Source organism: Stenotrophomonas sp. G106K1 (genome assembly GCF_037969685.1).
Lineage (GTDB): Bacteria > Pseudomonadota > Gammaproteobacteria > Xanthomonadales > Xanthomonadaceae > Stenotrophomonas > Stenotrophomonas lactitubi.
Genome location: NZ_JBBPFR010000001.1, coordinates 56,827 through 172,169, shown reverse-complemented (window position 1 = coordinate 172,169; position 115,343 = coordinate 56,827). Strand labels below are relative to the sequence as shown.

Genomic DNA, 115,343 nt, shown 5'->3' with positions numbered 1-115,343 from the left:
AACCAGGATGCACTGGCCTTCTTCAAGTGGGCCTTCGAAAGCGGCCAGACCCAGGCCAACGAACTGCACTACGTGCCGCTGCCGGCCGAGCTGGTCAAGCAGATCGAAGCCTACTGGGCGACCGAACTGAAGTGATGGACCCGACGGTGCCCGCCACGTGCGGGCACCGCCTCCTGAACATCGTGCTGCCCCGCCCCTTCCTGGCCCTGCCGTCCCCATGAATGCCATCGCCCAGCCTGTAGCCGCCCCGTCCACGCGTGATACGCGTGATGCCCGCAACGACAAACTGTTCCGATGGGTGCTGGTCGGCACCGTCATCTTCGTCCTGATCGCGCTGGCCTGCGCCGCACTGTCGATGCTGTGGGGTGGTCGCCACGCCCTGCAGATGCAGGGCCTGAGCTTCTTCTTCTCTGCCGACTGGAATCCGGTCGAAAACAAGTTCGGCGCCCTCGCCCCGATCTACGGCACCCTGGTCACCGCGCTGATCGCGATGGTCATCGCCGTGCCGGTCAGCTTCGGCATCGCCTTCTTCCTCACCGAAGTGGCACCGCGCTGGCTGCGGGGCCCGGTCGGTACCGCCATCGAACTGCTGGCGGGCATTCCTTCGATCATCTACGGCATGTGGGGCCTGTTCGTGCTGGTGCCGGTGATGACCGAGTACGTCACCCCGTTCCTCAACGAAACCCTCGGCGAATGGCCGATCATCGGCCCGGTGTTCCAGGGCCCGCCGCTGGGCATCGGCATGCTCACCGCCGGCTTCGTGCTGGCGATCATGGTCATCCCGTTCATCTCCTCGGTGATGCGCGAAGTGTTCCTGACCGTGCCGACCCGCCTGAAGGAATCGGCCTACGCGCTGGGTTCCACCAAGTGGGAAGTGAGCTGGGACATCGTGCTGCCGTACACCCGTTCGGCGGTGATCGGTGGCGTGTTCCTCGGCCTCGGCCGCGCACTGGGCGAAACGATGGCCGTGGCCTTCGTGATCGGCAACAGCGTGCGCCTGTCGCCGTCGCTGCTGGAACCGGGCACCACCATCGCCGCGCTGATCGCCAACGACTTCGGCGAAGCCACTGAAACCTACCGCTCGGCGTTGCTGCTGCTCGGCTTCGTCCTCTTCATCGTCACCTTCGTGGTGCTCGCCATCGCCCGCCTGATGCTGATGCGCCTGTCCCGCAAGGAGGGCAACTGATGTCCAGCACCGCTGACTCCCTGTACCTGCGCCGCCGCATCGGCAACGTCATCGCCATCGCGATGTCCTGCGCCACCGCGCTGTTCGGCCTGTTCTTCCTCGGCTGGATCCTGTTCACCCTGGCCTCCAAGGGCCTGGCCGGCATCAACCTGGATCTGTTCACCAAGATGACACCGCCGCCGATGCAGGAAGGCGGTCTGGCCAACGCCTTCTTCGGCAGTGCGGTGATGTGCGCGCTGGCGATCGGCATCGGCACCCCGCTGGGTGTGCTCGCCGGCACCTGGCTGGCCGAGTACGGCAACGCCCGCAAGGCCGGCACCGTGGTCCGCTTCGTCAACGACATCCTGCTGTCGGCGCCGTCCATCGTGCTGGGCCTGTTCGTCTACACCCTGTACGTGATGCAGACCGGCGGCAGCTTCTCCGCCTTCGCAGGTGCGCTGTCGCTGGCCTTCATCGTGCTGCCGGTGGTGGTGCGTACCACCGACGAGATGCTGCGCCTGGTACCTTCGCAGATGCGCGAAGCCGCCCTGTCGCTGGGCATCCCGCAGTGGAAGGTGATCGTGCAGGTGCTGTACCGCAGTGCCTCGGCCGGCATCATCACCGGCATCCTGCTGGCGCTGGCCCGCATTTCCGGCGAGACCGCACCGCTGCTGTTCACCGCGTTCGGCAACCAGTACTGGAACAGCAACGTGTTCCAGCCGATGGCCTCGGTGCCGGTGGTGATGAACCAGTTCGCCGGCAGCCCGTATGAATCCTGGCAGGTGCTGGCCTGGGCCGGCGCGCTGGTGCTGACCGTGTTCGTGCTGCTGGTCAGCCTCTCTGCGCGCGGCATCCTGCTGCGCAACCGTATCTCCCATGACTGACCTTTCCGTGGATACCGCCATGAACGACCTTTCCAACGCCGTGCCGATGCAGCGCATCGTGGTGCCGGCCTCGCACGAGAACCTGCACGCTCCGGCACCGGTCAAGCTCGCCGCGCGTGGACTGGACTTCTACTACGACAAGTTCCATGCCCTGAAGGGCATCAACCTGGAGATCCCGGAAAAGCGCGTGACCGCGCTGATCGGTCCCTCCGGTTGCGGCAAATCGACCCTGCTGCGCATCTTCAACCGCATCTACGCGCTGTACCCGAAGCTGGAAGCGCGCGGCGAGGTGATTCTCGATGGCGAGAACATCCTCTCGCCGAAGTACCCGATGAACCGCCTGCGCAGCAAGGTCGGCATGGTGTTCCAGAAGCCGGTGCCGTTCCCGATGACCATCTTCGAGAACGTGGCCTACGGCATCCGCCACCACGAGAAGCTGTCCAAGGCGGACATGGCCGACCGTGTCGAGCACGCGCTGCGCCAGGGCGCGCTGTGGGACGAAGTGAAGGACAAGCTCAACCAGAGCGCGCTGGGCCTGTCCGGCGGCCAGCAGCAGCGTCTGTGCATCGCTCGTGCCGTGGCCCTGCGGCCGTCGGTGCTGCTGCTGGACGAGCCGACCTCGGCGCTGGATCCGATCTCCACCAGCCGCATCGAACAGCTGGTAGAGGAATTGAAGCACGAGTACACCATCGTGATCGTCACCCACAACATGCAGCAGGCCGCACGCGTGTCCGACTACACCGCCTTCATGTACCTGGGCGACCTGATCGAGCACGACCGCACCGAAGTGATCTTCTCGCAGCCGTCCAAGCAGCAGACCGAGGATTACATCACCGGTCGCTTTGGCTGATCGGCGCTGACGCTTCGCCACATGTCCCAGCCAGGCGCGGCCTGGCTCTACCTGGATTGCAGAACATGAACCTTCCCAACGACCACATCGTCAAAAGCTACGACGAAGAGCAGCAGCGCCTGGTGGCTGAAATCGTGCGCATGGGCGAGATGGCCGTCGCCCAGCTGGAGGCGTCGATGGACGTCATCGAGAAGCGCGATGAGAACGCCGCCCACCGCATCATCGCCAACGATGAAGCAATCGATTCGCTGGAGCAGCAGATCAGCCACGACGTGATGCGCCTGGCGCTGCGTGGCCCGATGGCACGCGACCTGCGCGAGATCCTTGCCGGCCTGCGCATTCCGGCCGATATCGAACGCATCGGCGACTACGCGGCCAACGTCGCCAAGCGCTCCATCGCACTGGGCAAGGTGCCGCCGCTGCCGCAGATCCAGGGCCTGCGCGCCCTCGGCCGTCTGGCTGCGCAGCAGGTCCGCCGCGCCATCGCCGCCTATCGCGACAACGATGCCGATGCCGCGCTGGAACTGCGCGAGGACGACGCCCGCCTGGATGCGCAGTACACCGCGCTGTTCCGCGAGCTGCTGACCTACATGATGGAAGACCCACGCAACATCACCCCGTGCACCCATCTGCTGTTCATGGCCAAGAACCTGGAACGCGTGGGTGACCACGCCACCAACATCGCCGAGAACGTGTGGTTCCTTGTGCACGGCGAACAGCCGCTGCCGCCGCGCCAGAAGCGCGACGAGACCTCCAGCGCCGGCAATATCTGATACTGCACTGCAACACCGGATTCGACTCCAGGGTGGCCGCTGTCCTCGCGACAGCGGCCTTTTTGTTGGCGTTGTAATACTTCTCACGAAAATTTGAATTCCCGGCGAGGATTCGTTGAGTAGGATCGCTGCACCATCGCTTCACCACGGGCACCCGCCCAACCACCCAGGAGCACGACCGATGAGCACCTCCAACAAGACGCTGTCCCTGCTGACCGCCACCGCCCTGGCCGCAGGCCTCGGCATGACCGCCTCCGCCTCGGCCCTGAGCATGAGCGATCTCGCCCAGGGCTACCTGGTGGCCGGCCAGGCGGCCGCCAAGACTGCCGAAGGTAAATGTGGCGAAGGCAAGTGTGGCGCTGACAAGGGCAAGGCCGGCGATCATGCCTCGGCAGGCAAGACCGCTGAAGGCAAGTGTGGTGAAGGAAAATGTGGTGCTGAGAAGGGCAAGGCGGCGACCGGTACGGACGCCAAGGCCAAGACCGGCGGCGACAAGAAGTCGGCCGAAGGCAAGTGCGGCGAAGGCAAGTGCGGTGGCAAGCACTGACGTCCGCGCCGGCGTCGTCCACCCGCGGTCGCCGCTTCCCGCGGCGGCCGTGGGCCTGGGCCTGCGCCGCGCCCTGCTGCAGGACCTGCGCGACGCACCGGCCGGCGATTTCGATTTCCTCGAGTGCGCGCCGGAGAACTGGATCGGTGTCGGCGGCCCCGCCGGTGATGCACTGGCCGAACTGGCCACGCGCCATCCACTGACCTGCCATGGCCTGTCGCTGTCACTGGGCGGCAGCGCAGCGCTGGATACCCAGCTGCTGGCCCAGGTGGGTGCCTTTCTTGAGCAACACCGGGTGCCGCTGTACAGCGAACACCTGAGCTACTGCAGCGACGAGGGCCATCTGTACGACCTGCTGCCGATTCCGTTCACCGATGAAGCGGTACGCCACACCGCTGCGCGCATCGCCCGCGTGCAGGACATCCTCGGTCGCCGCATCGCCGTGGAAAACGTCTCGTACTACCTGGCGCCGGAGCCGATGATGGACGAACTGGCCTTCACCAATGCGGTGCTGGCCGAGGCCGACTGTGATCTGCTGCTGGACGTCAACAACGTCTACGTCAATGCCTGCAACCATGGCTACAACGCTGACGCCTTCATCGCCGGCCTGCCCGCGCAGCGCATCGTCTGCCTGCACGTGGCCGGGCACCTGGACGACGCTCCGGACCTGAAGATCGACACCCACGGCAGCCCGGTGATCGATCCGGTGTGGGATCTGCTGGCGCGCACCTACGCGCGCATCGGCCCACGCCCTACCCTGCTCGAACGCGACTTCAATTTCCCGCCTTACGCCGAGCTGCTCGGCGAACTGCAGACCATCCACCGCCTGCAGGCCGTGCATGCTGGAGCCGCCCATGGCTGATGCCCCCGAACGACTGCGCGCGCAGCAGCACGCGTTCACCGCACACCTGCGCGATCCGGCGCAGGTGCCGGCGCCGCCCGGCATGGACCCGCGCCGGGTGGCGGTGTACGAACGCCTGCTGTTCAACAACCTGCTGGGATTGTTGAGCAACGGCTTCCCGGTCTGCGCGCGCCTGCTGGGCGAACCGGCCTGGAGTGCGCTGGTGCGCCACTATTTCGCCAACCACCATTGCCACACCCCGTTGTTCACCGAGCTGGCTGCCGAGTTCGTGCAGTGGCTGCAGGTGCAACCGGAACTGCCGCATCCGGGATTGGCCGAGCTGGCCCACTACGAGTGGGTAGAGACTGCGCTGTACCAGCTGCAGGCTGATCCGCTGCCGGAGGCGGGCGACATCGATCCGTTGCAGGTGCCGTTGCAGCGCTCGCCACTGGCCTGGCCGCTGCTGTATCGCTGGCCGGTGCATCAACTGGGTAGCGACGATGCACCGTCGCAACCACCGGCAGAACCCACCGGCCTGCTGGTACGGCGCGACGCCGATGGCGCGGTGCGCTTTGCCACCCTGACCAGTCTGGCGGTGCAGCTGCTGACCCTGATCGGCGAGGCGCCCGGGGCCACCGGCCGACACCAGCTGCAGCAATTGGCTGCCCTGCACCACCTCGATCCGGAGACACTGGCCGCCCCGGGTGCGCAACTGCTGCTGCAGTTCCTGCGTGCTGGCGTGATCGGTCCGCTCCCCGCTTCACCCTGACGCCCCTTCCAGGAGATTCACCGATGAAGACCCCGATCCTGGCCGCAGCCCGCGGCCAGCTGGACCGTTTCGCCCCGTGGTTGGCCCCGCTTGGCCTACGCATACTGCTGGCCTGGGAATTTTTTGAATCCGGGCGCGAGAAACTGCGCGGTGAGAACTGGTTCGCCGACCTGCAGGGCGCATTCCCCTTCCCCTTCGACCAGTTGCCTGCCGCGCTGAACTGGCAGTTGGCCACCTGGTTCGAGCTGCTGGGCGCGGCCTGCCTGCTGCTCGGCTTCGGTACCCGTTTCGCCGCCGCAATCCTGCTGGTGCTGACGATCGTGGCCACGTATGCGGTGCACTGGCCAGCCGAGTGGAGCTCGCTGGGCGACCTGGCGATGGGTTATGCGATCAGCGACCAGGGCTTTGGCAACTTCAAACTGCCGTTGCTGTTCATGGCGATGCTGCTGCCGCTGCTGTTCACCGGCGCCGGGCGCCTGAGCGTGGATGCAGTGCTGGCGCGGTGGTATCCGTCGGGCCCCACGGCGCAGCCCGCGGTCCGGTAGATGCCGACCTTGGTCGGCGCGCAGTGTGCCAGCCAAGGTTGGCACCTGCCGGGATCCCGGGCGCTCAGGGTCGCTCTGCTAGAATCCGTACATGACTGACCCCACTTCCGCACCTGCCGCCGCCCCTGTTTCCGACGTACCCCAGGCGCAGCGCGCGATGTCACAACGCTTCCGCGGCTTCCTGCCGGTGGTGGTGGATGTTGAAACCGGCGGCTTCGACAGCCAGCGCAACGCGCTGCTGGAAATCGCTGCCGTGCCGATCGAGATGGACGAGAACGGCCTGCTCTACCCTGGCCAGACCGCCAGCGCCCACGTGGTGCCGGCCGAAGGGCTGGAGATCGACCCGAAGTCGCTGGAAGTGACCGGCATCATCCTCGACCATCCGTTCCGGCTGGCCAAGGAAGAGAAGGCTGCGCTGGATCACGTCTTCACTCCGGTGCGTGCGGCGATGAAGAAGTACGGCTGCCAGCGCGCGATCCTGGTCGGCCACAACGCCCATTTCGACCTTGGCTTCGTCAACGCGGCCGTCGCCCGTACCGGGCACAAGCGCAATCCGTTCCATCCGTTCAGCGTGTTCGATACGGTCACCCTGGCGGGCATCGCCTACGGCCAGACCGTGCTGGCGCGCGCGGCCACGGCGGCCGGGCTGGGCTGGGATGCCAACGAGGCACACAGCGCGGTGTACGACACCGAGCAGACGGCGCGGTTGTTCTGCACGATCGCCAACGCCTGGCCGCGGTAAGGCGGCCAACGGCGGAGCCCCTCGTGGCGGGCTGACAGCGATTCGGCGCAAGGCCGGGCGGGTGGACTGCGCAGGGGACGCTGCAAGTACATCCCTGTAAGCTCGGTCGCCGCATCCATGCGGCTCACGCCCCTGCGCAGCCCACCCGCCCGGCCACGGACAGTTTCCTGGGCGCCACGGAAAGATCATAAAAGCGGGGGCAACAGCGGGTCGCTGCGCTCGATGGGTGCCGACCGTTGGTACGGCACTCCAGTAGATCCACGCCATGCGTGGATGCTTCGCACTGGATCAACCGATACTCGTACGATCGCGGCCGTCGCTCTTCGCTCGGTACAACGCGCGGTCGGCACGCTGGTACAGCAGCGCCGGGGTGCGATCGTCGCCATCCAGTTCCACCAGGCCGGCACTGAAGGTCACCCGCAGACCGGGTATGCCGGCCCAGTCCGGGTGGTCATGGAACAGGCCATGCAGGCGCGCACACAGTTGCGCTGCCTCCTCCAGCCGGGTGTCGTTGAGCAGCAGCGCGAATTCTTCGCCGCCGGTGCGTGCCGGCAGGTCCGAATCGCGACTGGCCGCGGCGATCACCTGGGCCACTTCCACCAGTACCGCATCACCAATGCTGTGGCTGTGCTGATCGTTGACGTCCTTGAAGTGGTCGATGTCCAGCACCACCAGGCACAGCGGATGGCCGCTGCGCTGGGCGCGGGCGAAATCGCGGGCCAGCGCCTCGTCGAAACCGCGACGATTGGCCAGCCGGGTCAGCGCGTCCTCGCGGGCCTGTCGTTCGAATGCCTCCGCCTGCCGCGCCAGGCGCTCGGCCAGCTCGGTCTTTTCCTGGTTCAACGCCTGCAGGTGCACGGTCTGCGCCTGCAGGTCGAAGGTTGCCTCATCCACGCGCCGTGCCAGGCGCAGGTTGCTGGCCTTGTACTGCTGCAGCAGGAAGCGGTACAGCGCTACCAGCGCGGCCAGCAGCACCAGCCCGATCAGCGCCTGCACGCTGCGCCGCTGCCACCAGAACGGCTCGACGGTGAAGCTCCACACCGCTTCCTGATGGCCCCAGCTGCCGCCCGGGTGCGAAGCGGCCACGTGCAGCGTGTAATCGCCCGGCGGCAGGCCGACGAACTCCACGCTGCGCTGCGGGCCACGCTCCACCCAGCCGTTGTCCAGCCCCTCCAGCCGCGTGCGGTAGCGGATGCGCTCGGACATCAGATAGCTCAGGCCCACGTAGCTCACCGCAAGTCGTCGCCCACCGGGAATCAGGTTGCGCTCGCGGCCTTCCCAGTGCACCGGCGCACCGTCCACCTGCACGTTCTCGATCGCCGCAGGCGGTGCCGGACGCTCGCGGAAACGCTGCAGCCGCTGCGGATCGACCGTGCTCAGGCCACCGGCGGTCACCACCCAGAACGTGCCGTCCTGGCGAAGGATCGCCGAGGGTCCAGAGCTGCCGTTGGCCTGCGCATTGGCTATGCCGTCGATTTCGTTGTAACGCTCCACGGTTACCCGCGGCGCGCGCCCGTCGGCCACGGCGTTGAGCGTTGCCATATCGGTACGCAGCACACCGCGGTTGCTGCTGATCCACACATTGCCCAGTCGGTCGGGCACCAGCTGGAAAACCGCATCCACCGGCATGCCCTGCTCCAGGCCCACGCGCGCCAGCGTGCCGCGCTGCCAGCGATACAGCCCACGGTCACTGCTGATCCACATCGCATCGCCGATCTGGTGGAAGCCGAACACGCTGCGGCCACCGCCCAGCGGCGCCAGGTCGATCGACTGCACCCGATCACCACGCAGCACGCGGACGCCTTCGATGGTGCCGATCCACAGATTTCCCTGGTGATCGTGTTCCAGCGCGGTGGTGAGGCCTCCCGGCATGCCGGGAACCGTGGGCACACTTACCTCGTCACCCTCGATGCGGACCACGCCCTTCTGCGTCCCAGCCCAGACCACGCCGTCAGGCGCGATGCTGATCGCGCGGATGTTGCCGCCGGGCAGGCCATCGGCCGCAGCGTAGTTGTGGCGAAGCCGTCCATCGGCGCGCAACCGGTAGATGCCGTCGCCGAAGGTGCCCACCCACAGATCGCCACCAGCATCCTGCGCCAGGCTCAGCACCGAAGGCGCCTTGCCACCGCGGTTGTGCAGCGGCATCGCGCGGAATCGACCGTCGGCGGTCTGCAGGTCCAGGCCGCTGGCACTGCCCACCCACAGGTGGCGGTCACGGTCTTCGAGCACCGTGCGCACGTAGTCGCCGCTGAGGCCATCGCGCTCGGTGTAGCTGCTGAACAGGGTTTCGCGCAGGCGGTACAGGCCGCCGTTGGCACCCACCCAGATGCTGCCCTCGGCATCTTCACGCAGGCTGACCACGCGCCCGCCGGGCAGGTTCAAGCCGGCCGGCAGGCGCTCCAGGCCATGTGCCGAGATGCGCAGCAGGCCCTGGTTCTCGGTACCCAGCCACAGGTCGCCATGGCGGTCCTGCAGCATGGAGGTCAAGTGCAGCTGGCCAGGCAACCGGTGCACCAGCACCAGGCGATCATCCTCCACCCGGTACAGGCGCTCGCCGGCAACGATCCACAGCGCACCATCGGGTGCGCGGTAGGGCCACGACAGCCCCTTGTCCACGCCCCACGCCGCCGGCGCGCGCTGCAGCACGCCGTCGTTGTCACGCAGCACCAGGCCGTCGAGGGTGCCGATCCAGACCCGGTCCTGCGCGTCGACCGCCATCTTGGTGAAGCTCATCGCCAGCGGCAGGTCCGGCGGTGGACGCTGGTAGACGATGCCCTTGTCCGGGGTCAGATAGGCGATGCCCTTGCCTTCGTACAGCAGCCACAGGCGCCCCTGGCTGTCCATCTGCATGGACTGGATCAGCACCTGCGGCGTATCCGGTTGATGCTCCCAGACCCGCCACTGGCCATCATTGCCGCGGTGGCTGACATTGCCCCGCGAGTCGCTGATCCACAGCCCGCCCTGCGGGTCGACCAGCAGCGCGCCGATGCCGTTGTCGCGCAACCCTGGCCGCGTACTGCGGTCGAACACGGTGAAATCCAGGCCGTTGTAGCGCACCAGGCCTTCCCACGTGGCGAACCAGAGGTGGCCTTCCGGGGTCTGCGCGATGTCACGCAGCGAGTTGTGCGGCAACCCATTGCGCGAGGTCCACACGTCGATGGCGTAGTCGCGCAGTGGCGGTGCGCCACTCTGCGCGGCCAGCGGCGCGGCTATCGCCAGCAGCAGCCACAGCATGCCCAGTCGCAGCAGGCGACCGATCCATTCCGCGTGGCGCCCCGCCCGGCGCCTTTCCGCCCCCTGTCCGCCCATCAGCGCAGCGGCGGCGGCCAACTGCGGATGCCGGTGGCGGCAGCAGACGCGAACGGGGACAGCCGCACCGCGCAGGGCGGCATGCCGGCAGGAACAGGCAGGCTCATCGGACGAAGAATGGGGAAGTACGCAGATGATAGGACAAACCCCACCACTGGCGTCACCGCGACCGGGGCAGCCCGGCGCAACCGGGTCTGGACGGGGATCGTCGCTGCTAGCGGGCCTCGGCGCTGGTCGACCACTGCACCACGGCTTCCAGCCCCCCTTCAGCGCGGTTGCGCAGCCACAACCGGCCGCCGTCCTTCTCGGCCAGCGCGCGGGCGATGGTCAGGCCCAGTCCGGCACCGCCGGTCTCGCGCGAACGTGAGGTCTCCACCCGCACGAACGGGTCGAACACCGCTTCCAGCTGGTCATCCGCCAGCCCGGGGCCGTCATCGGCAATGACCACCGTGATCGTGCCCTCGCCGCGCTCGACACGTACCCGGGCGCGTTGTGCGTACATCACCGCGTTGTCCACCAGGTTGGAGAACAAGCGATGCATCGCCAACGGGCGCAGCATCAGCACTGCGCCGCTACGGCCTTCGAAGACAACGTCGGCGCCGTCCTCGGCAGTGTCCTCGACGATGCTCTCCAGCAGCGAATCCAGGTCCAGCGCGGCGCGCTGTTCAGCACTCTCCGCACTTCGGGCCAATTCCAGACCCTCGCGTACCAGCGCCTGCATCGCGGCCAGGTCGCCGATCAGGCGCTCGCGCAGGGTCTCATCGGTCACGTTTTCCAAACGCAGGCGCAGCCGGGTCAGTGGCGTCTGCAGGTCGTGGGTGATCGCCGCCAGCATCTGCGTGCGTTCGGCCAGGTGGCGCTGCAGCCGATGCTGCATGGCATTGAAGGCCTCGGCGGCGCGCTGCACTTCGCGTGGCCCGCGCAGTGGCAATGGCGCCCGCTGCAGGTCATCGCCCAGGTCCTCGGCGGCGGCCGCCAGTTCCTGCAGCGGCGCACTGGCCATGCGTGCGACCACATATGCCAGCACGGCAATGGCCAGCACCAACAGGGTTAGGAACAGCGGGTCCACGGCGAGGATGCCGTTGTGCGCGATCGCCGGCGAATCCAGGGCGAGCTTCAGCAACGTGCCGTCGTTGAGCACCACGTCCACCGCCCGGCACTTGGGCGGGATGAAGGTGGGATCGCGTTCGCGCGGCGGCTTGCGGTGGCCCGGCGGCGGCGGCGGCAGCAGATCCTGCAGCTTGGGAATGCACGAACGGAACGAGGCGAAGTGCACATGCGCCCGCGACACCGGGCCCGGGCGGTCCTCCAGTACTTCCATCAGCGCCTTGTCGGCGCGCCCGATGCGTGCGCCGGGCTGCAGTGCCCGCACGCTGGGCCCACCGATCTCCAGCAGCCGTTCGCGCAGCTCCGGATTGCCGTCGAGCAGGTTGATGTAGCCCTGCAGGCGGTCGGCGATGCGGTTCAGATTCTGCCGCTCGAATTCCTGCTGCCGCTTGGAACTGGCCAGCATGGTCGCGCCGATCGCAGCCACGCTCATGCCCAGCAGCAGGATCACGAACAGCCGTCCGACCATCGAGGACAGGAAGTGGCGCAGGCGATTCATCGCGGCTTATTCCAGGTTGACGGCCGAGGCCAGCACATAGCCTTCGTTGCGCACGGTCTTGATCAGGCCATCGGGGCCACCGTCATCGGCCAGCTTGTTGCGCAGCCGGCTGACCTGCAGGTCGATCGCCCGGTCCTGCGCTTCATAGTTGCGGCCGCTGCTGAGGGCCACCAGCTGCTCGCGCGAGAGCACCTTGTTGGCATGGGCGATGAACACCCGCAGCAGGCGGAACTCGGCACCGGACAGCACCACCACGCGCCCGTCCGGGTCGACCAGGTGGCGATGCTCCAGGTCGAAGATCCAGCGCGAGAAACGCGCACGGCGCACCGCCAGTGGTTCCAGGTTGGCCGGCAGCGCTTCGGTACGGCGCAGCACGTTGCGGATGCGCGCCAGCAGTTCGCGTGGTTCGAACGGCTTGGCGAGGTAGTCGTCGGCGCCCATTTCCAGGCCGAGCACACGGTCGATCGGCTCGGCGCGCGCGGTGAGCATGATCACCGGCGTGTTCGAGCGCGCGCGAAGGTCGCGGCACAGGGTCAGCCCATCCTCGCGCGGCAGGTTGAGGTCGAGCACGATCAGGTCCACGTGCTCGCGTTCCAGCAGCTGGCGCATGCTGGTGCCATCGGCGGCAGTGCTGACCTGGTAGCCAGCGCGGCCGAGCTGCTCGGCCAGCAGGGTGCGGATATCGTTGTCGTCATCGACGATCAGCAAACGGTGCATCGGGTTTTCAGTCTCCATGTCGCGAATCATCCCGTGTCGGCAGCTGAACCGCATCCAGGCCAATGCGTACCACTGTATCCCCCGCAGTGCGGGATACCTGCTGATACGCAGTCTCGGCGACAGTGTTACATAGAGACACACCCCGAGGATTGAGCACAGCGTCGCTCGATCTTCACAATGCCCACCAACGCCGCCACTGCGGCCCCCAGAGTGAAGCCGCCACGTGATCTCCCGCCTGTTGCCCGCGACCCGCAAGGGTCGCCTGATGTTGATCGCCCTGCTTGTCCTGATCGCCGCCGTTTCCGCCTGGTGGCTGCTGCGCAAGCCGGCCGCACCGGCCCTGGCGACCACTCCGGTCAGCCGCGGCGACATCGAGCAGACGGTGGAAGCGACCGGCGTGATCGACGCCTACAAGCTGGTCAGCGTCGGTGCGCAGGCCTCCGGCCAGATCAAGTCGCTGAAGGTGCAGCTGGGCGACACGGTGAGGGAAGGCGACCTGATCGCCGAGATCGACGCCACCACCCAGCAGAACCAGGTACTCAACGCACAGGCCTCGCTGGACCAGGTGACCGCGCAGCGCGCGGTGCAGCAGGCAACCCTGCGCCAGGCCGAACTGGAGTTCGCACGCCAGCAGCAGATGCTGGCGGCCGAGGCCACCTCGCGCCAGGAATACGATGCCGCCGAGGCCCAGCTGAAGACCGCGCGTGCGCAGCTGCAATCCTACGAAGCGCAGATCAAGGGCCGCGAAACCGAGCTGGGCACCGCCCGTGCCAACCTGGCCTACACCCGCATCGTCGCGCCGATGGATGGCACCGTGGTGGCGGTGGTGGCCGAGGAAGGCCGCACGGTGAACGCCAACCAGACCGCGCCGACCATCGTGATGCTGGCGCGGCTGGACGTGGTGACCGTCAATGCCGAGGTCTCCGAGGCCGACGTGGTCAAGATCAGGGCCGGCATGCCGGTGTACTTCACCACGCTGGGCGACCCGGACCGCAAGTACCACGCCACGCTGCGGCAGATCAATCCGGCGCCGGCGTCGATCGCCAACGAGAGCTCGTCCAGTTCCAGCAGCTCGTCCAGTTCCAGCTCCAGCAGCGCGGTCTACTACAACGCGTTGTTCGACGTGGAAAACCCCGATGGCACCCTGCGCATCGACATGACCGCACAGGTATCGGTGCTGCTGAAGCAGGCCAAGGGCGTGCTGATGGTGCCGGCCGTTGCACTCGGCCCGAAGTCGCGCGACGGCGAGCGCATCGTACGGGTGGTCGATGACAAGGGCCAGCCGCGGCCGCGCAAGATCAAGGTCGGCATCAACAACGGCGCCAACGTCGAGGTCCTGTCCGGCCTGAAGGAGGGCGAGCGTGTGGTAGTCGGCGAAGGCGGCGCTGCGGCAGCCGCTGGCGGCGGCAACCGCGGCGGCATGCAGATGCGGGTCGGCGGCCCGGGCATGGGGCGCCGATGAGCACGACGGCGCCGCTGCTGCGCCTGCGCGACCTGCGACGCGAATTCCCGGCCGGCGAAGATGTCATCGCCGTGTTGCGCGACGTCAACCTGGACATCCATGCCGGTGAGATGGTGGCCATTGTCGGTCAGTCCGGTTCGGGCAAGTCCACGCTGATGAACATCCTCGGCTGCCTGGACCGCCCTACACGTGGCAGCTACCAGGTAGCGGGCCGCGAGACGGGGAAAATGGCACCCGACGAGCTGGCCGAGCTGCGCCGCGAGCACTTCGGTTTCATCTTCCAGCGCTACCACCTGCTGGGGGATCTCGACGCGCGCGGCAATGTGGCCGTGCCGGCGGTTTATGCCGGCAGCCCCGGCGCGGTGCGCACCGCGCGTGCCGAGCAGCTGCTGCAGCGTCTGGGCCTGGCCGACCGCATGCACCACAAGCCCGGGCAGCTGTCCGGCGGCCAGCAGCAACGTGTGTCCATTGCGCGTGCGTTGATGAACGGTGGCGAGGTGATCCTGGCCGACGAACCGACCGGCGCACTGGATACGAAATCCGGCGAAGAGGTGATGGCCATCCTTGGTGAGCTGCATGCCGAAGGCCATACCATCATCATCGTCACCCACGACATGAGCGTGGCCGAGCACGCACAGCGCATCATCGAGATCCGCGACGGCGAGATCATCGCCGACCGCGCCAATCCGGCCGCGCCCAGCTACCGAGCGCAACGCGAACCGAGCGCGGGCGTCGCCCATGGCAGCAGCTGGCTGGCTGCCCGCGACCGCTTCACCGAAGCGTTCCGGATGGCCCTGCTGGCGATGAACGCCCATCGCCTGCGCACTTTCCTGACCATGCTCGGCATCATCATCGGCATCGCTTCAGTGGTATCGGTGGTGGCACTGGGCAATGGTTCGCAGCAGCAGATCCTGCAGAACATCAGCGCACTGGGTACCAACACCATCGACGTCTACCCCGGTCGCGGGTTCGGCGACATGCGGTCGGCGCGGGTGCAGACCCTCAAGGCCAGCGATGCCGATGCCCTGTCGCGGCAAAGCTACGTCGACAGCGCCACCCCCAGCGTGTCCAGCTCGGTCACCGCGCGCTACCGCAACCAGTCGGCCACCGCGCAGGTCAGCGGCGTCGGCGAGCAGTACTTCCGGGTGAAGGGCGTGAGCCTGCTCAGCGGCAGCTTCTTCGACACCGATGCGGTGAAGGGACTCGGCCAGGTGGCGGTGATCGATGAGAACACCAGGGCCCAGTTCTTCCCTGACAGCGACCCGATCGGCCAGGTGATCCTGCTGGGCAACGTGCCGGTGCGCGTGGTCGGCGTGGCCAAGAAGCAGAGCTTCGGTTTCGGCGGCAGCACCAGCCTGAGCGTATTCGTGCCCTACACCACGGTGATGTCGCGCATGCTCGGGCAGAGCCATGTTTCCAGCATCACCGTGCGGGTGAACGATGAAACGCCGATGGATGCGGCGCAGGAAGCAATCACCCGGCTGCTGACCATGCGCCACGGCACCGAGGACTTCTTCCTCAGCAACAGCGCCGAGATCCGCGACACCATCGAACAGACCACGCGCACGATGACCCTGCTGATCGGCGCCATTGCCGCCATCGCGCTGCTGGTCGGTGGCATCGGCGTGATGAACATCATGCTGGTCTCGGTGACCGAGCGTACCCGCGAGATCGGCGTGCGCATGGCGGTAGGGGCGCGGCAGAGCGACATCCGCCAGCAGTTCCTGATCGAAGCGGTGCTGGTGTGCCTGCTCGGCGGATTGCTCGGCATCGGCCTGGCACTGCTGATGGGTGTGTTGATCGGCCGTTTCGCCAGCGATTTCCAGGTGCTGTTCTCCACCGCTTCCATCATTGCCGCCTTCGCCTGTTCAACGCTGATCGGCGTGGCGTTCGGCTTCCTGCCGGCACGCAGTGCCGCCCAGCTCGACCCGGTGGAGGCCCTGGCCCGCGAATGAAGATGATGACTCGACTGCCGTTCCCCGTTCCCTCGCGCCTGCTGCTGGCCGGCGCCGTGCTGCTTGCACTCTCCGCCTGCGCTTCGGTAGGCCGCTATCCGGTTGAAGACCCCAGCGTTGCCGCCACCTATGGTCGTGGCGATGCGACCCTCAACGCGCCGGCCGACGACCCGCGCAGCGGCCTGGGCACCCTGGCCCGCGACATCCGCCAGGACCGCTGGTGGACCGGCTTCGGCGATGAGCGCCTGGACCGCCTGGTCGCGCAGGCATTGACCGCCAACAGCGACCTCGGCGCTGCCGGCCTGGCCGTGCAGCGTGCACGCCTGCAGGCCGGGCTGGCCAGCAACGCGCTGTGGCCGCAACCTTCGTCGTCCGGCGTGAGCGGCAGTGGCAGCCGCGCCACCGACCAGGCCGATGATTGGCGCCGCAGCTATTCCACCGGAGTGTCGCTGGGGTGGGAAATCGACCTGTGGGGCCGCCTGCGCAGCCAGCGCGACATCGCCCGCTGGGAGGCACAGGCCAGCGAAGAAGACCTGCAGAACACCGCCCTGCTGGTGATTGGCGATGTCATCAACCAGTACTGGGCACTGGCCTATCTCAACCAGTCCATCGCCACCGGCCAGGCCAACCTTGAGCGGCTGCAACGCACGCATGAACTGGTGCAGGCACGCTTCGATGCCGGTGCGGTATCGCGGCTGGAAGTACGCCAGGCACTGCAGAACCTGCAGTCGCAGCGCTCGGCGCAGAGCGCGCTTGAGCAACAGCGGGTGGAAGTGCGCAATGCGCTGACCGTGCTGCTGGATGGCACGCCGTGGCCGCAGCAGGACGAACCGCAGAGCCTGCTGGAGGCACAGAGTCCGACCATTGCCGAAGGCCTGCCGGCCGACCTGCTCGGCCGCCGGCCCGACCTGCGCGCAGCCGAACTGCGGCTGCGCAACAGCCTGAAGACGATCCGGGTGACCGCCACCCAGTACTACCCGGCATTGAGTCTTACCGGCAGCCTGGGTTCCAGTGCGACTTCGCTGGGCGATGTGCTGCGCAATCCGGTGGCGACGCTGGGCGCTGGCCTGTCGCTGCCCTTCCTCAACCTGCAGCGCGCGCAGCTGGATACGGACGTAGCCGGTACCAACTACCAGATCGCCGCCACCAATTTCCGCAAGACGCTGTACACCGCGCTGTCGGAGGTCGACAACGCCCTGTCCGCACGTGAGCAGCTGCTGCGCCAGGTGAACGCCTCGCAGGCGTCTTACGATGAAGCAGTGGAAGTGGAGCGCGCGCAGGAAGTGCGCTATCGCGTGGGCGCCACCGATCTGCGCACCTGGCTGGAAGCGCAGCAGACCCGGCGCGATGCAGAACTGTCACTGGCGCGGGTGCGGCAAAGCCAGTTGAACAACGACGTGATGCTGTTCAAGGCGCTGGGCGGCAGCGCGGGGTAAGGCACCAGGAGCGCCAACCAAGGTTGGCGGCTACCACCTGCCCGGTAGGTGTCGACCTTGGTCGACACGGTAGATCCACGCCATGCGTGGATAAACGTCCGGCAGAAAAAAGGATCAGCTCTCTTTTCCTTGGAAAAGGGAGCTGACCCCGATCACGTCGCACCGAAATCCGATCAACCGCGCTGGCGCACGACCTCGAACAGGCTGACGCCGGCAGCGACCGAGACGTTCAGGCTCTCGATCTCGCCCGGCATCGGAATCTTGACCAGACCATCGCAGTTCTCGCGGGTCAGGCGGCGCAGGCCGTCCGCTTCGCCGCCCAGCACCAGGGCGATGTTGCCCTTCAGGTCCAGCTGGTACAGCGACGCGGTGGCCTCACCGGCCAGGCCGTAGATCCACACGCCCTGCTTCTGCAGGTCCTTCAGGCAGCGCGACAGGTTGGTCACCGCCACCACCGGAATACGGTCGGCAGCGCCGGCCGAGGTCTTGCGCACGGTGGCGTTGACCGTGGCCGACTTGTCCTTGGGGATGATCACGGCGGTTGCACCGGCCGCAGCGGCCGAACGCAGGCAGGCGCCGAGGTTGTGCGGGTCCTGCACCTCGTCCAGCACCAGCAGCAGGGCCTTGCCTTCCGCAGCGGTGACAAGGCCTTCCAGCTCGTTCTCGTTGTAGGTGCGGGCGGCGGCATAGCGTGCGGCCACGCCCTGGTGGCGCACCGAACCGCCCACGCCGTCCAGCGCCTGGCTGTTGACCTTGCGCACGTCGATGCCCTTGCGACGGGCATTTTCCTCGATCTCGGTCAGGCGCGGGTTCTTCGCACCGGCCTCGACCAGCACTTCGCGGACGTTCTCGGCGTCGTTCTCGATGGAGGAGGCGACGGCGTTGACGCCGACGATCCACTGGCTGTTCTTGCTCATGCGGGCAGGACCGGAAAGGGGGTGGCTATGGTAGAGCATCAGGGGCGGCCGCGCTTCGCGCTCGCCGGGCATGGCCCGGCGCTACCCGCCGTTCACCCTTCGGCCGAACGGCTGCGTGGCGGCCAGTGCGGGGTGTCGTGGTCGGGGTGCTGATGGGACACGATCGTGGCCAGGAACTCCAGCGCGGCGACATCCTCTTCGGTGCGGCGTGCCGGCAGCCTGCCCAGCCCGTCAACGAAGGGCAGCTTGCGCTCGACGCCATACTGGATGGTCGGCGGCAGGCGTTCAGGCTGGTCGAAAGCACCCGCGGCCACCGCCACACCATCGGGCGCTTCATAGGTCAACGGCGTGCCGCAGTCGGCGCAGAACCCGCGCCGCACCACGTTGGAGGACTGGAAATAACGGGGTTGGCCGCGGGTCCAGCTGAACTGCACGCCGCGCACCGAGACCAGCGGCGCGTAGTACGCGCCGAAGGCCTTCTGGCACATCCGGCAGTGGCAGATCGAACTGTCGGTCAGCTCGCCCCGCACCTGGAAGCGGATCGCACCGCACTGGCAGCCGCCGCTGTATTCGGGTTGGCCCTGCATTGCTGCGTTCCTCCGAAACATCGTGCCAACCAACGGTTGGCACCTACCGGGCGAGGTGGGTGCCGACCGTTGGTCGGCACACCTTTCAGTACTTCTTCTTCGTACGCTTGGCCGGCTTGCCGCGCTCGGGCAGCGGAGCCGGGCTTGCCTCTTCTTCCTCGCCCTTGTGCTCGACCAGGCGGAAGTCGATCTTGCGCTCTTCCATGCTTGCCTTCAGCACCAGGATGCGCACCTGGTCGCCCAGGCGGTAACTGCTGCCACGACGCTCACCGGTCAACGTCTTGCGGGTCGCGTCGAACTTGTAATAGTCCTGCGGCAGCTGGGTCACGTGCACCAAGCCCTGCACCTTCGAGTCAGCCAACTCCACGAAAAGGCCGAAGCTGGTCACACCGCTGATCACGCCATCGAACTGGCCACCGACGTGCTTCTCCATCCACGCCGCGCGGTAACGCTCATCGACTTCGCGCTCGGCCTCATCGGCACGGCGCTCACGCTCGGAGCACTGCAGTGCCAGTGCGGCCATCTCGCGGGCGTTGTAGGTGAACTTGTCCAGCGGCTTGCCCGACAACGCATGCTTGATCGCACGGTGCACCAGCAGATCCGGGTAGCGACGGATCGGCGAGGTGAAGTGCGCGTACGCCTCCAGCGCCAGGCCGAAGTGGCCGTTGTTGTCGGGGCTGTACACGGCCAGGCTCTGGCTGCGCAGCAGCACCGATTCCAGCAGCGTGGCATCGGGACGGTCGCGGATCTTCTTCAGCAGCTTGGTGTAGTCGCCCGGGCGCACCTTCGACCACGGCGGCAGACTCAGCTTGAACTCCTTCAGGAACTCCAGCAGATCGGCGTACTTGGTCTCCGGCGGCTTCTCGTGCACGCGGTAAGGCGCCGGCACATGGCGCGACAACAGATACTTCGCCGCCTCCACATTGGCCGCGATCATGCATTCCTCGATCAGCTTGTGCGCATCGTTGCGCACCAGCATGCCGGCCTGGGTGACTTCGCCGCGATTGTCGAGCACGAAGCGGACTTCGCTGCTTTCAAACTCGATAGCGCCACGCTTGCTGCGCGCCTTGGAAAGCACCTTGTACAGCTGGTGCAGGCGCTGCACCTGCGGCAGCAGGTCGCCGATGAAGGCCTTTGCACCGGCATCATCCTCGCCCACGGCCTGCCACACCTGGGTGTAGGTCAGGCGCGCGTGCGAATTCATCACCGCTTCGTAGAAGCGAGAGTGGGTGACGACGCCTTCGCGGTCGATCTGCATGTCACAGACGAAGCACATGCGGTCGACCTTCGGCATCAGCGAACAGATGCCGTTGGACAGCGTTTCCGGCAGCATCGGCACCACGAAGCCCGGGAAATAAACCGAGGTGGCGCGCTTCTGCGCTTCATCGTCCAGCGGCGTACCGGGACGAACATAGTTGGAGACATCGGCAATGGCCACCACCAGACGGAAGCCGTCGGCGTTCGGCTCGCAGTACACCGCGTCGTCGAAGTCCTTGGCGTCCTCGCCATCGATGGTGACCAGCGGCGTGCTGCGCAGGTCGACGCGGTCACCGATCATCGCCGGCTCGACCACCAGCGGCACCGAGGCGGCTTCGTCCAGCACCTCCTGCGGGAACTCGAACGGCAGTTCGTGGCCGTGAATCGCGGTCTCCACCACCAGCGAGGCGGTCAGCTTGTCGCCGAGCACGGCGATGATGCGGCCGATCGGCGGGCGGCGGCTGTCCGGTGCCTGGGTCAGTTCGCAGACGACCAGCTGGCCATCGCGCGCGCCGCCGGTCTGGTCCGGCGGCACCTGCACGTTGCGCTGGATGCGCTTGTCATCGGGCACCACGTAGTTGATACCCATCTCGACGCTGAAGCGGCCGATCAGGCGCGTCATGCCACGCTCGAGCACACGGGCGATGCTGCCTTCGCGACGGCCGCGGTGATCGATGCCGGTGACACGGGCCAGCACCTTGTCGCCGTGCATCACCTTGCGCATTTCATACGGCGGCAGGAACAGATCGTCACCGCCCTCGACCGGGCGCAGGAAGCCGAACCCTTCCGGATTGGCAATCACCACGCCGGTGACCAGGTTCAACGTCTGGATGGGCGCGAAGCCGCCGCGGCGGTTCTGCACCAACTGGCCATCGCGGACCATGGCGCCGAGCCGGCGCGACAGCGCTTCGGCACGGTCTGGTGCGGTCAGGCCCAGGCGCGCGCCGAGTTCTTCAGCGGTCTGCGGCCCTTCGCAGCGCTCCAGCAGGGCCAGGATGGCCTCGCGGCTGGCGATGGGTTGTTCGTACTTTTCCGCTTCGCGGGACGCATAGGGATCGTCGATCACCTTGCCCGTCGGCGGCAGCTTGCGGCCCGGCGCGGGGCCAGGTGCCTCTGCGTTGCGGCGGCCACGCCCTGGAGGCGGTGCACCGCCTTCGGCCAGTGCGGGGAGCCAGCCCGGCAACGGCTTGCCCGGCTTGTTGTTGCGGGCGGTGCCCTGCTTGGTGCCCTTGTTGGGGGCTTCACTGCGGGACTTGCTCCCGCCCTTGCTTGGTTTTTTGGTAGTCATCGTCCTCCATGGTAGCCGTTGCGGGCGTGCAGAACGGGTCAGCAGACCGGTTGAAGCATCCCCATTAAGAATTTTCAGGAAATCGTTGACAGTCCCCCGGTTCATCTTCACAATTGCGCCTCTGGAACGCCCAGATGGCGGAATTGGTAGACGCACTAGTTTCAGGTACTAGCGGGTAAAACCGTGGAGGTTCGAGTCCTCTTCTGGGCACCAACGAAAAAACTCCTCGCTTCGGCGGGGATTTTTTTTGCCCGTAATCCGGATGCGGCACCCCATCCACACATGGCGTGAAAATGCGGAGCGCGATCCACGCGGGAGTTTCACCAGGGTGTTGACACCTCCGTCACGGCACCGCATAATTCTCCTCCTCGACGCCCAGGTGGCGGAATTGGTAGACGCACTAGCTTCAGGTGCTAGCGGGGGCAACTTCGTGGAGGTTCGAGTCCTCTCCTGGGCACCATGTCGAGAATGAAAAACACCCGCGAAAGCGGGTTTTTTCTTGTCTGGCCTCCGGCCGGCATCACCACCACGAACGCAGCACCAGCTCCAGGCCCAGCAGCAACAGGAAGCCGAGGAAGCAGGCACGGAATACCCGCGCACTGATGCGCTGGCGGATCACCTGCCCCAGCCACATGCCGGCCAGCGACGGCACCACCGCCAACGCGCTGAGGCCGAGCTGCTGCACACCGAACGCACCATGCAGCACCAGGCCCGTGGTGAGCGAAATGGTGGACACCGTGAATGCAAGCCCCAGCGCCTGCACCAGCTCGTCGCGCTGCAATCCCAGCGACTGCAGGTAAGGCACCGCCGGCATCACGAACACGCCGGTTGCGCCGGTCACCACGCCGGACATCGCGCCCACCAGTGGTCCGAGCCAGCGCTCGCGCTGTACCGGCACCCGCAACACCGGTGCCAGCAACGCGTACCCGGCATAGACCATCAGCGCCGCGCCCAACGCGGCCCGTGACACATCACGATCCACCCGCACCAGCAGCGCGGCTGCACCGAGCGTGGCGATCACCACCGCCAGCATCATCGGCCACAGCCGCCGCGCGATCTGCCCCACCGATGGCCCGGACAGCAGCTGCCAGGCATTGGTGACGAAGGTGGGAATGAACAGCATCGAGGCCGCCGCAACCGGCGACAACGCGCCGCCCAGCAGCCCCATCGCCACGGTCGGCAGGCCCATGCCGGTCACGCCCTTGACCACCCCGGCCAACAGGAACACCCCCACCAGCAACGCATAGAAGCAGATCGTTTCGTTCATGCCTTCATTGGAGCCGGCGGCACTTCAGCGCACAATGCGGCATTCCCGCCCTACCCTTCGGCTGCTCCGAAGGCAACGGCCACGATGCGAGGTCATGACATGCGTCTGGACATTGCCGATCTGCGCCTGTTCCTGGCGGTGGCCGAAGCCGGGAGCATCACCGCCGGCGCCGTAGAGGCGAATCTGGCACTGGGCTCGGCCAGCGAACGCCTGCGCGCGATCGAAACCGACGCCGGCACCGCGCTGCTGACCCGTCACCCGCGCGGCGTCAGCCTCACCGAAGCGGGCGCCGCACTGGCCCATCACGCGCGCCTGATCCTGCAGCAGCAGGCACAGCTGCGCGGCGAACTGCAGGCCTTCGCCCACGGCGCGCGCGGTACGCTGCACCTGTATGCCAACACCGCGGCATTGACCAACTATCTGCCCGCGCGACTGGCCCCATGGCTGGCCGAACGCCCTCGCCTGCGCGTGGAACTGCACGAACGCACCAGCAATGAAGTCGTGCGTGCGATCCGTGCCGGCCAGGCAGAGGCCGGCATCATCAGTGACGCCGTCCCCGCCGATGGGCTGCGCCGCCATGTGGTTGCGGAAGACCCGCTGATGATGCTGCTGCCGGCCGGCCATCGCTTCGCCGCGCGACGCTCGCTCGACTTCAGCGATGTGCTGGGCGAGACCTTCGTCGCGCTGGCCGACGGCAACGCACTGCAGACCTATATCGAAGAACTGGCAGCAGAGGCCGGACGCATGCTCGACGTACGCATCCGCATGAAGACCTTCGAAGGCCTGTGCACGATGGTGGGCCATGGCATCGGCGTGGGCATCGCGCCACGCACGATCGCACGGCAGCACCGACGGGCTACCGGCATCGTCGCCGTTGCACTCGGCAACGCATGGGCACAGCGCCGCCTGTGCGCCGCGTTTGCCGACTGGAAAACGCTCTCGCCGCCGATGCGCAGCCTGCTGCTGCATCTGGATGTGGACGCGGAAATGGATGCAGAAAGAAATGTGTGAAATGGTGTTGACACATATCCGGCCTTCCTGCAAAATTCTCCTCCTGAGTCGCCCAGGTGGCGGAATTGGTAGACGCACTAGCTTCAGGTGCTAGCGGGGGCAACTTCGTGGAGGTTCGAGTCCTCTCCTGGGCACCATGACTCAGACAATGATCAAACCCGCGCAAGCGGGTTTTTTCATGTCCGGATTTTGAAACGCGATCGTTATCGCGGCGGCTCATCCACGCATGGCGTGGATCTACTGCAAACAGAAACCCCGCCTTGCGGCGGGGTTTCTGCGTTTCGACTACAACGATCGATCAGTGCCCGCCACCGGCAGCGGCACCCGCGCCTGCACCGAACGGCGGCTTGGCCAGCCACAGGAAGGTGATGATCGCCAGGAAGATCCAGCCCAGCAGGAAGAAAATGTCGTTGAAGCCCATCTGCGATGCCTGGTGGTTGATCATGTTGTTCAGCACCGCCGCACCATGTTGCAGGTCGCCCTGCCCCATCGCCGCCACCTGGTCCTGCATGCCCGGCTGATACACCGAGATGTGTTCGGTCAGGTCTGCGTGATGCACCTGGGTGCGACGCGCCCATAGCCAGGTGGTCAGCGACGCGGCGAAGCTGCCGCCCAGCGTACGCAGGAACGTGGCCAGGCCCGAGCCGGCCGCGATCTCACGACCATCCAGGTCCGACAGCAGGATCTGCAACACCGGCATGAAGAACAGCGCGACACCAATGCCCATGATCAGCTGCACGCCGGCCACGTGCTGGAAGTCCACCTGCAGGTTGAACCCCGACCGCAGGAAGCTGGTCATCGACAGCACCACGAACGCGATCGTGGCCAGCATGCGCATGTCGAAGCGCGATGCGTACTTGCCCACGAACGGGGTCATGATCACCGGCAGGATGCCGATCGGCGCCGTCGCCAGGCCCGCCCAGATCGCGGTGTAACCCATGTCGCGCTGCAGCCACTGCGGAATCAGCAGGGCCACGCTGAAGAACGCCGCGTAGGCCACCACCATCGCCAGCGTACCGGCGCGGAAGTTGCGGTGCCGGAACAGCTTCAGGTCGACGATCGGATCCTTGTCGGTCAGCTCCCAGATCAGGAACACGGTCAGCGCCACCACCGCCACGCAGGCCAGCACCACGATCTTCATCGACGAGAACCAGTCCTCGTCGTTGCCCAGGTCGAGCACCAGCTGCAATGCACCTACGCCGATCACCAGGGTGACCAGGCCAACGTAGTCCATCTTCGGCTTTTCGACGTGCTCCGGGCGACCCTTCAACTGGTTACCCACCACCAGCGCAGCGAAGATGCCCAGCGGCACGTTGATCAGGAATATCCATTCCCAGCTGTAGTTGTCGGTGATCCAGCCACCGAGGATCGGCCCGCAGATCGGCGCCACCACGGTGATCATCGCCAGCAGCGCCAGCGCCTGCCCGCGTTTTTCTCTTGGATAGATCGAGACCAGCAGCGACTGGGTGATCGGGTACATCGGGCCGGCGACGAAGCCCTGCAGCGCACGCGACAGCACCAGCATGCCCATGCTCTGGGCCAGGCCGCACAGCAGCGAGGTGATCACGAAGGCCAGCGTGGCCCACACGAACAGCTTGCGCTCGCCGAAGCGACGGCTGAGCCAGCCAGTCAGCGGCAACGCGATCGCGGTGCTGACCGCGAACGAGGTGATGACCCACGTCGCCTGCTGCGAACTGGCGCCAAGATTACCGGCGATGGTCGGCAACGAGACGTTGGCGATGGTGGTGTCGAGCACCTGCATGAACGAGGCCATCGCCAGGCCCACGGTGCACAGGGCCACACTGGGTGGCAGGAAGCCGGCGGCCGCACCCGGCGCCGCCGGTGCGCCCGGAGAGCCGGGCGCAGCTGGAGCTTGTGCGGACATGGCCGACCTCAGCTCGCCTTGGCCTGCTGCGGCAGGTTGCCCTGGATGATCGTGTGGATCACCTCATCGGCATCGTGCAACTGCTTGGCGTACACGTCGGTGTCGAACACCGTGCCCTTGGCGGCCGCGCTCGGCAGCACTTCGCCCTTCTGGTCGCGCAGGCTCACTTCGGCCTTCATCGACAGGCCGATGCGCAGCGGGTGTTCGGCCAGCTGCTTGGCATCGATGGCGATGCGCACCGGCACGCGCTGCACGATCTTGATCCAGTTGCCGCTGGCGTTCTGCGCCGGCAGCAGCGAGAACGCAGAGCCGGTGCCCAGGCCGAGGCTGTCGATGCGGCCCTTGTACTTCACGTCACCGGCGTAAAGGTCCGACTTCAGCTCCACTTCCTGGCCCAGGCGCATGTGGCGAAGCTGGGTTTCCTTGAAGTTGGCTTCGACCCACATCTGCTCGGTCGGTACCACCGCCATCAGGGCATTGCCCGGCTGCACGCGCTGGCCGACCTGCACCGAACGACGGGCGACGTAGCCGGTGACCGGCGCAACGATGCCCGAACGTGCATTGTTGAGGAACGCCTGGCGCAGCTGCGCGGCGGCCGCCTGCACGTCCGGCTGGGTGGCGATCACGGTGTCGTCGACCAGTGCACGGTTGCGCTCGACGGTCTCGCGCGAACCGGCCACGGCCGCTTCGGCAGCTGCCAGCTCATCGCGAGCGTGGGCCAGTTCTTCGTTGGAGATGGCGCCGGTGGCGGCCAGGCCCTTGCGGCGTGCGAAGTCGTCGCGCACGCGCTTCAGGGTCACCTGGCGTGCGTTCAGATCTGCCTGCGCACCTTCGACGCTGCGGTACAGGCCGCGGGTCTGGCGCACGGTCTTGGCCAGGTTGGCTTCGGCCTGCTGCAGGGCTACCGACGTGTCGGCCGGGTCGAGCTGCACCAGCAGCTGGCCGCGCTCCACGCGCATGCCGTCATCGGCATTGATGGCGACCACGGTACCGGCCACCAGCGGGGTGATCTGCACCTGGTTGCCCTGCACGTAGGCGTCGTCGGTCTCTTCGAACCAACGGCCGAACATGAAGTACCACAGCGCCAGTGCGGCCAGCAGCAGCACGACGATCACGAACAGGCCGCGCAGCAGCTTGCCGCGACGGTTGGGGGCGGCAGGGGCCGCAGTGTCTTGGGTCTGGCTCATGGCAGGCGTCTTCAGGAATGCGAGGAATCGGAATGGGAAGCAAGCGGTGCGGCATCAGCGTCACTGGGCTGGAAACCACCGCCGAGGGCCTTGCTCAGGCGCACCGAGGTCTGCAGCTGCTGCGACTGCAGGCCGGCCAGCTGCTGCTGCGATTGCAGCAGGGTGGACTGCGCGGTCAGCACGTCCAGGTAGCTGCCGATGCCGGCGCGGTAGCGCTGCTGCGCCAGGTCGAACGCGGCGCGTGCGGTATCCACCGCCTGCTGCTGCGACTGCGCCTGCTGCGCCAGCGAGCGCACCGCGTTGACCTGGTCGGCCACCTCGCGCAGTGCATCGAGCACCGCCTGGTTGTAGTTCGCTACAGCCAGGTCGTACTGCGCATCGGTGTTGGCCAGGTTGGCGCGCAGCTTGCCGCCTTCGAAGATCGGCAGGCTCAGCGCCGGACCGATGTAGGCGAAGCTGGAGCTGCTCTGCAGCAGGTCGCCGACATTCGGCGCGACCACGCCGGCCAGTGCGGTCAGGTTGAGGCTCGGGTAGAACCTGGTCTTGGCCACCTTGATCTGCTTGTCGGCCGCTTCCACCCGCCAGCGCGCGGCGACGATGTCGGGGCGGCGACCGAGCAGCTCACTGGGCACCACGCCCGGCAGCTGCAGGGCCAGCGGGTTCATCGCCCGCGGGCGTTCGATCGACAGGCCCCGGTCCGGGCCCTTGCCGACCAGCGCGGCCAATGCGGTGCGGCCCGCGTCGATGCGCTGCTGTGCCGCCAGCAACTGCTGCTGTGCGGCCGGCACACGGGCTTCGGCCTGGCGCACCTGCAGGTCGCTGTCGATGCCGGCGCTGCGACGCTGACGGGTCAGTTCCAGCGACTTCTGCGAGCGCGCCAGTTCTTCTTCGGCCACATCGTTGAGCTGCCAGGCGTAGGCCAGGTCGGTATAGGCCTGGGCAATGCCGGTGGACAGGTTCAGGCGTGCGGCCTGGGCCTCGACGGTAGCGGCGTGGGCGCCGTCCACGGCGGCCTCCCAAGCGGCGCGCTTGCCGCCCCACAGGTCGATGCCGTAGCTGAAATCGAAGGCAACCTGGCTGCTGCCGGCGTAGTGACCACCGATTTCATCGCCGGCCATCGATTCGGGCAGGCGCAGGCCGGTGTAGCCACCGGACACGGACAGGCTGGGCAGGCGATCGGCGCGTGCGGTGCCGACCTGCGACTGTGCCTGGCGCAGGCGGGCGTCGGCGGCGTCCAGGCTCGGATGGCCGGCCAAGCCTTCGGCGATCAGCGCATCCAGCTGCACATCGCCCAGTGCCTTCCACCAGTCCTGGGCGGGAAAGCCGGCAGCGCTCAGGTCGCTGTCGGCCAGGGTGCGTTCGCTGTGCAGGCTGTCCACGTCGAGCACGTGGCCCTGCGGGGTGAGGCCACGGCTGCTGGCGCAGGCGGCCAGGGCCAGGGCCAGCGCTGAAACCAGCAGCGCGCGCCCGGACCGGCGGAGAGTGGGATGCGGGATCGGGTTCATGGGGTCGTCAGGGAATCGCGGATTCGGGTCAGGAGGGACAGCAGCTGCGTGCGTTCGTCGGCGGACAGATCGCGCAGGGCGTAATCCATCACCGCGTCGCCGCGCAGCTTCAACCGCGCCCACAGCGCGCGGCCGTCATCGGTCAATACGATCTGCAGCGCACGCCGGTCCTGGGCATGCGGCTCGCGGCGCAGGCAACCGAGCGCTTCCAGCTTGTCCAGCAGGCGGGTGACCGCGCTGGGCACCTGGTCGATGGCCTGGGCCAGTTCGTTGGCCGTGCACGGCGCCATGTTCGAGAGCACCTTCAGCCCGATGTAGTGGGTGAAGCCGATGCCGAGGTCTTCTTCGGCCATGGACGCATCGAGCTGGCGGACCAGGCCGTCGCGCACCTGGCGCAGCAGCAGGCCGAAGCTGGGGGGAGTGGTTGCAGGACAGATCATGGGGGAGCATTCTCTTCCAAAAAAAATATTTCTCAATGGAAATATTCGATCTGGCATCGAATGCTGTGTTGCAGCAATGGGCTGGATCAGGTGAAGGCGCCACCTTAATGGCGCCCCCAACTGGCCCGGTAGTACAATCCAGCCAATGAATGTCACATTCAAGCCACCCCCAGCACACGTGAAGGCGGGCGAACCCTGACCTGCGACCCTGCTGCGTGAAGAAGCGCTGGACTGGTTCGAGCGCAATGACGGCCCGCCGGTCATCGCCTTCCGCTTCGACAGCCCGCAGGGGCTGGCCCGTGAAGTGGACTGGCATCACCACGTGCGCGCGCAGCTGATCTGCGTCGAACGCGGCCTGCTGACCACCCGCACCTCACATGGCACCTGGTCGCTGGCGCCCGGTTCGGCGGGCTGGATGCCACCGGCCGAACCACATACGGTCCACATCGATGGCCCCCTGCGCGGCTGGGGCATGGTGCTGGCCGCACCGCTGTGCGCCGAATTGCCGGCCGACCCTTGCGTACTGGGCATCTCGCGGCTGGCGCAGGCGGTGGCCGAACGCATCTGCGACTGGCCACAGGACTACGAGAGCACCACCGAGCGGCAGCACATCATCAATGTGCTGCTGGACGAGATCCGTACCGCGCCACGCCAGCGCATGCACCTGCCGATGCCACGCGACCGGCGGCTGCTGAAGATCGCCTCGCAGCTGCTGGCCGACCCGGCTGACGAACGCGGCCTGGCGCAGTGGGCGCACTGGGCCGGGCTGTCGCCGCGCAGCCTGACCCGCCATTTCCGCGACGAGACCACCCTCAGCTTCGCGCAATGGCGCCAGCAGGCGCGGCTGGCCGAGGCGCTGCGCCTGCTCAGCGAGGGCCGCAGCGTGGCCGATATCGCCCACGCACTGGGCTTCAGCAGCGCAAGCGCCTTCGTCACCGTGTTCCGGCGACACTTCGGGCTACCGCCCGGACGCTACCTGGCACGGGCCGGCCACGGCCTGGAACCGGGCCTGGATCCTGCACGCGGCTTGGCATCCCCCGCCGCATCCGGATAATCACTGGATTGAGAGCGGCGACCGCCGTCACCGCCTCCCGACATAGGTAACAACGCCGCATGACCGATCTTGCCCGCCCCGTGTTCCACGGTTTCGAACAACTGCCGCTGCGCGAGTACGCCGAACGCGCCTACCTCGACTACTCGATGTACGTGGTCCTGGATCGCGCCCTGCCGTTCCTCGGCGACGGCCTGAAGCCCGTGCAGCGCCGCATCATCTATGCGATGAGCGAGCTGGGCCTGAACGCCGCGTCCAAGCCGAAGAAGTCCGCGCGTACCGTCGGTGACGTCATCGGTAAGTACCACCCGCATGGCGACAGCGCGTGCTACGAAGCGCTGGTGCTGATGGCGCAGCCGTTCTCGTACCGTTACCCGCTGATCGAAGGCCAGGGCAACTTCGGTTCCAGCGATGACCCGAAGTCGTTCGCGGCGATGCGTTACACCGAATCCAAGCTGACCCCGATCGCCGAAGTACTGCTGGGCGAACTGGGCCAGGGCACCACCGACTGGGCGCCGAACTTCGACGGCACCCTGCAGGAACCGACCTGGATGCCGGCACGCCTGCCGCATCTGCTGCTGAACGGCACCACCGGCATCGCCGTGGGCATGGCCACCGATGTGCCGCCGCACAACCTCAACGAGATCGTCAGCGCGCTGCTGCACCTGCTGGACGATCCGGAAGCCAGCGTGCGCGACCTGTGCGAGCACGTGAAGGGCCCCGACTACCCGTCCAACGCCGAGATCATCACCCCGGCCAACGACCTGCGGAACATGTACGAGACCGGCAACGGCAGCGTGCGTGCGCGTGCGACCTACATCAAGGAAGCGCACAACGTGGTGGTCACCGCGTTGCCGTTCCAGGTGTCGCCGTCGAAGGTGATCGAGCAGATCGCCGCGCAGATGCGCGCCAAGAAGCTGCCGTGGCTGGAGGACATCCGCGATGAGTCCGACCACGCCAACCCGGTGCGCGTGGTGCTGGTACCGCGCTCGAACCGCGTCGACGCCGAGCAGTTGATGGGCCACCTGTTCGCCACCACGGACATGGAGCGCAGCTACCGCGTCAACCTCAACGTGATCGGGCTGGACGGCCGTCCGCAGGTGAAGAACCTGAAGACGCTGCTCAGCGAATGGCTGGCGTTCCGCAGCAGCACCGTCACCCGCCGCCTGCAGCACCGCCTGCAGAAGGTCGAGCGTCGCCTGCACTTGTTGGAAGGCCTGCTGGTGGCGTTCCTCAACCTGGACGAGGTGATCCACATCATCCGTACCGAGGACGAACCGAAGGCGGCGCTGATCGCGCGCTTCGGCCTGTCCGAAGACCAGGCCGAGTACATCCTGGAAACCAAGCTGAAGCAGCTGGCCCGCCTGGAAGAGATGAAGATCCGTGGCGAGCAGGACGAGCTGGCCAAGGAACGCGACAAGATCCTGAGCATCCTCGACAGCAAGGCCAAGCTGAAGAAGCTGATCCGCGACGAGCTGCAGGCCGATGCCAAGAAGTTCGGTGACGCGCGCCGTTCGCCGCTGGTCCAGCGCCAGGCGGCGCAGGCCATCGACGAGACCGAACTGGTGCCGAGCGAACCGATGACGGTGGTGATGTCCGAGAAGGGCTGGATCCGCGCGGCCAAGGGCCACGACATCGACGCCTCGACCCTGTCCTATCGCGATGGCGATGCCCTGCAGGGCGCGGTGCGTGCACGCAGCACCCAGCAGGTCGCGTTCCTGGACAGCGAAGGCCGCGCCTACTCCACGCCGGTGCATACCCTGCCCTCGGCGCGCGGCAACGGTGAACCACTGACCGGCCGCTTCTCGCCGGCCGCAGGCACCAGCTTCGTGACCCTGGCCAGCGCCGAGCCGGATACCCGCTTCGTGCTGGCCTCGACCCACGGCTATGGTTTCGTCACCCGGTTCGAGAACCTGATCGGCCGCAACAAGGCCGGCAAGGCGATGTTGAACCTGTCGGCGGGCTCGTCGGTGCTTACGCCGTCGGTGGTGGCCAACGTCGCCACCGACCGCATCGTCGCGGTGACCAGTTCGGGCAACCTGCTGGCAATCGCCGCCAACGACCTGCCGGAACTGGACAAGGGCAAGGGCAACAAGATCATCGAGATCCCGAAGGCCAAGCTCGCCACCGAGCGCGTGGTGGCGATCGTGGCGATCAGCCCCGGGCAGACCCTGCAGGTACGCAGTGGCCAGCGCACGATGGGCCTGAAGTTCAACGAGCTCGACGCCTATCTGGGCGCCCGTGCCACCCGTGGCCACCTGCTGCCGCGCGGCTGGCAGAAAGTGGAAGGGCTGTCGGTCGAATGAGGGTAGGTGTCAACCTTGATTGACATGCCTTGACCGGCAAACCGGGAACCCGCCGGGCATGGCCCGGCGCTACCGGGAACGGGACGCCAGACACAAGAAGGCCGGGGCATTCCCCGGCTTTCTTGTTTGTCGGCTGGCGGGCGGTGGAGCAGCTGGCTGGCGAAGGCTGGCTGGCGGTGCTCCGGTGCTGGCGGGCGACGGGACGTTGTGCTTCTGCGAAATGCAGCCAAGCATGGCTTGGCTCTACATCAGGTACAGCAACCGAGCGTTTGCTCGGCTCCACATCAGCGGCACCGGGCATCGCCCGGCGCTACAACATGTGGTCAGTGCGCCGGGGCGCCGCTGCCGTCGATCTTGCTCAGCTGGTACAGCTCCAGGCCGATGCGCTTGATCAGGCCCAGTTGCTGCTCCAGCCACCAGGCGTGGTCTTCCTCGGTGTCCTTCAACTGTGCCAGCAGCATGTCGCGGCTCACGTAGTCGCCCTTCTCCTCGCACAGCTTCATGCCGGCGGCGAGGTTGTTGCGAACGGCGTATTCGGTGTCCAGGTCCTTGCGCAGCATTTCCTCCACGGTCTTGCCCGGCTCAGTGGCATGCGGGCGCATGTCCGGGTCGCCGCCCAGGAACAGGATCCGGCGCAGCAGCGCGTCGGCATGCTGGGTCTCTTCTTCCATCTCGTGGTTCAGGCGTTCGTACAGCGCGAACAAGCCCTGGTCCTCGTAGCGACGGGAGTGGATGAAGTACTGGTCGCGGGCGGCGAGTTCGCCGCGCAGCAGTTCCTTCAGGCAGGCGATGACGTCCGGGTTGCCTTTCATGGGGGGAGCTCCTGTGAATCGATGGCGCCCATGGTGCCCCATCTGGAAATACGGTGATCTAATCGGAATCAGTCGCAGTTGCGCCTGCGGCTACAATCGGCCGACATGCTCGGGAAGGACCTGCAATGCGTCGTACGTGGCGGTGGATTCTGGGTGCGCTGGTCGCGATCGTGCTGCTCGCGGTGCTGGTCCTGTGGTTGCTGCTGCGCGGCAGCCTGGCCGAGCTGGATGGCGAGCGCCCTTTGCCCGGGCTGGCCGGCAAGGTCAGCGTGGAACGCGATGCGCTGGGGGTGGTCACCATCACCGCCGGCAACAAGGCCGATGCGCTGCGGGCGCTCGGCCGTATTCACGCGCAGGAACGTTATTTCGAAATGGACCTGATGCGGCGCAGTGCCGCAGGTGAACTGTCCGCGCTGTTCGGAGCGAAGGCGATCGAGGCCGACAAGCGCATGCGCGTACACCGCCTGCGCGCGCGCACCGAGGCGCAGCTGCAGGATGCGCTGGGCAGCGACCCTGCAGCCGTGCGCGCCTATGTAGACGGGGTCAACCAGGGCCTGGACAGCCTGACGGTACGGCCGTGGGCCTACCTGCTGCTGCGGCAGGCACCGCAACCGTGGCAGGCCAGCGACAGTGTGCTGGCGGGCCTGGCCATGTACGCCGACCTGCAGGACCCCAGCAACCAGTCCGAACTGGCCCTGCAGCGCATCCGCGCGGTGGTGCCGCCGGCCCTGTACGCCCTGCTGGCGCATGACGGCAGCGAGTGGGACGCGCCGCTGGCCGGCGCTCCCCGCGGCAACGCCCCCCTGCCCGATGCCAACCAGCTGGACCTGCGCAGGCTGAAGGCCGCAACTGACGCAGCTGGCGAAGATGCCGACGCGGTCGGCAGCAACAATTTCGCCGTTGCCGGCGCGCTGACGGCCGATGGCCGTGCGATCGTCGCCGACGACATGCACCTGGGCCTGCGCGCGCCCAGCCTGTGGTTCCGTGTGCGCCTGCGCTACCCCGACCCGCAGGCCACAGGTGGCCAGGTCGACGTCAGCGGGTTCTCGCTGCCGGGCGTGCCGGCGGTGATTGTCGGCAGCAACGGCCACGTGGCCTGGGGCTTCACCAACAGCTACATCGACACCGCCGACTTCCGCACCGAGCCCGCCGACGCCGCGGTGACCGTGCATGAGGAACGGATCGTCGTGGCCGGCGGCGCCGACGTGCGTTTTCCAGTACGCGAAACCGCGTGGGGGCCGATCCTGCACACCCACGCCGATGGCAGCGGCGACGCCCTGCGCTGGGTCGCGCAGTTGCCGGGCGCGGTGCGCATGGACTTCGCCGACATGGCACGCGCCGCCGATCTGGACCAGGCCCTGCAGATTGCCGACCACGCCGGCATTCCCGCGCAGAACCTGGTGATCGGCGACCGCAGCGGACGCATCGCGTGGCGCCTCATCGGCGCGCGGCCTGACCGTGGCCCGCACTGCGCACCACTGGGTTTCAATGACAATCAGGCCAACCAGGGCTGCGCGCCCTGGCCGATCCGCAGCGACGCCGCGCCGAGCCTGATCGATCCGCCCAGCCATCGGCTGTGGACCGCCAACAGCCGCGTGGTGGACGAGGCGACCCTGGCCACCGTCGGCAATGGCGGCTACGACCTCGGTGCACGCGGACGGCAGATCCGTGACCTGCTGGCCACCCAGGAACGCTTCGACGAGCACGACCTGCTGGCAATCCAGCTGGACGACCGCGCGGTGTTCCTGCAGCGCTGGTGGGTGCTGCTGCAGGAAGTGATCGAGCACAGCGACGATCCGGCACTGAAACGGTTGGGCACGGCCAGCAACCATTGGGACGGGCGCGCCGCGATCAACTCGACCAGCTACCGGGTGGTGCGCGAATTCCGTACACAGGTGCTCGACACGCTGACCGATGCGCTGCTGGCGCCGGCCCGGGCACAGCTGGGCGAGGATTTCCTGGCACCACGCCTGGCGCAGCTGGAAGGCGTGGCCTGGCCGATGCTGGAACAGCGGCCCGCCAACCTGTTGCCGCCCGCGTACACCAGCTGGGATGCGCTGCTGGCCGATGCTGCACGTCGCACCGAAGCGGAGCTGTCCACGCAGGGGCCGCTGGCACACCGCAGTTGGGGCGAGCGCAACACCGCAGCGATCTGCCACCCGGTCGCGCGCGCCTTGCCTGCCTTCGCCAGCCGCTGGTTGTGCATGCCGGCCGATCCCCTGCCCGGCGACCGTGACATGCCGCGTGTACAGACGCCGTCCTTCGGCGCCTCGCAGCGGATGGTCGTCTCGCCCGGCCACGAAGCCGACGGCATCGTGCACATGCCGGGTGGGCAGAGCGGCCATCCGTTGTCGCCGTACTGGGGCGCGGGACACGAGGATTGGGTGCATGGTCGCCCCACCCCGTTCCTGCCCGGCAAGGCACAGCACACGATGACGCTGGTGCCGGTGCACTGACGGCGGCACCCACATGCCCGAGGGTGCGCTGCACGCTGTAGAGCCGAGCCCATGCTCGGCTGCTTCTGGTGCGGAGCCGAGCATGGGCTCGGCTCTACAAAATGCCAGCTCGGTGCGACCGGCTCAGGCCTTGCGGCGCTCGATCAGGTTCAACAGCGGCCCGGTCATGGCGGTAGTCACCAGCGCCATGATCACCAGCACCGCGAACAGGCGGTCGCCGAGCAGGCCCAGCTCGTAGCCCAGGTTGAGGACGATCAGCTCCATCAACCCGCGGGTGTTCATCAGCGCACCCAGTCGCCACGCTTCGCGCGAGGCCATGCCGGTACTGCGTGCCGCACTCCAGGTGCCCAGCAGCTTGCCCACCGTGGCCACTGCGATCACCACCACGCACAACAGGATATCGCTGCCCTGCAGCGCGTCGGCACGCATGCGCAGGCCGGTCATGGCGAAGAACAGCGGCAGCAGCAGGGTCACCGCGAACGGTTCGACCCTGGCCACCAGCAACTGCCGCAGCTGCGCGTTGGACGACACCGCCACACCTGCAGCGAACGCGCCGAACAGCGCGTGGATGCCGAGCACTTCGGTGACCAACGCACTGGCCAGTGACAGCAGCAGGATGCCCAGCAGCCAGCGCCCTTCGCGACCCGGCGCGATGGACTGGCGGGCAAACCACGGCTTCACCAGCCCCAGCATCAGCGCGATGAACGCCACCACGCACAGCAGGTTGAGGCTGGCCGGCAGCCAGCCAGTGGCCTGCGCAGCCGCCACGATCAGCGCCAGCAGACACCACGCGGTCGCATCGCCCAGCGCCGCGCAGGCAATGGCGGTCTGCCCCAGCGATGTGTGGGTGATGCCGCGATCAGCGAGGATGCGCAGCAGCACCGGGAAAGCGGTGATGCTCATCGAAATGCCGACGAACAGCGCGAACGCGGTGAAACCCACGCCCTGCGGGCCATGCTGCGGATACAGCCAGATCGCCAGGACCACGCCAAGCACGAACGGCACCGCGATGCCGGCATGGCTGACAGTGAAAGCGAATCGGCGACGCCCACGCAGCGCGCCCAGATCCAGCTCGGCGCCGGCCACCAGCAGGAACATCAGCACGCCCAGCTGACTGAGCATGCCCAGCGGCCCCAGCGAAGCGGCCGGGAACAGCGCGCCATGCACCTGCGGCAACAGGCTGCCCAGCAACAGCGGCCCCATCATCAGGCCGGCTGCCATCTCGCCGATCACCGCCGGCTGGCCGAAACGCTTCAACAGGGCGCCGACGCCTTTGGCGACCAGCAACAGCACCAGCAGCTGCAGCAGGAACAGGCCCAGCGGCGAAGCCAGGTGATGCGCCCAATCGCTGCCGACCACGGCCTCGGCCTTGCTGGCCACCGTCGGTAGCCCGGGCCCGGCATAGCGGGCCAGCAGCAGGCCGACCAGCAACGGCACGCCGGCCCAGACCAGGTAACGCCACGCCCACTTCGTCGGCCGCACGGGACCTCCGGTCTGTACGTCCATGAACATTCCCCAATGTGCAGGGCGCCGATGATACGTCCTTGCCTGCTCCGGCGCTGTGCGCTCGCCGGGCATGGCCCGGCGCTACCGTTGTCAGGCGACCGGGCACTGCCGGTCAGGCCAACGCCTGCTCGTGCACGCCGGCGATGGCGCGGCCCGAGGGATCAGCGGCGGCGGCGAAGCTGGCGTCCCAGGCAATGGCTGCCGGCGAGGAACAGGCGATCGACTTGCCACCCGGCACGGTTTCAGCCGCCGCATGGCTGGGGAAGAACTGCTCGAACAGATGGCGGTAGTAGTACGCCTCCTTGGTCTGCGGCGGGTTGTGCGGGAAGCGCTTGGCGGCGGCGGCCAGCACGCGGTCGCTGACCTGCGCTTCGGCGTGCGCCTTCAGGCCATCGATCCAACCGTAGCCGACGCCATCGCTGAACTGCTCCTTCTGCCGCCACAGGATGCTGTCCGGCAGGTAGCCCTGGAAGGCCTCGCGCAGTACCGCCTTCTCGATGCGGCGACCACCGAAGCCGGCGCCGACCATCTTGTGCGCGGCATCGAAACGCATCGCCACGTCGAGGAACTCGCGGTCCAGGAACGGCACGCGCGGCTCCACGCCCCAGGCCATCATCGACTTGTTGGCGCGCAGGCAATCATAGTTGTGCAGGGCATCGAGCTTGCGCACCAGTTCCTGGTGGAATTCGCGCGCGTCCGGCGCCTTGTGGAAGTAAAGATAGCCGCCGAAGATCTCGTCGCTGCCCTCACCGGACAGCACCATCTTCACCCCCATCGCCTTGATCCGGCGCGCCAGCAGGAACATCGGCGTGGAGGCGCGGATGGTGGTGACGTCGTAGGTTTCAATGTGGCGGATCACCTCCGGCAACACATCCAGACCTTCCTCGAAGGTGTATTCGAAGCCGTGGTGCACGGTGCCCAGCGCTTCGGCGGCGACCGCAGCAGCAGCCAGATCCGGCGAGCCCTTCAGGCCGATGGCGAACGAATGCAGGCGCGGCCACCAGGCTTCGCTCTGGCCCCCATCTTCGATGCGACGGCGCGCATAACGTGCTGCCACGGCGGCAACCAGCGACGAATCCAGCCCGCCCGACAGCAGCACGCCATACGGCACGTCACTCATCAACTGGCGTTCGACCGCATGTTCAAAGGCCTGGCGCAGCTCGGCGAGATCGGCCTGGCGGCCCTGCACGTCGTCGTACTCGCGCCACGGCTGCTGGTAGTAGCGCACCAGTTCGCCGCTGGCGCTGTCGTAGTAATGGCCCGGCGGGAACTGGGCAACGTCGGCGCAGGTGTCGACCAGCGCCTTCATTTCAGAAGCTACGCGCAGCCGCCCCTGCGCATCATGGCCCCAGTACAGCGGCACCACGCCGACCGGGTCGCGCGCGATCAGTACACGACCCGCACTGCGATCCCACAAAGCAAAAGCGAAGATGCCGTTGAGCTGCTCCAGCCACTGCGCCGGCGCCCCGCCCTGGCGGTACAGCGCGTTGATCACCTCGCAGTCCGAGCCGGTCTGGAAGGCATAGGCCTGGGCAAGTCCGGCCTTGAGTTGCTGGTGGTTGTAGATCTCGCCGTTGACCGCCAGCGCCAGCTGCCCGTCTTCGGACAGCAGCGGCTGCGAGCCGCCGGCCGGATCGACGATGGCCAGGCGCTCGTGCACCAGCAGCGCGCCTTCGTCCAGGTACACGCCGCTCCAGTCCGGGCCACGATGGCGCTGGCGCTGCGACAGCTCCAGCGCATGGCGGCGCAGGGAAGGAAGATCGTCACCGGCCTGCAGGCCGAAAATACCGAAGATCGAACACATGGGTGGAACTCCTGTTGTGGGGAAGTACACGGGGGGAAGGTGTTCGACCGGCCATCCAGGCCCGGGTGGGGCTGCGCCCGGGCACAAAAAAACCCGCATCGGCCGATGCGGGTTTTCTGGTGTCCGGGCGTATGTTGCTGTCTATCTACCCAGGGCGCAGTCCCGCATCGGCCGCGCACGATTGCGCGCACGGTTATTCCCACGCAGATTATTGCGGTTGCTGTTGTTGACGGCGGTGGCCAGGCGGAGCGACATGGATCCGACCGTAACCGGGTTTCCGGCGCGGCGCAACTGTTGCGATGGCAACCGATTCAGCGGCCACGCCGGTACCGACGCGGATAATCCCCTGCCCGCTTTCCGGAACTCATGGATGAACCCTTGCTGCCGTCGCCTGCTGCCCCTCCTGGCCCTGATCGCCCTGGCCGGCTGCGCGACCACGCCCACCCGCCCGGTCGATGACAGCGAACGCGAGGCCTTGGCCGCGGCTGCCGATGGCCAGTTCGATTCGGTGCTGCGCGTGGCCAAGCTGTACCAGTACCGCAACGACGTGCGTGCGCTGGACTGGTACGCGCGTGCTGCCGACACCACGCCGCGCACGCACCGCACCACCAGTGCCGAGGAACAGCTTGGCAGGATCCTGGAACGCGGCCGGCTGGACAGTGCTGATACCCCGCAGAATCCCGACGCGGTGGTGCTCAAACCCTCCGCGCGCAAGGCCTACCGCTGGTACCACCGCGCTGCCTATCACGGCTCGCCGTATGCGATGAGCGATCTGGAAACATGGTACGAGCGACGTGGCGACATGGAGGGCGCACTGCGCTGGCGCCTGCGCCGCGCGGTCTACCTGCGCCACCTGTACAAGCTGCAGCCGTTGCGCGATGCCACCAGCGGGTCCGCGAAACCCGGCACTCCACTCAGCGCCGATGCCTCACCGAACCCGGTGATCGCGCGCATCCAGCGCCGCGCCGCGCGCGGCGATGCCGAAGCGCAGGTGGACCTGGGCACGCTGTACGAGGCCGGCATCGGCGTAGTGCAGGACAAAACCGAAGCGCTGCGCTGGTATGAGCGTGCCGCTGCACAGGGCAACGTATATGGGCAGTACCTGGCCGGACTGGCACTCGGACGCGGCGGCGATGGCCTGCAGAAGAACGGGGATGCCGCGGCGGCGTGGTTCGCCAGGGCCCACGCGCAGGACTTCTACATGGCCGACGAGTCGTACTGGCGCGAAGCGATCAAACCGCCGTTCTTCCAGTTCTCGGAGTAGCGCCGGGCCATGCCCGGCGGATCCACATAATCCGGCAGACGGGCGCTACACCAGCAGGCGTTCAACCAGTCGCTGGTACAGGCCCGGCAGCGCTTCCAGCTCGTCCACGCGCACGTTTTCATCGACCTGGTGGATGCTGGCGTTGACCGGGCCGACTTCGATGCACTGTGCACCCAGGGGCGCGATGAAGCGCGCATCGGAGGTGCCACCACCGGTGCTCTCTTCCGGCGCGCGTCCGGCGTGCTCGGCCAGCACCGCGCGCGCTGTTGCGCGCAATGTCCCTTCCGGGGTGTAGAACGGCTCGCCGCTGCGGTGCCACTTCAGCGTGTACTGCAGGCCATGACGCTCCAGCAGCGCGGTGATCTCCGCCTCCAGCTTCGGTGCATCCCAATGCGGGTTGTAGCGGATGTTGAAATCCACCTCCAGCTCACCGGGAATCACGTTGTTGGCGCCGGTACCGGCATGGATGTTGGAGATCTGCAGGCTGGTCGACGGGAAGCTCTCATAGCCCTCGTCCCAGCGCCGTGCGCTCAGTTCGGCCAGCATCGGCGCGGCAAGATGGATCGGGTTGCGCGCCTTGTCCGGATAGGCCACGTGGCCCTGCACACCCTGCACGCGCAGCTTGGCCGACAGGCTGCCACGCCGTCCAACGCGCAGCAGGTCACCCAGCGTGGTGGTGGACGACGGCTCGCCGGTGATGCACCAGTCAATACGCTGGCCGCGTTCGGCGAACAGCCGTGCGACATGGCGCACGCCGTCGATGGCATCGCCCTCTTCGTCACTGGTCAACAGCACCGCCAGCGTGCCGGTGTGCTGCGGATGCGCCGCGACGAACTGTTCGGCAGCGATCACGAACGCGGCCACGCTGCCCTTCATGTCCGCGGTGCCGCGACCGTACAGCACGCCATCGCGGATCTGCGGTGCGAACGGATCGCTCTGCCATGCCTCACGCGGGCCCGGCGGCACCACGTCGGTGTGGCCCAGCAGGACCAGCACCGGTGCGCCGCTGCCGTGGGTGGCCCACAGGTTGTCGACCTCGCCCAGCCGCAGGTGCTCACAGGCGAAACCCGCAGCCTGCAGACGTTCGCCGATCAGCGCCTGGCAGCCAGCATCGTCCGGGGTCACCGACGGCCGAGCAATCAGATCGCAGGCCAGGTCGAGGACGGCGCTCACGCGCCGCCCACGCCGAAGCGCGCCTTGAAGCCGTTGTCGCTGAAACCCTGGCTGACCTTGCCGTCGGCAGTCACCACCAGCGGACGCTTGATCAGCTGCGGGTACTCGCGCAGCAGCAGCTTCCACTCCGCCTCCGAATCGGCGGCCTTGCGGTTGTCCGGCAGCTGCCGCCAGGTGGTGGAGGACCTGTTGACCATCGCCGCCAGGCCACCCAGCTGGGCGGCCCATTCCAACAGTGTTTCCGGGCTGGGCGTGTTGTCGCGGTAGTCGACGAAGGTGTACGGCACGCCGAAACGGTCCAGCCACTTCGTCGCCTTCTTGCAGGTATCGCAGTTCTTCAGACCGTAGACGGTGGTGCTCATGCGTGCGGCTCCGTCAGTCGGCCAGGCCGCGCAGCAGGTCGTTGACGCTGGTCTTGCTGCGGGTGCGGGCATCGACCTGCTTGACGATCACCGCGCAGTACAGCGAGTGGGTACCATCCTTGCTCGGCAGCGAGCCGGACACCACCACGCTGTACGGCGGGATGTAGCCGTAGCTGATTTCGCCGGTGGCGCGGTTGTAGATGCGGGTGCTCTGGCTGAGGAACACGCCCATGCCGATCACGCTGTGATGGCCGACGACCACGCCTTCCACCACTTCCGAACGCGCACCGATGAAGCAATGGTCTTCGATGATGGTCGGGCTGGCCTGCAGCGGCTCGAGCACGCCGCCGATGCCGGCACCACCGGACAGGTGGCAGTGCTGGCCGATCTGCGCGCAGGAACCGACGGTGGCCCAGGTGTCGACCATGGTGCCTTCGCCGACGTAGGCACCGATGTTGGTGAAGCTCGGCATCAGCACCACGTCCTTGCCGAAGTACGTGCCGCGACGGGCAATCGCACCCGGCACAACACGCACGCCGCCGCGGCGGAATTTCGCCTCGTCATAGCCGGCAAAGCGCGATTCGACCTTGTCCCAGAACGGTGCCGGGCGTGCATCAACCACGGCCATGTCGTTGACGCGGAAATACAGCAGCACGGCCTTTTTCAGCCATTCGTTGACCTTCCAGCCACCATGGCCGTCCGGCTCGGCGACGCGGAATTCGCCGCTTTCCAGGCCATCGATCACGCGGTTGACCAGCGGACGGGTCGAGCCTTCCAGTTCGTGCAGGGTCAGCGTGGCGCGGCGCTCGAAGGCGCTTTCGATGCCGAACTTCAGTTCTTCCACGCCCGGGCCGGCCGGCTTGCGCAGCGACTTGCGTGCGATGTTCTCGGCACGCGCGGCCTCTACGGTCTTGGCCGAGGCCTTCTTCGCCGGGGCCTTCTTCACCGCAGCCTTCTTCGGCGCGGCAGTCTTCTTCGCAACCGGCTCAGCGGCAGCGGTCTTTTTGGCTGCTGCGCTCTTGGCGGTCGCGACAGTCTTCTTCACAGGCTTGGTGGCCATCAGGCGGGGTCTCCGGCGTTTCGATCAGGGTCCAGGCAGGCCAGCATTGCGTCATGCAGCTGCTGCCGGGCGGATTCAGTCAGGGGGAGGTCGTGTTCGTCACTGATCACGAAGGTGTCTTCGGCGCGTTCGCCGAATGTGGCAATACGCGCGTCCTGCACGCGCAGTCCCTGGTTGCGCAGCACGAACGCCACGTCGGCCAGCAGGCCGGGGCGGTCGGGTGCGACCAAGGAGAAACGGGTTGCGCCGGGTTCATCGCGGAACTCGATGCGCGGAGCAAAACGGAAATGGCGCAGCTGGCGCGGCACCACCCGGCGCGAGGGACGCAGCCGCGTCAAATCGCCACTGAGCGCCTCGCGCAGCGCCGCTTCCAGGTTGGCGCTGCTGCCATCGGCAAACGTATCGGCCGGGCTCACTTCAAAATTATCGAAAATCGTGTCGGCCGGACCATCCAGCACGCGCGCGCGGTGGATGCCGTAGCCCTTGCGGTCCAGGGTCATCACGATCGCGGCGAACAGGCCATCACGGTCCGGCGAGTGCACGAACACTTCCAATGCCGGGTCGTCGACGCTGATCCGGCGAACCTTCACCAGGGTCTGGCCCTGCTTGATCGGCACCAGCGCGGCGGCCTGCCAGGCCAGCTGTTCCGGGCGCAGGCGGATGAAGCCTTCGTCGGGCATCACCGCGAACTGGCGGTCGATGGTGGCATCGTCGTAGCCCTGTTCGCGCACCAGTGCACGCACGCTGTCGCGCGCTTCGGCCACACGCTCGGCGGCCGGCACCGGGTGCTCCAGGCCCTCGCGCAGCGCGCGCCGGGTAGCGAAGTACAGATCGGCCAGCAGCCGGTCCTTCCACGCGTTCCACAGTTTCGGGCTGGTGCCGGCGATGTCGGCGCAGGTCAGCAGATAGAGGTAATCGAGGCGGTCGCGGCTGCCGACCAGGGACGCAAAACGATGGATCACGTCCGCATCGGCGATGTCCTGCTTCTGCGCGGTCACCGACATCCGCAGGTGCTGTTCGACCAGCCAGGCCACCAGTTCGGTATCCGAACCACTCAGCCCCTGCGCGTGGCAGAACGCCCGTGCATCGACCGCGCCCAGTTCGGAATGATCGCCGCCGCGCCCCTTGGCGATGTCGTGGAACAGGCCGGCCAGCAGCAGCAGTTCGGGCTTGCGCAGGCGCGGCCAGACTTCATGGGCGATCGAGAAACGTTCGTCGGCGCGACTGCTGGCAAACAGCCCCATGTTGCGCAGGACCATCAGCGTGTGCTGGTCGACGGTGTAGACATGGAACAGGTCGAACTGCATGCGCCCGCTGACCTGGGCGAACGCGGGAATCCACTGCCCGAGCACGCCCAGCCGCGCCATGCGCGAAAGCGTGTCGACCGGGCGCTGGCCACGCAGCAGGGCCATGAACTGTTCGCGCGCGTCAGGGTCTGCCTGGTCATAGGCAGGCAGTAGCGGCAGCGATTCGGCCAGCGCGCGCGCGGTCAACGAATGCAGGCCGCGGATCTGTGGATTGTTGGCCCAGCTGGCGAACAGCGCGAAGACCTGGCCGATGTCCGCGTTCGGCCAGTCGGCATCGTTGGCCGCCAGATAGCCGCGGCGCAGAGCGAACCCCACGGTCAGCGGCTCGGGCTGTGCCTCGCCATCGAACTGTTCTTCGAAACGCTGCAGCAGACGGTCGCTGATCCGCCGCACCACCGAAGCGGCGCGGTAGAAGCCCTGCATCATCTTCTCGACGCCCAGGCTTTCGGCGTCGTCTTCAAAGCCCAGGCGCGCGGCCAGGGTCTTCTGGTAATCGAAGCGCAGGCGCTCTTCCGGGCGTCGCGCCACCAGATGCAGGCCGAAGCGAAGTCGTGCCAGCACCGCGCGTTCACGCTTCAGCGCAGCGGCCTCGTCAGCGCCCAGGTGGCCCAGGCCGACCAGCGCTTCCAGATCGCGCACACCAAACGCACGCAGCGCCATCCAGCCCAGCGTGTTGAGGTCACGCAGGCCGCCGGGGCCATCTTTCAGGTCCGGCTCCAGGTTGTCGGCAGTGTCACCGAAGCGCTGGTGACGGTTGCGCAGCTCCTCGAGCTTGGCCAGGAAAAACGCACGTGGCGGCCACAGTTCGCGGTCATCCACCGCCGCACGCAGCGCACGCCGCGCCGCCTCATCGGCCATCAGTGGGCGCGCTTCGATCAACGCCGTCAGCACAGTCTGGTCGGCAGCGGCCTCGCTGCATTGAGTGGCCGAACGCACCGCGTGACTGACCGCCAGGCCGCAGTCCCACAGCAGCGCGAACAGCCGCGCGAGCGACTCTTCGTGGGCCAGCTGCGCCTGCGGATCGCCGAACACCAGCAGGTCGATGTCCGAACGCGGGAACAGTTCACCACGCCCATAGCCACCCACTGCGAACAACGACAGGCCACTGTCGGCCGGCAGGCAGCGCTGCCAGGCATGGCGGATCAGGTGATCGGCCGCGCGCGCGCGCAACGCCAGCAGGCGCTCGATGTTGTCGCCCTGGTCGAAGCGGCGGTACAGGCGCGTGTCGGCCTGCTGCAGCGCATCGCGCGCGGCAGCAGCCCAATCCGGGTCGTTGAGCGACGCGGCCGGCGTGTCCAGCAGCGAACTCGCCGGCAGCATCCTCAGGAGACCTGCGACTCGCCCGGCGACAGGGTCAGCACGTCCACGCCGGTCTCGGTGACCGCGATCATGTGCTCCCACTGCGCCGACAGCTTGCGGTCCTTGGTCACCACGGTCCAGCCATCGGGCAGTACCTTGTTGTAGCGGGTGCCCTCGTTGATCATCGGCTCGATGGTGAAGGTCATGCCCGGCTGCAGCACCAGGCCCTGGCCCGGACGGCCGTAATGCACCACCTGCGGTTCATCGTGGTAGACCTTGCCGATGCCATGGCCGCAGTACTCGCGCACCACGCTGAAACGCTCGCCTTCGGCATAGCTCTGGATCGCGTGGCCGACGTCGCCCAGGGTTGCACCCGGACGCACCGCGCGGATGCCGCGCCACATCGCTTCATAGGTGGCGTCGACCAAGCGCTTGGCCATCACCGACGGGGTGCCGACGAAATACATGCGGCTGGTGTCGCCATGCCAGCCGTCCTTGATGACGGTGACGTCGATATTGATGATGTCGCCATCCTTGAGGACCTTCCCTTCGCTGGGAATGCCGTGGCAGATGACATTGTTGACCGAGGTGCACACGGTCTTGGGGAAGCCGCGGTAGCCGACGTTGGCCGGAATGGCGCCCTGCACGTTCACGATGTGGTCGTGGCAGATGCGGTCCAGTTCCTCGGTCGTGACACCGGGCTTGACGTGGGGGGTGACGATGTCGAGCACTTCGCTGGCCAGGCGGCCGGCGATGCGCATCATCTCGATTTCCTGCGGGGTTTTGATATTCACGCTCATGGCTCCCATTATCGCCGATCCGGCCGCAATCTGAACGAACGCCACCCAACTGGCGATCCGGGCCATGCACGGATCCGGCAAGGAATGTGAAAGCGTGATGGTCCACACCCTTTCGAATCCCTGATTCTCACGCAATACAGACACTTGCGGTGCCTACGCTGGCCCCACTGTCGTCAAAACGGCGCCGAACGTGCCGTTCTCGCCCTGTTCAACGGACCTTCGGGTCAGGGAGGTTGTCCATGCGATCCGCAGCTCGTTCCCCTTTGGCCTGGGCCCTGGCCCTGTTGCTGGCCGGCCCGGCGGCCGCCGCCGACACCACCACGTTCAACGTCACCCTGGTGGTCACCAAGGCCTGCACCATCACTGCCGCTGCGGCCACCAACGTCGACTTCGGTACCACCGCCTCCACCACCGCCACCCCCACCCTGGGCCAGGGCACCGTGACCGCGCAGTGTTCGGCGCTGACCCCGTACACCATCGCGCTGAATGCCGGCGCCAATGCCGGCACGGCCAATGACGTCACCACGCGGCGGATGAAGAACACCAACGCCGCAGTGACCGCGAACAACTACGTGGGCTACCAGCTCTACCAGGATGCCGCACACACCCTGGTCTGGGGCGCCACCACCGGCACCAACACCCAGGCCGGTATCGGCACCGGGCTGGCGGTGCCGTACATCGTCTACGGCCAGATCCTCAACCTGAGCACGGCCAACGCTGCTACCGGCAACTACCTGGATACCGTTACCGCCACGATCACCTATTGATGGAGCACGCCCGCATGGCCGGATCCCGCCCGTGGCGCGCCACCGGCGTGGCGCTGCTCGTCTTTGGCCTGCTGGTGGCCGCCGAGGTCCCGGCGACCAGCCTGCAGGTCGCACCCACCAGCCTGCAGCTGGAAGCGCGCCAGCGCGCTGGCGAACTGTGGCTGACCAACAGCGGCACCTCACCAGTGAAGCTGCAGGTGCGGGTGTTCCGTTGGGTACAACATGACGGGAAGGAGCAGTTGCTGCCCACCGAGGATCTGCTGGCCACGCCACCGATGCAGGAACTGGCCGCCGGCCAGCAGCAGCTGGTGCGGGTCATGCGCGCGGTGACCGACGCACCGGCCGAACAGCAGTACTACCGGCTGATCGTCGATGAGGTGCCCGATCTGGCCACGCGCAGCGAAGGCATGCAGTTCGTGCTGCGCTATTCCATCCCGGTATTCGTGCAACCCGGCGCCGGCAGCCGGCTGGCGCCCCAGCTGCACGCCCGCCTGGTCCGGCTGGACGACGGTCGCAACGGTGTGGAAGTAGGCAATACCGGCAACAGCTACGCGCAGATTGCCGACCTTGCCCTGGGCAGTCCGGAGCGGCCGCGCATCGTCCATCCCGGCCTGCTGGGCTACGTGCTGCCCGGTCAGGTCATGCGCTGGCCCCTGGAGCGCACGGCGATCGACCGCGACAACGACCAGATCACGGCCAAGCTCAATGGCGAGTCGGAACAGACGTCGCTGCCGCCACCACCGGCTCGCTGAGGCGCTGATGAGCGCAGCGCTCGGTGCAGCCCTGTCCCCGGCGGCTCACGCAGCCGATGTCTCCGGGGTCTCCGCCGATGCCCTGTTGCCGCCACCGACCCCACTCACGGCCAACCAGACGCTGTACCTGGACGTGACCCTCAACAGCACGCCATGCGGCCTGCTGCCCTTCACCGACAATCGTGGCCGCCTGCAGGCCAGCCCCGAAATCCTGCGCCAGCTTGGCTTCAACGCCAGCGGCGATGCCCCGGTGTATCTGGACCAGATCAGCGGCGCGGTGGTGCGTTATGACGCGCACCTGCAGACCCTCGCGCTGGACGTGCCACTGGAGCAGTTGACCCTGCCCACGACCGTACTCAGCCGCCCGCAGGCCCGCGCATCCCGCGGCAGCGCCTCGCCCGGCGTCCTGCTCAATTACGACCTGTACGGCAGCCGCGTCGACAGCCTCGGCAATCTGACCCTGAGCTCGGAACTGCGGGTGTTCGGCATGGGTACCGGCACCTTCGAGAACACCGCAGTCAGCCGTCGCTACCAGACCGGAGACCACCACTGGCGCGGCGACAGCGTACGCCTGGACACGCGCTGGACCCTGGATTTCCCGGAAAGGGCGCTGACCCTGGAGGTGGGCGATTTCTACAGCGGCTTCGTCGACTGGAGCCGGCCGGTACGGCTGGGTGGCCTGCAGATCGGGCGCAATTACGGACTGCAGCCGTACCGTGTACTCACCCCGACCCCGGCCTTCCTCGGCCAGGCGGTGGTGCCATCCACGGTCGAGCTGTATGTCGATGGCCTGCGCCAGTACAGCGGCCAGGTGCCGGTCGGACCATTCCAGCTGACGGCGCAACCGGGCATCAGCGGCAACGGCAGCGCGCAGGTCGTGGTCACCGATGCGTTCGGCCGCATGCAGACCCTGGATTTCAGCTTCTACGGCACCCAGCAGCTGCTGGCCAAGGGCCTGTCGGACTGGTCGCTCGGCATCGGCCGGCTGCGCGAGCAGTTCGGCGAGCGCTCCTTAGCCTACGACGACCGTACCGTGGCAAGCGCCAGCTGGCGCGGCGGCGTCAGCGACACGTTCACCGGCGAAGCACACGCCGAAGGCGGCGGCGGCCTGGCACAGGCCGGCGTGGGCGGCTGGTGGCTGCTGGGCGGTGCGGGCGTGTTCAATGCCGCGTATGCCCACAGCCGCTACCAGGGACTGCAGGGCGGCCAGTGGGCGCTGGGGTACAGCTGGAACAACCGCCGCTTCAACGTCAATCTGCGCAGCGTTCGCAACCACGGCGACTACCGCGACCTGGGCGCGCTGCAGGCCAACCTGCCGCCCAGCATCAGCGAGCAGGCCACGGTCGGCCTGGACCTGCTGCGCCTGGGCTCCCTGAGTGCCAGTTACCTGCGCCTGCGCTACCCCGATGGCGAGGACAACCGCTATGCCAGCCTGTTCTGGTCACGCAGCTGGAGCCAGCGCTGGTCGGCCTACCTGTCGGTCAACCAGAACATGGACAACAGCGATGACCGCAGTGTCTACCTGTCACTGACCGCAAGCCTGGGCAACAACCGCCAGGCCAGTCTGTCCAGCCAGCGCAACGGCGACCGCCAGAGCTGGGTCGCCGATGTCACCCAGCCAGTTCCGGGTGACGGCAGTGCCGGGGGCATCGGTTGGCGCGCACAGGTCCGCCACGGCGACGACGGCAGCGGCGGCCTGGCCGAAGTCGGCATCCTCAACGATGTCGGTCGCTACGCTTTCGGTGCCTCGCGTCAGGCCGGTCTCAACTACGCCTATGGCAGCGCCAGCGGCAGCCTGGTGTGGATGGCCGGGCACACTTTCGCCGCCCGCGAAGTCGCCGATGCCTTCGCGGTGGTCAGCACGAATGGCATTGGTGGTGTTCCAGTGCGGCTTGAGAACCGGCTGATCGGTGTCACCGACGATCGTGGACTGCTGCTGATCAGCCCGCTGCTGTCCTGGCAGCGCAACCGCGTATCCATCGATACTCTGGATCTGCCAGCGGACATGCGCGCTGATCGCATCGAGGACTGGGTAACACCGCGCCAGCGTGCCGGCACCGGCCTGACCTTCAACCTGCGTTCGCGGCCGTCGCTGACCCTCACCGTGCAGGACATGGCGGGGCAGCCGCTGGAAGCGGGCAGCGAGGTGCAGCTGCCGGATGGGCGCCAGGCATCAGTCGGTTACGACGGACTGCTGTACCTGGAAGACGTGGCCGCTGGCACCGTGCTGTACATCACCACCAGCAGGGGGCAGTGCCGCACGCGGGTACCGGCATCGCCGCAGGTGGTCGCCGCGGGTGCACGGCCTCGTCCGGCGCCCCTGCAATGCGTGCCGGAGGTGGCGCCGTGAGCCTGCGCCCGCTGCTGCTCGGCCTACTGCTGCTTGCAGGCCTGATCGCCAGTGCACCGACGCGCGCGGCCGCCACCTGCACCGCCACCGCCGACGCGCTGCTGCCCTTCGGCAACGTCAGCAGCGGCGCTGCAGGTGCCACCCCCGGCACCTTGAACATCACCGTGAACTGCTCCACCGCCGCGCTCAGCCTGATCGCCACCACCGGCATCCGCGTCTGCATCGGCCTGGGCAATGGCACCGGCGGCACCAGCACTTCGCCGTGGCGGACAATGGTCAACGGCAGCAGTGATCCGCTCAATTTCCAGATCTACAACGTCGCCAACTACAGCGAAGTCACCGGCCTGGCACCGCGCGGCACACCGCCCGCACAGGAACTGACGATGACCTACAACGTGCCGCTGATCGGCGGCTCCGGCAGCCGTACCACGCAGTTGTTCGCACAGATCCCGGCCAACCAGGTACTGGCCTCCGGCAACTACAGCAGCACCTTCACCGGTGCCAGCGTGGTGCTCACCTGGGCCTGGAACGAGGTGCTGCTGGGCACCGCCACCGTGCCGGCCACCTGCAATGGCGGCGCTACCGGCACCAACACCGCCAGCAATGCCTTCACCTTCAATGCCACTGCCACCGTGCTGCCGCAATGCGGCAGCTACTTAACCACCACCATGAATTTCGGCAACGTCACCGGCGGCATTCCCGCCAACATCGACCAGACCGCCACCCTCACCCTGACCTGCCTCAAGCGCACCGCATTCCAGGTCAGCCTCGACAACGGCCAGAACAACCCTGCCCTGAGCAGTACCCGGCGCATGCGCACCACCATCGGCAGCAACAACTATTACCTGACCTATGAGCTGTACCGCGATGCTGCGCGCAGCCAGCGCTGGGGCAATACGCTCACCGTGGACACCTTCAGCGGCGTCGGCACTGGCAGCGCGCAACCGTTGACCATCTATGGCCGGGTACCGCCGGTGAGTGGCCAACCACCGGCCGGCACCTACAACGACCTGGTACAGGTGACGATCACCTACTGAGTGACGCCCGCACTACAGAATCGCCCATGTCGGCCGATACCGCGCATCAAGTCGACAACAGGGTGGATGGCAGGTGGTTCGGGCAGTACTGATCGGAGCGATGTCCATTGCCAGCACGACAGCGTGGGCCGACCCGGCGCCCGCCCCGTTGCAGATCCGCCTGACCGTGGTTGACGGCTGCGCCGGCACGGAGGGCGGCCCCCGTTGTCCGGTGCCACAGCAGCACAGCGACACCCTGCACCTGCCGCCACAGATCCGTGAACTGGCCCCGCCAGCGCAGGACGAGCAAGGGCGTGCGACTTCCGAACCGCCCACCACCTACTACTGATGCACCGGCTGCTGCCCCTGTTGCTGGCACTGCTGCCCATGCCCGTGCAGGCGCTGGATCTGATGCCGACCACCCTGCGCCTGCCGGCCGCACAGGGGCGGTCCGAGCTGTGGCTGCACAATCCCGGCCCTGGGCATTGGCGCGGCCAGGTGCAGGTCTGGGCGTGGGACCAGCAACCCGATGCCGAACACCTGCAACGCAGCGCGCAGGTGCTGGCCAGCCCGACCCTGCTGGACCTGCCTGCCGGGGCGCGCCAGCGCGTCTGGCTGCTGCCGGCGTCATCCGCGCCGGTGGCCGCCGAACAGGCATTCCGTATCATCCTGGCACCGGCAGAACCGGCCATGCCGCGTTATTCACTGCCCCTGTTCCGCGGTGAACCGGCCCGCACGGCGGCCCCTTCCCTGCAGGCAGAGGTGGTGGTCAACGGGTCGCAGTTCATGCTGCGACTGCTGAACGGTGGCACCGGGCACGCGCGCCTGAGCGATCTAGCCTATGAGACGGCTGGCGGCCACCGCAGCCTGCTGCTGCCGGGCCTAGCCGGCTACATATTGGCGGCGCGCCAGCGCCAGTGGCAGCTGCCGCCGCGCGCCGATGGCTATGCCGGCGGCCGGTTCCACGCCCGCCTGCAGGACGGCGCAGAGGTGATCCTGGCCGCACCGACGCCCGCAATTGCAGCGCGCCAGCCAGGCGGGCTATAATCCCCGGGATGTCCTGCCGCCCTGTGCGCGGGACGCCGTCCACACCGGACGTCACCGGTGAATCCACACCTGCTGCCCCCATCCGTGCCGGGGTGCTCCGCAAGGAGTTCGGCCACGGAGGCAACAGGGAAGCCCAACCCCGGAACCATCAGCGCTTCCACGCGTCCCGCATACCTATCCCGCGGGCGGATTCGCCGGTTCCCCATCAGGAGTTCTGCAATGCCCCAGGTCACCATGCGTCAGATGCTGGAAGCCGGCGTCCACTTCGGCCACCAGACCCGCTACTGGAACCCGAAAATGGCTCCGTACATCTTCGGCGCCCGCGGCAAGATCCACATCATCAACCTGGAAAAGACCGTCCCGCTGTTCAACGATGCGATGAACTTCATCTCGTCGGTTGCCCAGAAGCGCGGCACCATCCTGTTCCTGGGCACCAAGCGCAGCGCGCGTGAGTCGATCCGCGAAGAAGCCGAGCGTTGCGGCATGCCGTTCATGAACCAGCGTTGGCTGGGCGGCACCCTGACCAACTTCCGTACCGTCAAGCAGTCGGTTGCCCGCCTGAAGGAACTGGAAGCCGGCGAGTCCGACGGCACCTTCGAGAAGCTGGTCAAGCACGAAGTGCTGGGCCTGCGTCGCGAGCGCGACAAGCTGGAAGCCTCGCTGGGCGGCATCAAGGACATGAACCGTCTGCCGGACGCGATCTTCGTCATCGATATCGGCCACGAAGACATCGCCATCAAGGAAGCCAAGAAGCTCGGCATCCCGGTGATCGCCGTGGTTGATACCAACTACAACCCGGAACTGGTGGATTACGCGATCCCGGGCAACGACGACGCCATCCGTGCCGTGCAGCTGTACGCACGCGCTGCTGCTGACGCCGTGCTGGAAGGCAAGGCTGCTGCACCGCACGCTGCCACCGTCCGTGAAGAAGAGTTCGCCGACGCTGCTGCCGAAGAAGGCAAGCCGGCTCGCCGCGCTCCGGCCAAGAAGGCTGCTGCCGACAAGGGCGAAGCCCAGGCCTGATCCAGGCCCCGGTGGGCGCATTGCGCCCACCTTTCCTGTCCGCAGCCGATGGCGCGACGACAGGAAACTGTCACACGGGCCGGCCACCATGCCGGCCCAACCCCTTTCTTTCGTGAGGTAATCCCGTGGAAATCACTGCTTCCCTGGTCAAGGAACTGCGCGAGCGCACCGGCGCCGGCATGATGGAATGCAAGAAGGCGCTCACCGAGGCCGGCGGCAACATCGACGCCGCTGCTGAAGCGCTGCGCAAGTCCGGCGCTGCCAAGGCCGACAAGAAGGCTGACCGCGTGGCCGCCGAAGGTCGTCTGGGCCTGGCCCAGGACGGCGGCAAGGCCGTGCTGGTCGAGATCAACTCGGAAACCGACTTCGTCGCCAACGACATCAACTTCAAGAACTTCGTTGATTCCGTCGCTGCCGCTGCCCTGGCATCGGGCGCCACCGACGTGGAAGCCCTGAAGTCGGCCACCCTGCCGACCGGCCAGACCGTCGAAGAAACCCGCGCGACCGCCGTGCAGACCCTGGGTGAAAACATCCAGATCCGTCGCCTGGTGAAGCTGGACACCACCGGCAACGTGGGTTCCTACGTCCACACCAACGGCAAGGTCGGCGTGCTGGTCGACCTGATCGGTGGCGACGCCGAACTGGCTCGCGGCCTGGCCATGCACGTGGCTGCGCTGAAGCCGCCGCACAACAAGGCTGCCGATGTGCCGGCCGAGTTCGTGGAAAAGGAAAAGGAAATCGAACTGGCCAAGATGTCCGAGAAGGACAAGTCCAAGCCGGCCGACATCCTGGAAAAGATCATCAGCGGCAAGATCAACAAGATCGTCAGCGAAGTGACCCTGTACGGCCAGAGCTACGTGCTGGACGGCGACAAGACCGTCGAGCAGGTGGTCAAGGCTGCCGGCGCCGACGTGGCTGGCTTCCAGCTGCTGGTCGTTGGCGAAGGCATCGAGAAGGTGGTGGAAGACTACGCCGCCGAAGTTGCCAAGGCGATGCAGGTCTGATTCCAGCCTCACGGCTGTGATGAAACCAGAAGGAGCCGCGGGAAACCGCGGCTCTTTTTTTATGCCTGCCGCCGCGGTGGGCGCCCTTTCTGCGGGTGCGCACCGTTGGTGCGCTGCATGTGGTGCCCATTCCGTGGGTGCGCACCGTTGGTGCGCACACCGGAACCAAGGGTCTTTGCGTTGCGTGCGAATCAAGCCGATACTCGGCATAGGGAACCTGCAGTCACATAACAGGAACGAAAGTCGCGGACTGTGATGCATTCCTAGGTATTCTTGTCCTAATGGAATTGAACGACCCGACATGCCTCCCGAGCTGACAGCTGCACTGGCGCTTTGCCGCAACCTCCCCTCGCCGCCCGGTATTGCCCTGCGCATCATCGAACTGGCCCAGGATCCGGAAGCGGACATCGCAACCGCTGCGGACATCATCGCCATCGACATGGCGTTGAGTGCCCGCATGCTGCGTATCGCCAATTCGCCGCTGTACGCCAGCCGGCGCCGGATCGAGAACCTCGGCCAGGCGCTGACCATGCTCGGGCTGAACGCTACGATCAGCCTCGCCCTGGGCTTCACTGTCACCCAGGGCCTGACCGGCAAAGGCGGCGCCGACCACGACCTGCGCCAACGCGCCTGGAAGCGCAGCATCCTCAGCGCGCTGGCCGCCAGCCAGCTTGGCCAGGCCCGTGGCCTGCGCCGGCTGGAGGAGCTGATGCTGGCCGGACTGCTGCAGGACATGGGCGTGCTGTGCCTGGCCCAGGCCGAATCCGAACGCTACCTGCCGCTGCTGCGCGAAGCGCGCGACAACCCCGACCTGATCGCGCGCGAGCGCCAGGAACTCGGCTGCAGCCACGCCGATGTCGGTGCCTGGGTAGCCGAGGAGTGGGGCCTGCCGCGCTACCTGGTCGACAGCATCCGCCACAGCGAAGACGAAGCTACCGCCGAGAATCCGTTCCAGGCCTGCGTACAGCTGTCTGGCGCCGTTGCCGACATCTGGCTGGATGAAGACGCCGATGCCGCCCGCGAGCGCGCCCTGCAGCAGGTCCACGACCGCCTGCAGATGGACAGCGCCCGCTTCGACCAGGTCCTGGCGCGGATCAGCGAAGCGCTGCCGGACATCGCCAGCCTGTTCGAGAACGGCCTGAATTCGCCGGCCCGCGTGCGCGAGCTGATCGACCACGCCCAGGAGCTGGCCACCCTGCGCAACCTGCGCGAACTGCAGGATGCCGACCAGGCGCGCCGTCGCGCCGATGAATTCGAGGCGCGGGCCAAGCGCCTGGCCGACCAGGCCCATCGCGATGCCTTGACCGGCGTCCTCAACCGCCGCCAGCTCGAAGCCGTGCTTGAACAGGAATTCCTGCGCGCCGGCCGCCATGGCTGGCCGTTGTCGGTGGCCTTCATCGACCTGGACGATTTCAAGAAGATCAACGATGCGCATGGCCACCTGACCGGCGACGAGGTGCTGCGCGCCTTTGCCGGCAAACTGCAGGGGCAGCTGCGCAACAGTGACACCGTGGCCCGCTTCGGCGGCGAGGAGTTTGTCGCGCTGCTGCCCAATACCAGCGAATCGGTGGCCCTGGACGTGATCCGCCGGGTGCTGGCCAACATCGTCGCCACCCCGATGGCGGAACTGGAAGGCGGCCCGCTGTTCATCACCTTCTCGGCCGGCGTAGCCACCCAGGGCGGCTACGAGCGTTTTGCCGGCGTGCAGGACCTGCTGCGCGCCGCCGACGACGTGCTCTACCGCTCCAAGAACCTGGGCCGCAACCGGGTCATCGCGCGTTCTCCCGGCGAACTGGGGCATGATGAACCGTCCGCCACCGCAGGCGCCGAGCTTGGCTGAATGGTGCGCCCCGGCTGTACGGGGCCCACCGGTATTTTGCGCCGCAGTGCACAAAACGCTTTGGCCGCGCGCCGCTTGCGCGTAGAATCGCCCGCGATTTCCACGCACCCGAGGTCCCTATGTCCAAGCTCGCCTATCGCCGCATCCTGTTGAAACTTTCCGGGGAGGCGCTGATGGGAGATGAGGACTACGGCATCGACCCCAAGATCATCAATCGCCTGGCCCGTGAAGTCGTCGAGGCCCAGCAGGCCGGCGCCGAAGTCGCCCTGGTCATCGGCGGTGGCAACATCTTCCGCGGTGCAGGCCTGGCCGCTGGCGGCATGGACCGCGTTACCGGCGACCAGATGGGCATGCTGGCCACGGTCATCAACGCGCTGGCCATGCAGGATGCGCTGGAAAAAGTGGGCGCCAAGGCCCGCGTGATGAGCGCGATCAAGATCAACGACGTGTGCGAGGACTACATCCGCCGCCGCGCCATCCGCCATCTGGAAAAGGGCCGCCTGGTGATCTTCGCCGCTGGCGTCGGCAGCCCGTTCTTCACCACCGACTCGGGCGCTGCCCTGCGCGCGATCGAGATCGGTGCCGACCTGCTGCTGAAGGCAACCAAGGTCGACGGCGTGTACGACAAGGATCCGAACAAGTACAGCGACGCCGTCCGCTTCGACAGCCTGAGCTACGACGAAGTGATCCGCCGTGGCCTGGAAGTGATGGATACCGCCGCCTTCGCCCTGGCCCGCGACAGCGACCTGCCGATGCGCGTGTTCGACATGGGCCAGCCGGGCGAACTGCTGAAGATCCTGCACGGCGAGAACATCGGCACCCTCGTCCAGGGCCGCGACCCGGCCTGAGGCTGAGCGCAAGGCGACCTCCGGGCCGATTCAGGCCCGGCGGCGTCCCGTATTCGCCTATAATCGCCCGATTCCAGTTACATCCAGGACCCTGGCGATGCTCAACGACATCAAGAACAACGCGCAGACGCGCATGGCCAAGAGCATCGACGCTCTTAAGCACACCCTCACCTCGATCCGCACCGGTCGCGCAACGCCGGCCCTGCTGGACCGCGTCACGGTCAATGCTTACGGCAACGCCAGCACGCCGCTGAACCAGGTCGCGTCCATTTCCAACCCCGACGCCCACTCCCTGCTGGTCACGCCCTTCGACAAGAGCATGATCAAGGAGATCGAGAAGGGCCTGTACAACATCGAGCTGACCCCGAACACCATCGGCACCTCGATCCGCGTCAACCTGCCGCCGCCGACCGAAGAGCGCCGCAAGGAACTTGCCAAGCAGGTACAGAAGGAAGGCGAAGGCGCCAAGATCGCCGTGCGCAACATCCGCCAGGATGCGAACAAGGAAGTCGCCAAGCTGCTGAAGGACAAGGTCATCAGCGAAGACGAGAAGAAGCGCGGCGAAGACGATATCCAGAAGTTGACCGACGCCAACATCAAGGACATCGATAAGGTCGTCGCCGACAAGGAAAAGGAACTGATGTCGGTCTGAAGTCGATGCCTTCAGTCCCGCCTCCCCTGCCGGCCGCCCTGCCGCGCCACGTTGCCATCATCATGGATGGCAACGGGCGTTGGGCACAGCAACGCCGTCGCCCCCGCGTGATCGGCCATCGTGCCGGCGCGCGCGCGGTCAACCGCACCATCGAGCGCTGCCTGGAACTGGGCATTCCGGCGCTGACCCTGTTCGCGTTCTCCAGCGAGAACTGGGACCGGCCGCAGGAAGAAGTCGATGCGTTGATGAAGCTGTTCCTCGGCGCGCTTGATCGCGAAGTGGACGAGCTGCATCGGCGCGGCGTGCGCGTGCGCTTCATCGGCGAACGCGAGCGCTTCGGTGCTGCCCTGGTCAGCCGCATGCAGCTGGCCGAACAGCGCACCGCCGACAACCGCGCCCTGACCCTGTCGATCGCCGCCAGCTATGGTGGCCGTCAGGACATCGCCCGTGCCGCGCGCGCACTGGCCGTTGAAGTGGCCGCCGGTCGCCTGCTTCCCGAGCAGATCGACGAATCCCTGCTGGGGCGACAGGTGGCTCTGGCCGACCTGCCGCCACCGGACCTGTTCATCCGCACCGGCGGCGATACCCGCATCAGCAATTTCCTGCTGTGGCAGCTGGCGTATACCGAGCTGTGGTTCACCGAAGTGCTGTGGCCGGATTTCGACGCCGCGCAGCTGCAGCTGGCGCTGGATGCCTACGCCAGCCGTGAGCGCCGCTTCGGCCTGACCAGCGCCCAGATCGCCGCCCTGGCCACCGAGACGTCCAGCCCATGACCAAGACCCGAGTCCTCGCCGCGCTGATCATGGCGCCGGTCGCCATTGCTGCGATCCTGTTGCTGCCCACGCAGTGGCTGGCCGCCGCCGCAGCTGCCGTGCTGCTGATCGGCCTGTGGGAATGGCTGAAACTGGCCGATGTCGAAGACACCCTCGCCCGCACCGTGCTGCTGGTCCTCAATCTGGTGCTGATGGTGCTGCTGGTGTGGGCCGATGCCGGCACCCTGGTGCTGTTCCAGATCGCGACCCTGGTGGGCGTGGCCTGGTGGCTGGGCGCGCTGGTCTGGCTGCGCTTCTTCAACTTCGGCGCGCAGCCCGGCAGTCCGGCGCGCATCCTCAAGCTGCTGGCCGGCACCCTGGCGATCGTGCCGGCGTGGGCTGCGCTGGTACTGATCCATGCCGGCGGCGACCCTCCGGGCCACCAGGGCCACCTGTGGCTGCTGGCCGCGCTGGCGCTGGTCTGGGCCGCTGATTCGGGCGCCTACTTCGCTGGCCGTCACTTCGGCAAGCACAAGCTGGCACCGCGGATCAGCCCGAACAAGACCTGGGAAGGCCTCGTCGGTGGGCTGATCGCCGGCGTTGCGGTGGCCATCGGCCTGGGCTGGCTGGCCGGCATCGATGCCGCGCACCTGCCGGGCCTGCTGGTCACCTCGGTGGTGGCCGTGTTCGCCTCGGTACTGGGCGACCTGTTTGAAAGCCTGATCAAGCGCCATGCCGGCGCCAAGGATTCAGGCCACCTGATCCCCGGCCACGGCGGCGTGCTCGACCGCGTCGACGGCGTGCTGGCGGCCATCCCGGTGTTCGCACTGGGCAAGGAAATCTTCGGGTTCTGACCATGGATGCTGCTGCAGACCTGCGCCGGGTCGCCGTGTTCGGCGCCACCGGTTCGATTGGTGCCTCCACGCTTGACGTGATCGCCCGCCATCCGCTGCGTTACCAGGCCACCGTGCTCGCCGCCGGCCGCCAGGTACAGGCGTTGCTGGCCCTGTGCCGGCAGCACCGGCCCGCGCATGCGGTGATCGCCGATGAAACCCTGTATGCCGAACTGCGTGACGGCCTGCGCGATGCCGGCCTGGCCACCCTGGCCCACGCCGGCCACGCCGCGCTGGACCAGCTGGCCGCCAGCGACGCCTGCGACACCGTGGTTGCCGCAATCGTCGGCGCCGCCGGCCTGTCCTCGACCCTGGCCGCCGCCGCGGCCGGCAAGCGCATCCTGCTGGCCAACAAGGAATCACTGGTACTGGCCGGCGAACTGCTGACCCGTACCGCCGAGCGTGCCGGCGCCGAGATCATCCCGATCGACAGCGAGCACAGTGCGATCTTCCAGTGCCTGCGTTCACGTGATGCCAGCCTCGACGGTGCCGGCGTGCGCCGCATCCTGCTGACCGCCTCGGGTGGACCGTTCCGCGGGCGCAGCCGCGCCGAACTGCAGCAGGTCACCCCGGCCCAGGCCGTGGCGCACCCGAAGTGGTCGATGGGGCCGAAGATCTCGGTCGATTCGGCGACGTTGATGAACAAAGGCCTGGAAGTGATCGAGGCCCACCACCTGTTCGGCATCCCCGGCGAGCGCATCGAGGTGCTGGTGCACCCGCAGAGCCTGGTGCATTCGCTGGTGGAGTTCGTTGACGGCTCCACGCTGGCGCAGATGGGCCTGCCGGATATGCGTACCACTCTGGCGGTGGGCCTGGGCTGGCCGCAACGGATCGAATCGGGCGTGTCCGGTCTGGATCTGCTGAGCCAGGGCCGGTTGGATTTCGAGGCCCCCGACACCGACGCCTTCCCGTGCCTGGCCCTTGCATGGCAGGCGATGCGCGCCGGCGGTACCACCCCGGCCGTGCTGAACGCCGCCAACGAAGAGGCAGTTTCAGCGTTTCTTCAGGGCCGCATAGGCTTCCTGACCATTCCGACGCTGGTTGCTAACGCTCTTTCAACACTGCCGACCGAACCAGCCGATACACTTGAGGTTCTGTTGTCCGCCGACCAGCGGGCCCGCCAGCTGACCCTGAACGCCATCGCCGCCACCTGAACAGCGCACCCATCCCGTATGACGCCGCCGCCCGTGTCCGCCAATGTGAACCTGCATGACTGACTTCATCGGATCGGTCTGGTGGATGATCGTCAGCCTTGGGCTGCTGGTCACCTTCCACGAATTCGGGCATTACTGGGTCGGGCGCCTGTGCGGGGTCAAGGTGCTGCGCTTCTCGGTCGGCTTCGGCCGTCCGCTGTGGTCGCGCCGCGACCGCCATGGCACCGAGTTCGCCATCGCCGCCATCCCGCTGGGCGGCTATGTGAAATTCCTCGACGAACGCGAAGTCGAGGTCCACCCGCACGAGCGCGGCCAGGCCTTCAACCACAAGACCGTGTGGCAGCGCATCGCCATCGTGGCGGCGGGCCCGATCGCCAACCTGCTGCTGTGCATCCTGCTGCTGTGGGCGATGTTCGTGATCGGCAAGCAGGACTATTCCGCCACCGTCGGCCGCGCTACCGGGATGGCCGCCACGGCCGGGCTCGGCAGCGGCGATCGCCTGCTGAGCGTGGACGGCCGCGATGTGATCACCCTGGGTGAGGCCAGCATGGCCCTGACCGCGGCGGCGATGGACCGTCGCGATGTGACCCTTGAAGTTCTGGACCCCGCAGACCAGCTGCGCTCGCGCACCCTGCCGCTGTCGCAGCTGCCGGCCGGCTTCGATGAACGCCGGGTTCCGATCCTGGCCGGCGTGTACTGGCGTGCGTGGCTGCAGCCGCCGCTGGTGGACAACATCGTGAAGGGATCGGCTGCGGAAGGTCACCTGCAACCCGGCGATCTGATCGTGGCGATCGACGGCCAGCGCATCGACAGCGTCGAGCAGGCCATCAGCGAAGTGGGCAGCCTCGGCCGCCGCGGTGGCCCGGCGATGATCGAGGTGCTGCGTGGTGGCGAGCGCCTGGCGCTGGAGATCACCCCGCGCCAGGGCAAGGACGGCAAGGGCCAGCCCACCTGGCAGATCGGCGCTGGCTTTGCCCAGAGCTACAGCCCCGCCTATGACACCCTGCTCAAGTTCGGCCCGCTGCAGTCAGTGACGGTGGCGGTGCGGGAAACCGGCAGGATGGCCGCCGATTCACTGGCCATGATGGGCCGGATCGTCACCGGCAAAGCCTCGCTACAGAACGTTTCCGGCCCGGTCACCATTGCCCGGGTCGCCAATATTTCGGCCAAGCGTGGCGTGGATTGGTTCATCCAGTTCCTCGCCCTGCTGTCGCTGAGCCTGTGCATCATCAACCTGCTGCCGATCCCCATCTTGGACGGCGGCCACCTGCTGTATTACCTTATCGAGTTGGTCAAGGGCAGCCCGCTGAGCGAGCGTGCCGTCGCCGCCGGCCAATACATCGGCCTGGCGTTGCTGGCCGGGCTGATGGGATTGGCGTTCTACAACGACATCCTCGGCCTGGTCCCGCGATGAACTTTTCCATGTTTTTGCCGTCTACAGCGTCGGCATCCCTTACCAATGAAATCGACCTTCCTACCGGACGTGACATGACGCGACTCCCCAATCGCCGCCTGCTGGCCCTCGCCCTCGCCGCCGTCACCGGCGCCCCCGCCCTGGCCCAGGCAGCCGAGCCCTTCACTGTCAGCGACATCCGCGTCGACGGCCTGCAGCGCATCAGCTCCGGTACGGTGTTCACCTACCTGCCGGTCGAGCGTGGCGAGACCGTCACCGACAGCAAGGTCGGCGAGACCATCCGCGCCCTGTACAAGACCGGCTTCTTCGAAGACGTGCAGCTCGATCGCCAGGGCAGCATCCTGGTGGTGACCGTCAAGGAACGTCCGGCGATCAACAAGCTGACCGTCACCGGCAACAAGGACATCAAGTCCGACCAGCTGCTCAAGGGCCTGTCCGACATCGGCCTGACCGAAGGCGGCACCTTCGATCGCCTGAGCCTGGACCGCGTGACCCAGGAACTTCGCCGCCAGTACAACGACCGTGGCAAATACACCGTCGACATCACCCCGACGGTGAGCCCGCTGGATCGCAACCGCGTCGACATCGCCATCGCGATCAAGGAAGGCAAGGCGGCCAAGATCCGCCACGTCAACATCGTCGGCACCGAGAAGTACGACAGCAAGGACATCCTGGAGTACTGGGAGTCCAAGGAACACAACTGGGCGTCGTGGTACCGCCGTGACGACCAGTACTCCAAGGAAAAGCTGTCCGGCGACCTGGAGAAGCTGAATTCCTGGTACCTGGACCGCGGCTATGTCGACTTCAGCATCGACTCGACGCAGGTCTCGATCAGCCCCGACAAGCGCGACATGTTCATCACCGCCGGCGTGACCGAAGGTGACCAGTACAAGATCTCCGAGATCAAGGTCAGCGGCGATACGATCCTGCCGCAGGAAGACGTCGAGCGCATGGTCGTGCAGAAGTCCGGCGACACGTTCTCGCGTGCGCTGCTGGAATTCAGCTCCGACTCGATCACCAACTCGCTGTCCAACATCGGTTACGCCTTCGCCAAGGTGAACCCGATTCCGACCACCAACCGCGCCGAGCAGACCGTGGCGGTCAACATGCAGGTCGTGCCGGGCCCGCGCGTGACCGTCCGCCGCATCATCTTCAAGGGCAATACCCGCACCTCCGACGAGGTGATGCGTCGCGAAATGCGCCAGTTCGAGAACAGCTGGTACTCGCAGGCCGCGATCGACCGTTCCAAGATCCGCCTGCAGCGCCTGGGCTACTTTGAAGCGGTGGAAGTGGAAACCCCGCCCGTCAGCGGCAGCAATGACCAGGTCGACGTCGTCTACAACGTCAAGGAAACCACCTCGGGCAGCTTCGTGTTCGGCCTGGGCTACTCGCAGTCCTACGGCATGACCACCTCGGTGCAGCTGTCGCAGAACAACTTCCTGGGCGGCGGCAACCGCGTGTCGGTCGAAGCCTCGCGCAGCAGCTACCTGCAGCGCTACGGCTTCAGCTACACCAACCCGTACTTCACCGATGACGGCGTCTCGCTGGGCTACAACCTGTCCTGGCGCGAGCTGGACTACTCCGACTTCAACACCGCGCAGTACAACAGCACCAACGGTTCGGCGCAGGTGGTGTTCGGCGTGCCGATCACCGAGACCGACACTGTCTCGCTGATGTTCGGCATCGACAGCAACCAGATCACCACCTATCAGGGCTCGACTCCGAAATCGATCATCGACTACATCGATGCCGTCGGCAGCCGTACCTTCCATGCATGGCGCACGGAGCTGGGCTGGGCGCGCGACTCCCGCAACGACTACTTCATGCCGACGCGCGGTACCTACCAGCGCGTGGGCCTGGAAACCACGCTGCCGGGTTCGACCATCGAGTACTACAAGCTGAACTACCAGATCAGCAAGTACTGGCCGATCATCCCCTCGCTGGTGATCAACACCCGCGCCGAAATCGGCTACGGTGATTCCTACGGCAACGACAAGACCCGCGTGATCGACAACGGCGACGGCACCACCCGTACCGTTACCGCATCGGGCCTGCCGTTCTACGAGAACTTCTACGCCGGCGGTACCAACTCGGTGCGTGGTTTCGAGGACAACACCCTCGGCCCGCGTGAAGTCACCAGCGGTTACCCGAACGGCCAGCCGCTGGGTGGCTCGCTGAAGACCGTCGGCTCGGTCGAAGCCTACTTCCCGCGCCTGTTCGACAGCCCGTCGGCCCGTGTGTCGGCCTTCGTCGACTTCGGCAACGTCTACAACGGCAGCGACAACTTCAAGGCCAACGAGCTGCGCGTGTCCACCGGTGTGGCCCTGCTGTGGCGCGCCCCGGTCGGCCCGATTTCGATCAGCTACGCGTTCCCGCTGAAGAAGAAGGACGGCGACGAGATCGAACGCCTGCAATTCACGTTCGGTGGCCAGTTCTGAGGAACGACGTTCCTCAGAACTGATCCACCTCCGGTGAATTGCCCGCGCATTTCACCTATCCCCGCGCCACTGGCGCGCCCCCCTTAACAGAAGGGGGGCTCTCCACCAGACGGGTCTCGAATCGCCGGGCATTGCCCGGCGTTCTCGTTATTGAAGCGCACGCTGACGCGCGGTGAGCCGGGTATGGCTCGGCGCTGTAGGCGACTGTGGACGTTGGATCCGCGCGCGCGGGAGACCATCCGGTGATGGCGCAGGGGGCTGACCAGGACCGTTGGCGCCATGGATGGCGCCATCGAGCCCCCAGGGACGGGTTTACAGCGTGTCCTGGGCAGTCCCCTGCGCCATCGCCCTACGGATCAACCAGGCGCCGGCTTTTGCTCCCGCATGACCGCAATGGCGTCACACGTTAAACTCCCGCCGTGAATACTCCTACCTACACCGCCCAGCAACTCGCCGATCAGTTCGGCCTGCAGGTCCATGGCGACCCGAGCACCGCCATCCATGGCGTGGCCACCCTCGCCCATGCCGGTGCCGGCCAGCTGACCTTCCTCGCCAACCCGCGCTACCGCGCCCAGCTGGCCGACAGCCAGGCCGGCATCGTCGTGCTGCGCGCCGAGGATGCCGACGCGGCTCCCGGCACCGCGCTGGTTGCCAAGGACCCTTACACCACCTTTGCCAAGATCGGCGCGCTGTTCGACATCGCCCCGACCCGCCCGCCAGGCATCCACCCCAGCGCAGTGATCGATCCGCAGGCGCAGGTCGCCGCCAGCGCCCACGTCGGCCCGTTCGTCACCATCGGCGCACGCAGCGTCATCGGCGAGAACTGCATCATCGGCGCCGGCAGCATCATCGGCGAAGACTGCACCCTCGACAGCGGTTGCGAGCTGATCGCCCGCGTCACCCTGGTCACCCGCGTCAAGCTGGGCAAGCGCGTGCGCATCCATCCCGGCGCCGTACTGGGCGCCGATGGCTTCGGCCTGGCAATGGACGCTGGCAAATGGATCAAGGTGCCGCAGCTTGGCGGCGTGCGCATCGGCGACGACTGCGAGATCGGCGCCAACACCTGTGTTGACCGTGGCGCGCTGGAAGACACCGTGCTGGCCGAGGACGTCCGCCTGGACAACCTGGTGCAGATCGCGCACAACGTGCAGATCGGCGCCCACTCGGCCATCGCGGGCTGCACCGGCATTGCCGGCAGCGCCAAGATCGGCCGTTACTGCCTGCTCGGCGGCGCCGTTGGCGTCGTCGGTCATCTCGAAATCTGCGACAAGGTCGTGATCACCGGCAAATCGGTGGTCCGCAACTCCATCACCGAGCCGGGCGAGTATTCCTCCGGCACGCCCCTGACCGACAACCGCACGTGGCGCAAAAACGCCGCGCGCTTCAAGCAGCTTGATGCACTGGCCCGTCGCATCCTGTCTGTGAGCAAGGAGAAAGAATGAGCCAGCCCCAGACCCTGCCGGACATGGCGCAGATCCAGACGCTGCTTCCGCACCGCTACCCGTTCCTGCTGGTGGACAAGGTGGTGTCGATCGACTATGAGAAGCGCACGATCGTCGCGACCAAGAACGTCAGCATCAACGAGCCGTTCTTCCAGGGCCACTTCCCGGGCCAGCCGATCATGCCCGGCGTGCTGATCATCGAAGCCATGGCCCAGGCCGGTGGCGTGCTGACCCAGTTGACCCTGGGCCGCGATGCGCAGTCCAAGCTGTTCTACATGGTCAAGGTCGACAAGGCCCGCTTCACCAAGCAGGTGGTGCCGGGTGACGTGCTGGAGATGCACGTGGAGATCAAGCGCGTGATCCGCAACATGGCCGTGTACGACTGTGTGGCCAAGGTCGACGGCGAAGTCGTCGCCTGCGCCGAGGTGCTGTGCGCCGGCACCCGCGAATGACCCTGGCTGGAGGACCGAGATGAGCGACAACGCCCCCCTGATCCATCCCACTGCCGTGATCGATCCGTCGGCGCGCCTGGCCGACGATGTCCGCGTGGGCGCGTTCACGATCATCGGCCCGGACGTCGAGATCGGCGCCGGCACCCAGGTCGGTCCGCACTGCAGCATCCATGGCCCGACCCGGATCGGCCGCGACAATCGCTTCATCGGCCACGTCGCGGTCGGCGGCGAGCCGCAGGACAAGAAGTACGCCGGTGAACGCACCGAACTGGTGATCGGCGACCGCAACGTGTTCCGCGAGTTCGTCACCCTCAACCGTGGCACCGGCGGCGGCGGCGGCATCACCACCATCGGCGATGACAACTGGATGCTGGCCTATACGCACGTGGCCCACGATTGCCACGTCGGCAACTTCTGCGTGTTCTCCAACAACACCACGCTGGCCGGCCACGTGACCGTCGGTGACTACGTGATCATCAGCGGCTTCGCCGGCGCGCATCAGTTCTGCCGCATCGGTGCGCATGCCTTCCTCGGCATGGGCGCGCTGACCAATGGCGACGTGCCGCCGTTCACCATGGTCGGCACCGACTCGCTGGGCCGCCCGCGCGGCATCAACAGCGAGGGGCTGAAGCGTCGCGGCTTCGACCCCGAGCGCATCACCGCCATCAAGCGCGCCTACCGCACGCTGTACGTGGCGGGCCTGCCGCTGGCCGACGCCAAGGCGCAGCTGGCCGAGCAGGCGCGCGACAGCGACGATGTCAAATCGATGCTGGACTTCATCGAACACACCGAGAGGCATCTGCTGCGATGAGCAGCGCGACCGGCCAGGCGCCGGCCGGCGCCGACGTGATTTCGCTGGCCTCGATGGCCGGCAGCGTGCCTGCCCATCGGGTGCTGAGCGATCGTCCGTTGCGGATCGCGCTGGTCGCTGGTGAAGCCTCCGGCGACCTGCTCGGTGCGGGCCTGATACGCGAACTGAAGGCCCGCTTCCCGCATGCCGAATTCGCCGGCATCGGCGGCGATGCCATGCGCAGCGCCGGCTGCCAGACCTGGCACGATGCCAGCGAACTGGCGGTGATGGGCCTGACCGAAGTGCTGCGCCATCTGCCGCGCCTGCTCAAGCTGCGTTCGGCGTTCCGCCAGCGTGCGCTGGAGTGGCAGCCGGATGTGTTCATCGGCATCGACGCGCCCGACTTCAATCTGGGCATCGAACGCTGGCTGAAACAGCGTGGCGTGCGCACCGTGCACTACGTCAGCCCTTCGGTATGGGCATGGCGCGAGAAGCGCGCCGAGAAGATCGGCAGCAGCGCCGACCTGGTGCTCTGCCTGTTCCCGATGGAGCCACCGATCTACGCCAAGCACGGCATCGATGCGCGCTTCGTCGGTCATCCGATGGCCGATGACATCCCGCTGCACGTCGACCGTGAAGCGGCCCGGATCGAACTCGGCCTGCCCGCCTCGGCCAAGGTGCTGGCCGTGCTTCCCGGCAGCCGCCTGGGCGAGATATCCAAGCTCGGCGAGGCCTTTTTCGAGGCCGCCTGGCAGGTGTCCGAGCGTATTCCCGGCCTGCACGTGGTGGTCCCTGCGGCCAACGCGGCCTGCCGTCGCCTTATCGAAGAACAGCTGTCACGCTCGGCACTGCCGGTGGCCTATTCGCATGTACTGGATGGCCAGGCGCGCAACGCGATGATCGCCGCCGACGTGGTGGTGCTGGCCTCCGGGACCGCGACCCTGGAAGCGATGCTGGTGAAGCGGCCGATGGTCGTCGGCTACCGGGTCAACGAGCTGACCTACCGCCTGGTGAAGGCGCTGGGGTTGATCAAGGTCGACCGCTTCGCCCTGCCCAACATCCTTGCCGGCCAGGACCTGGCACCAGAGCTGATGCAGCACGACTGCACGCCGGAGAAACTGGCCGCCGCCGTCCAGCAGTGGTTCGACCACCCGCAGCGGATCGCCGATCTGCAGGGCATCTACACACGCCTGCATGAACGCCTGCGTCGCAACGCATCGGCGCGTGCAGCCGATGCTGTCGGCGAACTGCTGGTCCGCGGCCAGGAAAAAGCATGAGCCGCCGCCATGCCGCAGCGGCCAGTCTGGCCCTGTTCGATGGCGCCGCGATAATCGACCCGGGCCACCGCATCGCCGGTGTCGACGAAGCTGGTCGGGGACCGCTGGCTGGCCCAGTGGCGGTGGCAGCGGTGGTGTTCGATCCGCAGCGGCCACGACTGAACGGCCTGGATGATTCCAAGCAGCTGACCGCGGCCCGCCGCGAGCAGCTGCATGACCGCATCCTCGACCGCGCCCTGGCCTGGCACGTGGTGCTGGTGGACGTGGAAGCCATCGACCGCCTGAACATCTATCAAGCTACCCTGCAGGGCATGCGCGATGTCGTCGCGGCAGTGGCCCACGTGGCCGGCTTCGCCCGCATCGATGGCAACGTGGTGCCCAAGGGGCTGGTGCTGCCGGCGCAGGCGCTGGTCGGCGGCGATGGCATCGACCGCGCGATCATGGCGGCCTCGATCCTGGCCAAGGTCTCGCGCGACCGCTACATGCTGGACCTGCACGCACGCCACCCGCAGTACGGCTTCGACCAGCACAAGGGCTACGGCACCCCGGCACATCTGGCCGCCCTGCGTGAACACGGCCCGTGCGCGGAGCACCGGCGCAGCTTCGCCCCGGTGCGCGAGTGCATGGAAGCGCCGGCTGTCGCGGCCATCGCCTGAGCCTGCTGGAGTTGTAGAGCCGAGCCCATGCTCGGCTGCCGTGGACAGCCGAGCATGGGCTCGGCTCTACAGAAGGCGGCCTCCCGCACGCCTGAATCCGGCGCCACGCCGTGCCCCTGTCAAGCCTTGTGGCAACCCCCTGCCCTCGCTACCCTGACCGGGCACTCCAGCGCTTCCCGACCCCGGCGACGATTCCCGCGTCTGCACCCGGGGCCTGCGCGCTCCAACCTGGTCCGGCATGTCCAACTCCCGCTTCGTACATCTCCACGTCCACACCGAGTTCTCGCTGGCGGACTCGACCATCCGCGTGCCGGCCAAGCCGGACCAGGCTGACCCGAAAAAAGCCAAGCAGGCCAACCTGCTGTCGCGCTCGGTCGAACTCGGACTGCCTGCGCTGGCGGTGACCGACCTCAACAACCTGTTTGCCCTGGTCAAGTTCTACAAGGCCGCCGAAGGCGTGGGCATCAAGCCCATCGCCGGCGCCGACGTGATGATCGCCGAGGAAGGCCAGGACCCGTGGCGGATGACGCTGTTGTGCCGCGACCGCGAGGGCTACCTGAGCCTGTCGCGGCTGCTGACCCGAGCATGGATGGAAGGCCATCGCCCCGAGGGCGGCGTGGCCGTGCACCCGGACTGGCTGAAGGCCGGCAACGCCAACCTGTTCGCCCTGGCCGGCCGTGACAGCCTGGCCGGGCGCCTGGCGCTGGATGGCAAGCACGATCTGGCCGAACAGCAGCTGGCCGACTGGCAGCGCGTGTTCGGCGACGGCCTGCACCTGGAGTTGACCCGTACCGGCCGTGACGGCGAAGAGAGCTTCAACCAGTTCGCGCTGATGGCCGCCGGCCAGCGCGGCCTGCCGGTGATCGCCAGCAACGACGTGCGCTTCCTGTCGCCGTCCGATTTCAGCGCGCACGAAGCACGTGTGTGCATCTCCACCGGCCGCGTGCTGGATGACCCCAAGCGCCCGCGCGAGTACAGCGACCAGCAGTACCTGAAGTCGGCCGAGGAGATGTGCGCGCTGTTTGCCGACATCCCCGATGCGATCGACAACACGCTGGCGCTGGCTGAGCGCTGCAACATCGAGATGCGCCTGGGCACCTACTTCCTGCCCGACTATCCGGTGCCCGACGACGAGACGCTGGACAGCTGGATCCGCAGCGAATCGCGCAAGGGCCTGGCCGCGCGCCTGGAAAAGAATCCCATCGCACCCGGCATGACCGCGCAGGATTACAGCGACCGCCTCGAGTTCGAGCTGGACACCATCATCAAGATGGGTTTCCCCGGCTACTTCCTGATCGTGGCCGACTTCATCCAGTGGGGCAAGGCGCAGGGCATCCCGATCGGTCCCGGCCGTGGTTCCGGTGCCGGCTCGCTGGTGGCGTGGGCGCTGCAGATCACCGATCTGGACCCGCTGCCTTACAACCTGCTGTTCGAGCGCTTCCTCAACCCCGAACGCGTGTCGATGCCCGACTTCGACATCGACTTCTGCATGGACCGCCGCGACGAAGTCATCGACTACGTCGCGCGCAAGTATGGCCGCGAGCGGGTCAGCCAGATCATCACCTACGGCACCATGGCGGCCAAGGCGGTGGTGCGCGACTCCGGCCGCGTGCTGGGCTTCCCCTATGGCCTGGTCGACGGCGTCGCCAAGCTGATCCCGAACATCCTCGGCATCTCGCTGAAGGACGCGATGGGTGAGGGCAAGGACAGCGAGATGGCCTCGCCCGAGCTGATCCAGCGCTACCAGAGCGAGGACGATGTCCGCGACCTGATCGACCTGGCGCGGCAGCTGGAGGACCTCACCCGCAACGCCGGCAAGCACGCCGGCGGCGTGGTGATCGCGCCCGAGCCGCTGAGCGAGTTCTGCCCGCTGTTCGCCGAACACGATGAAGAGGGCCGCGGCAAGAATCCGGTCACCCAGTTCGACAAGAACGACGTTGAAGAAGTCGGCCTGGTGAAGTTCGACTTCCTCGGCCTGCGCACGCTGACGATCATCGACTGGGCGGTGAAGGCGATCAACAAGCGCCACGAGCGCGCCGGCATTCCGCCGGTGGACATCACCCAGCTGCCGCTGGACGATGCGCCCACCTACAAGGACATCTTCGCCTCGGGCAATACCGGTGCGGTGTTCCAGTTCGAATCCTCGGGCATGCGCCGCCTGCTGAAGGACGCCAAGCCCGACCGTTTCGAAGATCTGATCGCGCTGGTGTCGCTGTACCGGCCCGGCCCGATGGACCTGATTCCCTCCTTCGTCGACCGCAAGCACGGGCGCGAAGACGTGGAGTATCCCGATCCGCGCACCGAGCGCATCCTGCGCGACACCTACGGCATCATGGTGTACCAGGAGCAGGTGATGCAGATGGCGCAGATCGTCGGCGGCTACTCGCTGGGCGGCGCCGATCTGCTGCGCCGTGCGATGGGCAAGAAGGTGCCGGCGGAAATGGCCAAGCACCGCGAGATTTTCCGCGAAGGTGCGGCCAAGGACGGCGTCGGCGAAGCCAAGGCCGATGCGATCTTCGACCTGATGGAGAAGTTCGCCGGCTACGGCTTCAACAAGTCGCACGCCGCCGCCTACGCCCTGGTCAGTTACCAGACGGCCTGGCTCAAGCGTCACTACCCGGCCGAGTTCATGGCCGCGACGCTGTCTTCGGACATGGACAACACCGAGAAGGTGGTCGGCTTCCTGGACGAGGTGCGCAACCTCGGCCTGACCGTGCTGCCGCCGAAGGTGAACCAGTCCGCCTTCATGTTTGAAGCGGCCACGCCGGACACCATCCAGTACGGCCTGGGAGCGATCAAGGGCGTCGGCCAGGGTGCCTGCGAAGCAGTGGTGGAGGAACGCCTGCGCGGCGGCGACTACACCGATCTGCTCGACTTCTGCACCCGCATCGGTTCGGCCAAGCTCAACCGGCGCACGCTGGAAGCCATGATCAACTGCGGTGCGCTGGATGAGCTGGGCCACAACCGTGCCTCGCTGATGCTGCAGCTGCCGGAAGTGATCAAGGCCACCGAACAGATGGCGCGCGAGCGTGCGTCCGGCCAGAATTCGCTGTTTGGCGGTCCGGATCCGGGCGCGACGACGATCCAGCTCGACCTGCCGCAAGCCGAGGAGTGGCCGCTGCTGCAACGCCTCAACGGCGAGCGCGACACGCTGGGCTTCTACCTCAGCGGCCACCCGTTCGACCCGTGGCGCGATGACGTGCGCGATCTGGTCGGTACCGACCTTGGCTCGGTGGAAAAGATCTGGAGCGCCAACAGCAACAGTGGTGGCGGCGAAAAGCGCTGGCGCCCGGAAGTGCAGACCGTGCTTGCCGGCCAGGTGGTCGGCGTGCGCCGCAAGGGCGAGAGCCAGATCTTCATCCAGCTGGAAGATGGTCGTGGCCGCGTCGAATGCAGCGCGTTCTCCGATGCCATGGCCGAGTTCGGCCACCTGATGACCAAGGACCGCATCCTTGTAGTCAAGGGCGGCCTGCGCGAAGACGAATTCAATGGCGGCTTCGCGTTGCGCATCCGCCAGTGCTGGGACTTCGACGAGGTCTGCGCGAACTACGCCACGCGCCTGTCGCTGCGGCTGGACCTGCGCCAGCAGCGGCCCGTGTGGGAGCGCATCGACGCCCTGCTCGACCGCCATCGCCCCGGCCGTACGCCCCTGCGCCTGGACTTGCTGCTGAAGGGCCCCGATGGCGGCATCGCCGGCATGCTCGATGTTTCCGGGCAGAGCGCGGTGCGTGTCGATTCCAAGCTGATGGAGGCGCTGCGCGCCGAACCGGCCGTGCGCACGCTGAAGGTGCGCTACAGCCCGCCGTGGGCCAACTGAGGCTGGCCCCGAATCCGTTGTTGTTTTCCCGCTGCATACGTCAAGGACGATTGCCTGCAATGAAGAACCTGTTGTTGCCGATGATGGCCGCGCTTGCGCTGGCCGGCTGTTCCTCCAAGGTCGATTTCGAGATCGACAACCCGACCGATGCGCCGCTGGCGATCAGTATCGATGGCAAGGACCTGCCGGTGGCCGCGCACGCATCGCGGCCGATCAGCCTGGCTGCCGGCGAGCATCACCTGCATGCCGACCGCCTGGGCGAAGTGCGCTTCATCGTCTACGCCGATGGCCGCGGCGGCCTGATCAACCCCAGCCTCAGCGAGTACGTGACCGCGCGCGAGATCTATGTGACCGGCGAGGACAAGCTGAAGAACTTCGGCGTCAGCGGCCTGGGCATCGAGCTGGGTGGGGTCGAGTTCAAGGGACCGTTCGAGAAGCACCACGGCCTGTTCATCGACAAGACCTGGAACTTCGGCGTGCGCGAGCCGTTCCCCGAGGAGCAGGTTGTTGCCCACGTCGATTCGACCGGCGGCAGGATCAGCACCAAGATCTTCACCGCGCCGGACTTCATCGCCTATGTCGAGGCCGGCATGGGCGAGCCCGGTGCCTACAAGCGCGAGCAGCCCGCCGGCTACGTGGCGCCCGCCTACACGCTGCAACCGGCGCCCGCGCTGCCTGCGCTGGACCCGGCCTTCGAGGCCCATGCCGGTCCCGTGCGCGACATCTATGCGCGCTGGCTGAAGGCCACGACGGCCAGCGAGCAGAAGGCCCTGCGCAAGGAAGACTTCCAGGCGCAGATGGCCTTCACCCACGCCACCATGACGCTGGGCGCGAAGCTGCCGGTGGCGGCAAACCAGGCCTACAACGACTTCGTGACGATCCGCAGCACCGAAATGGCCCGCAGCGCGCTGGTCCTGCCCTGAACCGGCGGCCGGCGGCCCGACTGGCGCCGCCGGCCCCCACTGCGCTACCGTCGGTTTCCAGACGAAGGCGTACGGGCCGTTCCTGCGCATTCGGCTAGAATTCCCCTCTTCTTTACACGACGGCTTCCGATGAATCCGAACTACCTCGACTTCGAGCAACCCATCGCCGACCTGGAAGCCAAGATCCAGGAACTGCGCAACGCCAGTGCCGGGCCGGCGGTCAATGTCGAGGCCGAAGTGCATGCGCTGCAGGACAAGCTGCGCGTGCGTACCGCACAGATCTTCCGCAACCTGACCTCGTGGCAGGTGCTGCAGCTGGCCCGCCACCCGTCGCGCCCGTACACCGCCGACTACATCCGCATCATCTGCGATGAGTTCCAGGAACTGGCCGGCGACCGTGCCTTCGCTGACGACAAGGCGATCATGGGCGGCCTGGCCCGCATCAATGGCCGCTCGGTGATGGTCATCGGCCACCAGAAGGGCCGCGACACCAAGGAAAAGATCAAGCGCAACTTCGGCATGCCCAAGCCCGAGGGCTACCGCAAGGCGCTGCGCCTGATGAAGATGGCCGAGCGTTTCGGCCTGCCGGTACTGACCCTGATCGATACCGCCGGCGCCTGGCCGGGCATCGATGCCGAGTCGCGCGGCCAGTCCGAAGCGATCGCGCGCAACCTGATCGAGATGGCCGAGCTGAAGGTGCCGATCATCTGCACCGTGATCGGTGAAGGCGGCTCCGGCGGCGCGCTGGCGCTGGGCGTGGGCGACCGCACCGTGATGCTGGAATACGCGGTGTACTCGACCATCACCCCGGAAGGCTGCGCCTCGATCCTGTGGAAGGACGCCGGCAAGGCCAAGGACGCCGCCGAGCAGCTCGGCCTGACCGCGCCGCGCCTGAAGAGCCTGGGCCTGGTCGACAAGGTCGTGCGCGAGCCGACCGGCGGCGCCCACCGCAACCCGACGCAGATGGCCAAGCGCCTGAAGGCCGTGCTGCTGAACGAGCTGGACGCGCTGGATGCGCTGTCCACCCAGGAGCTGCTGGACCAGCGCTACAAGCGCCTGCGCAGCTACGGCACGTACGAAGCCGCTTGATCGCTTACTGACGTCGGATACAAAAAAAGAGCCGGGCAGATGCCCGGCTCTTTTTGTTTGCACCTAGCAGGGCATCCACGCATGGCGTGGATCTACTGGGTGCAGCTGACGCCCCCTCAGAACGGCTTGGCCAGCACCAGCCACACGATCGGAATGAACGCCAGCAACGGAATCTCGTTGATCCAGCGCAGCGCGCGCGAGGAAGGCAGCGCCCTGCCCTTGGCCACCCCCTTGAGCAGGCGTCCGATCCAGATGAAGTTCGCCAGCAGCAGCACCACCAGGCCCAGCTTGGCATGCAGCCAGCCCGCGCCGCCCGGGGCGACCATGGTCGGGAAATCCGGAATCACCTTGTAGCCCAGCCACAGCACCAGGCCGAGCACGAATGCCAGGCCGAACATCGAATGGCCGAAGCGGTACAGGCGCATGCCCATCAGCTGAAGGCGCTCGACCACCGCCGGCTGCCCCGCCGTCTCGGAAAGGTTCACCAGGATGCGCGGCAGGTAGAACACCGTGGCCATCCACGCCACCACGAACACGATGTGGAAGGTCTTGACCCAGTAATAGCTCTGCATGCGCTCGCTCCGGCGGCTGGCGTGGATGTCCGCTCATTGTCGCAGTAGAGCCACCCCATGGGTGGCTGGCGCGACACATCGACGCATGGTGTGCTGCAACGCCGTACGATAGGCGCCGATTTCACCACTGCACCCGAACGCCATGGACAAGACCTACGACGCCGCCTACTTCCAGCGCTGGTACCGCCGCGCCGACATCGGCGGCAGCGCGCGCCTGGCGCGCAAGGTCGCCCTCGCCGTAGCGACGGCCGAGTACTACCTGGAACGACCGATCCGCAGCGTGCTGGACATCGGCTGCGGCGAAGGCGCCTGGCGCGCGCCGCTGCTGAAACTGCGTCCGAAGGTCGAATACCTCGGTTTCGACAGCAGCGAGTACGCTGTGCGCCGCTACGGCCGGACCCGCAACCTGCACCTGGCCAGCTTCGGCGATTTCGCCTGGCTGCGGCCCTGCGCCCCGGTCGACCTGCTGGTCTGTTCGGACGTGATGCACTACGTGCCCAACCGCGAACTGCGCGCGGGCCTGGCCGGTGTCGCCGAGCTGACCGCAGGCATGGCGTTCCTGGAGACTTTCGCCGCCGAAGATGAATTCGAGGGCGACCATGACGACTTCCAGTCGCGTCCGGCCCGCTGGTACCGGCGCGAGCTGAGCCGCCAAGGCCTGCAGGCGGTCGGTTCCCAACTCTGGCTGGGGCCAGCACTGGCCGGTGAAGCGGCCGCACTGGAGCAGGCCGCCCGCTGAATACCGCCCATTGAGTGCGCTTAACGTCCGGGACAGTCGGATGCGCTATGCTGCGCGGCAACATAAGACCATACATATTCGGTCGGCATGCTCTATCAACTGCACGAACTGACCCGCAACCTGCTCGCCCCCTGGGTGCACCAGGCCCAGGCCAACGCCAAGTTCTTCGCCAACCAGGGACACTGGTGGTCGCAGATGCCCGGCGCTGATCGCCTGGCGGCGGTCAATGAGCTGTTCCATCGCATCGGCAAGGATTACGAGAAGCCCGAATGGGGCATCAACGAAATCGAGGTCGAGGGCGAGCGCGTGCCGATCGTGGTGCACGAGGAACTCAGCAAGCCGTTCTGCAAGCTGCTGCGCTTCAAGCGCCACAGCAATGAAGCCGACCAGCTGCACACCATGCTCAACCAGCCGTTCGTGCTGGTGGTGGCGCCGTTGTCGGGCCATCACGCCACGCTGCTGCGCGACACCGTGCGCACGCTGCTGCGCGACCACCGCGTGTACGTGACCGACTGGGTCGACGCGCGCATGGTGCCCGGCAGCGAAGGCGAGTTCGGACTGGACGATTACATCGCCTACATCCAGGAGTTCATCCGCCATCTTGGCGTGGAGCGCCTGCACGTGGTCAGTGTCTGCCAGCCGACCGTACCGGTGCTGGCCGCGGTGTCATTGATGGCCAGCCGCGGTGAACCGACGCCGCGCACGCTGGTGATGATGGGCGGCCCGATCGATGCGCGCTGCAGCCCGACCGCGGTCAACAACCTGGCCACGCAGAACCCGCTGTCGTGGTTCGAGAACAATGTCATCCACACCGTGCCGGCCAGCTATCCCGGTGCCGGTCGCCGCGTGTATCCCGGCTTCCTGCAGCACGCCGGCTTCCTGTCGATGAATCCCAGCCGCCACTTCAGCTCGCACTGGGATTTCTACACCGACCTGGTGAAGGGCGACCTGGAGGATGCCGACGCGCATCGCAATTTCTACGACGAGTACAACGCCGTGCTGGACATGCCGGCCAAGTACTACCTGGACACCATTTCCGTGGTGTTCCAGGACTTCCTGCTGCCGCGCGGCGAATGGTTCGTCAACGGCGAAAAAGTCGATCCGTCGGCGATCCGCGATACCGCGCTGCTGAGCATCGAAGGCGAACTGGACGATATCGCCGGCCTCGGCCAGACCGAAGCGGCACAGTCGCTGTGCACCGGCATTGCTGCTGACCGCCGCGAGCATTTCATCGTCGAAGGCGCGGGCCACTACGGCATCTTCAGTGGCCGCCGCTGGCGCGAAGTGGTCTACCCGAAGGTACGTGACTTCTTCGCCGCGCATGCCGAAGCACCGGCAGCGAAGGCCACGAAGAAGAAGAGCAACGTCACCCCGCTGCGCCGCAAGGCGGGGTAACCCGCCCTGCATCCGGTAGTGCCGGCCGCTGGCCGGCATCTGCTGGTAGATGCCAACCTTGGTTGGCGCTCTGCCGTGAATCCCGATGCCGGCGGCATCGTGCCAACCAAGGTTGGCACCTACCAACGCGGGATCCGACCCCGACGGCCTACAACCGCACCAGCAGGTTCTTGGCCAGCATGCCGTGCAGCTTGCCGATGCCGCGTGCCAGGTGCATCGTCAGCAGCAGCAGCAACACGCCCACCGCTGCAACCACGATGGCCACCAGCGGCGAGGCCGCCATCGGCAGCACGTTCACGTCGTTGATGTAGATGCCGGGGATGTCGCCGCTGAAGATCGCCGCCACCGGTGCCCAGATCAAACCCAGCGACAGCGACAGCAGGGTCACCGCGATGGTGAAGTAGATGATGCCCAACGGCAGCATCAGCACGAAGTACAGCAGGGTCAGCCAGGTGCGGCCGTCGGTGAACATGTCGCCGACACGCTGCAGCCAGCTGCGGCTGCGGTCGGTGTACTGCGGCCGGCGCGGCATGCGTTCGCCCAGCAGCGCTTCCACCAGCCGCCCTTCCAGCAACGCCAGTCCACGCACCGAGCCGAAGAACAGCACCGTCAGCGGCACGCCGATGATCAGGATCAGCAGGCCCAGCGACAGCGACAGGCCGGTGACCACCCAGGTGAAGAAGAAGATGCCGGTGGCCAGCGACAACAGCATGTAGAACAGTGCGCCGTAGGTATGCGGGTCGGTCACCACGCCAAAGAAGCGCGCCAGCAGCGAACGCTGCGCCGCCGGTGCAGCACCGCTGGCCTCGGCCGCTGCACGCAGCACCGGGCCCGTGTCGGCCCGCGGCGTACGCAGCGCGCGGTTCACCGTGAGCTCGGTTTCGCGATAGATCTCCGCCACCTCGTCCGGTGCACCGTAGCTGCCGGCAACATCGGCGATGACTTCGGCTTCGCTGCGGCCGGGTTGCGCTGCCAGTTCAGAACGCAGGTACTCCTCGGCGTCGTACAGGGCGTCCTGCACCATCGCCGGATCGGCACCGTCCAGCGCCGCACGCAACTGCGCCAGGTACTGCGGAATGGTGCTGGGCAGACTGTTGCCTGCCAGGTTCAGGTCGTTCATTGCGGTACCCCCTCCAACACGGAATCGACGGAATCACGGGTGTCACGCCAGGCCTGGCGCCATTGCTCCAGCACCTCCCGGCCACGCGCGTTGATGCGGTAGTAGCGGCGCGGCGGCCCACTGCTGGACGGCTCCACATGGCTCTCCAACAGGCCGGCGCCCTCAAGGTTGCGCAGCACCGGGTACAGCGCGCTCTGCTTGCCACTGAGCACGCCCTCGCCCACCCGTTCCAGCTCCTTGGCGATCAGGTAGCCGTACAGCGGCTCACCGGCGCGGGCCAGCACCGCCAGCAGGGCCAACGAGACCGTGCCGGCGCTGAGCTCCTTCTGGAACTTCTTCAGGTGGACATCGTCCTCGGACATGACCGGCCCTCCACTACGTTGAAGTCAACAATAGTGCGAAGTTCGGTATAGCGAATGTGTCGTTAGTCATCCTGTCGGTTGGCGTGGCCGTGCGGCTCGCGCAGAATCGAGGCCTCGTTCATGTTCCGGGGATCCCATGCCGCACCGTCGCCGTCTTGCCCTGACCACCTTCGCCCTGGCCTGCCTGCTGCCCTCGCTGGCCAGCGCGGCCACGCCCTACCGCAGCCCGCAGCAGATCCTGGATGCCTCCGCGGCCAGCGATTGGCGCACCCCGGACCCGGCCAACCTGCTGTACATGGACCTGCCGGCCGGTCGGGTAATCATCGAGCTGGCGCCGCAGTTCGCCCCGCGCCATGTCGGCAACATCCAGACCTTGGCCCACGAGCACTTCTGGGACGGCACCAGCATCTACCGCTCGCAGGACAACTTCGTGGTGCAGTTCGGCGATGCCGACGCCGACGATGCCGCCAAGGCCAAGCCATTCGGCAGCGCCGCGCGCAAGCTGCCGGCCGAGTTCGAGCGTGCCAATACCGGTTTGAAGGTAAGCGTGCTGCCGGATCGCGATGGCTGGGCAGTGCAGACCGGCTTCGTCGACGGCTTCCCGGTCGGTCAGGACCCGCAGGCCGGCAAGGCCTGGCTGGCGCACTGCTACGGCATGCTGGGTGCAGGCCGCAGCAACGAGGAAGACAGCAGCATCGGTGCAGAACTCTATGTGGTGACCGGCCAGTCGCCCCGCCAGCTGGACCGCAACATCACCCTGGTCGGCCGCGTGCTGAAGGGCATGGAACTGCTCAGCGCGATCCCGCGTGGACCGGCACCGATGGGCTTCTACGCCGACCCGACGCTGCGCACGCCGATCGTGTCGATCCGCCGCGCCAGCGACGTGCCGGTAACCGAACGCACGCCGATCCAGGTGCTGCGAACCGATTCGAAGACCTTCGCCGACACGGTGGAGGCGCGTCGCAACCGCGTGGATGATTTCTACAAGCGCCCGGCGGGGCATATCGATCTGTGCAATATCCCGGTGCCGGTGCGGTAGCGCCGGGCCATGCCCGGCGAGCGTAGCGGCGGGTTGGCAATGCGAAGCGGAAAGCATCCACGCATGGCGTGGATCTACTGTAGAGCCGAGCCACGCTCGGCTGCAGGAATCATCAGCCCTTCTGGCTGACCGCCACGCTGCCCAGAATCAACGCACCGGCAATCAACATCTGCACCGTCACTGCTTCGCCCAGGAACAACCAGGCGAACGCAGCACCGAACAACGGCACCAGGTAGGTCACGGTTGACGCACGCGACGGGCCGATGCGGCCGATCAGGCGATAGAACATCAGGAAGGCGAATCCGGTGCAGACCACGCCCAGTGCGATCGCCGCGCCCCATGCCTTGCCCGGAATCGAGCCCTGCGGCAGATGCGTGAGCGCCATCGGCAACAACCACAATGAGGCGCATGACAGCGTGGCGGCGGCGGCCGCAGCCGAGGGCAGACCGGTCATGTGCCGCTTCACCAGGTTCACGCCCAGACCGTACAGCAGGGACGCCGCCGCACCGGCCAGCACGGCCGTGCCGATGCTCAACCCCGAGATCTTGGCCGTGGCCAGCACCACCACGCCGGCAAAACCGACCAGCAGCGCGCCGGCACGGCGCACACCGATCTTCTCGCCGAAGAACAGGAAGGCAATCAGTGCGGCGAACAACACCGTCATCGCATTGCAGATCGCACCGATGGCGGCCGGCGCACGCTCTGCGGCGTACGCGAACAGCACGAACGGCAACGCCGAATTGACCAGACCAATCGGCGCCAACCACAACCAGCGGCGCGGCGGGAACTGCGCGCGGGCGCGCCACAGGAACGGCAGCAGCACCAGCGCGCCCAGCACCAGCCGCACCTCGACCAGGGCGAACGGACCGAACGAGGGCACCGCCACGCGCATGAACAGGAACGAGCAGCCCCAGATCGCGCCGAGCAGGGTCAGTTCCAGCGGTGTGCGCCAATCACGCTCGGTCGCCTGGGATATCGCATTCATCTTCTGTGTCCGTCCGTCATCGTGGCGCTGGTCTGGCCACACAGGATCGGCCGCAGACGCCCGCTGCACAAGCGCGTAGTATCGCTGCCAGCCACAAATATGGCTTGAGGCTGGACATGCTGCTACGCCCTTCCCTGCTCCCCGCACTGGCCGTGTTCGCGGTCGCCGCGCGCCATCAGAACTTCGCCCAGGCGGCGCAGGAACTGCATCTGACCGCCAGCGCGGTCAGCCACCATGTGCGTCGTCTGGAAGAGGTACTGGCCACGCGCCTGTTCCTGCGCCATGCGCGTGGGGTACGCCTGACGGCCGAGGGCCGGCAGTTGGCCGACGCCGCCAGCGCGGCGTTCACCGATGTCGCCGCCGTCGCCCACCATCTGCAACCGGACGCGGACAGCGTGCCGCTGCGGATCTCTACGCTGCGCTCATTGTCGTATTGCTGGCTGTTGCCACGGCTGCCGCGTTTCACCCAGGCCCATCCACACATCCGCATCGAGCTGCACACGGGTAGTGGCCTGGACCGCTACGACGAAAACGGCCCGGAGGTCGGCATCCGCTACGGACTGGGCCAATGGCCCGGGCTGCACGCGCAGCACCTGATGGACGACAATCTGTTTCCCGTGGCGTCGCCGGCGCTGCCGGGTGTCGAAGCACTACAGGACCCGGCCCGCATCGCTGAACTGCCACTGCTGAGCGATCTGTCACCACAGGGCTGGCGCGACTGGTTCCGCCATGCTGGCGTGCGTCCGCCGTCACCGTTGCCGGCGATGCATACCTTCGCCGACAGTACCGACGCGATGCGCGCGGCGGTGTATGGCATGGGCGCGGTGCTGGCACGCACCCACGTCGCCCAGCCATATCTGCAGCGCTATGAGCTGGTGCGCCTGCCGGGCCCTGCACTGAAGGCACGCTACGCGTACTACGTGGTGCATGCCGAAGGGCGACCACCCAGCCCTGCCGCGCGGCTGTTCATCGACTGGTTGCTGGTCCAGGCGCAGGACGAACGCACGCCGGTTCCCGCGTTGCCTGACAGCCTGCTGGGGCGCCCGAGCACACCCGGCTGACTGCGCCCTCACCCGATCTTTGCCCGGCGCTGGCTAGGCTGCAGGCGAACCCCACAACGTGCTTCCGCCATGGCCCTGCTGCGACTGCGAATTACCGGAACCGAAGACGATGCCCGTGCGATCAGCGACCTGCTGCTCGGCCTGGAAGGTATCGAACACGTCGAAGAGACCGACGACCTGATGCCGCACATGGATGACGATGATTCCAGTTCGGCCGGCCTGTCCGACGACATCGGCCCGGGTACCCACGAACTGGAAGTGGAAGTAGGCAACGAGAGCACCGCGCAGAAGGTGCGCGATGCGGTGCAGGAACTTGCGCTGGAACTGGATGTGTTCGTCGAATACGAAACCGACGAAGGCTGATCCGCAGGAGTGCCGGCCAGCGGCCGGCACTACCTGTTCCGGTCAGGTTTTCGGCGGCAGCTTACGACGGCGACGACGGATCAGCGCACGGACGATCCAGGCCATCACCAGCGCCACCACGCCCACCGGCAGCAAAGCGGCCGCAGCACGGATCAGGAATGCCACGCTGGTGCTGAGGATGCTGCCCGACTCGCTCAGTGCTTCGCCGATCTCGCTGCGGCTGCGCTGGCCCGAGGTGGTGTCGAAATGCATCGTCACCAGCTGGGTATCGATGCGCCTGCGCTGCTGTGCCGCGTCCTTGGTGGCCTGCTCCACACCCGCCTCGATCTCCGACAGGCGCGTGGTGATCGCCATCAGATCCTCGATCTTCAGGTCGCCGCGGTCCTGGTAGGACAGCAACCGCGCGTGCTCCTTCTCCAGGCGCGCCTTGGTCAGCGCGGTGTCGGCCACCTGCTGGGCCAGGTCCTCGGCACGCGTATTGCGCGCCTGCAGCGTGCCACCTTCGCCGGCCAGGCCGATCAGCGACTCCACGCCCTTCGGCGCGATGCGTACCTTGACCTCGCCACTGGGCTGTTCGCCACTGCGCTGATCCACCTGCAGCACCGCGCACTCACCGAACTTTGCGTTCTGGCACGCCTGTGCCACCTGCTGGATGCGCGGCGCGATCTGTGCCGCTTCCAGCTGCACCTGCACATCGTGCTCATAGGCCAGGAAGGCGCCTTCCGGCGAAGCGACAGCGGCATCGGCATCGGCAGCGACTGCACCGGCCTCCTGCGCTCGCTCACCGTTCTTGGCACAGGCCGCCAGCGCCAGCAGCAATGCCGGCACGATAACCACGCGCGTCCACACGCGGCGCGCCGTCATCGCGAGGCTCCGTCGAACGAGGTGATCGACAATCCACCAAGCTCGACCTGCGGCAGGCAGCGCACGTTGATCGCCACCATCGGCAGACCACTGCGCGGGTCCACCGCCTCGCTGTACGGCGCGGTGCCGCACGCGCGGCAGTGATGGTGATCGATGTTGTGGGTGTTGAACTGGTAGGTCGCCACGTCGGCGATATCGGTGCCCAGCAGGAACGCCTCGCGCGGGGCGAACCAGAGCAGGCTGCCGCGGCGGCGGCACATCGAGCAGTTGCAGTCGATGACGTCCTTGATGGGTGCATCAGCCTGCACGGTGAATGCGATCCTGCCGCAATGGCAGCTTCCCTGGTATTCCATGTCCTGCGCTCCGCTGGAGGTCCTTGTGTATGCCCATGGTAATCCTATGGCACGGGGACAAAGCAGCTCCTGGGGCCTATGCTCAGGGATTGACCCCGTACAGGAATGCCGATGCGCCCGCATCTTCTTGCCCTCGCCCTCGTCGCCGCCCTCGCCGGTTGCCAGCCGGCCGACGCCCCGACCAACGGTTCCACCCCGGCCGCCAGCCAGCAGGCGGGTGATGCAGCGGTCGATGCCGCCTTTGCCGACCTGTCCAAGCGTGCCCTGGACACCTGGATGCAGCTGTCCCCGGTCAGCGCCACCCAGATCGGCGACCACCGCTATGACAGCGAGATCGACGACCTGAGCGCGGCCGGCCAGCAGAAGACCGTCGACGCCTACAAGGGCCTGCTGGGCGAACTGGACAAGATCGAGGTGGCCAAGCTGGGCCGCGAGAACCAGGTGGATGCCGCGATCCTGCGCAACCAGCTGCAGTCGGAAATCTGGAATGCCGAGGTGATGCAGTCCGGCAAGTGGGACCCGCAGCTGTACAACGGCGTTGCCGGCAGCGCGATCTACGGCCTGATGGCGCGCGAGTTCGCGCCGCTGCCGGAGCGCCTGAAGTCGGCCACCGCGCGCATGGAAAAGCTGCCGGCGATCTTCGCCCAGGCCCGCGAGAACCTGGATCCGGCACGCGTGCCGAAGATCCATGCCGAGACCGTGGCCAAGCAGAACAAGGGCATCCTCAGCATCGTCGATACCTTCATCACCCCGCACATCGGCGAGTTGCCGCAGGCCGATCAGCAGCGCCTGCAGGCCGCCATCGACGGCCTGAAGAAGGCGGTGGACGAGCAGCAGACCTGGCTGGACAAGACCCTGGTGCCGAACGCCAAGGGCGACTTCCGCATTGGTGCGGAGAAGTACGACCAGAAGCTGAAATTCGCGCTGAATTCCTCGCTGTCGCGGCAGGAGATCGGTGAGCGTGCACGCGCCGAACTGAAGCGCGTGCGCGAGGACATGTACGGCATCGCGCAGACCGTGCTGAAGGACAAGCCGGGCGCACCGGAAATGCCGGCGCAGCCGAGCGACGAACAGCAGCAGAAGGCGATCGAGGCCGCGCTGGAGCTGGCCTACGCTGACAAGCCGGCGCGCGACAAGGTGGTCGACGATGCCAAGGCCGCACTGGATCAGTCCACCGCGTTCGTGCGCGAGCACGACCTGATGACCCTGCCCGACGCGCCGGTGGACATCATCCTGATGCCGGAATTCCAGCGTGGCGTGGCCGTGGCCTACTGCGATTCGCCGGGCCCGCTGGACAAGAACCTGAAGACCTTCTACGCCGTCTCGCCGATTCCCGACGACTGGAACGACAAGCAGGTCGACTCGTTCCTGCGTGAATACAACTCGCGCATGATCCACCTGCTCAGCATCCACGAAGGCACGCCGGGCCACTACCTGGAAGGCTGGCATTCGGCCAAGTTCCCCTCCACCCTGCGTGCCGTGCTGCGTTCGGGCCTGTTCGCCGAGGGTTGGGCGGTCTACACCGAGCGCATGATGCAGGAGCAGGGTTATCTCAACAACGACCCGCTGTTCCACCTGGTGCAGCTGAAGTTCTACCTGCGCACGATCTCCAACGCGATCCTCGACCAGGGCGTGCACGTGGACAACTGGGATCGCGAGAAGGCGATGCACCTGATGACCCACGACGCCTTCCAGCAGGAAAGCGAAGCCTCGGGCAAGTGGGTGCGTGCGCAGCTGACCTCGGCACAGCTGCCGACCTACTTCGTCGGTGCACAGGAACACTTCGACACCCGCAAGGCGATGCAGGACAAGCTGGGTGACAAGTTCAACCTGAAGGCCTACCACGACCAGATGCTGTCCTACGGCGCACCGCCGGTGCGCTTCGCGCGCCAGCTGATGCTGGACCAGCCGATCGAGTGATCGGTCGGGTGTGAGTTGAACGCAAACGGCCCGGGGAGACCCGGGCCGTTTTCATCTGTGCTGTACGGCATCCACGCGTGGCGTGGATCTACTGTTGCTCAGCCGCCGTCCGGGGGCGGTCATTGATCGGCGGCCACGAACCCACCCGTCTGCCGCGCCCACAACCGCGCGTACAGACCACCGGCCTCGATCAGCTCGGCATGGGTACCGGTCTCGACGATGCGGCCCTGGTCCATCACCACCAGCCGGTCCATGCGGGCGATGGTCGACAGGCGATGGGCGATCGCGATCACCGTCTTGCCCCCCATCAATTCGTCCAGATTGTCCTGAATCGCCGCTTCCACTTCCGAGTCCAGCGCCGAGGTGGCCTCGTCCAGCACCAGGATCGGCGCGTCCTTCAGCAGCACGCGGGCGATGGCGATGCGCTGGCGCTGGCCACCGGACAGCTTCACGCCGCGCTCGCCGACATGCGCGTCGTAGCCACGACGCCCTTCGCCGTCGACCAGCGTATCGATGAAAGCTTCCGCACGCGCCTTGGCCACCGCCGCGCGCAGCTGCTCGTCGGTCGCATCCGGGCGGCCGTACAGCAGGTTGTCGCGGATCGAGCGGTGCAGCAGCGAGGTATCCTGGGTCACCACACCGATCTGCTGGCGCAGGCTTTCCTGGGTAACGCAGGCGATGTCCTGGCCGTCGATCAGGATGCGCCCGCTTTCCAGGTCGTACAGCCGCAGCAGCACGTTCACCAGCGTCGACTTGCCGGCACCGGACGGGCCGACCAGGCCGATCTTCTCGCCTGGCTTCACCATCAGGTCCAGGCCAGCGATCACGCCACCCTTCTTGCCGTAGTGGAAATGGACGTCCTGGAAATGCACACCGCCACGGGTCACCTGCAGCGGCACCGCATCCTCGCGGTCCTGCACGGTCAGCGGCTGGGCGATGGTGGTGATGCCATCCTGCACGGTGCCGATGTCCTCGAAGATGCCGTTGATGGTCCACATGATCCAGCCGGACATGTTGTGGATGCGGATCACCAGGCCGGTCGCCAGGGTGATCGCGCCAACGGTGATGTGCCCGCCGTTCCACAGCCACAGCGCAAGACCGCAGGTTCCGGCGATGAGGAAACCGTTGACGATGGCGATGGTCAGATCCATGCCGGTGGTGATCCGGGTCTGCGCGCGGTGCTTGACCGCCAGTTCCTGGATCGAATCGGCGACATAGGCCTGCTCGCGGCCGCCATGCGCGAACAGCTTCAGCGTAGGAATGTTGGTGTAGCCGTCGACGATGCGTCCCATCGCCTTGGAGCGTGCCTCCGACGCGATCCAGGCCCGTTCCTTCGCGCGCGGCACGAAGTAGATCATGATCACCACGTAGGCCAGCAGCCACAGGATCAGCGGCACCATCAGCCGCCAGTCGGCCTGTGCGAACAGGTACAGCGCGGTGCCGGTGTAGACCACGATGTACCACAGCGAATCGACCATCTGCACCGCCGACTCGCGCAGCGAGGTACCGGTCTGCATCACCCGGTTGGCCATGCTGCCGGCGAAGTCGTTCTGGAAGAAGCTCAGGCTCTGCCGCACCACGTAGTTGTGCATCAGCCAGCGCGAGCGATTGCTCAGGCCCGGCACGATGGCCTGGTTGACCAGCAGGTTGTGCAGGCCGACCAGGATCGGGCGCGCGATGACCGTGATGAACAGCATCCAGCCAAGGGCATCGGCATGGCGCCGGAAGAAACCCGCGCCTGGCTGCTCGGCGACCATGTCGACGATGCGGCCGAGAAAATCGAACATCGCCACTTCCACCAGCGCCAGCAGCAGACCGGCGATCAGGGTGGCCAGCAGCACCGGCCACACCGGTCGCAGGTAGTGCAGGTAGAACGGCACCACGGTGCGCGGCGGCATGCGCCCGTCAATGGGCGGAAACACCGGAATCAGGGATTCAAACCAACGGAACATCGCATTCCCTCGCCATCGATAGCCGGCTGAGTATCCCACGCCGCGTGTGTACGCCGGCCGACGATCTCCCCCGGTTCCGATGTGCCGGCCGTTGGCCGGCAACCACGCGATGTTATCGGGGATCATGAGGTTGCCGGCCAGCGGCCGGCACTACCCTCTACGTCACCGGGGTGAACAGCAGATCCTGGAAATCGAAGCTGAAATCGGTCAGGTCGGAGATCGGCTGCATGCGCACCTCGCGCACCTTTCCATCCGGGTCCAGGCTGAAATTCACGAACGCATCGGCATTGAGCGAGCGATCATCCCAGCGAACGATGAAGGTGTCGTGCTGCCAGTGTTCCAGGCGACCGCTCAGCTGTGCCGTCTTTGCGAAGCGCAGCCGCAGGTCCTTGCCTTCCGCGCGGATGACCATGTCGCCATACCAGCGGTCGCGGTAAGTGGCCGCATACCCGGCCAGCGGCAACGACGGCCTGCTGCCCTTGTCACGCTCCGCCTGGTGCTTGGCCCATGCTTCGTCGGCCTTGTCCTTGCCCTTGGCCACGCCCTTGGCATAGGCATCCACCCAGTCGTGCTTTTCACCGCCCAGGTAGGCATCGAGCACGCTCAGCGTGATCGCATTGAACGCCGCACCCACTTCCTGGTTGGTCAGCACCACCACGCCCAGCTTCTCGCCAGGCACCAGGGTCAGCCGCGAAACCATGCCGGGCCAGCCACCGGTGTGCCAGACCAGCTTCTGCCCGCGATAGTCGCTCAGGCTCCAGCCCTCGCCATAGCCGGCGAAGTTGGCCCGCGCCGGCGCCAGCTCCGGCACGCTCGGCGCCGGAATCGTCTGCGGCGTGATCATCTGCCACATCTGCTGCTGGCTCTTGGCAGTGAACAGCGGCGTGCCATCGGCCAGCTTGCCTTCGGCCAGCTGCACCTGCATCCAGCGCGCCATGTCGTGGGCACTGGAATAAATGCCACCGGCACCGGCGTTGTTCGACCAGGTCAACGGCGCAACGGTACGCAGGTCCTTGAAATCGTACTTGGCGTGACCGGTCGCAGCGTTGTCGCCGGCCTTGAGGTGATCGGCGTTGTAACGCGTGCCGGCCATGCCGACCTTGTCGAAGATGCGCGTCTGCAGGAACTGCTGGTAGCTCATGCCCGAGACGTGCTCGATCACCTGCTGGGCGACCGCATACAGGATGTTGTCGTAGGCATAGCGCTCGCGGAAACCACCTTTCAGCGGCACCTGGCCAAGGCGCTGCACGACTTCGGCATTGCTGTAGGAGGTGGTTGGCCAGAACAGCAGGTCGCCCGCGCCCAGGCTCAGGCCACTGCGGTGCGAAAGCAGGTCGCGGATCGTCATCTGCCCGGTCACGAACGGATCGGACATGCGGAACGACGGCAGGTGGTCGATCACCTTGTCGTCCATCTTCAGCTTGCCGTCCTCGGCCAGCAGATTCAGCGAGGTGGCAGTGAAGGCCTTGGTGTTGGAGGCGATGGCGAACAGGGTATCGGCCTCGACCGGCGCCGGCTTGCCCAGTTCACGCACGCCCCAGCCGCGTTCCAGCACCACCTGCCCGTCCTTGACCACAGCCACGGCGATACCGGGCACGTCGAACTGCGCGCGCACGCGCTCGACGGTCGCATCCAGGTCCTGCAGCTGCTGCGGCGTCGCCGCATTGGCCATGGTCGTGCACGCAAGCAGCACGGTTCCTCCGATCCAGGTTTTCATCCAGCACCATCTCCGAACAGGGGTAGCGGCCATGTGCAGGCCGTCACCGGGGTTTCGCGCGATGGTAACGGTCCCGGGTGCAGCCTGCCCTGTGCCATAGGAGGGGTGTCATGGGTGCGAACGGCCAGAGCAGCAACGGTTCCACCATCATTCCGTGCCTGCGCTATCGCGATGCGCTGGCCGCCATCGACTGGCTGCAGCGCGCGTTCGGTTTTCACGCGCAGGCCGTGTATGCCGACGGCGATACCGTGCACCACGCACAGCTGGTGTTCGGCCAGGGCATGATCATGCTCGGATCTGCCACCAACAGCGGCGAATGGGCCAAGCTGGCGGTGATGCCCGATGAAGTCGGCGGCCGGCAGACCCAGAGTGCCTGTGTGATCGTCACCGATGTCGACGCCCACTACGCCCGGGCCAAGGCTGCCGGTGCGCGCATCGTGATCGACATTGCCGACCAGGCCTACGGTGGACGTGGCTATGCCTGCGCCGACCCGGAAGGCTATCTGTGGTGGTTCGGCAGCTACGATCCGTGGCGGGCGGAACACACGCAATGACGGCACGGCATGCGTATGCGGCGCCGGTGCGCTGCGGTATCGGCGGCTGGGTGTTCCCGCAATGGCGTGGGGGCGCCTTCTATCCGCCCGGCCTGATCCAGCGCGAAGAGCTGGCCTACGCCAGTCGCGCGTTGCACTGCATCGAAATCAACGGCACCTTCTACCGCACCCCCACAGCGGCCCAGTGTACGCAGTGGGCCGCGCAGACGCCGGAGGGTTTCCGCTTCTCGATGAAGGCGCCGCGCCATCTGGTGCAGCGCCGAGATCTGTCGTCCACGATCGAGGCGGCTGGCTCGTTCCTGCAGGCAGCCATCGCTCTCGGCGACCGCCTCGGCCCATTGCTCTGGCAGTTCGACCCGCAGCACCCGGCCGATGCCGTGGCACTGGACACCTTCATGGCACAGCTGCCAAAGCACCTGGATGGAACGGTGTTGCAACATGCGCTGGAGGTGCGCAACGCCAGCGTCCATGGGCCGGAACTGGTCGAAGCGGCGCGCCGGCATGGCGTGGCCCTGGTGATCGAAGACAGCGACGAGTCACCGTTGCACGGCGACATCACCGCCGGCTTCGTCTATGCACGGATCAAACGCAGCCAGGCCAGGCTGACCGAAGGTCTTCCCCTGCCGATGCAGCAGCGCTGGGCCGGGCGCGCGCGGTGCTGGGCCCGAGGCGAGATAGTGGACGACCTGCCCTGCCTGGCCCCACCGGCCGCTACCGCGCCGCGCGAGGTCTACCTGCTGTGCATCGGCGCCGGCAAGGTGCGCAACCCGGCGGCGGCGATGGCGCTGCAACGGCTCATCGACGGCGCCAGCGATCCACGGCCCACAGCAGTGTCCAGCCCAGCACGAACACCCCGCCGACGCGCAGTACGCTGAGGCCGAATGCACGCGAACCGATCCGCTGCACTTCCAGGAACGGATACGGGGCGCTGCCCAGCCACGAGGCCGTGAGCATCGCCCAGCCCAGGTAGGCCAGCGGCACCAGCAGGACCGCGCCCAACGCACCCCAGCGCAGGCCACCATGAGGCAGCAGCCCCGCCCAACCGGCCAGATACAGCAGCGGCACCACGTAGTGCAGACCAACATCGGCCCACCATTGCAGACCAGTTGGCTGCCACAGCCCCTGCAGCGCCAGCAGATAGATCAGGCTGGTGACGCCGATGCACAGGGCCAGGGTGGCGGCCACCGTCGGTCGCAGGGCGCGGCCGCTGCAGAGCCAGACGCAGCCCAGGCACACGGCCAGATTGCTGAGAATGGTGAAGTAGCTGAAGAAGCGCAGGCTCGCCACGCCGGGTCCCAGGCTGGCACCGATGCCGCGCATCAGCAGGGCGAACTGCAGCAGCAGCGACGCTGCCGCGACCAGCGCGGTCAACAGCGCCCAGCCGCGCAGCAGAAGAAAACGGGCAGCAGGCATGCACGGCTCCCTCGTGGCAACGCCGCGAGCATGCCACAGGCATCGCCCGCCGATGCGCCTTGCCTCACAATACCCTGATGAGCACACCCGACACCCGCAAAGCGCTGTGGCAGATCCACTTCTGTGTCCTGCTGTGGGGCGTCACCGCCATCCTCGGCAAGTTGATCACCCTGCCCGCGCTGCCGCTGGTGTGGTGGCGGATGCTGCTGGTGGTGGCGATGCTGGCACTGCTTCCGCGGGTCTGGCGCGGGCTGCGCACGTTGCCGCTGCGGCTGGTCGCCGGCTATGCCGGCATCGGCGCGCTGGTCGCGCTGCATTGGCTCACGTTCTATGGCGCGGTGAAGCTGGCCAATGCCTCGGTTGCTGCGACCTGCATCGCGCTGGCACCGGTGTTCACCTCGATCATCGAACCGTGGGTGGCCAAACGCCCGTTCCAGATGCGCGAGCTGGCCTTCGGCCTGGCCGTGCTGCCCGGTGTGGCGCTGGTGGTGGGCGGCGTGCCCGACGGCATGCGTATGGGCGTGCTGATCGGCGCGCTCTCGGCCCTGCTGGTGGCGGTGTTCGGCTCGCTCAACAAACGCATGGTCAGCCATGCCGATCCGCTGACGGTAACTGCGCTGGAGCTGGGCGCCGGCACCATCACCCTGACCCTGCTGGCACCGTTGATGCCGTACCTGCTGCCGGCGCTGGCCAGCCCGTTGTGGATCGTTCCCGATCTGCACGACGGCATCCTGCTGCTGGTGCTGGCCGGTGTCTGCACGCTGCTGCCGTTCGCCCTGGCACTGGTCGCGCTGCGCCACCTCAGCGCCTACACCGTGCAGCTGGTCACCAACCTGGAACCGGTCTACGCCGTGGTGCTGGCCGTGGTGCTGCTGCGCGAGCAGCACGAAGTCACCCCGTGGTTCTACCTGGGCGTGGCGATCATCGTCGGGGCCGTGTTCCTGCATCCGCTGCTCAACCGCCGCAAGCGCGTGCAGCATCCGGAGATCCTCGGTACATCCGAAGCGCGCAACATCGCCGATTGAGGGCGTCCGCGCATTGCGCGGACCTTCCCCGTACCCGTCTCAGCGCTGCGGCCAATGCCAGGCCGGCGCATCCAGCAGGCCCTGCCCGCTCAGCAGCGTCCGCCCATGCTCCTTGTACAGGTGCATCGAATGGCAGTGCGGTGCCTGCTCCAGCGCGGCGATCAAGCGCGTGGCATGCGACACCACCCAGACCTGGCTGCGCGCACTGGCGGCGATGATCAAGCGTGCCAGCGCCGGTAGCAGATCCGGATGCAGGCTGGTCTCTGGTTCGTTGAGCACCAGCAGCGGCGGCGGCCGAGGCGTGTGCAGCGCCGCTGCCAGCAACAGGAAACGCAACGTGCCATCGGACAGTTCGGCCATCGACAGCGGCCGCAACAGCCCGGGCTGGTGGAAGCGCAGCGCGAGCCGGACATCCAGTTCCTCGAAGCTGACCGTCGCCCCCGGGAATGCATCCTCGACACTGCGCGCCAGCGCCTGCGGATCGCCGATTTCCAGGATCGTCACCCAGGCGGCGGCGAGGTCGCGGCCGTCGTGGTGCAGCACCGGGGTACGGGTCGCCATCGCCGGTTGTCGCGCCGGTGCATCGGCATCGCTGCGGAAGTGGTCGTAGAAGCGCCAACGGCGGATGTATTCGCGCAAGGTGATGGCTTCCGGCATGCGCTGCGGATCGCCCACCTGGGTGAACAGGCTGTCGAACAACGACAGTCGGTCGTCCACCAGGTCCCAGCCGCGCGCGTGCCGCTGCCGCACCAGCGCACCGCGGCGGTCGACCAGCAGATTGGCGCTGCGCAGGAAGGGCCCCGCCCAGATCGCTTCGGCCTTGATCTGCGGATCCAGCGCGAAGGCCGATCGGCTCGGCGGCGGATAGCCGAGGTCGATGGCGTAGCCGCATCCATCGGTGGCGAAGCCCAGCTTGAGCCCCACCGATTCCTGCCGCGGCCCGCCCTGCTGCGGGATCTCGCCGGCCAGCACGCGGCGGTCGATCTTTTCGGGACCGGCCCACAGCGCCGAGCCCAATCCCCCCTCCCGCGCCAGCACCGCTGCAACACCGCCCTGCGCGGTTTCCGCCAGCAGGCGCAGCGCGCGGTACAGGCTGGATTTGCCACTGCCGTTGTCACCGGTGACGACGTTGAGCTGCTGCATTGGCAGTACCAGCCCGTGCAGTGATCGGTAGTTGGCGATGGCCAGTGTCTGCAGCATGGTCGACGTCCTTGCAGTGAGACGTTGAGGGTGCCGTACGGGGATCGCAATGGCTGCGATTGCATGGAAACGTCCGGCCATCCACGCATGGCGTGGATCTACCCTGGTGCAGCAACGCGTGGCGTGGATCCACCGCAGCCGCCCCAGCGGTCAGGGCGCCACTTCCACCCGGTTGCGGCCGGCGCCCTTGGCCCGGTACAGCGCGGCATCGGCACGGGCCAGGGTCTGATCGGAGGTTTCACCAGGCCGGTACTGCGCCACGCCGATGCTGATCGTCACCGGGAAGCCCAGCGGCAGGTTGGACACCGCCACGCGCAGGAACTCGCATTGCAGCTCGGCGGTGCGCAGATCCACGTCCGGCATCAGTGCAACGAATTCCTCACCGCCGTAGCGTGCGGCCATGCCGCGCCCGGCGAAGTGCGAGCGCAGCAGCGCCCCCAGTTCGGCCAGCACCCGGTCGCCGGTCGCATGGCCCTGGAAATCATTGATGTGCTTGAAATGGTCGATATCCACCAGCGCCACGCAGGCCTGCCGCGCCTGCCCATCAATGGCGACCACGGATTCTCCCAGCGCTGCTGCCAGCGCGCGCCGGTTGGGCAGCCCGGTCAGTGCATCGGTCCGGCTCTGTTCGGCCAGGTCGGCATTCTGTGCCAGCAGCAGGTCGTGGTAGTCCGACAGCAGCCGCTCATAGTCGTCGCGCTCGAGCATGTGCTTCTGGATGTCCAGCGCGAAGCGGCGCAGCTCCATCACCAGCATCACCTGCCGCGACAGCGCGGCCAACGCCTCGGCCTTGTCGCTTGCCAGGTGCTGCGGGCGCGCGTCGAACACGCACAGCGTGCCCAACGGCAGGCCGTCACTGCTGATCAACGGCGCACCGGCATAGAAACGCACGTGCGGGTCGCCGGTCACCACCGGGTTGTCGTGGAAGCGCACGTCCTGCAGCGCATCCTCGACCACCATGATCTCCTGCGGCTGCAGGATGGCATGGCCACACATCGAATCACTGCGGAGGGTCTCGGCCGCATCGATGCCCTGTATCGACTTGAACCACTGCCGCTCGACGTCGATCAGGGTCACGGCCGCCATCGTCGTGCCACATACTGCCTTGGCGATGGCGACCAGATCATCGAACGAGCGTTCCCGTTCGGAATCGAGGATCCGGTAGCGGTACAGCGCCTCCAGGCGCAGCGCTTCGTTGGCGGGCTTGTCGGGTTTGATCATGCAGCGTCGCGTTCCGGCAGGTCGCCGCAAAGTCTAGCTGATGCAGGCAGGCAATCTGCTTTCAGGTAGTGCCGGCCGCTGGCCGGCAACCCTACAGCGCCAGGGTGCTGGCCAGCAGGCCGGCACTACCTGCAGTTTGTTACCAATCCTGCTGCTGCGGCAACAGGCCGTGCAGCTCCTGCTCGGTCAGGTTGCGCCACTGGCCCGGCTTCAGCGCACCGATCTTGATGTTGTCGATGCGCACGCGGCGCAGCTGGGTCACGCGGTAGCCGAACTCGGCCGACATCAGCCGGATCTGCCGGTTCAGGCCCTGCTGCAGGGTGATGCGGAAACCGAACTTGGCGATCCGCGAGGTCTTGCACGGCAGCGTCATCTGGTCATGGATGCGCACGCCGCGGGCCATCGCGCGCAGGAATTCGTCGGTGACCGGCTTGTTCACCGCCACCAGGTATTCCTTCTGGTGGCCGTTTTCGGCGCGCAGGATCTGGTTGACGATGTCGCCGTTGCTGGTCATCAGGATCAGGCCTTCCGATTCCTTGTCCAGGCGACCGATGGGGAAGATGCGCTGTTCGTGGCCGACGAAGTCGACGATGTTGCCCTTCACCGTGCTTTCGGTGGTGCAGGTCACGCCCACCGGCTTGTTCAGCACGATGTACACGTGGCGGCGGGCACCCGGCTTGCGGGCAGTGCGAATGCGCAACGGCTGGCCGTCGACCAGTACCTTGTCCTCCTCGCCGACCACCGCGCCGGTGCCGGCGGCATGGCCGTTGACGGTGACCCGGCGGGCGGCGATCAGGCGATCGGCCTCGCGTCGGGAGCAGAAGCCGGTGTCGGCGATGTATTTGTTGAGTCGGCTGGTCATCGCCCCATTATCCGGCATCACCGCCCTTCCCGCCTCATGCCGTGGTCAACGGATCTTCGGTTTCGCCATCGAACACCCGGTTGCGGCCACTGCGCTTGGCCACGTACATGGCGTGGTCGGCGCGCCGCAGCAGCGCGGCCAGGTCATCTTCGGCCGGCCGCCACTGTGCCAGGCCGATGCTCGCGGTCACCTCCAGACCGGGCACCTGCAGGTCCCGGCAGGCCTCGGTGATGCGCTGGCGCAGGCGTTCCAGGCGAGCGGCAGCGATCTCCCGCGGCATGCCCGGCAACAGCAGCAGGAACTCCTCGCCCCCCATCCGCACCACCTGGTCCTCGCTGCGGACAGCGGCGCGAAGCGCGCGGGCCACGGCCACCAGCACCTGATCACCGATCTCATGGCCATGACGATCGTTGATGTCCTTGAACAGATCGATATCGAGGAAGCCGATCACCAGCGGCCCCCTCTCACGCTCGCCGCCCTGCAGATGCTGGGCCAGCTGGTGCAGGCCGGCACGGCGGTTGGGCAGGCCGGTCAGCATGTCGGTCTCGGCGAGCTGGCGCATTTCATCACGCTGCTGGCGCAGCCGGCCCAGGCGCAGGTTGAGCGCGTAGGCCGCCATCATCAGCAGCCAGGTGACTGCCAGCTGCAGGGCCTCCACCCGGTACGCCATCAGCCAGTGCGCGCTGGCGGCGTCGGCCACGATCAGCACCAGCATCGGCGCGAGTGCGGCCAGCCCCGCCAGCGACCAGACATCGCCGCGCAGGCGGGCCCAGATGCCCATCGCCAACGACAGTGCGCAGCCGATGATGAAGGTCCCCTGCAGGATCTGTGCGACCACGCCCAGTCCATCGCGCTGCAACCACGGCACCAGTGCCGCCAGCGTGAGCAGGGACCACAGCACCAGCTGCTGGCCCACGCGCGAACGTGGCAGTACACGGTCACCGCCGTTCAGGCGCCACAGCGCCGGCAACACCAGTGCCTGGGTCGCTGCCGTCAGCGCCAGCAGCCACCAGTCCCCGCGCCCGCCGACGCGCAGCCAGGGTTCGGGATAGCCGCTGAGGCCACCGAGGATCGATTGCCACAGCACCAGCACCAGGGTGGCACCGATGTACATCAGGAAACTGCGGTCGCGGGTGGTCAGATAGGCCATCAGCGCCGACAGCGCCAGCGCGATTGCCACGGCGATGCAAGCGGCGCGCACCAGCAGCCGGGCAGTGTCGTTCTGCTGTACCGGGCTGGGCGCGCCCAGCTGCAGTGTCGGCACCCAGCGTGCCTTCAGCGGCGTCTGCCAGGAGACCAGGAACGGTTCGTGGCTACCGGCAGCGGGTACCGCCACCATGCCGATGCCCGCTCGGAAGCGCGAATCGCGGGTGCGCGCGTCCTGCATGTTGCCGCAGATCTCGCGGTCACCGTGCTGCAGCCGCACTTCGCCAGCAAAGACATTGAAGACATCCAGCGCCTGCGGTTCGCCGGACCACCCTTCCGGCGGAGCATTCACCTGTGTCTGCTGGCGCGGCCCGGCCAGCATCGCCGGCGTGCACGCGCGATGGGGCGTCGGTTCGGCCGTCGCGCTGCCGACCAGAAGATAATCGCGGCCGGCGTCGACGCTGCGCGCATGGCCCAGCCACGGCAACGCCAACCACACCAGCAGCAGGACAAGCACCGCCCCTGTTTCGAAACGCACCTGCCTGCCGCCCACGCCACGTCCTGTTACTGCTTACGTCCGCGCCCACTGCGCGTCGCCCCTGGCGGCATTATCGCAGCGGAAGGCACCGCCGATGTGTAGACCAAAGTGGCGGGGGTGCTGGCCGGGCTGCCGCCCGGCCGCAGCACCTTCAGCCGGCAGCCGATGGCCCCTGCATGCCGGCCAACCGCATTGGCCGCAGGTCAGCCAGGGTCAGCCGCTCCAGTGGCTGCGGCCGTTCAATGGCATAGCCCTGCAGGCCCTGCACCCCCATCCCGGCGAGCGCCTCGGCCACTTCAATGGTCTCCACCCACTCGGCCACCACTTCCATCTGCAGTTCGCGGCCCAGCTCGCTGATCGCACGCACGCTGGCACGGCTGACCGGATCGGTATCCATGTCACGCACGAAGGCACCATCGATCTTCAGCATGTCCGCCGGCAGCTGCCGCAGATAGCCGAACGAGGACAGGCCCGAGCCGAAATCATCCAGCGCCACCCGGCATCCGCGCGCCTTGACCGCGTCGATGAAGGCACGTGCCTGGCTCAGGTTGCCGATTGCCGCGGTTTCGGTGATCTCGAAGCAGAGCTTGGACGCCAGTGCGCGGTTGCGCTCCAGCAGGTCGCAGACGAATGCCAGGAATCCCGGCTCGGCGATCGACTGGGCCGACACGTTGACGTTGCACAGACCGAGTTGGCGTACGTGCGCCGGGCATACCTGCAGGTGGCGGAACAGCAGGCCGAGCACGTGCCGGTCCAGCACCACCGCCATGCCGTAGCGCTCCACCGCCGGCATGAACCGGCCCGGCAGTTGCAGCACGCCGTCGCTGTCACGCATGCGCACCAGCACTTCGTAGTGCAGGTAGGACGGATCGCCAACCTTGGCAATGCGCTGCGCATACAACAGCATCCGGTTCTCGGCCATGGCACGGCTGACCCGCTGCAGGCGCTCGGCCTCCAGCCGTCGTTCTTCCAGGGCCAGCCGGTTTTCGTTGAAGCAATGAACGCGGTTGCGGCCAGCCTGCTTGGCTGCATAGCAGGCACTGTCGGCGGCGCTCATCAACCAGTTCGCGTCCGGTGCCTCGGCCGTCACTTCGACCACGCCCACGCTGCAGCTCAGCTGCGGACTGCCTTCGCTGATCGGGAACGTGGCCTGGCCGAGGTTGCGGATCAAACGCTGCAATACGTGCTTGGCTTCATCCTGGTTGGCGCGGGCGAGGAACACTGCGAACTCATCCGCGCCCAGGCGGCCAACCCAGTCGCCATCACGCACCGCGCCGACCAGGTACTCGGCGAAGCTGCGCAGCATCTGGTCGCCGGCCGCGTGGCCGAAGCTGTCGTTGACCAGCTTGAAGTGATCCAGGTTGATGTAGCCCAGTGCGTGGGTTCCACCGTCGGAGCGGACCTGCAGCAGAGACTTCTCCAGCAGGCGTTCGATCTCGCGACGATTGATCAGACCGGTCAGTGGATCGTGGCTGGCATGGTGTTCGATCTCGCGCGCCAGGGCATGGTTCTGGCTGACATCCTCGACGATGGCGAACACCGACAGGCGGCCGTCGGCGGTGCGCACGCCGGTGCCACTCCAGCGCCCCCACACCAGGCTGCCATCACGACGCCGGAAGCGCAGTTCGCCCGGTCGCAATTGGCGATCCCAGTCGATGCGGCCACCCTCATCGATGACCAGCTCGCCATCCATCAGCAGTTCGTTCAACGACATCTGCAGCAGCACGTCCCGGCGATGGTCGAGGATGTCGGCCATCGCCTGGTTGGCCTCCACTATTCGGCCAGCGGCATCCAGCTTGAGCATGCCGACATTGGCCTGGTAGAAGGCCGCCCGGAAGCGGCTCTCGTGCTCGGTCAGGTCCTTGCCGACCCGGCGGGCCAGGGCAACCGCCATCAGGCTGATCAGCAGAACCGACAGGCCGCCGACGGTCAGGGTTGCGATGCGCACCGCGCGGGCCATGCGCAGCAGCGCCTGCGAGAACGCCTGCGCCTGCGCGCGCAGCTGGTGGTCGATGCCACGCAGCCGGTGCAGATAATCATCCACGGTTGCCTCGTCCAGCGGTCCCGAGCCATGGCGGCGTTGCAGTTCCTCCGACAACGCCTGCAGGGCCAGCAGGTCCGCGTCGGTCTGCCGCCACAACCACGTGGCCTCGCGGAAGGCACCAACATTGCGCGCATGGCGGAACGAGAAGATCAGCCGTGGAATATCGGCGCGGGCGTTGCCCCCACGCAGGAAACCGGCCCGGGCTGTCGCCTCGTCCGGTTCGGATTGCTCCAGCGCCTTGCGAGCCTGCAGGTCACCCAGCGGAACCTGCAATGCCCGCTGGGCATCCTGCAGATCCTGCAGGTGGCCACGCGCCAGGTAACGGCTGAGCGCTGCGGTGGCGTCCTGCTGCCCCCGCGACCAGTAGCCCTGCCCTGCGATCCACGCGGTCGATGCCGCCTGCAGCTCCTGGATCACGGCCGACAGCGCGACCAGTCCGATCGCCATGCCCGTCAACAGCGCAAATCGCAGCCCCAGCCCGCGGGTCATCGGTACCCGTCGACGCTGCTGGTCCATGCCACTTCTACCCATCCTGGATCCCCCGAATGTGCTGCGGTGACAATCTCCTACGGAACCGGGCCAGCCTAGGACCGAGGATGTGTGGGCCATGCGAAACCGGACCCGGCCGTTGATCGGCAGCGGCGGCCGGGCCGACCTGACGTCCTGCAAACGACAACGCCAGCCCGGAGGCTGGCGTTGTTCATCTACTTCAGCACGGCTTAGAAGCTGCGCGGGCCGCGCGGCTTGTTGAAGCCATCACGACGCGGCGGACGGCTGTCGCGGTCGCCGCCGGGGCCACCCGGACCACTGCGACGCGGAGCACCCGGGCCACCCGGACCGCCCGGACCACGCTTGTCGAAGCGCGGCTTGAACGGACGCGGCGCCGGATTGACCTCTTCACCGGCCGCCAACGGACGCATCTGCAGCTGCTGGCCGGACACCCATACCTTCTGCAGGTGGGTCAGCACGTCCGACGGCATCTGTGCCGGCAGATCCAGCAGCGAGAAGTCGTCGTGGATGTCGATGCGACCGATGAAGCGGCTTTCCAGGCCGGCTTCGTTGGCGATGGCGCCGACGATGTTGGCCGGCTTCACGCCATGCTGGTGGCCGACCGAGATGCGGTAGGTCTCCATGCCCTGCTCCGGTGCACCGCGCGGCGGCACGTCACGGCGCGGGCGCTGCTCGAAGCCACCCTCGGCATCGTCACGGCGCGGACCACGTTCGAAGCGCGGGCCGCGCTCGTTGCGGTCGCCACGTTCCGGGCGCTCAGTGCGCTCGAAACGCTCACGCGGCGCGCGCTCTTCGCGCGGTGCGCGCACCGGCGGCTGCAGCAGGAACGGGGTATCGCCCTGCATCATCTTCGCCAGTGCGGCGGCCACTTCGATGGCCGGCACGTTCTGCTCGGATTCGAAGCGCTCCAGCAGCTGGCGGTAGAAGTCCAGGCCGCCCTGGCCCAGCGTTTCGGTGATGCGCGAGGTGAACTTGTTGATGCGGTTGTCGTTGACCGCTTCCACGCTCGGCAGCTGCATTTCTTCGATCGGCTGACGGGTCGCACGCTCGATCTGGCGCAGCATGCCCTTCTCGCGCGGGGTGGCGAACAGGATCGCCTCACCGCTGCGGCCGGCACGGCCGGTACGGCCGATGCGGTGCACGTAGCTTTCGGTGTCGTACGGGATGTCGTAGTTCAGCACGTGACTGATGCGCTCCACGTCCAGGCCACGGGCGGCCACGTCGGTGGCAACCAGGATGTCCAGCTTGCCTTCCTTCAGCATGGCGATGGTGCGCTCACGCTGGGCCTGCTGCATGTCGCCGTTGATGGCGGCAGCGGCCAGGCCACGGGCCTGCAGCTTGCTGGCCAGTTCCTCGGTGCCGGCCTTGGTGCGCGCGAACACGATCATCGCGTCGAACGGCTCCACTTCCAGGATGCGGGTCAGCGCGTCCAGCTTGTGCATGCCGCTCACCCACCAGTAACGCTGGCGGATGTTGGCCGAGGTGGTGGTCTTGTTGGCGATGGTGACTTCGACAGGATCCTTCAGGTAGGTCTGTGCGATGCGACGGATGGCCGGCGGCATGGTGGCCGAGAACAGCGCCACCTGGCGCTTCTCCGGCAGCTTCTTCAGCACCGCTTCGACGTCGTCGATGAAGCCCATGCGCAGCATTTCATCGGCTTCGTCCAGCACCAGTGTCTTCAGCTCGGACAGGTCCAGCGTGCTGCGGTTCAGATGGTCGATGACGCGGCCGGGGGTGCCGACCACGATGTGCACGCCGCGGCGCAGGGCCGTCAGCTGCTGGCCGTACGGCTGGCCACCGTACACCGGCAACACGCGGAAGCCGGGGATCTTCGAGGAATAGGACTGGAACGCCTCGGCAACCTGGATGGCCAGCTCGCGGGTCGGGGCCAGCACCAGGGCCTGCGGCTTGATCTGCTGCAGGTCGATGTTGGACAGCACCGGCAGCGCGAAGGCTGCGGTCTTGCCGGTACCGGTCTGGGCCTGGCCCAGCACGTCGCGGCCTTCCAGCATCGCCGGGATGGTGGCGGCCTGGATCGGCGACGGCGTTTCGTAGCCGATGGCAGTGACAGCCTGCATGACAGAATCGGACAGGCCGAGCTGCGCGAACTGCAGCTGCGCTTGGGTTTCTTGGGACATGGGGAACTCCGAAGGCACTGCCACGAGCATGGCAGGCGAAAAAAAGGGGGATTCCGCGCTTTGGGCGCCCTTCTTATCGCGTGCCCTGGCGCTGCTCGGTTGAAGCTGAGGTTTCACTCGCTCAGAGCGGAATGATACCGCACTGTTCCTGAACAAGGTGTACAGGAAACCATCGGCATGCCGTTACGGCCCGCCGTGGCGCACAATAGGCGCCCATTTTACCGCTGCCGGCCCTGTCCTGCAGCGCCTGCCCAGGAAACCCCGTTCCATGCAGATCCTCGAATTCGACCTCGACGGCGACTACGTCGAACTCAAGCAGTTGCTGAAGCTGGCCGACCTGGTCACCAGCGGCGGCGAAGCCAAGATGGTCATCAGCGAAGGCCTGGTGCTGGTCGATGGCGAGGTCGAGCTGCGCAAGGCCTGCAAGATCCGCGCCGGCCAGGTGGTCGAGTTCAACGACAGCCAGATCCGGGTGCTGGCCGCCGCCTGAGTCAACACGGGGCCTTCAGGCCACGCGTTGGGTCAGGTGGGCGGCAATCAGCTGCCGGAACGGCGCCACCCCCTGAGCTACCCGCAACCCCGCCGCGCGCAACAGGCGCGCCGGCCTGCGGTCATCGGTATACAGGCTGGCAATCGCATTGGTCGCCTCATACAGCGGCCGCGCTGCCAGCCGATGCCCGCGCTGGTAGCTGCCCAGCATGCCGGCGGCGGCGATGTCCGCCCCGCGTCGCTGCTGCTCGGCGATGCCCTGCGCCAACCGCTGCGCACTGGCCAGGCCCAGGTTGAAACCATGCGCGGTGACCGGGTGCATGCCCACCGCAGCATCACCGATCAATGCCGAACGCTCGCCGACGAAGCGCTGCGCATATACCCCAACCAGGGGATAAGCCTGCGGCGTCGCCACTGGCTGCATGCGTCCCAGACGGTGTTCGAAGAAACCGCTGATGGCGTCCCCGAACGCGATCTCATCCATCGCCAGCAGTTCTTCGATCTGCCGCGGCGGCAGGGTGATCACCGCCGATGCCTGGCCTTCGTTGAGCGGCAGCAGTGCCATCGTGCGGCCATAGCCGAACCATTCCCACGCTGTGTGGTGATGATCGTGCTCAACCTGCATCCTGCAGACCAGCATCGATTTGCCGAAGTCACGCATCTGCGCACCGATGCCGAGCATGCGGCGGGTGCCGGAGAAGCGGCTGTCGGCGCACACCAGCAGGCGCGCGTGCAGTTCGCTGCCATCATCCAGGCGCACCACGTGGCCCTGGCTGTCGGCGCGCACCGCCTGCACCTTGCGGCCATCGAACAGTTCCAGCCCGTCCTGGCCCTGCACCGCCTGCCAGGCCGCGCGGCGGATCAGATGATTGGGCACCAGCCAGCCCAGCGGCTGGCCATCGATCTGGCTGCTGGCGAAGGTCAGCGCGAACGGAGAGCCGCCGTTCATCACCCGCGCATCGCGCAGCTCGGCAATCTCGGTGTCGGGCAGGCGTTGCCACAGGCCAAGCTGTTCCAGGCTCTGCCGCGACGCATGGGTCAGGGCGATTTCACGGCCGTCGAAGGCGGCCTCGGCCAAGGCCTGGCGCGGCTGCGCTTCGACCAGTCCCACCTGCAGGCCAGTACCAGCCAGTGCGCGCGCAAAGCACAACCCGGCCGGTCCGGCACCGACCACCACCACGTCCATCCTGCGCATGCGCGCCTCCTGCCGTTGATCCAGTCGCGGCCAGCATAGCGCCGCGTGCCTGACCGGCCTTGATCTGGATCAGCTGCACTTCACAGCAGCGCGAATACCAGCGCCAGGATCGCCAGGATCGACACCAGCCAGACCAGGCTGCGCACATAGGGAATGCCGGCCGCGTACAGCGGCAGATACACCACACGCGCCCAGAAGTAGACGTGTGCCGCCAGCGCGGTGGTGTCGCTGCCACGCCCGGCCACTACCACCGCGATCGCAGCGGCAGCGAAGAACGGGAAGGTCTCGAAGAAGTTGGATTGCGCCCGCTGCAGCCTGCCTGCTAGCGGGCTCAACGGCTTGGACGAGTCGTCGCGTGCCGAGGCGTTCCACTTCATCCCGCGCTCGCGGGTGACCACGGTGGAGGCGGCAAAGATGTAGACGAAGCCGAGCACGATCGACCAGGCCAGCATTGTCAGTTCAGTTGCCATTTGCTCATCCACGGGGCGAGAGGTTGAAAGGAGGATCCTTAATTACTTCGACTCATTACGCAGCCTGCTGATTATCCGATTCCAGTAGCGCACAGCCTCAAAGTGCTGCTGTCTCGTCAACCACGTTTTATTCTCAGGACAGACTGGATCACCGCCAACGATAACGGGCTTGATCTCGAACAACTCCATGCCCCTAGGACGCGAATGCTTATTCAAGTCAATCATCCTGTTCTGCCAGATGAGCAAACAGATCGGGAATGTCCCTCGCTACCGAGATCGCATGCTGACGATCCATACCTATGAAAGGAACCCGAACCACCGGCATCGCCACATCCAATGTGTCAAACCCATATCCCTCGCCTCCGCCGTTGGAGGCGAACAAAAATATTCCCGGAGCATATATCTCGACCTCATATTCACGATTGAAATCGACTACCTCTTCCACTCTCCAGAAAATAATGTAGTTATCGCCAATGAATCCTTCACCACCATCGTGGGCCTTGAAGAATTCGATGTAACCTTCAGGGAGCGCGACTCCCACACGCGCTGACAGACCATCGACAGCCGAAGCTGCAGCCGGACTATTAAGCTGCCCCTCGGTCAGATGATATTGCATCGTTGCTTTTCCACGCATCTCTGCAAATGGCTCCACCAATGAATTACCTGCTACCGATCCTCAGGGTGCCGACGCGCGCAGGCTGTAACCGGCCAGGCGCCACACCTGATCCTCGTCGAATCGGAATGAGACCAGCTCGCGCACCGGCTGTGCGCTGTTGGCGAAACGGGTCGGGAAGCTGACGTTGATGTACAGGCCTTCGGGCACGGCGGCGCCTGCGGCGTACTTGACCCGGGTGATGGTCGGCTGGCCACGCCCGGCCATCGCGCCCAGACGCGTGCGGTCTGCCGCAAGCTGGCTGACGAAGGCGGCCTTGGGCACCGCGCGGCGGGCAACCGCCGAGGCGCCGTCCCACAACTCACCGGCCCGATTGGCGTCGACCAGTTGCGCGGCCTTCAATGCGGCGCTGCCCATCTCCGCATCCTGCTTCTGCACCTGCGCCTGCTGGGCCGGGCTCAGCGCCGGCGTGGCAGCGGTCGCCGGCTTCGCGGCCGTCGTTGCGCTCGGCGCGGGGCGGGCCGGGGCCGGCGCGGGCGTGGCCGGTGCAGGCGTTTGCGCCAATGCAGTCAGGGGCAACAGGGACAGCAGCAGGAGCACGCGCTTCATGGACACCGCCGGTTCGATGGAAAGAACCGCAGTCTACGCCAGCGCAGTGAGTGGACCGTCAGCGCGCCTGCACGCTGCCTTCGACGGGACCCGGGTCGGCTTGCGCCGCCGGTGCAGCCGATGTCGCTGGCAGCTGCTCGGCCACCGGCGGCTGCTCCGGCGGTGCCGGCGGCAGCGTCGCCACGTCGATCTCCGACAGCGGGCTTTCCTCCGGACACACCGGATCGGGGAAGCCGAAGCGCTGTTTCAGCGACTGGCCACAGCTGTTGATCGATTCCATGTCGGCGCCGTCGCGCTTGCACTGCTGGTCGAAGGCCACCAGGAACGCGTCCTTGCGTTGCACGAAGTCATCGCCGCAGGCGCGCATCTGCTTGATACGCTCAAGGTCATCCTGCACCGCGTTGGTGCCGTCCAGGCCGTACTGGCGAAGCTCTTCGGCCGTCAGCAGGCGCAGGCTGCGGTTGGGCACGGTCATCATCAGGTCGGCCACGCCCACTGCCACGCCATTGCGCTGCAGGTAGTCCTTCACGTTGTCATAGACCTCGTGCAGCTCGCGGTTGAGCTCCGCGCGCGAGGTGGCCTTGGAACTGATGCGCATCATGCGGTGGATGCCGACCTTGCCGGTCAACAACCGGTTGTCGCCGGCAGCCAGCACGAACACGCAGGCGCTGTGGCAGATCGAGCCCTCGCGTACCCAGATGGTCCAGCCGGATTCACCGATGCTGTCACCGGCGACGATGGCCGATTCCACCTGGCCGCCGCTGGAATCCAGATCGAGGATGCGCTTGTGGATCTGCAGTTCGTCGGCAACCACGGCCAGTCGCCACATCAGTTCGGCGAAGCCCGGATTGATCTTGCCGGCGTAACGCACGCGCATCAGGCCGCGCTCGGCGCACGGCGCCAGGGCCTGCTTCAGCTGTTCGCGCTGCAGCCCTTCCAGCTCGAGGCCATCGCCGCCTTCGCTGGCGTAGTCGGTACTGCAGCTGATCCACGCCTTGCCATTGTCCAGCTGCGCCTGCGGCCAGGGCCGGTCGGCGCGGCTGCGAGCCTGCGGTGGTGGTGGCGGCGCATCGGCGGCATTGATCGACACCATGTTTTCGCCATCGCTGGCCGGGGCACGCGTGGCCTTGTCGGCGGCAGTGACGTTGCCGGGGTTCTCCAGCTGGCTGCAGCCCGCCAGGGCCAGGCACAACAGGGGCAACCAGCGGAGTTTGGCGGACATCGGGCAACCGGATTTCGGACAGGTAAGAACCACAGTCTACCTGCCCATGCCGCGCATTCAGCGCGCGCCACTGAACCGCTTCTGACCCTCAGGCCCCCTCATTTCCCATTCCAGTGTCTTCCACCTTCCCATCCACGCATGGCGTGGATCTACGTGTCGACCCAGGTCGACACCCACCAAGAGCAGACCATGCCATTTCGACAGTTCGCGGAAATCTGTCGAAGGCGGGGTGGGTCCGGTTGCAGGGGCGTGAGCGCCATGGATGGCGCGACCGAGCTTACATGGACGTACTTGCAGCGTCCCCCGCAACCGGACCCACCCCGCCATCCCATGGATCGCCCGCTGTTGCTGTTGAGGTTGCTGTTGAGGTTGAGGTTGCCGTTGCCGTTGCCCCCGCGGGTGCCGGGCGCAGCCCGGCCGACCTCCCCCAGCATCCATGTCCGAATATGGCGAGTACTGTCCCCCGGACGCGCCTAGACTGGCGCCATGGATACCGCACTCGCCCTCGACACAGCCGCCTGCGACCGCGCCCGCCTGGCCCGTGATGCGCGCTTCGACGGCGTGTTCTTCACCGCCGTGCGCAGCACCGGCATCTACTGCCGCCCAGTGTGCCCGGCGCCGCCGCCGAAGCCGCGCAACATCACCTATTACCCCACGGCAGCTGCCGCCGCTTCGGCCGGCTATCGTCCCTGCCTGCGCTGCCGCCCCGAACTGGCCCCGCTGGCACAACAGGCACTGGCCGGGCAGGCCGTGCAGCGTGCCCTGGCCCTGATCCATGCAGGCTTCCTGCAGGACCAGCCGGTGGCCGACCTGGCAGGAAAGATCGGCCTCAGCGCGCGCCAGCTGCAACGCCTGTTCGTCGAACGGCTGGGCGCAACGCCAGGGCAGATCCACGCGACCCATCGCCTGCTGCTGGCCAAGCAGCTGCTGACCGAAACCACGCTGCCGGTGACCGACGTGGCGCTGGCAGCCGGTTACAACAGCCTGCGCCGCTTCAACACGGCATTCCTGCAGGGCTGCGGCATGGCGCCCACCGTACTGCGCCGCCAACACCATCCACTGGCCGCCGACGATGGCGGGCTGGTGCTGCGTCTGGGCTATCGACCGCCGCTGGATTTCCCGCGGATGCTGTCGTTCCTGCGCAAGCGCAGCCTGCCCGGCATCGAGCTGATCGGTGAAGACAGTTACCAGCGCGTACTCGGCACGGCCGAGCGCCCCACCCTGCTGCGGGTCACCGCCGATCCGAAGCGGCCCGAGCTGCGCCTGCAGCTGGGCGCGGTCGACCCGCGCCTGATTCCGGACATCGTACGCCGCGTGCGTCGCGTGTTCGACCTGGACGCCGACCTGCAGCAGGTGCACGCAGCACTGGGCGACGAACCGTTGCTGGCACGCGGCATCGACGAGCGCCCCGGCCTGCGCGTGCCGGGCGGCTGGGATGGCTTCGAGGTGGGCGTGCGCGCGGTACTGGGCCAGCAGGTCAGCGTGGCGGCGGCCACTACGTTCGCACGCCGACTGGTCGATGCCTACGGTGCGCACCTGCCCGGCATGCCGTCTGAATTCGACCGTCAGTTCCCAGCACCGGACGTACTGGCCGAAGCACCACTGGAATCGATCGGCCTGCCACGCAGCCGAGCCGCCACCGTGCGCGCACTCGCCGCGGCCTGCGCCAGCGGCCAGCTCGATTTCGGGCCGGGCCAGGCACTGGAGGATTTCGTCGCCCGCTGCGTGGCCCTGCCCGGCATCGGCCCGTGGACGGCGCAGTACATTGCCCTGCGCGGGCTCGGCCAGCCTGATGCCTTCCCCGCCGGTGATCTGGTGCTGCAGCAGGTGCTGGGCCACGCACAGGGCCAGCGCCTCAGCGAACGCGCCACCGAAGCACGTTCGCAATCGTGGCGCCCATGGCGAGCCTATGCCGTGCTGCATCTGTGGCACCTGTCCGGCACTTTCGTTGGAGAACCCTCATGAACCTGTTGTTCGATCGCTTCGACACTCCGATCGGTGAACTGACCATCGCCGGCGATGACAATGGCCTGGCCCACGTTCTGTTCCCGGAAAACCGCCATCCTGCGCGCGGCCGCGAGCACTGGCATTACGCGCCCGGCGCATTGCCGGAGGCGCGCGAACAGTTGCTGCAGTACCTGCATGGTGAGCGCAGCGATTTCGACCTGGTGCTGGCACCGCATGGCACGCCGTTCCAGCTGCGCGTCTGGCATGCACTGGCGTTGATTCCCTTCGGCCAGACCTGGAGCTACCTGCAGCTGGCACAGCAGTTGGGCCAGCCGACGGCGACCCGTGCGGTCGGCGCGGCCAATGGCCGCAATCCGCTGCCGATCGTGCTGCCCTGCCATCGCGTGATCGGCAGCAACGGTACGTTGACCGGCTTCGGGGGCGGCCTGGAAACCAAGGCGGCGTTGTTGCGGCTGGAGCAGCGGCAGGCGCCGTTGTTTGCGTGAGGTTTGCTGGCCGGGCTGCGCCCGGCACCCGCTGCAAGCCAGAGCAACTGCAACAGCCGAAGCAACAGCCGGCTCTGTATTGACTGAGGTTTGGGCGGGATGGATCGGGTATGCAGGACACGCCGTAAACCCGTCCATGGGGGCTCGATGGCGCCATCCATGGCGCCAACGGTCCTGCATAACCGATCCATCCCACCCCTGACAGTTTCCCGGTGACGGTAGATCCACGCCATGCGTGGATGGAAGCATCCGTAATCTGTCTGGAGAAGAGCCCCCTTTTGTTAAAGGGGGCGCGCCGACAGGCGCGGGGAATAGGAAGAATGCGTGGACACGTGGCGCCCTTGGGCGCCACGTGTCTTGGGTACGTCATTGCCGCGGATTATCATGGCCGGATGACTTCCGTACGCCTGACCTGCACGCTGGCGCTGCTGCTGCCTTTGGCCGCCTGCACCACCACGCCTTCGCCTTCGACAACCATCGCTGCACCTGCCGCGGAGGCGAATACGCCGCCCGCCAGCCCGCCGAAGCTGCTGCTGATCTCCATCGACGGCCTGCGCGCCGATGCGCTGGATCGCGGGCTTACCCCGAACCTGCAACGGATCATCGACGGTGGCGTGCGTGCACGCTGGATGACGCCCTCCTATCCGTCACTCACCTTCCCCAACCACTACACGCTGGTCACCGGCCTGCGCCCGGACCACCACGGCATCATCAACAACAGCATGGATGACGCTGAGCTGGGTCGCTTCGCGCTGCATGACCGCACTGCGGTGACTACCAGCGGATGGTGGGGCGGCGAACCGATCTGGGTCGGTGCCGAGAAGGTCGGCGTGCGCACCGCCACCACCTCATGGCCGGGCAGCGAAGCCGAGATCCAGGGCACACGGCCCAGCCAGTGGCGCATGTACAACGCCAAGGAACCCCTTGAACAGCGCGCGCAGACCGTTCTCGACTGGCTGTCGCAGACCGATGCCGATGCCCCGCGCCTGACCACGCTGTACATGGAGCACGTGGACAAGGCCGGCCACAACTTTGGGCCGGAATCCAGGCAGTACACCGATGCGATCGTGCAGGCCGACCGGATCATCGGCCAGGTGCTCGATGGCTTGCAGCAGCACGGCCTGACCGATACCACCAACGTGATCGTGGTCTCCGACCATGGCATGGCGTCGGTGCCTGAGGGCCAGGTGATCGCCCTCGAATCAATGGTTGATCCCAGCATCGCGCGCAACGTCAGCCCGGGCCAGTCGGTCGGCTTCGCGCCTGTGGCGGGACGTGAGGCCGAGGCCGAGCGTGCCCTGCTCGGTCGTCATGCACACTACGAATGCTGGAAGAAGGAAAACCTGCCGGCGCGCTGGCACTACGGCACCCATCCGCGCGTGCCGGCGATCGTCTGCCAGATGGATGAGGGCTGGGACGCGCTGACACGCGAGAAGATCGCCAAGCGCGAGCATGCCGATCGCGGCTCGCATGGCTACGACAACGCGTTGCCGTCGATGCGCGCGGTGTTCGTGGCCCGTGGCCCTTCATTCCGGCAAGGCCTGGTGATCGACGGTTTCGACAACGTCGACCTCTATCCGCTGCTGGCGCACCTGCTGCAGGTGCCGGAAGCGGCCAACGATGGCAATCCGGAAACGCTGAAGCAGACCCTGCGTTGAATACGTTGTAGAGCCGAGCCCATGCTCGGCTGCATTGCGCCAGCCGAGCATGGGCTCGGCTCTACAAAAACGGGCAAAAAAAACGCGGCGCCGAGCGCCGCGTTTTCTTTGGACCGGTCGGTCGGCGGATCAGCCGGCCTTGGCCACTGCCTTCTTGGCCACGGCCTTCTTCGCCGGAGCCTTGGCCACGGTCTTCTTGGCAACCGGGGCGGCGGCGCCTACAGCGACCTTGCTCGCGGTGTGCGAACGGGCGTTGCCGTAGCTGGCGTTGTAGCGCTTGCCCTTGGCGGTCTTGCGGTCACCCTTACCCATGTCTTCAACTCCTCAAATGTGAAATCTGGTTACCCCGTGCTGACACGGGTTCGGCGGGGCCGCCTTGCTGGGCGCCCCCGCGCACGATCAGAAAGCCTACCACGGAGCACCTAGTGCGCGCAGCTGGCGTCATGTACGTGGCCGTGGTTCAGGCGCAGGTTGACCAGGTGCGCGATGCCGACCAGCAGCCCGCCCAGGGTCATCACCACAGCATGTGGCACCGCGTTGTGGTGCAGCGGGTCGTACAGCACACCGGCCCACAGAGCGACCAGGCCGGGAATCAGGAATGCCAGCGCACGCAGCGCGCCGTGCCGCCGGTAACCCCAGACCAGGCTGAACAAGCCCAGCAGGGTCACGAACACCACCAGCGCTTTTTCCACACCATCACTGAGCCAGAAAGACAGGCCCAGCGAGGGCGCCGCTGCCAGCAGCAACGGAATGACCGCGCAATGCACCGCGCACAGCATCGAACCGGTGGCGCCGAAGCGATCGAGCAGGTGGCGCAGGCGTGAGGGCAAAGGCATGACTTCCAGCAGGGCGGCGAATCGTTATGGAATAATATAACATCGATCCCCGACCCGCACGGTTTCTCTCCCCCTGTCCCGCCGACGGGATTCGTGCGCCACCCGATTGATACAATGTAACAAAGGACCACCCATGCCCTCCCACCACCCTCGTTTCAAGCCGCATTCCCTGGCCTTGGCGCTCGCTGCGCTGCTGCCGTCCGTCGCCTTTGCGGCCTCCGACGATGATTCACATCGTGACCGCCACCTGACCGAACTGTCCTCGGTACAGGTCACCGCGTCGCCGCTGCAGGGTGACGCCGAATCGCTGGCACGCCCGGTTGAAGTGCTGGCCGGTGAGCGCCTGGACGAGCAGAAGGCCGGCACCCTCGGCGACACCGTGGCCAAGCTGCCCGGCGTGCAGAGCACCTTCTTCGGCCCCGGTGTCGGCCGCCCGATCATCCGCGGCCAGGAAGGCCCGCGCGTGGCCGTGCTGTCCAATGGCATGGGCAACATGGACGCCTCCACCGTCAGCGCCGACCACGCCACCAGCATCGAGCCGTTCCTGGCCGATCAGATCGAAGTGCTGAAAGGCCCCGCGACCCTGCTGTTCGGCAGCGGCGCGATCGGCGGCGCGGTGAACGTGGTCGATGGCCGCATCGCGCGCGAACTGCCGGACCGTCCGCTCAGCGGCCGCGCCGAACTGCGCGGCAACTCGGTGAACGACGAGCGCAGCGGCATGTTCCGCCTTGACGGCGTGAGCGGCAACGTCGTGCTGCACGTGGATGGCCTGGTGCGCAATGGCGACGACTTCCGCATTCCCGGCTACGCGGTGATCGACGGCCTGGAAGACCACCACGATGACCACGACCACGCAGGCGAGGAAGGCGAAGAGCCGCGTCGCGGCCGCCTGGACAACAGCTCCATCCGCACCCGCGCCGGCGGCGTCGGCGCCACCTGGCTGGGTGAAGGCGGCTACTTCGGCGTCTCTGCCAGCACCTACCGCACCAACTACGGCATTCCCAACGGCGCCCATGTGCATGCCGACGGCGATGACCACGACCATGGTCACGACCACGACCATGGCGAGGAGGAGGAAGGTGAAGAGCATGACGTGCGCATCGACATGGTGCAGAACCGCTTCGAGACCAAGGCCGGCATCTACAACCCGGTGTCGTTCCTGAAGAACATCAACGCGCGTGTGGCCTACACCGACTACGAGCACGTGGAACTGGAAGCCGGCACGCCGTCCACCCGCTTCACCAACCGCGGCATCGAAGGCCGCCTGGAAGCGGTGCAGCAGCAGATCGGCGGCTGGGACGGCGCCTTCGGCCTGCAGGTCGGCAACAGCGATTTCGGCGCCAAGGGCGAAGAGGCGTTCGTTCCGGATACCGGCACCAAGAACATCGGCGTGTTCGTGCTGCAGGAAAAGCAGTTCGGCCCGTTCAAACTGGAACTGGGCGGCCGCCACGACCAGGTCAAGCTGGACCCGACCGGCGACTACCAGCGCCGCAAGTTCGATGCGACCAACCTGTCGGCCGCCGGCATCTGGAAGCTCAACGATGCCGTCGACCTGCGCATCGGCGTGGACAGCTCCGAGCGCGCACCGACCAATGAAGAGCTGTACGCCGCTGGCGCACACATCGCCACCCGCTCGCTGGAAATCGGTGATGCCAACCTGAAGACCGAGCGCGGCCAGCGCATCGAGCTGGGCATCCACACCCACAGCGAGCGACTCGATTTCTCCGCCGCGATCTATCAGACGAAGTTCAAGGACTTCATCTACCTGGCTGACACCGGCGTGACCGAGAGCCTGCCGGTGCGTGCCTGGACCCAGCAGGACGCGGTGTTCAAGGGCGCCGAGGCCGAAGCGCTGGTGCACCTGTTCGAAGGGGTTGCTGGCGATTGGGATCTGCGCGTGTTCGGCGACTACGTACAGGCCAAGCTGGACGGCAACGGCAGCCGCACCCTCGACATCGCCGTGCCGCACGGTGACCACAACCACAACTACAGCGTGGAACTGGCCAACACCGGTTACCTGCCGCGCATCGCACCGGCCCGTGTCGGCGCCGACCTGCGCTGGGCGAAGGATGGCTGGCGTGCCTCGGTGGGTGCGGTGCGTTACAGCCGGCAGAAGGACGTGGCGCAGAACGAGGAGCCGAGCAACGGCTACACCCTGGTCGATGCGCACCTGGCCTACCGCTGGGACCGCAGCGACAGCAACAGCTACGAGCTGTTCCTGGATGGCAGCAACCTGACCAACCGCGAAGTGCGTCCGCATACCTCGCTGCTGAAGGATTACTCGCCGTTGCCGGGTCGTGGTGTCGCTTTCGGGATCCGCGCGTTCTTCTGATGGGGCATCCACGCATGGCGTGGATCTACTGGAAAGTGCATCCACGCATGGCGTGGATCTACCGACTTTGATGGCTACGTGCTGTCGTTCTCTCCCGGGGGGCCCAGGTTGGCCCCCCGTTTTTTTGGTCATCCCAGTTGCCCCTCACGCGGGCGTCACAAAGATGTGCGTACGACAACAAGCGGACAATCCCGTCGCCATTCGTCTCTCGCCATCCGGACATGTTTGTCCGAAAATGAAGCCATGACCACCCAACGTGCCGATGCTGCTGCCCGCCGAGCCCTCATTCTCGATGCCGCCGACCATGTGTTCGGCCAACATGGCGTTACCGCGCCGCTGGACCTGGTGGTCGAGCGTGCCGAAGTCGGCCGCGCCACCCTGTACCGCAACTTCCCCGACCGTACGGCGCTGATCCAGGCGCTGCTGCAGCGCACGGTCGACCGCATCCGCCGCCAGGTCGAGCAGCTTGGCGACCGCGACGATGCCCTGTTCGAGGTGTTCGAAGGCATGGCCCAGCGCATCGTCGATTCGCCCGCACTGGCCGACTATTGGCGCGCGGTCGATTCGGATGTTCCGGCCATGCGCACCGCACGCGAGACCGTGCGCGACCTGCTGGAAGCGCCCATCGCCCGCGCCAAGGCCGCTGGCCTGTGCCGGCCCGACCTGGAGAAGACGGATATTTCACTGATCTCCGGCATGCTGGGTGCGGCCCTGCGCGGCAAGACCCGCGATGAGCGCGCCCAGCTGGCCGGGCGTGCCCTGCAGCTGCTGCGCGGGGGACTCCAGGGAGCAGCCAGCGGGGACCGTTGATGGTGCAGCCGTACCTCAAGCCGGTTCCGGATTGGGAGGAGCACGAGAAGCCGACCATGCCCGGTTCGGCGTCGATGCCGTGGCACCCGCCCTATCGGCGTGCAGCCTATGCGCTGGTGTCGCTGCTGGTGGCCATCACCGGCGGCCTTGGCAATGCGTTGGTAACGGCCAACCTGCCCTTTCTGCAGGGGCAACTGTCACTCACTCCCACCCAGGGCAGCTGGCTGGTCGCCGCCTACGCCATGGTCAACGTGACCGCCAACCTGCTGGCCTTCAAGTTCCGCCAGCAATACGGCATCCGCCTGTTCGCCGAGATCGGCCTGGGGCTGTATGCGGCGCTGGCGGTGCTGCACCTGTTCGTCGGCAGCTTCGAGACCACCATGCTGACCCGCGCCGCCAGCGGTTTCGCCGGCGCGGCCTGTTCGACGCTGGGCACGCTGTACATGCTGCAGGCGCTGCCGCGGCGGTACACCGGCAACCTGCTGGTGGTCGGCGTCGGCCTCTCGCAGCTGGCAGTGCCGATCGCCTGGATCGTCTCGCCGGGCCTGGTCGATACCGGCCAATGGCACCAGCTCTACTCCTTCGAAGCCGGCCTGGCCCTGTGTGCGTTCGCCGCGGTGGTGGTACTGAAGCTGCCGCCGGGCATCCAGGTCAAGGCATTCGAACCGCTGGACTTCCTCACCTTCGCCCTGCTCGCGCCCGCCGTCGCCCTGCTCGTGATCGTGCTGGCGCAGGGCTACACGCGCTGGTGGTTGAACACGCCGTGGCTGGGCTGGGCGCTGATCGCCTCCATCGCGCTGACCACCACCGCGCTGATCATCGAACACTACCGGCGCAATCCGCTGCTGCAGATCCGTTGGCTGTCGACGCTGCCGGTGATGCACTTCATCGTCGGCGCCTTCCTGATCCGCTTCCTGACCACCGAACAGTCCTACGGCGTGGTCAACCTGATGCGCACCCTGGGCATGGGGCCGGACCAGATGCGGCCGCTGTTCGTGGTGATCCTGGCCGGCGTGGTGACC

General features: G+C 66.8%; 99 protein-coding genes and 3 tRNA genes (2 of these 102 only partly in view). 61 read left to right on the top strand and 41 right to left on the bottom strand.

The genetic code is table 11. The features are described 5' to 3' along the window. The 10 genes from pstS to rnt form a co-directional block, all read left to right on the top strand. On the top strand, positions 1-135 hold the 3' end of the coding sequence (gene pstS, locus WKB25_RS00780; protein ID WP_025875376.1) for a phosphate ABC transporter substrate-binding protein PstS. 954 nt of this gene lie to the left of the window's left edge; the window shows 135 of its 1,089 coding nt (coding positions 955-1,089); the start codon falls outside the window, past its left edge; it ends in the stop codon at positions 133-135. Positions 136-217: 82 nt separating this feature from the next. After that, positions 218-1,186, top strand: a complete 969-nt coding sequence (pstC, locus tag WKB25_RS00775; protein WP_340568156.1) for a phosphate ABC transporter permease subunit PstC — start codon at positions 218-220, stop codon at positions 1,184-1,186. Beyond that, a complete protein-coding gene (pstA, locus tag WKB25_RS00770; protein ID WP_032951813.1) occupies positions 1,186-2,049 on the top strand; it encodes a phosphate ABC transporter permease PstA in 864 nt (287 codons plus the stop codon). The genes pstC and pstA overlap by 1 nt, the downstream gene beginning before the upstream one ends. 19 nt (positions 2,050-2,068) lie before the next feature. Next, positions 2,069-2,899 carry a phosphate ABC transporter ATP-binding protein PstB gene (pstB, locus tag WKB25_RS00765; protein ID WP_025875381.1) on the top strand — a complete coding sequence of 277 codons (831 nt, stop codon included), beginning with the start codon at positions 2,069-2,071 and terminating at the stop codon, positions 2,897-2,899. Positions 2,900-2,964: 65 nt separating this feature from the next. Then, on the top strand, positions 2,965-3,672 hold the full coding sequence (phoU, locus tag WKB25_RS00760; RefSeq protein ID WP_340568154.1) for a phosphate signaling complex protein PhoU: 708 nt from the start codon (positions 2,965-2,967) through the stop codon (positions 3,670-3,672). A 181-nt stretch (positions 3,673-3,853) separates the two neighbouring features. After that, positions 3,854-4,219 (top strand): hypothetical protein, encoded by a 366-nt coding sequence (locus WKB25_RS00755; RefSeq protein ID WP_340568153.1) that lies wholly within the window; start codon positions 3,854-3,856, stop codon positions 4,217-4,219. Then, a complete protein-coding gene (locus WKB25_RS00750) occupies positions 4,206-5,081 on the top strand; it encodes a DUF692 domain-containing protein (protein WP_340568152.1) in 876 nt (291 codons plus the stop codon). Before WKB25_RS00755 ends, WKB25_RS00750 begins: the two co-directional genes overlap by 14 nt. Beyond that, on the top strand, positions 5,074-5,829 hold the full coding sequence (locus WKB25_RS00745; RefSeq protein WP_340568151.1) for a putative DNA-binding domain-containing protein: 756 nt from the start codon (positions 5,074-5,076) through the stop codon (positions 5,827-5,829). Before WKB25_RS00750 ends, WKB25_RS00745 begins: the two co-directional genes overlap by 8 nt. 23 nt (positions 5,830-5,852) lie before the next feature. After that, entirely contained in the window at positions 5,853-6,374 is a 522-nt protein-coding gene (locus tag WKB25_RS00740; protein ID WP_340568150.1) for a DoxX family protein, read from the top strand. Positions 6,375-6,531: 157 nt separating this feature from the next. After that, positions 6,532-7,116, top strand: a complete 585-nt coding sequence (gene rnt, locus WKB25_RS00735; protein ID WP_032951815.1) for a ribonuclease T — start codon at positions 6,532-6,534, stop codon at positions 7,114-7,116. 288 nt (positions 7,117-7,404) lie between these two features. Here the strand turns inward: rnt and WKB25_RS00730 are convergent, their stop codons facing one another. From WKB25_RS00730 to WKB25_RS00720, 3 genes are all read right to left on the bottom strand, one after another. Continuing rightward, positions 7,405-10,350 (bottom strand): two-component regulator propeller domain-containing protein, encoded by a 2,946-nt coding sequence (locus tag WKB25_RS00730; protein WP_340568487.1) that lies wholly within the window; start codon positions 10,348-10,350, stop codon positions 7,405-7,407. Between the two features lie 289 nt (positions 10,351-10,639). After that, positions 10,640-12,031 carry an ATP-binding protein gene (locus WKB25_RS00725; protein ID WP_340568149.1) on the bottom strand — a complete coding sequence of 464 codons (1,392 nt, stop codon included), beginning with the start codon at positions 12,029-12,031 and terminating at the stop codon, positions 10,640-10,642. Positions 12,032-12,037: 6 nt separating this feature from the next. Then, positions 12,038-12,766, bottom strand: a complete 729-nt coding sequence (locus tag WKB25_RS00720; protein ID WP_025875399.1) for a response regulator — start codon at positions 12,764-12,766, stop codon at positions 12,038-12,040. Between the two features lie 205 nt (positions 12,767-12,971). On the opposite strand from WKB25_RS00720, the gene WKB25_RS00715 reads away from it, so the two are divergent. Genes WKB25_RS00715 through WKB25_RS00705 form a run of 3 tightly spaced genes read left to right on the top strand, consistent with a single transcriptional unit; the run spans position 12,972 to position 17,601 of the window. Continuing rightward, a complete protein-coding gene (locus WKB25_RS00715; RefSeq protein ID WP_340568145.1) occupies positions 12,972-14,210 on the top strand; it encodes an efflux RND transporter periplasmic adaptor subunit in 1,239 nt (412 codons plus the stop codon). Further along, positions 14,207-16,165 (top strand): MacB family efflux pump subunit, encoded by a 1,959-nt coding sequence (locus WKB25_RS00710; RefSeq protein ID WP_340568144.1) that lies wholly within the window; start codon positions 14,207-14,209, stop codon positions 16,163-16,165. The genes WKB25_RS00715 and WKB25_RS00710 overlap by 4 nt, the downstream gene beginning before the upstream one ends. Beyond that, positions 16,162-17,601, top strand: a complete 1,440-nt coding sequence (locus WKB25_RS00705; RefSeq protein ID WP_340568142.1) for a TolC family protein — start codon at positions 16,162-16,164, stop codon at positions 17,599-17,601. Before WKB25_RS00710 ends, WKB25_RS00705 begins: the two co-directional genes overlap by 4 nt. Before the next feature lie 173 nt (positions 17,602-17,774). Here WKB25_RS00705 and rlmB read toward each other — a convergent pair whose 3' ends face one another. From rlmB to rnr, 3 genes are all read right to left on the bottom strand, one after another. After that, a complete protein-coding gene (gene rlmB, locus WKB25_RS00700; RefSeq protein WP_089239900.1) occupies positions 17,775-18,518 on the bottom strand; it encodes a 23S rRNA (guanosine(2251)-2'-O)-methyltransferase RlmB in 744 nt (247 codons plus the stop codon). Between the two features lie 92 nt (positions 18,519-18,610). Continuing rightward, the gene (locus WKB25_RS00695) at positions 18,611-19,105 is read right to left on the bottom strand and encodes a GFA family protein (protein ID WP_100552036.1); all 495 of its coding nucleotides are present in this window, start codon (positions 19,103-19,105) and stop codon (positions 18,611-18,613) included. Between the two features lie 85 nt (positions 19,106-19,190). Further along, on the bottom strand, positions 19,191-21,650 hold the full coding sequence (gene rnr, locus WKB25_RS00690) for a ribonuclease R (protein ID WP_340568140.1): 2,460 nt from the start codon (positions 21,648-21,650) through the stop codon (positions 19,191-19,193). A gap of 128 nt (positions 21,651-21,778) precedes the next feature. Here rnr and WKB25_RS00685 point away from each other — a divergent pair. Continuing rightward, positions 21,779-21,863 (top strand) — tRNA-Leu (locus WKB25_RS00685). A 160-nt stretch (positions 21,864-22,023) separates the two neighbouring features. After that, positions 22,024-22,110, top strand: a tRNA-Leu gene (locus tag WKB25_RS00680). 60 nt (positions 22,111-22,170) lie between these two features. Here WKB25_RS00680 and WKB25_RS00675 read toward each other — a convergent pair. Continuing rightward, positions 22,171-22,917, bottom strand: a complete 747-nt coding sequence (locus WKB25_RS00675; protein ID WP_340568139.1) for a sulfite exporter TauE/SafE family protein — start codon at positions 22,915-22,917, stop codon at positions 22,171-22,173. 99 nt (positions 22,918-23,016) lie between these two features. On the opposite strand from WKB25_RS00675, the gene WKB25_RS00670 reads away from it, so the two are divergent. Both WKB25_RS00670 and WKB25_RS00665 read left to right on the top strand, forming a co-directional pair. After that, on the top strand, positions 23,017-23,928 hold the full coding sequence (locus WKB25_RS00670; RefSeq protein ID WP_340568137.1) for a LysR substrate-binding domain-containing protein: 912 nt from the start codon (positions 23,017-23,019) through the stop codon (positions 23,926-23,928). A 50-nt stretch (positions 23,929-23,978) separates the two neighbouring features. Next, a tRNA-Leu gene (locus WKB25_RS00665) sits at positions 23,979-24,065 on the top strand. Between the two features lie 161 nt (positions 24,066-24,226). Here WKB25_RS00665 and emrB read toward each other — a convergent pair. Genes emrB through emrR form a run of 4 tightly spaced genes read right to left on the bottom strand, consistent with a single transcriptional unit; the run spans position 24,227 to position 28,945 of the window. Then, positions 24,227-25,813 carry a multidrug efflux MFS transporter permease subunit EmrB gene (gene emrB / locus WKB25_RS00660; RefSeq protein ID WP_099819969.1) on the bottom strand — a complete coding sequence of 529 codons (1,587 nt, stop codon included), beginning with the start codon at positions 25,811-25,813 and terminating at the stop codon, positions 24,227-24,229. 8 nt (positions 25,814-25,821) lie between these two features. Next, entirely contained in the window at positions 25,822-27,000 is a 1,179-nt protein-coding gene (gene emrA, locus WKB25_RS00655) for a multidrug efflux MFS transporter periplasmic adaptor subunit EmrA (protein ID WP_251476228.1), read from the bottom strand. A gap of 11 nt (positions 27,001-27,011) precedes the next feature. Next, the gene (gene emrC / locus WKB25_RS00650; RefSeq protein ID WP_340568136.1) at positions 27,012-28,505 is read right to left on the bottom strand and encodes a multidrug efflux transporter outer membrane subunit EmrC; all 1,494 of its coding nucleotides are present in this window, start codon (positions 28,503-28,505) and stop codon (positions 27,012-27,014) included. Then, positions 28,502-28,945, bottom strand: coding sequence for a multidrug efflux system transcriptional regulator EmrR (emrR, locus tag WKB25_RS00645; protein ID WP_340568134.1), 444 nt, complete (start codon positions 28,943-28,945; stop codon positions 28,502-28,504). The genes emrC and emrR overlap by 4 nt, the downstream gene beginning before the upstream one ends. 208 nt (positions 28,946-29,153) lie before the next feature. On the opposite strand from emrR, the gene WKB25_RS00640 reads away from it, so the two are divergent. Next, complete coding sequence (locus tag WKB25_RS00640) at positions 29,154-29,999, top strand: helix-turn-helix transcriptional regulator (RefSeq protein WP_340568486.1); 846 nt, start codon at positions 29,154-29,156, stop codon at positions 29,997-29,999. A gap of 59 nt (positions 30,000-30,058) precedes the next feature. Further along, positions 30,059-32,302 (top strand): DNA topoisomerase IV subunit A, encoded by a 2,244-nt coding sequence (gene parC / locus WKB25_RS00635; protein WP_340568133.1) that lies wholly within the window; start codon positions 30,059-30,061, stop codon positions 32,300-32,302. Between the two features lie 323 nt (positions 32,303-32,625). On the opposite strand, the gene bfr is transcribed toward parC, so the two are convergent. Next, positions 32,626-33,114 (bottom strand): bacterioferritin, encoded by a 489-nt coding sequence (gene bfr / locus WKB25_RS00630; protein ID WP_025877631.1) that lies wholly within the window; start codon positions 33,112-33,114, stop codon positions 32,626-32,628. A 125-nt stretch (positions 33,115-33,239) separates the two neighbouring features. On the opposite strand from bfr, the gene WKB25_RS00625 reads away from it, so the two are divergent. Continuing rightward, the gene (locus tag WKB25_RS00625) at positions 33,240-35,570 is read left to right on the top strand and encodes a penicillin acylase family protein (RefSeq protein ID WP_340568131.1); all 2,331 of its coding nucleotides are present in this window, start codon (positions 33,240-33,242) and stop codon (positions 35,568-35,570) included. A 123-nt stretch (positions 35,571-35,693) separates the two neighbouring features. On the opposite strand, the gene WKB25_RS00620 is transcribed toward WKB25_RS00625, so the two are convergent. Together WKB25_RS00620 and asnB are read right to left on the bottom strand one after the other, a co-directional pair. After that, the gene (locus WKB25_RS00620) at positions 35,694-37,082 is read right to left on the bottom strand and encodes a cation:proton antiporter (protein WP_340568130.1); all 1,389 of its coding nucleotides are present in this window, start codon (positions 37,080-37,082) and stop codon (positions 35,694-35,696) included. Positions 37,083-37,188: 106 nt separating this feature from the next. After that, on the bottom strand, positions 37,189-38,880 hold the full coding sequence (asnB, locus tag WKB25_RS00615) for an asparagine synthase B (RefSeq protein WP_340568129.1): 1,692 nt from the start codon (positions 38,878-38,880) through the stop codon (positions 37,189-37,191). 370 nt (positions 38,881-39,250) lie between these two features. Between asnB and WKB25_RS00610 the strand changes: the two genes are divergently transcribed. Continuing rightward, complete coding sequence (locus tag WKB25_RS00610; protein ID WP_340568127.1) at positions 39,251-40,144, top strand: tetratricopeptide repeat protein; 894 nt, start codon at positions 39,251-39,253, stop codon at positions 40,142-40,144. Positions 40,145-40,189: 45 nt separating this feature from the next. On the opposite strand, the gene dapE is transcribed toward WKB25_RS00610, so the two are convergent. The 5 genes from dapE to map are packed head-to-tail and all read right to left on the bottom strand — an operon-like array spanning position 40,190 to position 46,211. Then, complete coding sequence (gene dapE, locus WKB25_RS00605; protein WP_340568125.1) at positions 40,190-41,317, bottom strand: succinyl-diaminopimelate desuccinylase; 1,128 nt, start codon at positions 41,315-41,317, stop codon at positions 40,190-40,192. Further along, the gene (locus WKB25_RS00600) at positions 41,314-41,679 is read right to left on the bottom strand and encodes an arsenate reductase (protein WP_340568123.1); all 366 of its coding nucleotides are present in this window, start codon (positions 41,677-41,679) and stop codon (positions 41,314-41,316) included. The genes dapE and WKB25_RS00600 overlap by 4 nt, the downstream gene beginning before the upstream one ends. A gap of 13 nt (positions 41,680-41,692) precedes the next feature. After that, on the bottom strand, positions 41,693-42,739 hold the full coding sequence (gene dapD / locus WKB25_RS00595) for a 2,3,4,5-tetrahydropyridine-2,6-dicarboxylate N-succinyltransferase (protein ID WP_340568121.1): 1,047 nt from the start codon (positions 42,737-42,739) through the stop codon (positions 41,693-41,695). Next, positions 42,739-45,366 carry a [protein-PII] uridylyltransferase gene (locus WKB25_RS00590; RefSeq protein WP_340568120.1) on the bottom strand — a complete coding sequence of 876 codons (2,628 nt, stop codon included), beginning with the start codon at positions 45,364-45,366 and terminating at the stop codon, positions 42,739-42,741. The genes dapD and WKB25_RS00590 overlap by 1 nt, the downstream gene beginning before the upstream one ends. 2 nt (positions 45,367-45,368) lie before the next feature. Then, complete coding sequence (gene map / locus WKB25_RS00585) at positions 45,369-46,211, bottom strand: type I methionyl aminopeptidase (protein WP_100464301.1); 843 nt, start codon at positions 46,209-46,211, stop codon at positions 45,369-45,371. Between the two features lie 173 nt (positions 46,212-46,384). On the opposite strand from map, the gene WKB25_RS00580 reads away from it, so the two are divergent. The 24 genes from WKB25_RS00580 (at position 46,385) to WKB25_RS00465 (ending at position 74,541) form a co-directional block, all read left to right on the top strand. Further along, positions 46,385-46,912 (top strand): spore coat U domain-containing protein, encoded by a 528-nt coding sequence (locus WKB25_RS00580; protein ID WP_340568118.1) that lies wholly within the window; start codon positions 46,385-46,387, stop codon positions 46,910-46,912. Beyond that, positions 46,912-47,664, top strand: a complete 753-nt coding sequence (locus tag WKB25_RS00575; protein WP_340568117.1) for a molecular chaperone — start codon at positions 46,912-46,914, stop codon at positions 47,662-47,664. The genes WKB25_RS00580 and WKB25_RS00575 overlap by 1 nt, the downstream gene beginning before the upstream one ends. A gap of 7 nt (positions 47,665-47,671) precedes the next feature. Then, positions 47,672-50,014 carry a fimbria/pilus outer membrane usher protein gene (locus tag WKB25_RS00570; protein WP_340568115.1) on the top strand — a complete coding sequence of 781 codons (2,343 nt, stop codon included), beginning with the start codon at positions 47,672-47,674 and terminating at the stop codon, positions 50,012-50,014. 2 nt (positions 50,015-50,016) lie between these two features. After that, positions 50,017-51,051, top strand: a complete 1,035-nt coding sequence (locus tag WKB25_RS00565; RefSeq protein WP_340568484.1) for a spore coat U domain-containing protein — start codon at positions 50,017-50,019, stop codon at positions 51,049-51,051. A 100-nt stretch (positions 51,052-51,151) separates the two neighbouring features. Further along, complete coding sequence (locus tag WKB25_RS00560) at positions 51,152-51,379, top strand: hypothetical protein (protein ID WP_340568114.1); 228 nt, start codon at positions 51,152-51,154, stop codon at positions 51,377-51,379. Then, complete coding sequence (locus WKB25_RS00555; protein WP_340568112.1) at positions 51,379-52,077, top strand: fimbria/pilus periplasmic chaperone; 699 nt, start codon at positions 51,379-51,381, stop codon at positions 52,075-52,077. Before WKB25_RS00560 ends, WKB25_RS00555 begins: the two co-directional genes overlap by 1 nt. A gap of 219 nt (positions 52,078-52,296) precedes the next feature. Next, positions 52,297-53,100 carry a 30S ribosomal protein S2 gene (gene rpsB / locus WKB25_RS00550; RefSeq protein WP_099821427.1) on the top strand — a complete coding sequence of 268 codons (804 nt, stop codon included), beginning with the start codon at positions 52,297-52,299 and terminating at the stop codon, positions 53,098-53,100. Positions 53,101-53,225: 125 nt separating this feature from the next. Then, positions 53,226-54,104 carry a translation elongation factor Ts gene (tsf, locus tag WKB25_RS00545; protein WP_100464286.1) on the top strand — a complete coding sequence of 293 codons (879 nt, stop codon included), beginning with the start codon at positions 53,226-53,228 and terminating at the stop codon, positions 54,102-54,104. Between the two features lie 301 nt (positions 54,105-54,405). Further along, positions 54,406-55,944, top strand: a complete 1,539-nt coding sequence (locus WKB25_RS00540; protein ID WP_340568110.1) for a GGDEF domain-containing protein — start codon at positions 54,406-54,408, stop codon at positions 55,942-55,944. 119 nt (positions 55,945-56,063) lie between these two features. Next, entirely contained in the window at positions 56,064-56,792 is a 729-nt protein-coding gene (pyrH, locus tag WKB25_RS00535; protein ID WP_025877663.1) for a UMP kinase, read from the top strand. Positions 56,793-56,889: 97 nt separating this feature from the next. Continuing rightward, positions 56,890-57,444: a ribosome recycling factor gene (frr, locus tag WKB25_RS00530; protein WP_099821430.1), complete on the top strand. Its 555-nt coding sequence runs from the start codon at positions 56,890-56,892 to the stop codon at positions 57,442-57,444. 5 nt (positions 57,445-57,449) lie between these two features. Further along, positions 57,450-58,217 carry a polyprenyl diphosphate synthase gene (uppS, locus tag WKB25_RS00525; RefSeq protein WP_340568107.1) on the top strand — a complete coding sequence of 256 codons (768 nt, stop codon included), beginning with the start codon at positions 57,450-57,452 and terminating at the stop codon, positions 58,215-58,217. Then, positions 58,214-59,050: a phosphatidate cytidylyltransferase gene (locus tag WKB25_RS00520; RefSeq protein WP_340568105.1), complete on the top strand. Its 837-nt coding sequence runs from the start codon at positions 58,214-58,216 to the stop codon at positions 59,048-59,050. The genes uppS and WKB25_RS00520 overlap by 4 nt, the downstream gene beginning before the upstream one ends. Before the next feature lie 2 nt (positions 59,051-59,052). Then, on the top strand, positions 59,053-60,243 hold the full coding sequence (locus WKB25_RS00515) for a 1-deoxy-D-xylulose-5-phosphate reductoisomerase (RefSeq protein WP_340568103.1): 1,191 nt from the start codon (positions 59,053-59,055) through the stop codon (positions 60,241-60,243). Between the two features lie 55 nt (positions 60,244-60,298). Continuing rightward, positions 60,299-61,657: an RIP metalloprotease RseP gene (gene rseP / locus WKB25_RS00510; RefSeq protein WP_340568102.1), complete on the top strand. Its 1,359-nt coding sequence runs from the start codon at positions 60,299-60,301 to the stop codon at positions 61,655-61,657. A gap of 74 nt (positions 61,658-61,731) precedes the next feature. Continuing rightward, positions 61,732-64,095 carry an outer membrane protein assembly factor BamA gene (bamA, locus tag WKB25_RS00505; protein WP_340568101.1) on the top strand — a complete coding sequence of 788 codons (2,364 nt, stop codon included), beginning with the start codon at positions 61,732-61,734 and terminating at the stop codon, positions 64,093-64,095. 419 nt (positions 64,096-64,514) lie between these two features. After that, positions 64,515-65,537 carry a UDP-3-O-(3-hydroxymyristoyl)glucosamine N-acyltransferase gene (lpxD, locus tag WKB25_RS00500; RefSeq protein WP_093817747.1) on the top strand — a complete coding sequence of 341 codons (1,023 nt, stop codon included), beginning with the start codon at positions 64,515-64,517 and terminating at the stop codon, positions 65,535-65,537. After that, the gene (fabZ, locus tag WKB25_RS00495) at positions 65,534-65,989 is read left to right on the top strand and encodes a 3-hydroxyacyl-ACP dehydratase FabZ (RefSeq protein ID WP_089239833.1); all 456 of its coding nucleotides are present in this window, start codon (positions 65,534-65,536) and stop codon (positions 65,987-65,989) included. The genes lpxD and fabZ overlap by 4 nt, the downstream gene beginning before the upstream one ends. A gap of 19 nt (positions 65,990-66,008) precedes the next feature. Beyond that, positions 66,009-66,800 (top strand): acyl-ACP--UDP-N-acetylglucosamine O-acyltransferase, encoded by a 792-nt coding sequence (gene lpxA, locus WKB25_RS00490; RefSeq protein ID WP_340568097.1) that lies wholly within the window; start codon positions 66,009-66,011, stop codon positions 66,798-66,800. Beyond that, positions 66,797-68,056, top strand: coding sequence for a lipid-A-disaccharide synthase (gene lpxB / locus WKB25_RS00485; protein WP_340568095.1), 1,260 nt, complete (start codon positions 66,797-66,799; stop codon positions 68,054-68,056). The genes lpxA and lpxB overlap by 4 nt, the downstream gene beginning before the upstream one ends. Beyond that, positions 68,053-68,712, top strand: a complete 660-nt coding sequence (locus tag WKB25_RS00480; protein ID WP_340568094.1) for a ribonuclease HII — start codon at positions 68,053-68,055, stop codon at positions 68,710-68,712. Before lpxB ends, WKB25_RS00480 begins: the two co-directional genes overlap by 4 nt. A gap of 238 nt (positions 68,713-68,950) precedes the next feature. Further along, positions 68,951-72,529 carry a DNA polymerase III subunit alpha gene (gene dnaE, locus WKB25_RS00475; protein WP_340568092.1) on the top strand — a complete coding sequence of 1,193 codons (3,579 nt, stop codon included), beginning with the start codon at positions 68,951-68,953 and terminating at the stop codon, positions 72,527-72,529. A gap of 59 nt (positions 72,530-72,588) precedes the next feature. After that, positions 72,589-73,452, top strand: coding sequence for a hypothetical protein (locus WKB25_RS00470; protein ID WP_340568091.1), 864 nt, complete (start codon positions 72,589-72,591; stop codon positions 73,450-73,452). A gap of 129 nt (positions 73,453-73,581) precedes the next feature. Next, positions 73,582-74,541 carry an acetyl-CoA carboxylase carboxyltransferase subunit alpha gene (locus WKB25_RS00465; protein ID WP_340568088.1) on the top strand — a complete coding sequence of 320 codons (960 nt, stop codon included), beginning with the start codon at positions 73,582-73,584 and terminating at the stop codon, positions 74,539-74,541. A 116-nt stretch (positions 74,542-74,657) separates the two neighbouring features. On the opposite strand, the gene WKB25_RS00460 is transcribed toward WKB25_RS00465, so the two are convergent. After that, positions 74,658-75,113 carry a CopD family protein gene (locus tag WKB25_RS00460; RefSeq protein WP_340568087.1) on the bottom strand — a complete coding sequence of 152 codons (456 nt, stop codon included), beginning with the start codon at positions 75,111-75,113 and terminating at the stop codon, positions 74,658-74,660. A 142-nt stretch (positions 75,114-75,255) separates the two neighbouring features. On the opposite strand from WKB25_RS00460, the gene WKB25_RS00455 reads away from it, so the two are divergent. Further along, positions 75,256-75,852: a class I SAM-dependent methyltransferase gene (locus WKB25_RS00455; protein WP_340568085.1), complete on the top strand. Its 597-nt coding sequence runs from the start codon at positions 75,256-75,258 to the stop codon at positions 75,850-75,852. 87 nt (positions 75,853-75,939) lie between these two features. Continuing rightward, complete coding sequence (gene phaZ / locus WKB25_RS00450; RefSeq protein WP_340568083.1) at positions 75,940-77,247, top strand: polyhydroxyalkanoate depolymerase; 1,308 nt, start codon at positions 75,940-75,942, stop codon at positions 77,245-77,247. A gap of 148 nt (positions 77,248-77,395) precedes the next feature. Here the strand turns inward: phaZ and WKB25_RS00445 are convergent, their stop codons facing one another. Both WKB25_RS00445 and WKB25_RS00440 read right to left on the bottom strand, forming a co-directional pair. Beyond that, the gene (locus WKB25_RS00445) at positions 77,396-78,367 is read right to left on the bottom strand and encodes a sensor domain-containing protein (protein WP_340568081.1); all 972 of its coding nucleotides are present in this window, start codon (positions 78,365-78,367) and stop codon (positions 77,396-77,398) included. Next, positions 78,364-78,729 carry a PadR family transcriptional regulator gene (locus WKB25_RS00440; RefSeq protein ID WP_099821443.1) on the bottom strand — a complete coding sequence of 122 codons (366 nt, stop codon included), beginning with the start codon at positions 78,727-78,729 and terminating at the stop codon, positions 78,364-78,366. The genes WKB25_RS00445 and WKB25_RS00440 overlap by 4 nt, the downstream gene beginning before the upstream one ends. Positions 78,730-78,865: 136 nt before the next feature. Here WKB25_RS00440 and WKB25_RS00435 point away from each other — a divergent pair, with 136 nt between their 5' ends. After that, positions 78,866-79,768, top strand: a complete 903-nt coding sequence (locus WKB25_RS00435; protein WP_340568079.1) for a peptidylprolyl isomerase — start codon at positions 78,866-78,868, stop codon at positions 79,766-79,768. 112 nt (positions 79,769-79,880) lie between these two features. Here WKB25_RS00435 and WKB25_RS00430 read toward each other — a convergent pair whose 3' ends face one another. Further along, on the bottom strand, positions 79,881-80,753 hold the full coding sequence (locus tag WKB25_RS00430) for a DMT family transporter (RefSeq protein WP_340568077.1): 873 nt from the start codon (positions 80,751-80,753) through the stop codon (positions 79,881-79,883). Between the two features lie 116 nt (positions 80,754-80,869). On the opposite strand from WKB25_RS00430, the gene WKB25_RS00425 reads away from it, so the two are divergent. Both WKB25_RS00425 and WKB25_RS00420 read left to right on the top strand, forming a co-directional pair. Next, positions 80,870-81,814: a LysR substrate-binding domain-containing protein gene (locus WKB25_RS00425; RefSeq protein ID WP_340568076.1), complete on the top strand. Its 945-nt coding sequence runs from the start codon at positions 80,870-80,872 to the stop codon at positions 81,812-81,814. Positions 81,815-81,883: 69 nt separating this feature from the next. Continuing rightward, positions 81,884-82,177 carry a hypothetical protein gene (locus WKB25_RS00420; protein WP_025877698.1) on the top strand — a complete coding sequence of 98 codons (294 nt, stop codon included), beginning with the start codon at positions 81,884-81,886 and terminating at the stop codon, positions 82,175-82,177. Between the two features lie 42 nt (positions 82,178-82,219). Here WKB25_RS00420 and WKB25_RS00415 read toward each other — a convergent pair whose 3' ends face one another. Together WKB25_RS00415 and WKB25_RS00410 are read right to left on the bottom strand one after the other, a co-directional pair. After that, a complete protein-coding gene (locus WKB25_RS00415; RefSeq protein ID WP_340568073.1) occupies positions 82,220-83,041 on the bottom strand; it encodes a DUF4349 domain-containing protein in 822 nt (273 codons plus the stop codon). After that, positions 83,038-83,394, bottom strand: coding sequence for a GFA family protein (locus tag WKB25_RS00410; protein ID WP_340568071.1), 357 nt, complete (start codon positions 83,392-83,394; stop codon positions 83,038-83,040). Before WKB25_RS00410 ends, WKB25_RS00415 begins: the two co-directional genes overlap by 4 nt. A gap of 111 nt (positions 83,395-83,505) precedes the next feature. Between WKB25_RS00410 and WKB25_RS00405 the strand changes: the two genes are divergently transcribed. Beyond that, positions 83,506-85,314: a DUF885 domain-containing protein gene (locus tag WKB25_RS00405; RefSeq protein WP_340568069.1), complete on the top strand. Its 1,809-nt coding sequence runs from the start codon at positions 83,506-83,508 to the stop codon at positions 85,312-85,314. A gap of 119 nt (positions 85,315-85,433) precedes the next feature. Here the strand turns inward: WKB25_RS00405 and smrA are convergent, their stop codons facing one another. Together smrA and WKB25_RS00395 are read right to left on the bottom strand one after the other, a co-directional pair. After that, positions 85,434-87,266: a multidrug efflux ABC transporter SmrA gene (gene smrA / locus WKB25_RS00400; RefSeq protein WP_340568067.1), complete on the bottom strand. Its 1,833-nt coding sequence runs from the start codon at positions 87,264-87,266 to the stop codon at positions 85,434-85,436. 157 nt (positions 87,267-87,423) lie between these two features. After that, positions 87,424-88,983, bottom strand: coding sequence for a serine hydrolase (locus WKB25_RS00395; protein WP_340568065.1), 1,560 nt, complete (start codon positions 88,981-88,983; stop codon positions 87,424-87,426). A gap of 110 nt (positions 88,984-89,093) precedes the next feature. Between WKB25_RS00395 and WKB25_RS00390 the strand changes: the two genes are divergently transcribed. Both WKB25_RS00390 and WKB25_RS00385 read left to right on the top strand, forming a co-directional pair. Beyond that, positions 89,094-89,537 carry a VOC family protein gene (locus WKB25_RS00390; protein WP_340568063.1) on the top strand — a complete coding sequence of 148 codons (444 nt, stop codon included), beginning with the start codon at positions 89,094-89,096 and terminating at the stop codon, positions 89,535-89,537. Continuing rightward, positions 89,534-90,412 carry a DUF72 domain-containing protein gene (locus tag WKB25_RS00385; protein WP_340568062.1) on the top strand — a complete coding sequence of 293 codons (879 nt, stop codon included), beginning with the start codon at positions 89,534-89,536 and terminating at the stop codon, positions 90,410-90,412. The genes WKB25_RS00390 and WKB25_RS00385 overlap by 4 nt, the downstream gene beginning before the upstream one ends. On the opposite strand, the gene WKB25_RS00380 is transcribed toward WKB25_RS00385, so the two are convergent. Then, the gene (locus tag WKB25_RS00380; protein WP_340568060.1) at positions 90,333-90,950 is read right to left on the bottom strand and encodes a Pr6Pr family membrane protein; all 618 of its coding nucleotides are present in this window, start codon (positions 90,948-90,950) and stop codon (positions 90,333-90,335) included. The two genes, WKB25_RS00385 and WKB25_RS00380, sit on opposite strands and share 80 nt — an antisense overlap. A gap of 77 nt (positions 90,951-91,027) precedes the next feature. Between WKB25_RS00380 and WKB25_RS00375 the strand changes: the two genes are divergently transcribed. Then, complete coding sequence (locus WKB25_RS00375; protein WP_251476170.1) at positions 91,028-91,975, top strand: DMT family transporter; 948 nt, start codon at positions 91,028-91,030, stop codon at positions 91,973-91,975. A gap of 39 nt (positions 91,976-92,014) precedes the next feature. On the opposite strand, the gene WKB25_RS00370 is transcribed toward WKB25_RS00375, so the two are convergent. The 6 genes from WKB25_RS00370 to WKB25_RS00345 all read right to left on the bottom strand — a co-directional run bounded on the left by WKB25_RS00370 (position 92,015) and on the right by WKB25_RS00345 (position 101,634). Then, positions 92,015-93,175: an AAA family ATPase gene (locus WKB25_RS00370; RefSeq protein ID WP_340568058.1), complete on the bottom strand. Its 1,161-nt coding sequence runs from the start codon at positions 93,173-93,175 to the stop codon at positions 92,015-92,017. 150 nt (positions 93,176-93,325) lie between these two features. Continuing rightward, complete coding sequence (locus WKB25_RS00365) at positions 93,326-94,396, bottom strand: sensor domain-containing diguanylate cyclase (protein ID WP_340568057.1); 1,071 nt, start codon at positions 94,394-94,396, stop codon at positions 93,326-93,328. Positions 94,397-94,535: 139 nt separating this feature from the next. Then, positions 94,536-95,258: a pseudouridine synthase gene (locus tag WKB25_RS00360; RefSeq protein WP_340568055.1), complete on the bottom strand. Its 723-nt coding sequence runs from the start codon at positions 95,256-95,258 to the stop codon at positions 94,536-94,538. A 34-nt stretch (positions 95,259-95,292) separates the two neighbouring features. Beyond that, a complete protein-coding gene (locus tag WKB25_RS00355; protein ID WP_340568054.1) occupies positions 95,293-96,957 on the bottom strand; it encodes a diguanylate cyclase in 1,665 nt (554 codons plus the stop codon). 136 nt (positions 96,958-97,093) lie between these two features. Next, positions 97,094-99,517, bottom strand: a complete 2,424-nt coding sequence (locus WKB25_RS00350; protein WP_340568052.1) for an EAL domain-containing protein — start codon at positions 99,515-99,517, stop codon at positions 97,094-97,096. A gap of 188 nt (positions 99,518-99,705) precedes the next feature. After that, a complete protein-coding gene (locus WKB25_RS00345) occupies positions 99,706-101,634 on the bottom strand; it encodes a DEAD/DEAH box helicase (RefSeq protein ID WP_132825569.1) in 1,929 nt (642 codons plus the stop codon). Between the two features lie 268 nt (positions 101,635-101,902). Here WKB25_RS00345 and WKB25_RS00340 point away from each other — a divergent pair, with 268 nt between their 5' ends. Beyond that, the gene (locus WKB25_RS00340; protein ID WP_025877723.1) at positions 101,903-102,124 is read left to right on the top strand and encodes an RNA-binding S4 domain-containing protein; all 222 of its coding nucleotides are present in this window, start codon (positions 101,903-101,905) and stop codon (positions 102,122-102,124) included. A gap of 15 nt (positions 102,125-102,139) precedes the next feature. Here the strand turns inward: WKB25_RS00340 and ubiM are convergent, their stop codons facing one another. The 5 genes from ubiM to WKB25_RS00315 form a co-directional block, all read right to left on the bottom strand. Next, positions 102,140-103,318: a 5-demethoxyubiquinol-8 5-hydroxylase UbiM gene (gene ubiM / locus WKB25_RS00335; RefSeq protein ID WP_340568048.1), complete on the bottom strand. Its 1,179-nt coding sequence runs from the start codon at positions 103,316-103,318 to the stop codon at positions 102,140-102,142. 80 nt (positions 103,319-103,398) lie between these two features. Then, on the bottom strand, positions 103,399-103,788 hold the full coding sequence (locus WKB25_RS00330) for an MAPEG family protein (protein ID WP_340568046.1): 390 nt from the start codon (positions 103,786-103,788) through the stop codon (positions 103,399-103,401). 217 nt (positions 103,789-104,005) lie between these two features. After that, positions 104,006-104,404: an SMI1/KNR4 family protein gene (locus WKB25_RS00325; RefSeq protein WP_340568045.1), complete on the bottom strand. Its 399-nt coding sequence runs from the start codon at positions 104,402-104,404 to the stop codon at positions 104,006-104,008. A 60-nt stretch (positions 104,405-104,464) separates the two neighbouring features. Continuing rightward, on the bottom strand, positions 104,465-105,010 hold the full coding sequence (locus WKB25_RS00320; RefSeq protein WP_340568043.1) for a DUF4019 domain-containing protein: 546 nt from the start codon (positions 105,008-105,010) through the stop codon (positions 104,465-104,467). Positions 105,011-105,068: 58 nt separating this feature from the next. Further along, positions 105,069-106,232 carry a hypothetical protein gene (locus WKB25_RS00315; protein ID WP_340568041.1) on the bottom strand — a complete coding sequence of 388 codons (1,164 nt, stop codon included), beginning with the start codon at positions 106,230-106,232 and terminating at the stop codon, positions 105,069-105,071. 486 nt (positions 106,233-106,718) lie between these two features. Between WKB25_RS00315 and WKB25_RS00310 the strand changes: the two genes are divergently transcribed. The 3 genes from WKB25_RS00310 (at position 106,719) to WKB25_RS00300 (ending at position 110,343) form a co-directional block, all read left to right on the top strand. Further along, on the top strand, positions 106,719-108,197 hold the full coding sequence (locus WKB25_RS00310; RefSeq protein WP_100464174.1) for a DNA-3-methyladenine glycosylase 2: 1,479 nt from the start codon (positions 106,719-106,721) through the stop codon (positions 108,195-108,197). Then, positions 108,194-108,685, top strand: coding sequence for a methylated-DNA--[protein]-cysteine S-methyltransferase (locus WKB25_RS00305; protein ID WP_100551986.1), 492 nt, complete (start codon positions 108,194-108,196; stop codon positions 108,683-108,685). Before WKB25_RS00310 ends, WKB25_RS00305 begins: the two co-directional genes overlap by 4 nt. Positions 108,686-109,077: 392 nt before the next feature. Then, the gene (locus WKB25_RS00300; protein WP_340568038.1) at positions 109,078-110,343 is read left to right on the top strand and encodes an ectonucleotide pyrophosphatase/phosphodiesterase; all 1,266 of its coding nucleotides are present in this window, start codon (positions 109,078-109,080) and stop codon (positions 110,341-110,343) included. A gap of 129 nt (positions 110,344-110,472) precedes the next feature. On the opposite strand, the gene WKB25_RS00295 is transcribed toward WKB25_RS00300, so the two are convergent. After that, the gene (locus tag WKB25_RS00295) at positions 110,473-110,655 is read right to left on the bottom strand and encodes a 30S ribosomal protein THX (RefSeq protein ID WP_025879339.1); all 183 of its coding nucleotides are present in this window, start codon (positions 110,653-110,655) and stop codon (positions 110,473-110,475) included. A 110-nt stretch (positions 110,656-110,765) separates the two neighbouring features. Then, the gene (locus WKB25_RS00290) at positions 110,766-111,179 is read right to left on the bottom strand and encodes a MerC domain-containing protein (protein ID WP_025879338.1); all 414 of its coding nucleotides are present in this window, start codon (positions 111,177-111,179) and stop codon (positions 110,766-110,768) included. 133 nt (positions 111,180-111,312) lie between these two features. On the opposite strand from WKB25_RS00290, the gene WKB25_RS00285 reads away from it, so the two are divergent. The 3 genes from WKB25_RS00285 to WKB25_RS00275 all read left to right on the top strand — a co-directional run. Then, the gene (locus tag WKB25_RS00285) at positions 111,313-113,511 is read left to right on the top strand and encodes a TonB-dependent receptor (RefSeq protein WP_089239755.1); all 2,199 of its coding nucleotides are present in this window, start codon (positions 111,313-111,315) and stop codon (positions 113,509-113,511) included. A 243-nt stretch (positions 113,512-113,754) separates the two neighbouring features. Further along, positions 113,755-114,321, top strand: coding sequence for a TetR/AcrR family transcriptional regulator (locus tag WKB25_RS00280; RefSeq protein WP_340568035.1), 567 nt, complete (start codon positions 113,755-113,757; stop codon positions 114,319-114,321). Beyond that, positions 114,321-115,343, top strand: partial view of an MFS transporter gene (locus WKB25_RS00275; protein WP_340568034.1) — the 5' portion only. 651 nt of this gene lie beyond the right edge of the window; the window shows 1,023 of its 1,674 coding nt (coding positions 1-1,023); its start codon is at positions 114,321-114,323; its stop codon lies beyond the right edge, outside the window. Before WKB25_RS00280 ends, WKB25_RS00275 begins: the two co-directional genes overlap by 1 nt.

Coding starts and splice junctions, on each gene's coding strand:
- fabZ (WP_089239833.1), top strand. CDS start 65,534: ATGAGCCAGCCCCAGACCCTGCCGGACATGGCGCAGATCCAGACGCTG.
- rpsB (WP_099821427.1), top strand. CDS start 52,297: ATGCCCCAGGTCACCATGCGTCAGATGCTGGAAGCCGGCGTCCACTTC.
- WKB25_RS00580 (WP_340568118.1), top strand. CDS start 46,385: ATGCGATCCGCAGCTCGTTCCCCTTTGGCCTGGGCCCTGGCCCTGTTG.
- WKB25_RS00365 (WP_340568057.1), bottom strand. CDS start 94,396: ATGATCAAACCCGACAAGCCCGCCAACGAAGCGCTGCGCCTGGAGGCG.
- WKB25_RS00295 (WP_025879339.1), bottom strand. CDS start 110,655: ATGGGTAAGGGTGACCGCAAGACCGCCAAGGGCAAGCGCTACAACGCC.
- emrC (WP_340568136.1), bottom strand. CDS start 28,505: ATGAACCCGATCCCGCATCCCACTCTCCGCCGGTCCGGGCGCGCGCTG.
- WKB25_RS00675 (WP_340568139.1), bottom strand. CDS start 22,917: ATGAACGAAACGATCTGCTTCTATGCGTTGCTGGTGGGGGTGTTCCTG.
- WKB25_RS00745 (WP_340568151.1), top strand. CDS start 5,074: ATGGCTGATGCCCCCGAACGACTGCGCGCGCAGCAGCACGCGTTCACC.
- WKB25_RS00460 (WP_340568087.1), bottom strand. CDS start 75,113: ATGCAGAGCTATTACTGGGTCAAGACCTTCCACATCGTGTTCGTGGTG.
- WKB25_RS00740 (WP_340568150.1), top strand. CDS start 5,853: ATGAAGACCCCGATCCTGGCCGCAGCCCGCGGCCAGCTGGACCGTTTC.
- WKB25_RS00315 (WP_340568041.1), bottom strand. CDS start 106,232: ATGTCCGCCAAACTCCGCTGGTTGCCCCTGTTGTGCCTGGCCCTGGCG.
- WKB25_RS00480 (WP_340568094.1), top strand. CDS start 68,053: ATGAGCCGCCGCCATGCCGCAGCGGCCAGTCTGGCCCTGTTCGATGGC.
- WKB25_RS00540 (WP_340568110.1), top strand. CDS start 54,406: ATGCCTCCCGAGCTGACAGCTGCACTGGCGCTTTGCCGCAACCTCCCC.
- WKB25_RS00625 (WP_340568131.1), top strand. CDS start 33,240: ATGCGTCGTACGTGGCGGTGGATTCTGGGTGCGCTGGTCGCGATCGTG.
- WKB25_RS00380 (WP_340568060.1), bottom strand. CDS start 90,950: ATGCCTGCTGCCCGTTTTCTTCTGCTGCGCGGCTGGGCGCTGTTGACC.
- WKB25_RS00600 (WP_340568123.1), bottom strand. CDS start 41,679: ATGAGCACCACCGTCTACGGTCTGAAGAACTGCGATACCTGCAAGAAG.
- dapD (WP_340568121.1), bottom strand. CDS start 42,739: ATGGCCACCAAGCCTGTGAAGAAGACTGTCGCGACCGCCAAGAGCGCA.
- lpxB (WP_340568095.1), top strand. CDS start 66,797: ATGAGCAGCGCGACCGGCCAGGCGCCGGCCGGCGCCGACGTGATTTCG.
- WKB25_RS00345 (WP_132825569.1), bottom strand. CDS start 101,634: ATGTCCCAAGAAACCCAAGCGCAGCTGCAGTTCGCGCAGCTCGGCCTG.
- WKB25_RS00670 (WP_340568137.1), top strand. CDS start 23,017: ATGCGTCTGGACATTGCCGATCTGCGCCTGTTCCTGGCGGTGGCCGAA.
- WKB25_RS00370 (WP_340568058.1), bottom strand. CDS start 93,175: ATGCTGCAGACACTGGCCATCGCCAACTACCGATCACTGCACGGGCTG.
- parC (WP_340568133.1), top strand. CDS start 30,059: ATGACCGATCTTGCCCGCCCCGTGTTCCACGGTTTCGAACAACTGCCG.
- rlmB (WP_089239900.1), bottom strand. CDS start 18,518: ATGAGCAAGAACAGCCAGTGGATCGTCGGCGTCAACGCCGTCGCCTCC.
- WKB25_RS00310 (WP_100464174.1), top strand. CDS start 106,719: ATGGATACCGCACTCGCCCTCGACACAGCCGCCTGCGACCGCGCCCGC.
- WKB25_RS00455 (WP_340568085.1), top strand. CDS start 75,256: ATGGACAAGACCTACGACGCCGCCTACTTCCAGCGCTGGTACCGCCGC.
- WKB25_RS00395 (WP_340568065.1), bottom strand. CDS start 88,983: ATGAAAACCTGGATCGGAGGAACCGTGCTGCTTGCGTGCACGACCATG.
- WKB25_RS00305 (WP_100551986.1), top strand. CDS start 108,194: ATGAACCTGTTGTTCGATCGCTTCGACACTCCGATCGGTGAACTGACC.
- WKB25_RS00375 (WP_251476170.1), top strand. CDS start 91,028: ATGAGCACACCCGACACCCGCAAAGCGCTGTGGCAGATCCACTTCTGT.
- WKB25_RS00555 (WP_340568112.1), top strand. CDS start 51,379: ATGCACCGGCTGCTGCCCCTGTTGCTGGCACTGCTGCCCATGCCCGTG.
- WKB25_RS00590 (WP_340568120.1), bottom strand. CDS start 45,366: ATGCTGCCGGCGAGTTCGCTGCTGGACACGCCGGCCGCGTCGCTCAAC.
- WKB25_RS00705 (WP_340568142.1), top strand. CDS start 16,162: ATGAAGATGATGACTCGACTGCCGTTCCCCGTTCCCTCGCGCCTGCTG.
- WKB25_RS00300 (WP_340568038.1), top strand. CDS start 109,078: ATGACTTCCGTACGCCTGACCTGCACGCTGGCGCTGCTGCTGCCTTTG.
- map (WP_100464301.1), bottom strand. CDS start 46,211: ATGGCCCGGATCGCCAGTTGGGTGGCGTTCGTTCAGATTGCGGCCGGA.
- emrB (WP_099819969.1), bottom strand. CDS start 25,813: ATGTCCGCACAAGCTCCAGCTGCGCCCGGCTCTCCGGGCGCACCGGCG.
- WKB25_RS00720 (WP_025875399.1), bottom strand. CDS start 12,766: ATGGAGACTGAAAACCCGATGCACCGTTTGCTGATCGTCGATGACGAC.
- emrR (WP_340568134.1), bottom strand. CDS start 28,945: ATGATCTGTCCTGCAACCACTCCCCCCAGCTTCGGCCTGCTGCTGCGC.
- WKB25_RS00415 (WP_340568073.1), bottom strand. CDS start 83,041: ATGACGGCGCGCCGCGTGTGGACGCGCGTGGTTATCGTGCCGGCATTG.
- WKB25_RS00520 (WP_340568105.1), top strand. CDS start 58,214: ATGACCAAGACCCGAGTCCTCGCCGCGCTGATCATGGCGCCGGTCGCC.
- WKB25_RS00340 (WP_025877723.1), top strand. CDS start 101,903: ATGCAGATCCTCGAATTCGACCTCGACGGCGACTACGTCGAACTCAAG.
- WKB25_RS00390 (WP_340568063.1), top strand. CDS start 89,094: ATGGGTGCGAACGGCCAGAGCAGCAACGGTTCCACCATCATTCCGTGC.
- WKB25_RS00420 (WP_025877698.1), top strand. CDS start 81,884: ATGGCCCTGCTGCGACTGCGAATTACCGGAACCGAAGACGATGCCCGT.
- pyrH (WP_025877663.1), top strand. CDS start 56,064: ATGTCCAAGCTCGCCTATCGCCGCATCCTGTTGAAACTTTCCGGGGAG.
- frr (WP_099821430.1), top strand. CDS start 56,890: ATGCTCAACGACATCAAGAACAACGCGCAGACGCGCATGGCCAAGAGC.
- asnB (WP_340568129.1), bottom strand. CDS start 38,880: ATGTGTTCGATCTTCGGTATTTTCGGCCTGCAGGCCGGTGACGATCTT.
- pstC (WP_340568156.1), top strand. CDS start 218: ATGAATGCCATCGCCCAGCCTGTAGCCGCCCCGTCCACGCGTGATACG.
- emrA (WP_251476228.1), bottom strand. CDS start 27,000: ATGAGCCAGACCCAAGACACTGCGGCCCCTGCCGCCCCCAACCGTCGC.
- WKB25_RS00410 (WP_340568071.1), bottom strand. CDS start 83,394: ATGGAATACCAGGGAAGCTGCCATTGCGGCAGGATCGCATTCACCGTG.
- WKB25_RS00710 (WP_340568144.1), top strand. CDS start 14,207: ATGAGCACGACGGCGCCGCTGCTGCGCCTGCGCGACCTGCGACGCGAA.
- WKB25_RS00350 (WP_340568052.1), bottom strand. CDS start 99,517: ATGGGTAGAAGTGGCATGGACCAGCAGCGTCGACGGGTACCGATGACC.
- dnaE (WP_340568092.1), top strand. CDS start 68,951: ATGTCCAACTCCCGCTTCGTACATCTCCACGTCCACACCGAGTTCTCG.
- WKB25_RS00285 (WP_089239755.1), top strand. CDS start 111,313: ATGCCCTCCCACCACCCTCGTTTCAAGCCGCATTCCCTGGCCTTGGCG.
- WKB25_RS00755 (WP_340568153.1), top strand. CDS start 3,854: ATGAGCACCTCCAACAAGACGCTGTCCCTGCTGACCGCCACCGCCCTG.
- WKB25_RS00320 (WP_340568043.1), bottom strand. CDS start 105,010: ATGAAGCGCGTGCTCCTGCTGCTGTCCCTGTTGCCCCTGACTGCATTG.
- WKB25_RS00290 (WP_025879338.1), bottom strand. CDS start 111,179: ATGCCTTTGCCCTCACGCCTGCGCCACCTGCTCGATCGCTTCGGCGCC.
- WKB25_RS00425 (WP_340568076.1), top strand. CDS start 80,870: ATGCTGCTACGCCCTTCCCTGCTCCCCGCACTGGCCGTGTTCGCGGTC.
- WKB25_RS00360 (WP_340568055.1), bottom strand. CDS start 95,258: ATGACCAGCCGACTCAACAAATACATCGCCGACACCGGCTTCTGCTCC.
- WKB25_RS00620 (WP_340568130.1), bottom strand. CDS start 37,082: ATGTTCATGGACGTACAGACCGGAGGTCCCGTGCGGCCGACGAAGTGG.
- WKB25_RS00435 (WP_340568079.1), top strand. CDS start 78,866: ATGCCGCACCGTCGCCGTCTTGCCCTGACCACCTTCGCCCTGGCCTGC.
- WKB25_RS00470 (WP_340568091.1), top strand. CDS start 72,589: ATGAAGAACCTGTTGTTGCCGATGATGGCCGCGCTTGCGCTGGCCGGC.
- uppS (WP_340568107.1), top strand. CDS start 57,450: ATGCCTTCAGTCCCGCCTCCCCTGCCGGCCGCCCTGCCGCGCCACGTT.
- ubiM (WP_340568048.1), bottom strand. CDS start 103,318: ATGCGCAGGATGGACGTGGTGGTGGTCGGTGCCGGACCGGCCGGGTTG.
- WKB25_RS00725 (WP_340568149.1), bottom strand. CDS start 12,031: ATGAATCGCCTGCGCCACTTCCTGTCCTCGATGGTCGGACGGCTGTTC.
- WKB25_RS00610 (WP_340568127.1), top strand. CDS start 39,251: ATGAACCCTTGCTGCCGTCGCCTGCTGCCCCTCCTGGCCCTGATCGCC.
- WKB25_RS00575 (WP_340568117.1), top strand. CDS start 46,912: ATGGAGCACGCCCGCATGGCCGGATCCCGCCCGTGGCGCGCCACCGGC.
- rseP (WP_340568102.1), top strand. CDS start 60,299: ATGACTGACTTCATCGGATCGGTCTGGTGGATGATCGTCAGCCTTGGG.
- WKB25_RS00325 (WP_340568045.1), bottom strand. CDS start 104,404: ATGCAATATCATCTGACCGAGGGGCAGCTTAATAGTCCGGCTGCAGCT.
- WKB25_RS00695 (WP_100552036.1), bottom strand. CDS start 19,105: ATGCAGGGCCAACCCGAATACAGCGGCGGCTGCCAGTGCGGTGCGATC.
- WKB25_RS00445 (WP_340568081.1), bottom strand. CDS start 78,367: ATGAACGACCTGAACCTGGCAGGCAACAGTCTGCCCAGCACCATTCCG.
- smrA (WP_340568067.1), bottom strand. CDS start 87,266: ATGTTCCGTTGGTTTGAATCCCTGATTCCGGTGTTTCCGCCCATTGAC.
- WKB25_RS00515 (WP_340568103.1), top strand. CDS start 59,053: ATGGATGCTGCTGCAGACCTGCGCCGGGTCGCCGTGTTCGGCGCCACC.
- WKB25_RS00440 (WP_099821443.1), bottom strand. CDS start 78,729: ATGTCCGAGGACGATGTCCACCTGAAGAAGTTCCAGAAGGAGCTCAGC.
- WKB25_RS00560 (WP_340568114.1), top strand. CDS start 51,152: ATGTCCATTGCCAGCACGACAGCGTGGGCCGACCCGGCGCCCGCCCCG.
- bamA (WP_340568101.1), top strand. CDS start 61,732: ATGACGCGACTCCCCAATCGCCGCCTGCTGGCCCTCGCCCTCGCCGCC.
- WKB25_RS00330 (WP_340568046.1), bottom strand. CDS start 103,788: ATGGCAACTGAACTGACAATGCTGGCCTGGTCGATCGTGCTCGGCTTC.
- pstA (WP_032951813.1), top strand. CDS start 1,186: ATGTCCAGCACCGCTGACTCCCTGTACCTGCGCCGCCGCATCGGCAAC.
- rnt (WP_032951815.1), top strand. CDS start 6,532: ATGTCACAACGCTTCCGCGGCTTCCTGCCGGTGGTGGTGGATGTTGAA.
- WKB25_RS00405 (WP_340568069.1), top strand. CDS start 83,506: ATGCGCCCGCATCTTCTTGCCCTCGCCCTCGTCGCCGCCCTCGCCGGT.
- WKB25_RS00465 (WP_340568088.1), top strand. CDS start 73,582: ATGAATCCGAACTACCTCGACTTCGAGCAACCCATCGCCGACCTGGAA.
- phoU (WP_340568154.1), top strand. CDS start 2,965: ATGAACCTTCCCAACGACCACATCGTCAAAAGCTACGACGAAGAGCAG.
- WKB25_RS00385 (WP_340568062.1), top strand. CDS start 89,534: ATGACGGCACGGCATGCGTATGCGGCGCCGGTGCGCTGCGGTATCGGC.
- phaZ (WP_340568083.1), top strand. CDS start 75,940: ATGCTCTATCAACTGCACGAACTGACCCGCAACCTGCTCGCCCCCTGG.
- WKB25_RS00570 (WP_340568115.1), top strand. CDS start 47,672: ATGAGCGCAGCGCTCGGTGCAGCCCTGTCCCCGGCGGCTCACGCAGCC.
- pstB (WP_025875381.1), top strand. CDS start 2,069: ATGAACGACCTTTCCAACGCCGTGCCGATGCAGCGCATCGTGGTGCCG.
- rnr (WP_340568140.1), bottom strand. CDS start 21,650: ATGACTACCAAAAAACCAAGCAAGGGCGGGAGCAAGTCCCGCAGTGAA.
- lpxA (WP_340568097.1), top strand. CDS start 66,009: ATGAGCGACAACGCCCCCCTGATCCATCCCACTGCCGTGATCGATCCG.
- WKB25_RS00730 (WP_340568487.1), bottom strand. CDS start 10,350: ATGCTGTGGCTGCTGCTGGCGATAGCCGCGCCGCTGGCCGCGCAGAGT.
- bfr (WP_025877631.1), bottom strand. CDS start 33,114: ATGAAAGGCAACCCGGACGTCATCGCCTGCCTGAAGGAACTGCTGCGC.
- WKB25_RS00430 (WP_340568077.1), bottom strand. CDS start 80,753: ATGAATGCGATATCCCAGGCGACCGAGCGTGATTGGCGCACACCGCTG.
- WKB25_RS00280 (WP_340568035.1), top strand. CDS start 113,755: ATGACCACCCAACGTGCCGATGCTGCTGCCCGCCGAGCCCTCATTCTC.